This window comes from Streptomyces hokutonensis (assembly GCF_000376565.1).
GTDB classification, from domain to species: domain Bacteria; phylum Actinomycetota; class Actinomycetes; order Streptomycetales; family Streptomycetaceae; genus Streptomyces; species Streptomyces hokutonensis.
The window spans coordinates 1-113,816 of the sequence record NZ_BARG01000050.1; the positions used below are offsets into that span (position 1 = coordinate 1).

General features: G+C 71.3%; 102 protein-coding genes (1 of these 102 running past the window's edge). 44 read left to right on the forward strand and 58 right to left on the reverse strand.

The features are described from left to right. The first annotated feature begins 5 nt into the window (after positions 1-5). Complete coding sequence (locus SSP08S_RS30385; RefSeq protein ID WP_051106011.1) at positions 6-1,550, forward strand: M81 family metallopeptidase; 1,545 nt, start codon at positions 6-8, stop codon at positions 1,548-1,550. Here the strand turns inward: SSP08S_RS30385 and SSP08S_RS30390 are convergent. The 6 genes from SSP08S_RS30390 to SSP08S_RS30415 all read right to left on the reverse strand — a co-directional run bounded on the left by SSP08S_RS30390 (position 1,531) and on the right by SSP08S_RS30415 (position 7,106). Then, complete coding sequence (locus SSP08S_RS30390; protein WP_019071424.1) at positions 1,531-2,148, reverse strand: GTP-binding protein; 618 nt, start codon at positions 2,146-2,148, stop codon at positions 1,531-1,533. The two genes, SSP08S_RS30385 and SSP08S_RS30390, sit on opposite strands and share 20 nt — an antisense overlap. After that, a complete protein-coding gene (locus SSP08S_RS30395) occupies positions 2,135-2,494 on the reverse strand; it encodes a DUF742 domain-containing protein (protein ID WP_019071425.1) in 360 nt (119 codons plus the stop codon). The genes SSP08S_RS30390 and SSP08S_RS30395 overlap by 14 nt, the downstream gene beginning before the upstream one ends. A 1-nt stretch (position 2,495) precedes the next feature. Further along, positions 2,496-2,927, reverse strand: coding sequence for a roadblock/LC7 domain-containing protein (locus tag SSP08S_RS30400; protein WP_019071426.1), 432 nt, complete (start codon positions 2,925-2,927; stop codon positions 2,496-2,498). Between the two features lie 11 nt (positions 2,928-2,938). Continuing rightward, positions 2,939-5,302, reverse strand: a complete 2,364-nt coding sequence (locus SSP08S_RS30405; protein ID WP_019071427.1) for a sensor histidine kinase — start codon at positions 5,300-5,302, stop codon at positions 2,939-2,941. Between the two features lie 39 nt (positions 5,303-5,341). Next, positions 5,342-6,361 (reverse strand): substrate-binding domain-containing protein, encoded by a 1,020-nt coding sequence (locus tag SSP08S_RS30410; protein ID WP_026178964.1) that lies wholly within the window; start codon positions 6,359-6,361, stop codon positions 5,342-5,344. A 289-nt stretch (positions 6,362-6,650) separates the two neighbouring features. Then, the gene (locus tag SSP08S_RS30415; RefSeq protein ID WP_019071429.1) at positions 6,651-7,106 is read right to left on the reverse strand and encodes a tellurite resistance TerB family protein; all 456 of its coding nucleotides are present in this window, start codon (positions 7,104-7,106) and stop codon (positions 6,651-6,653) included. Positions 7,107-7,247: 141 nt separating this feature from the next. Here SSP08S_RS30415 and SSP08S_RS30420 point away from each other — a divergent pair, with 141 nt between their 5' ends. The 3 genes from SSP08S_RS30420 to tatA are packed head-to-tail and all read left to right on the forward strand — an operon-like array spanning position 7,248 to position 10,375. Then, positions 7,248-7,601 (forward strand): ArsR/SmtB family transcription factor, encoded by a 354-nt coding sequence (locus SSP08S_RS30420; RefSeq protein WP_019071430.1) that lies wholly within the window; start codon positions 7,248-7,250, stop codon positions 7,599-7,601. Further along, the gene (locus SSP08S_RS30425) at positions 7,591-10,083 is read left to right on the forward strand and encodes an HAD-IC family P-type ATPase (RefSeq protein ID WP_019071431.1); all 2,493 of its coding nucleotides are present in this window, start codon (positions 7,591-7,593) and stop codon (positions 10,081-10,083) included. The genes SSP08S_RS30420 and SSP08S_RS30425 overlap by 11 nt, the downstream gene beginning before the upstream one ends. Before the next feature lie 31 nt (positions 10,084-10,114). Further along, positions 10,115-10,375 carry a Sec-independent protein translocase subunit TatA gene (tatA, locus tag SSP08S_RS30430; RefSeq protein WP_019071432.1) on the forward strand — a complete coding sequence of 87 codons (261 nt, stop codon included), beginning with the start codon at positions 10,115-10,117 and terminating at the stop codon, positions 10,373-10,375. A gap of 69 nt (positions 10,376-10,444) precedes the next feature. Here tatA and SSP08S_RS30435 read toward each other — a convergent pair whose 3' ends face one another. Further along, a complete protein-coding gene (locus tag SSP08S_RS30435; protein ID WP_019071433.1) occupies positions 10,445-10,888 on the reverse strand; it encodes a DUF6114 domain-containing protein in 444 nt (147 codons plus the stop codon). After that, positions 10,888-11,571: a DUF6230 family protein gene (locus tag SSP08S_RS30440; RefSeq protein ID WP_019071434.1), complete on the reverse strand. Its 684-nt coding sequence runs from the start codon at positions 11,569-11,571 to the stop codon at positions 10,888-10,890. The genes SSP08S_RS30435 and SSP08S_RS30440 overlap by 1 nt, the downstream gene beginning before the upstream one ends. A 698-nt stretch (positions 11,572-12,269) precedes the next feature. Between SSP08S_RS30440 and SSP08S_RS30445 the strand changes: the two genes are divergently transcribed. Further along, positions 12,270-12,923: a hypothetical protein gene (locus SSP08S_RS30445; protein WP_019071435.1), complete on the forward strand. Its 654-nt coding sequence runs from the start codon at positions 12,270-12,272 to the stop codon at positions 12,921-12,923. Positions 12,924-12,961: 38 nt separating this feature from the next. Here SSP08S_RS30445 and SSP08S_RS30450 read toward each other — a convergent pair whose 3' ends face one another. Next, on the reverse strand, positions 12,962-13,906 hold the full coding sequence (locus tag SSP08S_RS30450) for a lytic polysaccharide monooxygenase auxiliary activity family 9 protein (protein ID WP_019071436.1): 945 nt from the start codon (positions 13,904-13,906) through the stop codon (positions 12,962-12,964). 367 nt (positions 13,907-14,273) lie between these two features. On the opposite strand from SSP08S_RS30450, the gene SSP08S_RS30455 reads away from it, so the two are divergent. The 9 genes from SSP08S_RS30455 to SSP08S_RS56185 all read left to right on the forward strand — a co-directional run bounded on the left by SSP08S_RS30455 (position 14,274) and on the right by SSP08S_RS56185 (position 24,707). Continuing rightward, positions 14,274-16,088, forward strand: a complete 1,815-nt coding sequence (locus tag SSP08S_RS30455) for a S8 family peptidase (protein ID WP_019071437.1) — start codon at positions 14,274-14,276, stop codon at positions 16,086-16,088. Between the two features lie 307 nt (positions 16,089-16,395). Further along, complete coding sequence (locus SSP08S_RS30460) at positions 16,396-17,043, forward strand: ScbR family autoregulator-binding transcription factor (RefSeq protein WP_019071438.1); 648 nt, start codon at positions 16,396-16,398, stop codon at positions 17,041-17,043. 22 nt (positions 17,044-17,065) lie between these two features. Further along, the gene (locus tag SSP08S_RS30465; protein WP_019071439.1) at positions 17,066-18,238 is read left to right on the forward strand and encodes a damage-control phosphatase ARMT1 family protein; all 1,173 of its coding nucleotides are present in this window, start codon (positions 17,066-17,068) and stop codon (positions 18,236-18,238) included. Between the two features lie 76 nt (positions 18,239-18,314). Further along, entirely contained in the window at positions 18,315-19,175 is an 861-nt protein-coding gene (locus tag SSP08S_RS30470; protein ID WP_019071440.1) for an LLM class flavin-dependent oxidoreductase, read from the forward strand. Positions 19,176-19,232: 57 nt separating this feature from the next. Next, positions 19,233-20,207, forward strand: coding sequence for an ABC transporter substrate-binding protein (locus SSP08S_RS30475; RefSeq protein WP_245607983.1), 975 nt, complete (start codon positions 19,233-19,235; stop codon positions 20,205-20,207). Next, a complete protein-coding gene (locus tag SSP08S_RS59640) occupies positions 20,204-21,418 on the forward strand; it encodes an ABC transporter permease (protein WP_019071442.1) in 1,215 nt (404 codons plus the stop codon). Before SSP08S_RS30475 ends, SSP08S_RS59640 begins: the two co-directional genes overlap by 4 nt. Next, positions 21,415-22,302, forward strand: coding sequence for an ABC transporter permease (locus SSP08S_RS30485; RefSeq protein WP_019071443.1), 888 nt, complete (start codon positions 21,415-21,417; stop codon positions 22,300-22,302). Before SSP08S_RS59640 ends, SSP08S_RS30485 begins: the two co-directional genes overlap by 4 nt. Beyond that, positions 22,299-23,906, forward strand: a complete 1,608-nt coding sequence (gene mdlC / locus SSP08S_RS30490) for a benzoylformate decarboxylase (protein WP_019071444.1) — start codon at positions 22,299-22,301, stop codon at positions 23,904-23,906. Before SSP08S_RS30485 ends, mdlC begins: the two co-directional genes overlap by 4 nt. A gap of 9 nt (positions 23,907-23,915) precedes the next feature. Next, on the forward strand, positions 23,916-24,707 hold the full coding sequence (locus SSP08S_RS56185; RefSeq protein ID WP_019071445.1) for an ABC transporter ATP-binding protein: 792 nt from the start codon (positions 23,916-23,918) through the stop codon (positions 24,705-24,707). Here the strand turns inward: SSP08S_RS56185 and SSP08S_RS30500 are convergent. Then, the gene (locus SSP08S_RS30500; protein WP_019071446.1) at positions 24,661-25,905 is read right to left on the reverse strand and encodes an endonuclease/exonuclease/phosphatase family protein; all 1,245 of its coding nucleotides are present in this window, start codon (positions 25,903-25,905) and stop codon (positions 24,661-24,663) included. The genes SSP08S_RS56185 and SSP08S_RS30500 overlap by 47 nt on opposite strands. Positions 25,906-26,074: 169 nt before the next feature. On the opposite strand from SSP08S_RS30500, the gene cyc2 reads away from it, so the two are divergent. Then, on the forward strand, positions 26,075-28,228 hold the full coding sequence (gene cyc2 / locus SSP08S_RS30505; protein WP_019071447.1) for a germacradienol/geosmin synthase Cyc2: 2,154 nt from the start codon (positions 26,075-26,077) through the stop codon (positions 28,226-28,228). 7 nt (positions 28,229-28,235) lie between these two features. Here the strand turns inward: cyc2 and SSP08S_RS30510 are convergent, their stop codons facing one another. Further along, the gene (locus SSP08S_RS30510) at positions 28,236-29,768 is read right to left on the reverse strand and encodes a hypothetical protein (protein WP_019071448.1); all 1,533 of its coding nucleotides are present in this window, start codon (positions 29,766-29,768) and stop codon (positions 28,236-28,238) included. A gap of 81 nt (positions 29,769-29,849) precedes the next feature. Further along, complete coding sequence (locus SSP08S_RS30515; protein ID WP_019071449.1) at positions 29,850-30,593, reverse strand: CTP synthase C-terminal region-related (seleno)protein; 744 nt, start codon at positions 30,591-30,593, stop codon at positions 29,850-29,852. Between the two features lie 95 nt (positions 30,594-30,688). Here SSP08S_RS30515 and SSP08S_RS30520 point away from each other — a divergent pair, with 95 nt between their 5' ends. The 4 genes from SSP08S_RS30520 (at position 30,689) to SSP08S_RS30535 (ending at position 34,547) form a co-directional block, all read left to right on the forward strand. Then, the gene (locus tag SSP08S_RS30520; protein ID WP_043259795.1) at positions 30,689-31,567 is read left to right on the forward strand and encodes a LysR family transcriptional regulator; all 879 of its coding nucleotides are present in this window, start codon (positions 30,689-30,691) and stop codon (positions 31,565-31,567) included. Positions 31,568-31,689: 122 nt separating this feature from the next. Further along, complete coding sequence (locus tag SSP08S_RS30525; RefSeq protein WP_019071451.1) at positions 31,690-32,310, forward strand: PDZ domain-containing protein; 621 nt, start codon at positions 31,690-31,692, stop codon at positions 32,308-32,310. A 126-nt stretch (positions 32,311-32,436) separates the two neighbouring features. After that, on the forward strand, positions 32,437-33,564 hold the full coding sequence (locus SSP08S_RS30530; RefSeq protein ID WP_019071452.1) for an aminopeptidase P family protein: 1,128 nt from the start codon (positions 32,437-32,439) through the stop codon (positions 33,562-33,564). A 44-nt stretch (positions 33,565-33,608) separates the two neighbouring features. Then, positions 33,609-34,547, forward strand: a complete 939-nt coding sequence (locus SSP08S_RS30535) for a phosphotransferase family protein (RefSeq protein ID WP_019071453.1) — start codon at positions 33,609-33,611, stop codon at positions 34,545-34,547. A 59-nt stretch (positions 34,548-34,606) separates the two neighbouring features. Here the strand turns inward: SSP08S_RS30535 and treZ are convergent, their stop codons facing one another. After that, complete coding sequence (treZ, locus tag SSP08S_RS30540) at positions 34,607-36,355, reverse strand: malto-oligosyltrehalose trehalohydrolase (RefSeq protein ID WP_019071454.1); 1,749 nt, start codon at positions 36,353-36,355, stop codon at positions 34,607-34,609. Between the two features lie 173 nt (positions 36,356-36,528). Between treZ and SSP08S_RS30545 the strand changes: the two genes are divergently transcribed. The 3 genes from SSP08S_RS30545 (at position 36,529) to SSP08S_RS30555 (ending at position 39,233) form a co-directional block, all read left to right on the forward strand. Next, complete coding sequence (locus tag SSP08S_RS30545) at positions 36,529-37,080, forward strand: FHA domain-containing protein (RefSeq protein WP_019071455.1); 552 nt, start codon at positions 36,529-36,531, stop codon at positions 37,078-37,080. 141 nt (positions 37,081-37,221) lie between these two features. Next, positions 37,222-38,817: a M14 family zinc carboxypeptidase gene (locus SSP08S_RS30550; RefSeq protein WP_245607984.1), complete on the forward strand. Its 1,596-nt coding sequence runs from the start codon at positions 37,222-37,224 to the stop codon at positions 38,815-38,817. Continuing rightward, positions 38,814-39,233: an SSI family serine proteinase inhibitor gene (locus tag SSP08S_RS30555; protein WP_019071457.1), complete on the forward strand. Its 420-nt coding sequence runs from the start codon at positions 38,814-38,816 to the stop codon at positions 39,231-39,233. Before SSP08S_RS30550 ends, SSP08S_RS30555 begins: the two co-directional genes overlap by 4 nt. A gap of 15 nt (positions 39,234-39,248) precedes the next feature. On the opposite strand, the gene SSP08S_RS30560 is transcribed toward SSP08S_RS30555, so the two are convergent. After that, a complete protein-coding gene (locus SSP08S_RS30560) occupies positions 39,249-40,541 on the reverse strand; it encodes a M14 family zinc carboxypeptidase (protein WP_051106012.1) in 1,293 nt (430 codons plus the stop codon). A 493-nt stretch (positions 40,542-41,034) separates the two neighbouring features. Here SSP08S_RS30560 and SSP08S_RS30565 point away from each other — a divergent pair, with 493 nt between their 5' ends. Continuing rightward, positions 41,035-42,126 carry a cytochrome P450 gene (locus SSP08S_RS30565; protein ID WP_019071459.1) on the forward strand — a complete coding sequence of 364 codons (1,092 nt, stop codon included), beginning with the start codon at positions 41,035-41,037 and terminating at the stop codon, positions 42,124-42,126. Here SSP08S_RS30565 and treY read toward each other — a convergent pair. After that, entirely contained in the window at positions 42,123-44,471 is a 2,349-nt protein-coding gene (gene treY / locus SSP08S_RS30570) for a malto-oligosyltrehalose synthase (protein ID WP_043259792.1), read from the reverse strand. The genes SSP08S_RS30565 and treY overlap by 4 nt on opposite strands. A gap of 74 nt (positions 44,472-44,545) precedes the next feature. Continuing rightward, positions 44,546-46,663, reverse strand: a complete 2,118-nt coding sequence (gene glgX, locus SSP08S_RS30575; RefSeq protein WP_019071461.1) for a glycogen debranching protein GlgX — start codon at positions 46,661-46,663, stop codon at positions 44,546-44,548. A 198-nt stretch (positions 46,664-46,861) separates the two neighbouring features. Here glgX and SSP08S_RS30580 point away from each other — a divergent pair, with 198 nt between their 5' ends. The 4 genes from SSP08S_RS30580 to SSP08S_RS30595 all read left to right on the forward strand — a co-directional run bounded on the left by SSP08S_RS30580 (position 46,862) and on the right by SSP08S_RS30595 (position 51,256). Continuing rightward, entirely contained in the window at positions 46,862-47,668 is an 807-nt protein-coding gene (locus tag SSP08S_RS30580; RefSeq protein ID WP_026178965.1) for a hypothetical protein, read from the forward strand. A gap of 92 nt (positions 47,669-47,760) precedes the next feature. After that, positions 47,761-49,077: a copper amine oxidase gene (locus SSP08S_RS30585; protein WP_019071463.1), complete on the forward strand. Its 1,317-nt coding sequence runs from the start codon at positions 47,761-47,763 to the stop codon at positions 49,075-49,077. A 104-nt stretch (positions 49,078-49,181) separates the two neighbouring features. Then, the gene (locus SSP08S_RS30590) at positions 49,182-50,423 is read left to right on the forward strand and encodes a DUF5919 domain-containing protein (protein WP_026178966.1); all 1,242 of its coding nucleotides are present in this window, start codon (positions 49,182-49,184) and stop codon (positions 50,421-50,423) included. A 110-nt stretch (positions 50,424-50,533) separates the two neighbouring features. Then, positions 50,534-51,256 carry a 3'-5' exonuclease gene (locus SSP08S_RS30595; protein ID WP_019071465.1) on the forward strand — a complete coding sequence of 241 codons (723 nt, stop codon included), beginning with the start codon at positions 50,534-50,536 and terminating at the stop codon, positions 51,254-51,256. A gap of 121 nt (positions 51,257-51,377) precedes the next feature. Here SSP08S_RS30595 and SSP08S_RS30600 read toward each other — a convergent pair whose 3' ends face one another. Then, positions 51,378-52,241, reverse strand: a complete 864-nt coding sequence (locus SSP08S_RS30600) for a phosphotransferase enzyme family protein (RefSeq protein ID WP_019071466.1) — start codon at positions 52,239-52,241, stop codon at positions 51,378-51,380. A gap of 171 nt (positions 52,242-52,412) precedes the next feature. On the opposite strand from SSP08S_RS30600, the gene SSP08S_RS30605 reads away from it, so the two are divergent. The 6 genes from SSP08S_RS30605 (at position 52,413) to SSP08S_RS30630 (ending at position 57,664) form a co-directional block, all read left to right on the forward strand. After that, positions 52,413-53,363: a carbohydrate ABC transporter permease gene (locus SSP08S_RS30605; protein WP_026178967.1), complete on the forward strand. Its 951-nt coding sequence runs from the start codon at positions 52,413-52,415 to the stop codon at positions 53,361-53,363. 26 nt (positions 53,364-53,389) lie between these two features. Beyond that, positions 53,390-54,223, forward strand: a complete 834-nt coding sequence (locus SSP08S_RS30610) for a carbohydrate ABC transporter permease (protein WP_019071468.1) — start codon at positions 53,390-53,392, stop codon at positions 54,221-54,223. Then, on the forward strand, positions 54,223-55,506 hold the full coding sequence (locus SSP08S_RS30615) for an ABC transporter substrate-binding protein (RefSeq protein ID WP_019071469.1): 1,284 nt from the start codon (positions 54,223-54,225) through the stop codon (positions 55,504-55,506). Before SSP08S_RS30610 ends, SSP08S_RS30615 begins: the two co-directional genes overlap by 1 nt. A gap of 413 nt (positions 55,507-55,919) precedes the next feature. Beyond that, positions 55,920-56,699 (forward strand): ErmE/ErmH/ErmO/ErmR family 23S rRNA (adenine(2058)-N(6))-methyltransferase, encoded by a 780-nt coding sequence (gene erm, locus SSP08S_RS30620; RefSeq protein ID WP_019071470.1) that lies wholly within the window; start codon positions 55,920-55,922, stop codon positions 56,697-56,699. A gap of 105 nt (positions 56,700-56,804) precedes the next feature. After that, positions 56,805-57,020, forward strand: a complete 216-nt coding sequence (locus SSP08S_RS30625; RefSeq protein ID WP_019071471.1) for a hypothetical protein — start codon at positions 56,805-56,807, stop codon at positions 57,018-57,020. 23 nt (positions 57,021-57,043) lie between these two features. Then, the gene (locus SSP08S_RS30630; RefSeq protein WP_019071472.1) at positions 57,044-57,664 is read left to right on the forward strand and encodes an LbetaH domain-containing protein; all 621 of its coding nucleotides are present in this window, start codon (positions 57,044-57,046) and stop codon (positions 57,662-57,664) included. Between the two features lie 114 nt (positions 57,665-57,778). On the opposite strand, the gene SSP08S_RS30635 is transcribed toward SSP08S_RS30630, so the two are convergent. Next, entirely contained in the window at positions 57,779-60,022 is a 2,244-nt protein-coding gene (locus SSP08S_RS30635; RefSeq protein ID WP_019071473.1) for an MMPL family transporter, read from the reverse strand. Between the two features lie 399 nt (positions 60,023-60,421). On the opposite strand from SSP08S_RS30635, the gene SSP08S_RS30640 reads away from it, so the two are divergent. The 6 genes from SSP08S_RS30640 to SSP08S_RS30665 all read left to right on the forward strand — a co-directional run bounded on the left by SSP08S_RS30640 (position 60,422) and on the right by SSP08S_RS30665 (position 65,440). Beyond that, the gene (locus tag SSP08S_RS30640; protein ID WP_019071474.1) at positions 60,422-60,970 is read left to right on the forward strand and encodes a DUF1697 domain-containing protein; all 549 of its coding nucleotides are present in this window, start codon (positions 60,422-60,424) and stop codon (positions 60,968-60,970) included. 45 nt (positions 60,971-61,015) lie between these two features. Then, positions 61,016-62,038, forward strand: a complete 1,023-nt coding sequence (locus SSP08S_RS30645; protein WP_019071475.1) for a ketopantoate reductase family protein — start codon at positions 61,016-61,018, stop codon at positions 62,036-62,038. A 25-nt stretch (positions 62,039-62,063) separates the two neighbouring features. Further along, positions 62,064-62,696 carry a TIGR03086 family metal-binding protein gene (locus SSP08S_RS30650; protein ID WP_019071476.1) on the forward strand — a complete coding sequence of 211 codons (633 nt, stop codon included), beginning with the start codon at positions 62,064-62,066 and terminating at the stop codon, positions 62,694-62,696. 55 nt (positions 62,697-62,751) lie between these two features. Beyond that, positions 62,752-63,369 (forward strand): mycothiol-dependent nitroreductase Rv2466c family protein, encoded by a 618-nt coding sequence (locus tag SSP08S_RS30655; protein ID WP_019071477.1) that lies wholly within the window; start codon positions 62,752-62,754, stop codon positions 63,367-63,369. A 224-nt stretch (positions 63,370-63,593) separates the two neighbouring features. Continuing rightward, positions 63,594-65,090: an AbeC-like domain-containing protein gene (locus tag SSP08S_RS30660; RefSeq protein ID WP_245607985.1), complete on the forward strand. Its 1,497-nt coding sequence runs from the start codon at positions 63,594-63,596 to the stop codon at positions 65,088-65,090. A 26-nt stretch (positions 65,091-65,116) separates the two neighbouring features. Beyond that, positions 65,117-65,440 (forward strand): hypothetical protein, encoded by a 324-nt coding sequence (locus tag SSP08S_RS30665; RefSeq protein WP_019071479.1) that lies wholly within the window; start codon positions 65,117-65,119, stop codon positions 65,438-65,440. A gap of 41 nt (positions 65,441-65,481) precedes the next feature. Here SSP08S_RS30665 and SSP08S_RS30670 read toward each other — a convergent pair whose 3' ends face one another. From SSP08S_RS30670 to SSP08S_RS30810, 29 genes are all read right to left on the reverse strand, one after another. Beyond that, positions 65,482-66,819, reverse strand: coding sequence for a serine/threonine protein kinase (locus SSP08S_RS30670; protein ID WP_019071480.1), 1,338 nt, complete (start codon positions 66,817-66,819; stop codon positions 65,482-65,484). Continuing rightward, positions 66,820-67,707, reverse strand: a complete 888-nt coding sequence (locus SSP08S_RS30675; protein ID WP_019071481.1) for a PP2C family serine/threonine-protein phosphatase — start codon at positions 67,705-67,707, stop codon at positions 66,820-66,822. Next, complete coding sequence (locus SSP08S_RS30680; RefSeq protein ID WP_019071482.1) at positions 67,701-68,369, reverse strand: vWA domain-containing protein; 669 nt, start codon at positions 68,367-68,369, stop codon at positions 67,701-67,703. Before SSP08S_RS30680 ends, SSP08S_RS30675 begins: the two co-directional genes overlap by 7 nt. Positions 68,370-68,422: 53 nt before the next feature. Continuing rightward, positions 68,423-68,548, reverse strand: a complete 126-nt coding sequence (locus SSP08S_RS64260; protein WP_019071483.1) for a hypothetical protein — start codon at positions 68,546-68,548, stop codon at positions 68,423-68,425. Continuing rightward, positions 68,545-70,146 carry a TRAFAC clade GTPase domain-containing protein gene (locus SSP08S_RS30690; RefSeq protein WP_019071484.1) on the reverse strand — a complete coding sequence of 534 codons (1,602 nt, stop codon included), beginning with the start codon at positions 70,144-70,146 and terminating at the stop codon, positions 68,545-68,547. Before SSP08S_RS30690 ends, SSP08S_RS64260 begins: the two co-directional genes overlap by 4 nt. Next, positions 70,143-72,905, reverse strand: coding sequence for a GTPase-associated protein 1-related protein (locus SSP08S_RS30695; protein ID WP_019071485.1), 2,763 nt, complete (start codon positions 72,903-72,905; stop codon positions 70,143-70,145). Before SSP08S_RS30695 ends, SSP08S_RS30690 begins: the two co-directional genes overlap by 4 nt. After that, positions 72,902-74,155 carry a TRAFAC clade GTPase domain-containing protein gene (locus tag SSP08S_RS30700; RefSeq protein WP_019071486.1) on the reverse strand — a complete coding sequence of 418 codons (1,254 nt, stop codon included), beginning with the start codon at positions 74,153-74,155 and terminating at the stop codon, positions 72,902-72,904. Before SSP08S_RS30700 ends, SSP08S_RS30695 begins: the two co-directional genes overlap by 4 nt. A gap of 3 nt (positions 74,156-74,158) precedes the next feature. After that, complete coding sequence (locus SSP08S_RS30705; RefSeq protein WP_019071487.1) at positions 74,159-76,324, reverse strand: hypothetical protein; 2,166 nt, start codon at positions 76,322-76,324, stop codon at positions 74,159-74,161. Positions 76,325-76,520: 196 nt separating this feature from the next. Further along, the gene (locus SSP08S_RS30710) at positions 76,521-76,898 is read right to left on the reverse strand and encodes a hypothetical protein (protein ID WP_158697227.1); all 378 of its coding nucleotides are present in this window, start codon (positions 76,896-76,898) and stop codon (positions 76,521-76,523) included. 172 nt (positions 76,899-77,070) lie between these two features. Further along, on the reverse strand, positions 77,071-77,814 hold the full coding sequence (locus SSP08S_RS30715) for a sirohydrochlorin chelatase (RefSeq protein ID WP_019071489.1): 744 nt from the start codon (positions 77,812-77,814) through the stop codon (positions 77,071-77,073). 5 nt (positions 77,815-77,819) lie between these two features. Beyond that, complete coding sequence (locus SSP08S_RS30720) at positions 77,820-78,731, reverse strand: ABC transporter permease (RefSeq protein WP_019071490.1); 912 nt, start codon at positions 78,729-78,731, stop codon at positions 77,820-77,822. Next, positions 78,718-79,500: an ABC transporter ATP-binding protein gene (locus SSP08S_RS30725; RefSeq protein ID WP_026178970.1), complete on the reverse strand. Its 783-nt coding sequence runs from the start codon at positions 79,498-79,500 to the stop codon at positions 78,718-78,720. Before SSP08S_RS30725 ends, SSP08S_RS30720 begins: the two co-directional genes overlap by 14 nt. A gap of 37 nt (positions 79,501-79,537) precedes the next feature. Then, complete coding sequence (locus SSP08S_RS30730; RefSeq protein ID WP_019071492.1) at positions 79,538-80,650, reverse strand: aliphatic sulfonate ABC transporter substrate-binding protein; 1,113 nt, start codon at positions 80,648-80,650, stop codon at positions 79,538-79,540. 235 nt (positions 80,651-80,885) lie between these two features. Further along, entirely contained in the window at positions 80,886-82,214 is a 1,329-nt protein-coding gene (locus SSP08S_RS30740; RefSeq protein WP_019071494.1) for a sulfate adenylyltransferase subunit 1, read from the reverse strand. Between the two features lie 2 nt (positions 82,215-82,216). Next, positions 82,217-83,155 (reverse strand): sulfate adenylyltransferase subunit CysD, encoded by a 939-nt coding sequence (cysD, locus tag SSP08S_RS30745; protein ID WP_019071495.1) that lies wholly within the window; start codon positions 83,153-83,155, stop codon positions 82,217-82,219. Next, positions 83,152-83,688 (reverse strand): adenylyl-sulfate kinase, encoded by a 537-nt coding sequence (cysC, locus tag SSP08S_RS30750; protein ID WP_026178971.1) that lies wholly within the window; start codon positions 83,686-83,688, stop codon positions 83,152-83,154. The genes cysD and cysC overlap by 4 nt, the downstream gene beginning before the upstream one ends. Positions 83,689-83,711: 23 nt before the next feature. After that, positions 83,712-84,422 carry a phosphoadenylyl-sulfate reductase gene (locus tag SSP08S_RS30755; protein WP_019071497.1) on the reverse strand — a complete coding sequence of 237 codons (711 nt, stop codon included), beginning with the start codon at positions 84,420-84,422 and terminating at the stop codon, positions 83,712-83,714. Continuing rightward, entirely contained in the window at positions 84,419-84,598 is a 180-nt protein-coding gene (locus SSP08S_RS30760; RefSeq protein WP_019071498.1) for a hypothetical protein, read from the reverse strand. The genes SSP08S_RS30755 and SSP08S_RS30760 overlap by 4 nt, the downstream gene beginning before the upstream one ends. Next, positions 84,595-86,292: a nitrite/sulfite reductase gene (locus SSP08S_RS30765; RefSeq protein ID WP_019071499.1), complete on the reverse strand. Its 1,698-nt coding sequence runs from the start codon at positions 86,290-86,292 to the stop codon at positions 84,595-84,597. The genes SSP08S_RS30760 and SSP08S_RS30765 overlap by 4 nt, the downstream gene beginning before the upstream one ends. A 127-nt stretch (positions 86,293-86,419) precedes the next feature. Then, the gene (locus SSP08S_RS64565; protein WP_309500612.1) at positions 86,420-86,503 is read right to left on the reverse strand and encodes a putative leader peptide; all 84 of its coding nucleotides are present in this window, start codon (positions 86,501-86,503) and stop codon (positions 86,420-86,422) included. A gap of 127 nt (positions 86,504-86,630) precedes the next feature. Beyond that, positions 86,631-87,203 carry a GNAT family N-acetyltransferase gene (locus tag SSP08S_RS30770; protein ID WP_019071500.1) on the reverse strand — a complete coding sequence of 191 codons (573 nt, stop codon included), beginning with the start codon at positions 87,201-87,203 and terminating at the stop codon, positions 86,631-86,633. Between the two features lie 45 nt (positions 87,204-87,248). Then, on the reverse strand, positions 87,249-88,508 hold the full coding sequence (locus SSP08S_RS30775) for a hypothetical protein (RefSeq protein ID WP_019071501.1): 1,260 nt from the start codon (positions 88,506-88,508) through the stop codon (positions 87,249-87,251). A 388-nt stretch (positions 88,509-88,896) separates the two neighbouring features. After that, on the reverse strand, positions 88,897-90,186 hold the full coding sequence (locus tag SSP08S_RS30780; protein WP_019071502.1) for a GAF domain-containing protein: 1,290 nt from the start codon (positions 90,184-90,186) through the stop codon (positions 88,897-88,899). A 207-nt stretch (positions 90,187-90,393) separates the two neighbouring features. Further along, complete coding sequence (locus tag SSP08S_RS30785) at positions 90,394-92,028, reverse strand: acyl-CoA dehydrogenase family protein (RefSeq protein WP_019071503.1); 1,635 nt, start codon at positions 92,026-92,028, stop codon at positions 90,394-90,396. 69 nt (positions 92,029-92,097) lie between these two features. Then, the gene (sbnA, locus tag SSP08S_RS30790; RefSeq protein WP_019071504.1) at positions 92,098-93,084 is read right to left on the reverse strand and encodes a 2,3-diaminopropionate biosynthesis protein SbnA; all 987 of its coding nucleotides are present in this window, start codon (positions 93,082-93,084) and stop codon (positions 92,098-92,100) included. 34 nt (positions 93,085-93,118) lie between these two features. Beyond that, entirely contained in the window at positions 93,119-94,150 is a 1,032-nt protein-coding gene (sbnB, locus tag SSP08S_RS30795) for a 2,3-diaminopropionate biosynthesis protein SbnB (RefSeq protein ID WP_019071505.1), read from the reverse strand. Beyond that, positions 94,147-95,151 (reverse strand): TauD/TfdA family dioxygenase, encoded by a 1,005-nt coding sequence (locus SSP08S_RS30800; protein WP_019071506.1) that lies wholly within the window; start codon positions 95,149-95,151, stop codon positions 94,147-94,149. The genes sbnB and SSP08S_RS30800 overlap by 4 nt, the downstream gene beginning before the upstream one ends. A 55-nt stretch (positions 95,152-95,206) precedes the next feature. After that, positions 95,207-97,291: a non-ribosomal peptide synthetase gene (locus SSP08S_RS30805; RefSeq protein ID WP_019071507.1), complete on the reverse strand. Its 2,085-nt coding sequence runs from the start codon at positions 97,289-97,291 to the stop codon at positions 95,207-95,209. A 42-nt stretch (positions 97,292-97,333) separates the two neighbouring features. Then, positions 97,334-99,784, reverse strand: coding sequence for a Pls/PosA family non-ribosomal peptide synthetase (locus tag SSP08S_RS30810; protein ID WP_019071508.1), 2,451 nt, complete (start codon positions 99,782-99,784; stop codon positions 97,334-97,336). Positions 99,785-100,248: 464 nt separating this feature from the next. Between SSP08S_RS30810 and SSP08S_RS30815 the strand changes: the two genes are divergently transcribed. After that, the gene (locus tag SSP08S_RS30815; protein WP_019071509.1) at positions 100,249-101,421 is read left to right on the forward strand and encodes a YihY/virulence factor BrkB family protein; all 1,173 of its coding nucleotides are present in this window, start codon (positions 100,249-100,251) and stop codon (positions 101,419-101,421) included. 28 nt (positions 101,422-101,449) lie between these two features. Here SSP08S_RS30815 and SSP08S_RS30820 read toward each other — a convergent pair whose 3' ends face one another. Then, positions 101,450-102,286, reverse strand: a complete 837-nt coding sequence (locus SSP08S_RS30820; RefSeq protein WP_019071510.1) for an NmrA family NAD(P)-binding protein — start codon at positions 102,284-102,286, stop codon at positions 101,450-101,452. A gap of 81 nt (positions 102,287-102,367) precedes the next feature. Between SSP08S_RS30820 and SSP08S_RS30825 the strand changes: the two genes are divergently transcribed. Together SSP08S_RS30825 and SSP08S_RS30830 are read left to right on the forward strand one after the other, a co-directional pair. Continuing rightward, positions 102,368-103,303 carry an AraC family transcriptional regulator gene (locus SSP08S_RS30825; RefSeq protein WP_026178972.1) on the forward strand — a complete coding sequence of 312 codons (936 nt, stop codon included), beginning with the start codon at positions 102,368-102,370 and terminating at the stop codon, positions 103,301-103,303. Between the two features lie 82 nt (positions 103,304-103,385). Beyond that, positions 103,386-104,084 carry a helix-turn-helix domain-containing protein gene (locus SSP08S_RS30830; protein WP_019071512.1) on the forward strand — a complete coding sequence of 233 codons (699 nt, stop codon included), beginning with the start codon at positions 103,386-103,388 and terminating at the stop codon, positions 104,082-104,084. On the opposite strand, the gene SSP08S_RS30835 is transcribed toward SSP08S_RS30830, so the two are convergent. Genes SSP08S_RS30835 through SSP08S_RS30845 form a run of 3 tightly spaced genes read right to left on the reverse strand, consistent with a single transcriptional unit; the run spans position 104,081 to position 105,602 of the window. Next, positions 104,081-104,482 (reverse strand): VOC family protein, encoded by a 402-nt coding sequence (locus tag SSP08S_RS30835; RefSeq protein WP_019071513.1) that lies wholly within the window; start codon positions 104,480-104,482, stop codon positions 104,081-104,083. The two genes, SSP08S_RS30830 and SSP08S_RS30835, sit on opposite strands and share 4 nt — an antisense overlap. After that, complete coding sequence (locus tag SSP08S_RS59650) at positions 104,479-104,949, reverse strand: hypothetical protein (RefSeq protein WP_174479420.1); 471 nt, start codon at positions 104,947-104,949, stop codon at positions 104,479-104,481. The genes SSP08S_RS30835 and SSP08S_RS59650 overlap by 4 nt, the downstream gene beginning before the upstream one ends. 17 nt (positions 104,950-104,966) lie before the next feature. After that, the gene (locus SSP08S_RS30845) at positions 104,967-105,602 is read right to left on the reverse strand and encodes a VOC family protein (RefSeq protein ID WP_019071515.1); all 636 of its coding nucleotides are present in this window, start codon (positions 105,600-105,602) and stop codon (positions 104,967-104,969) included. 38 nt (positions 105,603-105,640) lie between these two features. Here SSP08S_RS30845 and SSP08S_RS56195 point away from each other — a divergent pair, with 38 nt between their 5' ends. Beyond that, on the forward strand, positions 105,641-106,237 hold the full coding sequence (locus SSP08S_RS56195; RefSeq protein ID WP_019071516.1) for a hypothetical protein: 597 nt from the start codon (positions 105,641-105,643) through the stop codon (positions 106,235-106,237). Between the two features lie 28 nt (positions 106,238-106,265). Continuing rightward, positions 106,266-106,919 (forward strand): ThuA domain-containing protein, encoded by a 654-nt coding sequence (locus SSP08S_RS30855; RefSeq protein ID WP_019071517.1) that lies wholly within the window; start codon positions 106,266-106,268, stop codon positions 106,917-106,919. A 34-nt stretch (positions 106,920-106,953) separates the two neighbouring features. On the opposite strand, the gene SSP08S_RS30860 is transcribed toward SSP08S_RS30855, so the two are convergent. The 7 genes from SSP08S_RS30860 to SSP08S_RS30890 all read right to left on the reverse strand — a co-directional run. Further along, a complete protein-coding gene (locus tag SSP08S_RS30860; protein ID WP_019071518.1) occupies positions 106,954-107,397 on the reverse strand; it encodes a hypothetical protein in 444 nt (147 codons plus the stop codon). Between the two features lie 11 nt (positions 107,398-107,408). Beyond that, entirely contained in the window at positions 107,409-108,455 is a 1,047-nt protein-coding gene (locus SSP08S_RS30865) for a LacI family DNA-binding transcriptional regulator (protein ID WP_026178973.1), read from the reverse strand. A gap of 178 nt (positions 108,456-108,633) precedes the next feature. After that, the gene (locus SSP08S_RS30870; protein ID WP_019071520.1) at positions 108,634-110,235 is read right to left on the reverse strand and encodes a glycoside hydrolase family 43 protein; all 1,602 of its coding nucleotides are present in this window, start codon (positions 110,233-110,235) and stop codon (positions 108,634-108,636) included. After that, positions 110,232-111,137 carry a carbohydrate ABC transporter permease gene (locus tag SSP08S_RS30875; RefSeq protein ID WP_019071521.1) on the reverse strand — a complete coding sequence of 302 codons (906 nt, stop codon included), beginning with the start codon at positions 111,135-111,137 and terminating at the stop codon, positions 110,232-110,234. Before SSP08S_RS30875 ends, SSP08S_RS30870 begins: the two co-directional genes overlap by 4 nt. Continuing rightward, positions 111,134-112,021, reverse strand: a complete 888-nt coding sequence (locus SSP08S_RS30880; RefSeq protein WP_019071522.1) for a carbohydrate ABC transporter permease — start codon at positions 112,019-112,021, stop codon at positions 111,134-111,136. The genes SSP08S_RS30875 and SSP08S_RS30880 overlap by 4 nt, the downstream gene beginning before the upstream one ends. Positions 112,022-112,031: 10 nt before the next feature. Further along, positions 112,032-113,363 (reverse strand): ABC transporter substrate-binding protein, encoded by a 1,332-nt coding sequence (locus SSP08S_RS30885; protein WP_019071523.1) that lies wholly within the window; start codon positions 113,361-113,363, stop codon positions 112,032-112,034. A gap of 200 nt (positions 113,364-113,563) precedes the next feature. Beyond that, a protein-coding gene (locus tag SSP08S_RS30890; protein ID WP_019071524.1) for a LacI family DNA-binding transcriptional regulator crosses the window boundary here: on the reverse strand, positions 113,564-113,816 show its 3' end. The gene runs 839 nt beyond the window's last position; the window shows 253 of its 1,092 coding nt (coding positions 840-1,092); its start codon lies off the right edge, out of view; the stop codon is at positions 113,564-113,566.

The window sequence follows — 113,816 nt, forward strand, 5'->3', positions numbered from 1 at the left end:
CCCCCATGCACCCGCACCCGACACACAACCTGGAGCCCCCATTGCCTTCTTCTCGTCCCGTCATCGCCATCGCAGGCCTAGGAATCGAATCCTCAACGTTCTCCCCGGCCCGCACAGAAGCCCCCGCCTTCCACCCCCAACGCGGCCCCGAAGTCCTCACCCGCTACCCCTTCCTCGCCCCCGGCACCCCGCTCAGGGAAGCCGCGGACTGGCAAGGCGCCCTCGTAGGCAAGGCCCTCCCCGGCGGCACGGTGACGTCCACCGCCTTCACCGTTCTCTCCGACGAACTCATCGCCAGACTCCGGGAGTTGGGCCCCCTGGACGGCCTCTGGTACGACATCCACGGCGCGATGACGGTCGAGGGCATGGAGGACGCCGAGGCCCAACTCCTCACCCGCATACGGGAAACCATCGGCCCGGACACCCTCGTATCGACCTCGATGGACCTCCACGGCAACGTCTCCCGCGAACTGGTCCACGCCACCGACCTGATCACCTGCTACCGCATGGCCCCGCACGAGGACGCCATGGACACCAAGGAACGCGCCGCCCGCAACCTGGTCGACCTCCTGAAGAGCGGCGCGCCCCGCCCGGTCAAGGCCTGGATCCCGGTCCCCGTACTCCTCGCGGGCGAGCAGACCTCCACCCGTATCGAACCCGCGAAGAGCGTCTACGCGGCCGTAGAGGACGTAGAAGCGAAGGAGGGCATCACGGACGCGGCGATCTGGGTCGGCTACGCCTGGGCCGACGAGCCCCGCAACCGCGCCGCGGTGGCCGTCACCGGCCAGTCCGCGCCCCAAGTCGCCGCCGGAGCCGAACAGTTGGCGCGCAACTTCTGGGAGGCCCGGCACGACTTCGCATTCGTCGCGCCCACCGGCACCCTGACCGAGTGCCTGGACGAGGCCCTCGCCTCCACCGCCCGCCCGTACTTCATCAGCGACACCGGCGACAACCCGACCGCCGGCGGCGCGGGCGACGTCACCTGGGGCCTCCAACAGGTCCTGGAGCGCCCGGAGTTCAAGAGCGACGACGGCCCTACGGTCATCTACGCCTCACTGCCCGGACCGGCCGCCGTGGACACGGCCGTCAAAGCCGGCGTCGGCGCCACCGTGACCGTCACGGCCGGCGCGGAGGTCGACGACCGTCACGCGCCCCCGCTGACCCTCACCGGTGTCGTGCACTCCGTCCGCCACGGCGACCGGGACGCCGAGACCGAAGTGGTGCTGCGGGTCGGCAGCGTGCACGTGATCCTGACCCGGCTGCGGAAGCCGTACCACCACGAACACGACTTCACCGACCTGGAGTTGGCGCCGCGCGCGGCCGATCTCGTGCTCGTGAAGATCGGCTATCTCGAACCCGAGCTGTTCGCCATGGCCGCCGACTGGAAGATGGCCCTCACCCCGGGCGGGGTCGACCAGGACCTGGTCCGGCTCGGGCATCACCGCATCCGGCGGCCGATGTTCCCCTTCGACCGGGACATGGCGGAGCCGGACCTCACGGCCCGGATCATCGCCTCCTCGGACGAACCGCTCAGCGGGGCGGACGAATGAGCCTGCCGCCCCCGCCGTCCTCGATGGCCGCCTCGATCAACTGGTCCAGCAGCGCGATCAGTACGTTCCGGCACGAGTCGCGCTCGCGGGCGTCGCACAGCAGCACCCGGACGTGCTCCGGGAGGGCCAGCGCGTCGCGAACCGCCTCCGCCGGGTACGGGTGCTCGCCGTAGAAGCCGTTCACGCCCACCACGAACGGGATGCCCCGGCGCTCGAAGAAGTCGACGGCCGCGAAGCTGGACTTCGGGCGGCGCACGTCGATCAGGACCACCGCGCCGAGGGCGCCGAGCGCCAGGTCGTTCCACATGAACCAGAAGCGCTGCTGGCCGGGGGTGCCGAACAGATAGAGCACCAGGTCCTGGCCTATGGTGATGCGGCCGAAGTCCAGGGCCACGGTGGTGGCCCGTTTCTCCTCGATGCCGTCGAGGTCGTCGACGGCGAGGCTCGCCGAGGTGAGTGGTTCCTCGGTGCGCAGCGGGGCGATCTCGCTCACCGAACCGACCATGGTGGTCTTGCCGACGCCGAAGCCCCCCGCGATCAGGATCTTGACCGTCTCGGGCGGCGCGGGTGCCGGAGCGATGGTGTCAGAGCCGGCCAAGGCCCTCCCTCACTTTCTGCAGCAGGTCCATGTCCGGGCTGGTACGGGAGACAGGGTGCGGCGGACGGGCCGTGATCAGGCCCGCCTCCAGCAGGTCGCAGAGCATGATCACTACCACGCTCACCGGAAGGTCGACAAGGGCCGCGACCTCCGCCACCGCCAGCGGCTCCGCGCACAGCCGCAGGATGCGGGACTGCTCCGGCTGCGGCCGGGGCGCCCGCGCGGGTGCCGGGTCGACCGCGGTGACCGTGGTGATGAGGGTGAAATCGGCGCGGCTGGGCCGGGTTCTGCCACCGGTCAGCGTGAACGGTCGTACCAGCCGTCCCGCCGCGTCGCCACCGCTCACCTCACTCGCCGGAGCCGGCCGCGGGGCCGACGTTGGCCCTCGGCGCGGCGCTGAGATGCTCGCCTATCTTCTTCACCAGCATGTTCATCTGGTAGGCCACGACCCCGACGTCCGCGCCCGGACCGGTCAGCACGACCAGGTGGGCGCCGGGGCCCGCCGAGGTGAGGATCAGATAGCTGTTCGCCATCTCGATCAGCGCCTGGCGCACCGGACCGCCGCGGAAGTCCATGCTGACCCCCTTGCTGAGGCTCATCAGCCCGGACGCGGTGGCCGCGAGCCGCTCGGCGTCGTCGCGCAGGAACCCGGTGGACTTGCTGACGACGAGGCCGTCCTCGGACAGCACGACGGCCTGGTTCACCTCGGCCACCCGGTCCACGAGTCCGGTGAGCAACTGGTCGAGTTGGGTGTGCGTGGCGGGCACGGGACGTGTCATGGCGGAGTCCTTCATGAGCGATCGGCGGGTGGGTTCGAGGAGGCGGCTGCTTCCTCCCGGTCGTACTGCGACGGCGCGTCGTCGTCGACGGAGTCTCGCGCCTGGAACGTGCCGCGCTGGAACCCGGCCAGCGAGGAAGCCGCACGTTCCGCGGTGAAGTCTTCCAGTTCTCCGTCCTCCTCGGCCGGTCCGGCCTCCTCCCGCAACTCACTGGCCAGACTGGTCTGCGGCACCCGCCGTGGCAACGGGGCGAGCCCGTCCAGATCGGCGGTCATAGGCGGCTCGGCGGACCGCGCCGGGGGAATGGCGGGCAGCGCCCTGGGCGCGGGGCCCGGTGTCTCGGCCGCCTTCTCTGCCGCGGCGGCGACCCGCTCCACCGTGACGGCCTCGTCGGCGGCCTTCGCGGCGACCGGCGCCGGCTCGTCCAAGGGCTCGGGTACGACGATCTCGTGCGGGATCAGCACGATCGCGGTCGTGCCGCCGTACGGCGAGGAGCGCAGCGTCACCGCGATGCCGTGCCGGACGGCGAGCCGGGCGATCACGAACATGCCCAGCCGCAGGTCGTCGGCGAGGGCGACGACATCGAACTGCGGGGCCACCGCGAGCTGTTCGTTGAGCGAGGCGTAGTCCTCCTCCGACATGCCGAGCCCGCGGTCCTCGACCTCGATCACCAGACCCTTGGCGACCATCGCGGCCCGCACACCGACCGGGCTGGGCGCGGGGGAGTACACCGTCGCGTTGTCGATCAGCTCGGCCAGCAGGTGGATCACGTCGGCGACCGCGGGCGGCGCGAGACACACCTCCTCCTCGGTGTGCACCTCCACCCGCTGGTACTCGGCGACCTCACCGACGGCGCTGCGCAGGATGTCGATCAGTGCGACCGGCTCGGTCCAGCTGCGGCGCGGCTGCTCACCGCTGATGACGACGAGGTTCTCCTCGTAGCGGCGCAACTGGCTTGCCGTGGAGTCCAGTTCGTACAGGCCGCGCAGGACCTCGGGGTCGTCGTGCCGGCGCTCCAGCTGGTCGAGCTTGGTGAGCTGGAGGTTGACCAGGTTCTGGCTCTGCCGGGCGATGCCGAGGATGACCTTCTGGAACCCCCGCCGGGTGTCGGCGAGTTCGACCGCGGTGTGCACGGCGGTGCGCTGCGCGGTGTTGAACGCCTGTGCCACCTGGCCGAGTTCGTCGCCGCCGTAGTCCAGCGGCGGGGTCGCCGACTCCACGTCGATCTTCTCGCCGCGGTTCAACCGGGCGACCACGTCCGGGAGCCGGTCCTCGGCGAGGCTCAGCGTGGCCATCTTCAGGCCGCGCAGCCGCCGGGACAGGGAGCGGGTGATCCGCCAGGACATGACGACGCACAGCAGCAGGGCGCCGAGTCCGCCCGCGCTCAGCGAGGCGGCGGTGACGAGCAGGTTGTGCGCCTTGTCGGAGCTGCGGTCCAGGAGTGCGGCCGTCTGCTGCCGGATCAACACCTCGTACTCGGCGGCGACTTGGGTCAGGGCCGCGTTCCACTGCTTCTGCTCGGCGGGCAGGACGATCCGGCCGGCCGAGCCGTCGTCCGGATCCGCCTTGCCCGCCGTACCGGCCCTGAGCACCGCGTCCTCCGTGGACTCCAGGGTGCTCCACTCGACGCTCTGCAGAATGTGCTCGATCCGCGTCTTGGTGGCGCCCTGGAACCCGGTGGCGATCTGGTCCTCGACCAGCCAGCGCCGGGCGTGCACCAGCTCGGCGAACTGCTCCCACGACTCGTTGTCCAGATACCCGGAGTGCCAGGCCAGCGTCAGCTGCGCGTCCTCCTGGGAGACCAGCTCCGCGCCGTGCTCCAGCGCGACCAGCGGCTCCGCCTGCGAGGTGAGGTCGCCGTCGTCGACCTGGGACAGCTGCTGGAACGCCTGGATCTGGTCGTCGATGATCGAGGTGTACTGGTCCAGCGCCTGCTGGGCGGTGATGTCGGTGGGCTTGTCCACCTGGCTGCGGTAGTACTCCAGGCTGTCCACCGACGCGACGACCGAGTACATCTGGTCCCTGATGCGGGTGGGCGCCTTCTTGATCGCGTCGGACTGGCCCACGAGTTGGGCCACCACTTTGTCCGTCGCCGCGCGCTGGGCCTTGAGCGCGGCCTGCGAGCCGTGCGGATCCGCCATCCACGCCGCCGAGAGACTGCGCTCCTTCTGGAGCGCGAGCGCGGCCTCGGTGCCCATGGCGCCGGTCGACCTGCTCAACTCCGTCTGCGAGCGCAGCCGTAGCCCCTCCGTGAACATCTGGGTCGTCGTCAGACCCCACATGGCGGCCAGCGTGACGCTGGGGACCAGGGCGAGCAGGATCAGTGAAAGACGTATGGAACCGACGCGGCGCCGGGCACCTGTCCGTGGAGACATCGTGGTCGTCCTCGCTACATCCTCGTACGAAGTGTCCGGTCAGCGCGTTCCGTTGGCCGCGAACCTCGCGACCGCGCCGACGTTCGTCTTCGTCACGAACGCCGGGCCGGTGAGCACGGGAGCCACCCCGCCGCCACTGATGTTGCCGTTGGTCTTGTACAGCCACAACGAGTCCACGGCCAGATAGCCCTGCAGATACGGTTGTTGATCGACCGCGAACTGTACGTCCCCGCTCTGCACGGCCTTGACCAGGTCCTGGTTGAGGTCGAAGGTCGCGACCTTGGCCTTGCTGCCCGCCGCCTTCACGGACTTGACCGCGGACAGTGCGAAATCGGCGCCCAGCATGACCACTTCGTCGATGCTGGGGTCCTGCTTGAGCCGGTCCGTGACACCCGCGGACACGGCGTTCATGTCGGTGCCGTCCACATAGAGCATGTCGGTCTCGCCGGTGAATGTCTTCTTCACGCCCGCGCAGCGCGCCTCCAGGGCGACATTGCCCCGCTCGTGGATCACGCACAGGGCGTGCTTGGCCCGGAGGGCGTCCAGTTTCTCGCCGACGGCGCGGCCCGCGACGCTCTCGTCCTGCCCGAAGAACTCCAGGACACCGTCCGACTGCCAGGAGTCGATACCGGAGTTGAGGCCGACCACGGGGATGTCCGAGGACTTGGCCTGGGCGATCGGCGCCTTCATCGCGTCCGGCTTGGCGAGCGTCAGCGCGATGCCGTCGACCCCGTCCCGGATCGCGTCCCGCACCAGCTCGGCCTGCCCGGTGGCGTCCGGGTCGCTCGTGTACGTCAGCGCGACGCCGTCCTTGGCGGCGGCGGCCTCGGCGCCCTTCTTCACCAGCACCCAGAAGGCGTCGCCCTTGCTCGCGTGGGTGACCATGGCGATCTTGAGGCGGCCGGTGCTCCCGGCACCGGCCGCGTCCGTGCCCGAGCCGGACCCGGAACCGCCGGTTCCGGAGCAGCCGGCGAGCAGCAGACAGACGGCGACGGCGCCGGTCAGCACCGTGCCGCGTATGCGACGGGAGGGGGCGTGAGGTGAGGGAGGAGTGGTCATGGGGGGTGCGGCACCTCGCTGTGCGGCCGAGCTCGGGGACGGGGAGAGTGCGCCCGGAGCCGTATGAGGTGCGCCGACCGGGTTACTCCCGCTGGGCCGGAGCCAATCGTGTGTGACCGCTGGTAGTCAAGTGAGCAGCGACCCGCAGTGAGTTGTTGCTGCCGCATTGTGATCATCTCGACGTCGTAAGGGGGTTGGGGAGGTTACGTACGGAGAGACGGTCGGTTACATCAACAACTCGGGCTGTCCGTGGGGGACTTCGCTGTTCCGAGCGAGGGGCGAGGGCAGGTCAGAGGTCGAACTCGTGCGGGGGCAGGTCCAGGGTGAAGCAGGCCTCGCGGACCACGGCCTGCTCGGTCTTGTCGAAGTCGCCGTCCGCGCCGCCGATCACGATGCCGATCTGGATCACGGCACGTGCCTCGGCGGGCTTCTTCTTCGCCTTGGCGATCTCCTGCAACACGCTGACCTTGCCGAAGGCGAAGTCGGCCGTCAGCTTGTCCAGGTTGGCGTCGAAACGGCGCTGGAGGTCCATCGCGTCGAAGTTCTGCAGCACCTCGTTGCTCGCGATGAGCTGGGCGACGCGCTGCCGCTCCGAGGGGTCGACGGTGCCGTCGGCGGCGGCCACGAGCGCGCACATCGCCATGCTCGCGTCGCGGAACGCCCCGCTCTTCAGGTCGTTCTTCTTCGCCACGAGCTGGGTCTGCATCGTCGACGCGGACTCCTTGAAACGGTCCCACAGGGCCATGCGAACTCCATGCGTAGTAGTAGTGCGTATACAAATCCGTGGCTGCAGCACCGTGGAAACTCCCCGGACCGGGGAGAAGTTCCGGGCCCCTAGACTGGGGCGGTTCGTACGAAAGCAACGGCGAGGACGGAGGCGACGACGGTGCAGACAGCCGGCCGCGGCTTCGAGGACCCGTCCGCCGACGTGCTCGCGGGCGCCGCCGCCGCTTTCGGACTCCTGGCCTCGCCCGCGCGGCTGCACATCGTGTGGGCGCTGGCCCAGGGCGAGAGCGATGTCACCGGGCTCGCCGAGCGGGTCGGCGGCGCGCTGCCCGCCGTCAGCCAGCACCTGACGAAACTGAAACTCGCCGGCCTGGTCCGCTCCCGCCGTGAGGGCCGCCGCCAGGTGTACTTCGTCGACGACCCGGACGTGGTCGACGTGGTCCGGCTCGCGGTCGCCCGCCTCACCGACCGCGCCGACCGCGACGTGCCCGCCCCCCGACTCCGTGGCCTCTGACGCCGCCGCCCACCGGCACACCCCGCTCCAGGCGCTGCGGCACCTCGACACCGGCCCGCGCGGACTGACCGAAGCGGAGGCCGCCGCCCGGCTCGCGGCGACCGGCGAGAACACCCTCCCGGAACGCCGTACGACACCCTGGTACCGCCTGTTCCTGCGCAGTCTGCGCGACCCCTTCACCGCCGTCCTGCTCTGCCTCGGCCTGGTCTCCGCGCTCGTCGCCTCCTGGGGCACCGCCGCCGTGATCCTCGCGCTCGTCGCGGTGAGCTGTGTGCTGCGGGCCGGCGGCGAGCACCGGGCCGACCGCTCCCTGCACGACCTGCGCGAGCTGGTCGGCTCGACCGCCTGCGTACTGCGCCGCGCGGAGGTCGGTGCGCCGGTGCGGGCCCGGGAGACACCGGTCGCCGAACTGGTCCCGGGCGACGTGGTCAGGCTCGGCCCCGGCGACCTCGTCCCGGCGGATCTACGACTCCTGCGCGCGAGCGGGCTGACCGTCCACCAGGCCGCGCTGACCGGCGAGTCCGCGCCGGTCGCCAAGGCCGCCGTAGAACTGCCCGAAGCGGCCGACGACGGGCCCTTCGCCCAGCCGCACCTGTGTTTCCAGGGCAGCGGTGTCGTCTCGGGCAGTGCCACGGCGGTCGTCCTGGAGACGGGCGCGCGGACCCGGTTCGCCGCCGCGCACGGCGGGCCGGTGCGGCGCGAGGCGAGCGCCTTCGACCGGTCCGTGCACGGCGTCTCCTGGGTGCTGATCCGGTTCATGCTGCTGACGCCCCCGCTGGTCCTGATGGCCAACGCGGCCCTGCGCGGCCGGGGCCTGGAGACGCTGCCGTTCGCCGTCGCGGTCGCGGTCGGGCTGACGCCCGAGATGCTCCCGGTGATCGTGACGACCTGCCTCGCGCGCGGGGCCGCGCTGCTCGCCCGTACGCACGGCGTCGTCGTCAGACGGCTGCCCGCCCTGCACGACCTGGGCGCCGTGGACGTCCTCTGCCTCGACAAGACCGGCACCCTCACCCAGGACCGCCCGGTCGTGGAACGCGCCCTCGGACCCGACGGCCACGACGACCCCGATGTCCTCGACCGGGCCGCCACAGCCGCCTGGTGGACCCTCCAACTCGCCGACGCGCCAGTCCCGGACGCCCTCGACGAGGCACTGCTGGCCGCGGCCGGGCCGGTGGGGGAGGAGTACGACGGGATCGCGGCCGTGCCCTTCGACCCGGTGCGCAGGCTCGCCTCGGCGGTGGTGCGCGGTGAGGCCCTCGGAACCCACACCCTCATCGTCAAGGGCGCGGTCGAGGACGTCGTGGAACGGTGTCTGCTGGAGCCCGGCGAGCGGGACCGGCTGCTTGCCCTCGCCACCCGCGAGGCCGAGTCCGGGCTGCGGCTGCTCGCGGTCGCCACCGCCGAACTCCCGGCCCGCACGCGCGCGTACACCCCCGCCGACGAACGGGGCCTGACCTTCCGGGGCCTTGTCACCTTCCACGACGCCGTCGACCCGGCCGCGCCGGAGGCCCTGCGCGCCCTGGCCGGGCTGGGCATCGGCGTGCGGATCCTCACCGGCGACCATCCCGCTACGGCGGCCCGCGTGTGCCGGGAACTGGGACTGGACCCCGGACAGGTGCGGGTCTCGGCCCGCTGCACCCCTCAGGACAAGGCCCGCGCGGTCGCCGCCCTCCGCGCGGCCGGGCACACCGTCGGCTTCCTCGGCGACGGCCTCAACGACGTGCCCGCGCTGCGCGCCGCGGACGTCGGGATCGCACCGCGGACCGCCGTCGACGTGGCCCGCGAGGCCGCCGACGTGGTGCTCGCCGGGAAGGACCTCACCGCGATCCGGCACGCGGTCACGGCCGGCCGGCACAGCAGCGCCAACATCGCCTCGTATCTGCGGGTGACGTTCTCCTCGAACCTCGGCAACGTCATCGCGATGCTCGCCGCCGGTCTGCTGCTGCCCTTCCTGCCGATGCTCCCGGCCCAGGTGCTCGCCCAGAACCTCTGCTTCGACGCGGCCCAACTGGCCTTCGCCCACGACCGGCCGCCGACCGCCGCGCTGCGCCGGCCGACCGAGCTGCGGCCCCGGGCGTTCCTGCGGTTCATCACCGGGTTCGGGATGCTCAACGCGGTCGCCGACCTCGCCACCTTCGCCGTGCTCGCGCTCGCGCTCCGCGGCCCCGACGCGGTGGACGACGAGGTGCTGTTCCACTCGGCCTGGTTCACCGAGAACCTGCTCACCCAGGCCCTGGTGATGCTGCTCCTGCGCACCGGCCGGAACCTCGCGGAGGGCGGCGGACCGGGGCCGGTCGGGCGGGCCGCGGCCGCACTGGCCGCCGTAGGACTGCTGCTGCCGCCGACTCCGCTGGGCGCGGCGCTCGGCATGACGGGGCTCGCGCTTCCCTACTACCTGCTGCTCGCGGCCGTGCTCGGTCTGTACGCCCTGGCCCTGAGGGGTCTGCGATCCACTCGTGGGTTGTACAGTTGCGCAACATAGCAACTGTTGTCAGGGAAGAGAGGGCGCGGTCATGCTCCGCAACGGACTGGAACCATGGCACCTGCTGGTCGTGGCGATCGTCGTCATCCTGCTTTTCGGCTCGAAGAAGCTTCCCGAGGCCGCGCGCGGGCTGGGCAAGTCGATGCGCATCCTCAAGAGCGAGGCGAAGGCCATGAAGGAGGAGAGCAACGTGGCGCAGTCGGTCCCCGTGGAGCCGACCGCCGTGCACACCTCCACCGAGGCCCCGACGACCACTCCCACTGTCACCGAACCGCCCGCCACCGCGCACTGACGGCCGACGGGAGGGCATGCGTCGAGCCCCGGCGGTTGCCGGGGCGTGACGCCTACAGGGCCCTGACGGTCAGGCCTGGTGCTGGAGTTCCGTCTTCGTGGCCGACTTCGCCTCGCGCTTGCGGCGCCGGCGCTCCGACCGCGGCTCCTGGTCCGGCAGCCAGCCGAACGTGAGGCAGCTGCCGACGACTCCCAGCAGCAGCCCGATGAAGAACCCGCCGAGGTTCGAGGTCAGCCAGGAGCCCAGCGTGCACAGGACCCCGACGATCGAGTAGAAGAGCCGCTGGCTGGGGCTGAAGAGGATCAGCAGGCCCAGCAGCAGCATCAGCACGGGGAGCAGATAGCCGGTCATGCCCTGCATCCCGATGTGCATCGCGACCTTCAGCGACACCTTCTCCGTGAGCAGGATCTCCGCCCCGCCCAGGGCGAGCAGCAGCCCGCCCCAGAACGGACGACCGGCCCGCCAACGTCGGAAGGCGGGCCGCATCCCCTGCCGTGACAGGTTGTCGGACATCAGCAACCCGAGTCGCTGAAGCTGAGCTTGAGACCCGGCAGCTTGAACACACCCGCCGTGGTGGCGTAGTTGGTCTGCCGCAGGTTGTCGATGTGCACGGTGTCGGACTGCTGGCTGAAGACGCCCTTCTTGCCCTGCACACCGGCCTTGGTGAGCGTGCTGGCGTCGTTGCCGATCTCGATGTTGCCGAAGGAGGCGTCGCCCGACAGTTCCGTCGAGTCCGTGGTGAGGTCGCTCGCCGTCACCTTCGTGGAGCCGCTGCCCGCCTTGATGAGCAGGTTGATGCCGCCGAGGTCGACGCTCTGGCAGAGGCTGTCGAGCGTGGCGCTCTTGATGGCGGAGGTCATGACCAGCACCTGCCCGCCGGTGTCACCCGCGTTCGGGCTGTTCGGGATCATGTTGTCGAGGTCGCCGAACTGCTCGAAGCCGGTGCCGTCGAGCGACTTGGCGGTGACCGTGAACGGCATGCCCGAGATGGAGAACTGCACCCCCAGGGCGCCCTGGGCGGTGAGGATCCCGAGTGCGGCGGCGGCCAGGGTGGCCGGCACCGCCATCACCGCGGCGCGGCGCAGTCGGACCTGACCGCGTCTTTCGGGAACCTCGGCGGTCTCAGGTGCGGAACCGGTTTCCGGGTTCTCGGGGGTGTTGCCTGCGGACGAGTTGGCGTCCGAGGGTGAAGCCATGTCTGCTCCCATGTGCTGCTCTAGTCAACGCGGATCGGTATCCAATGTGGCGCGTTGTCCTGGCGCGGACAGCGAGTGCGGCGCAGCCGTCCTCACAACTCCCGGCGGGTGCAAGGGCTTTCAGGTTACGCAGCAGTAGCCGTCGAGGAAGTTACCGGGGGTTACATTCGAGGGTCAAGGGAGTTGTGGAAAAAGAGTGTTGATGATGTGCCACCTGTGAGGCAAGGCCTCTCTGCGATCTCGTGGAGTCCCGGACCGCACACCGATCAAGACACCAACTTGACTTGTACGTCTTGACGTTGACGGACACTCAGGTCTACAACTCTCCCTTGTTTGCCGGATCCGTGGCGCCGGATCCGGCACGTGGCAGGAGCCGCGTTCCCGGACTTCCCTTTCCACAAGGGCACTTCACGCCCGCAGAGTCCGAACCCCCGCGGCCCGGCACGGCCGCTTCCCCCCTGGCCCGTGCCGTCCGCCCCACCGCCCGGCCCGGCCGGAAGCCTTCAACCCCCGTGGGCCTCCGGCCGGTCACCGGCCGGCCGCCGTTGCCGGCCCGTCACGTACGGAGAAGGCGTCACGGGCCGGCAACGGCGAACTCACGCGCCCCGAGCCTCAGTTCACCCACCCTCGGAAACCCCCAGTTCCCCCACCCCCCAAAGAACCCCCTGGTTCCACTTCGGAAGAAGAGGTACACCCGCATGCGCACTCGCACCGTCCTCACCCTCGTCGGCTCCGTCGCCGCGCTCACCCTCCCCTTCACCGTCCCGGCGTCCGCGGCCGACACTCCGGTGCTCACCACCGGCAGCCTCGACGGTACGGCCGTCGCCGTCGGCGATGTGCTGACCGCGCCCCTGGCCACCGGCACCAGCGCCACCCTGTACTCCAGCGCGACCGGCACCAGCGGCATCAAGTGCACCACCTCGCAGTTCACGGCGACCGTCACCGCCAACCCGACCGCGCCGGGCACCGCCACCGAGTCCGTCTCCGGGCAGAGCTTCGACAGCAGCAGCTGCACCAGCAACGTCCTCGGTGTCCTCGGCGTCTCCAGCATCACGGTCGACAACCTGCCGTACACCACCGCGGCCGCCTCGGACGGCACCCTGACCGTCACCCCGGCCAGCGGCTCCACCATCCAGACCACGGTCAAGCTGACCACCCTGCTGGGCAGCATCACCTGTGTCTACCAGGCGCCCAGCCTGAGCGGCACGGCGAGCAACACCGACACCAGCATCAACTTCACCAACCAGGCCTTCACCAAGACCTCCGGCTCGTCCCTGTGCTTCAGCGCGGGCTACTTCACCGCGAAGTACGCCCCGGTGACGGACAACGGCGCGGCGGTCTACACCAACTAAGGATCAGAAGGAGCAAGTAGGGCCTGTACGCGCCGAGTTCAGCGTCGGCGCAGTCGCAGGAACAGGGCGGCGCCCCCGGTGAGCACCAGCACCGCGGCGGCGCCGCCCGCCACCATGGGCGCTGACGGGCCGCCCGACGAGGCGTCGGTGTCGGCCGCCACCGGACTGCTGCCCGGCGCGGTGCTCTCCTCGGCGGGGGAGGCATTCTGCGCCGCGGCGGATGCCGGGGCCTTGGCCGAAGTGCTCGCGGCGGCAGGGGACTTGGCCGCGGACGACGACGGACTCGCCGTCCCGCCCTTCGAACCGGCCGTCCCCGTCGTGGACTTCGACGAAGGGGTGGCGCCCCCGGGGAACACCACGTCCGAGCACGAGTAGTACGTGTCCTCGGTGCTGCTGTTCTGCCAGATGGTGTAGATCAGCTGGCGCCCCGTCCGGCCCGTCGGCAGCGTCGCCCTGATGCGGTACGCGCCCCCCGTCAGCGGCGGGTCCTTCACCTCGGCGAACGGCTGCGTCGGCAGCTCGGACCAGGTGAGCGGCTTCGACGGGTCGTAACCGGCCTTCGTCAGATACAGCTTGAACGTGCCGGTGTGCGCGATCGTCGACGCGTACGTCATCGTCAGTTTCGCCCCCGGCGTCAGCCGCGTCGACGGAAAGTCGCTGCGCGCGAGGTCGAGCCCCTTGTAGTCGGACAGCCCACCGCTGCACAGCTTCCCGTCGGGGATCAGCTGCCGGTCCCGCCCGTTGACGTTCGGGACCCGGATGTTGTCCCAGAACGTGAAGGGCTGTCCGTTCGCCGCCACGGCCGCCTTGCAGGCCGCCGTCCCGGCCGCGCTGCCGCCGTCCGGCGAGCAGGCGTACACCCGGCTGACCGGATACGTCGGCGCCCCGTGCGCCTGCGCCGGACCCGCCGCCCAGACGGTGAGCAGCAGCGGGGCCATGGCGGCGCCCGCCATGGCGGTGCGATGTGCGGTCATCAGGGACATCCGGAACGTCTCCTCGGCCGGGGCGGGAACGGTCTGTCCGTGTCATACGGCCCCGGGACCCCACGCGTTCAGCCCGCCCCTACGACCCTCCCGCCCACGCGCTCGGTCCGCCCCCGTCGCCGTGAACCGGGGCAGATCGGTCAACCGGTCGATGTCGAGGGCGGTTTCCGGCCGGACCGAGGGTTTCCCCCGTATCCGTATGACCTTCTCTTTGCCTATCGTTTGGCCACAGCTGACCCACAGGCAACCCCTGGTGAGGCGGCTCCCGTGCCCGGCGCTCTCTGGTTCGACCCCACGCCGCTTCGACGACGAAGCGAATCGACCGCCGCTCCGCGCTGCTCGGAGTCCGGCCACGAAAGGCAAGCCCTTGCGCACTCCCACGGCATTCCCCACCGGACGGACCCTGATATCCGTCGCCGCGGTCTCCGCGGCCCTCCTCGCCACGGTGGCCACCTCGGCCGCCGTCGCCCAGGAACCCCCCACCCAGGCCGCCGCACCGGCCCTGCCCGGCCAGACCGAGGCCGCCCCGGGCGCCCTCGCCCAGCGCCTCATCGTCGGCTACAAGTCCGGTGCCGCGGAGGCGAGTTCGAACCGGGCCGCCGAGGCCGACGCCACCGCCAAGGGCAAGGAGGCCGGCGAGGACGTCGACTTCCAGCGTCGCCTCGGCACCGGCGCCGCCCTCGTCGGTCTGGGTGACGCGCGTAGCACCACCGAAGTCGCCGACGTCATCGCCGAGTTCAAGTCCGACCCGCAGGTCTCCTACGTCGTGCCGGACCGGCTGAACACCCCGCAGGCCGACCCGAACGACACCGAGTACGGCAAGCAGTGGGACCTGTTCGAGGCCGCCGCAGGCATGAACGTCCCTGCCGCATGGCCGACTTCGACCGGCAGCGGGGTCACCGTGGCCGTCATCGACACCGGCTACGTCACCCACTCCGACCTCGCCGCGAACATCGTCGCCGGCTACGACTTCATCACCGACACCGCCGTCTCGGTCGACGGCGACGGCCGCGACAGCAACCCGGCCGACCCCGGCGACTACTACGCCGCCAACGAGTGCGGTACGGGCATCGGGGCGAGCAACTCCTCCTGGCACGGCACCCATGTGGCCGGCACCATCGCCGCGGTCACCAACAACGGCAAGGGCATCGCGGGCATCGCCTACGGTGCGAAGATCTCCCCGCTGCGCGTCCTCGGCAAGTGCGGCGGCTACGACTCCGACATCATCGACGCCATCACCTGGGCCTCCGGCGGTACCGTCTCCGGCGTCCCCGCCAACGGCAACATCGCCAAGGTCATCAACATGAGCCTGGGCGGCGACGGCGCCTGCACCTCGGCCACCCAGAGCGCGATCACCGCCGCCGTGAACCGCGGTACGACGGTCGTCGTGGCGGCGGGCAACGACAACGACAACGTGGCGAACCACTCGCCGGGCAACTGCGCGAACGTCATCTCGGTCGCCGCCACCAACCGCGCCGGTGCCAAGGCGTCCTACTCCAACTACGGTACGGGCGTGGACATTTCGGCCCCCGGCGGCCAGACCAGCACCGGCACCGCCAACGGCATCTACTCCACGCTGAACTCCGGCACCAAGACGCCGTCCACCGAGTCGTACGCCTACTACCAGGGCACCAGCATGGCCACCCCGCACATCGCGGGCCTGGTCGCGCTCATGAAGTCGGCGAACTCCTCGCTCACCCCGGCCCAGATCGAGTCGGCCATCAAGACCAACGCCCGTGCGCTGCCCGGCAGTTGCTCGGGCGGCTGCGGCGCGGGACTCGCCGACGCGGCCAAGACCGTCCAGGCCGTGAGCGGCAACGGCGGTACGACGACGGGGACCACCTTCTCCAGCACCACCGCCGTCGCGATCCCCGACGCGGGCTCGGCCGTCGAGTCCCCGATCGCCGTCAACGGCCGCAGCGGCAACGCGCCTTCGGCCCTCCAGGTCGGCGTCGACATCACCCACACCTACCGCGGCGACCTCGTCCTGGACCTGGTCGCGCCGGACGGTTCGACGTACCGTCTGAAGTCCGCGAGCACCTCGGACTCCGCCGACGACGTCAAGGCCACCTACACGGTGGACGCCTCCAGTGAGGCGGCGAACGGGACCTGGAAACTGCGCGTCCAGGACACCGCCGCCCAGGACACCGGAACCCTCAACAGCTGGAAGCTCACCTTCTGATCCCCACAGGCCGCACACAGAAACCGACCGGCCGACCCGTAACGGGAGATGCGCCCTCATGGGCGCCTCCCTGGGGCGGCCGGTCGTCCGTATGGCCGAGAACGGTCGCTGACACGTGCCAGGGATACCGAAAGTGGTCAAGAGTCGGGGTGGGGGTGACAGAGAGACGCAAGTGATGGGAACGTGAGGGGACTTGGTGGTCTTCGGGGGCGAGGTCGAAGCCGTCGGACGGTGAGCTACTGTGTACAGGGGGTAAGAAAAAACGGCATGGGCCGTTGTTTTTTCCTTCACGGGAGTGTTTCTGTCGATGGCGAGGCAGCTACGGGCCGAACAGACCCGCACAACGATCATCACGGCCGCCGCCGAGCTGTTCGACCGGCAGGGCTATGAGTCCACCAGCCTCAGCGACATCGTCGACCATGCCCAAGTCACCAAGGGCGCCCTGTACTTCCACTTCGCGGCGAAGGAAGACCTCGCCCACACCATCCTGGAGATGCAGGCCAAGGCCTCGCGTCAGATGACCAGGGACATGGACAGCCGGGGCTACTCCTCACTGGAGACACTGATACGTGTCACTTTCGGCATGACCCGGCTGGCCGTCGAGGGCCCCATCCCACGGGCCGGACTCCGGCTCGCCGCAGGGGAGATCGAGGTACGGCCCCCGATGCCGCACCCCTTCACGGAGTGGCTCGACATCGCCGCCCGCAAACTCGCCGGCGCGGTCGCGGAGGCCGACGCGCACCCCGACATCGACGTGGACGCCGTCGCCCGCACCCTCATCGGACTCTTCGTCGGCATCCGCGTCATCGGGCGCGCCCTGGAACCGGTTGCCCTCCAGCCCCGCAGAACCGCCGAGATGTGGCACCTGGTGATCCGCGGCGTGGTCCCCGTACCGCGCCGCGCCCGCTATCTCAGCCTCGCCGCGCGACTGGAGCGGGAGATCGGCGCCGGCTGACCCGCCCGGTACGGTGAGCCGCATGCCCGAAACCCCCGCCGCGCCCGTGATCCTCGGCAACGAGCCCGGCTCGTTCCCCCACAGCGTGCTGGCCGAACGGCACCCCGCGATCATCCGTCAGGTACGCGACGCCTTCCCCTACGGCCCCGCACAGCACCGCGCCCTCGACGCCCTGCTGAAGAACTGCACCGAGGGCGCTGTCGAACCCCTCGCCGCCGACGCCCCCGACCATGCCCAGTGGGCCGCCTGGGGCACCGACGAGTACGCCGGACAGTCCTGGTACGACGTCCCCTGGCTCTGGTCCGAGAGCTACTTCTACCGCCAACTCCTGGGCGCCGTCGGCTACTTCGGCCCTGGCGCCTGGCAGGGCATCGACCCGTTCCGCCCCTTCAAACGCGCCGAACTCGACGCACCCGAGACGGACGAGGAACTCGCCGCTCTCGACGCGCTGGAGGGCAAGTCGCCGGAGGAGCGTGGGCGGGCGCTGCTGCACGGCTCCCTCTGGGGCAACCGCGCGGACCTCGGCTTCCGGCTCTCCGCCGCCGGAGCGGAGTCGGCCGCGCAGGCTCCCGTCCCGGCCCTGGTCGCCGACGACAGCGACCGGTTGTGGCCGCTCCTCTCCGGCACCCTGTGCCTCGTCGCCGACAACGCGGGCCGCGAACTCATCCCCGACCTGCTGCTGATCGCCCACCTCCTCGACGAGGGGCGCGTCGAACGGGCGGTCCTGCACATCAAGCCCCACCCGTACTACGTCTCCGACGCCACCACCGCCGACGTGGTCGACGCCCTGCACCGGCTGACCGGGGCGCCGGGCGCGGCGGCGACGTACGGCCACCGCCTCTGGTCGGCCATGGCGGACGGCCGCCTCACCGTGCGCGCCCACCCCTTCTCCTGCGCCCCGCTGCCGTACGCCGAGATGCCCGCCGACCTCCGCGCCGAGTTCGCCGCGGCCACCCTGACGATCGTGAAGGGCGACCTCAACTACCGCCGTCTGGTGGGCGATTGCCGCTGGTCCCCGACCACACCCTTCGCGGACGTCACCGCCTACTTCCCAGGCCCGGTCGCCGCCCTGCGCACCCTCAAGTCCGATGTGATCACCGGCCTCGACGCCGACACGGAGGCGGCGTTGGTCGCGGCGGAGGGGCAGCGCTGGCGAACGGGTGGCACCCATGCGCTGATCCAGGTGCGGGCGTGAACGGGGTGTCCCCGGCGCCCGTCGTGCTGTTGGGTCATTACTGACGTTCTTGTCGCACGAGGGGAGTACGACCGAGATGCGTATCGGAGTGGCACCGCACCGCCTGTGGCCCGACCGGGACGAGGAGGTGGACGCGGTTCTTCAAGTCGCTGTCCAGGCCGAGGAATTGGGGCTCGACCACGTCTTCGCGAGCGGCCACGCGGTGGCCGGCCCGACGGGCGTGACCCCGGACCCGCTGATCCTGCTGTCGGCCGTGGCCGGGGCGACACGGCGGATCGGGCTGGTCACCAGCGTGCTCGTGCCGCCGCTGTACAACCCGCTGATCCTGGCCCACCAGACCGCCACCCTCGACCGTCTCTCCGGCGGTCGTTTCACCCTCGGCGTCGGCACCGGCTGGGACACCGAGGAGTACGCGGCCGTCGGCGTCCCGTTCGCGGGCCGGGGCCGCCGGACCGACGAACAGCTCGCCGTCGTACGGCAGTTGTGGCGCGGCGAGGGCTCCGCGCGGCTCGGGGTGCTGCCCCGTACCGAGGGCGGACCCGGCGTCTGGATCGGCGGGCAGAGCGACGCGGCACTGCGCCGGGCCCTGCGGTTCGGCGACGCCTGGCACGGCTCCGGGGTCGACGCGGAAGGGCTCACGGAGGTACGGGCGCGGCTCGACGCGCTCGGCGCCGAGGTGGGCCGTGATCCCGGTGAACTGGCTCTGACGGCAGGCCTGTTCCTCGTGCCGCCCGGTTTCACCCCTGCGGTGAAGGTGCCGGGTCGCCCGCTGGGCGGAGCCGACGCGAGCGCGGAGAGCGTACGGGAGGAGCTGGGGCGGCTGGCCGACGCCGGGCTGGTCTCCGCGTCGCTGTGGCTACCGGTTGCCACGGAGGCGCTGCCGGACGCGCTCGCGTGGGTCGGCGGGGAACTCGTTTCGCATTTTTCCAAAGCGTGAAGGTTTGTCCGACCTGCATGTGGTGATCATGCCAAAACGCTGGTATTTCTTGCTCGCATGACGACTTCGCGTCCATTACAAGTGGGAACAGGAAGGTTGGCGGCGGGCGCGATCGCGCTGGCACTCGTGCTCGTCGCCTGCGGGGACGGTGGGGACTCCGGCTCCGCGGGCGACGGGAAGCAGAAGATCCGGGTGGCCGCGTTGCCGCTGACCGACGCGGCGGCGCTCTACATCGCGCGGGACCGCGGACTGTTCGTGAAAGAAGGGCTGGACGTCACCATCCAGCCCGTCCAGCAGAGCATCCAGGCCCTGCCCGCCCTGTCCAAGGGCCAGGTCGACGTGATCGCGAGCGCGAACTACGTCACCTTCCTCCAGGCCGACGAGAAGGGCACCCTCGACCTCCGCATCCTCGCCGAGGGCGTCCGCACGGCACCGCACATGATGGACGTCCTGGTCCCGAAGGACTCGCCCATCAAGACCCCCGCCGACCTCGAGGGCAGGACGGTCGCCGTCAACATCCTCAACAACATCCAGTCGCTCACCCTCGACGCGATCCTGGACCAGCAGGGCGCCGGACACCCCACCTACCGCCAGATCGCCTTCCCGCAGATGGGCCCCGCCCTGCAGAAGGGCCAGGTCGACGCCGTCCACGCGGTCGAGCCCTTCGACAGCGCGATCCAGGGCGAGTTGAAGGCACGGGTGCTGCTCGACGGCGGGTCCGCGCCCGTCCGGTCCCTGCCGATCAGCGGCTACGTCACCACCCGCGCCTTCGCCGAGAAGCACGCCGAGGCCGCGGCGGCGTTCAAGCGCGCGATCGAGGCCGCCTCGAAGCTCGCGGCAGAGGACCCTTCGCTCGTACGCGCCGAACTCCCCAAGTACACCAAGGTGACCGCGGACCAGGCCAAGACCATCAATCTGCCCGCCTACCCGGCCGCCACCGATGCCGCCCAACTACGCCGGCTCACCGAACTCATGCGGAAACAGGGGCTGTTGAAGAAACCGATCGACCCGGCCACGCTCCTCGTCAAGTGAACCGCCGCCAGGAACTCACCCTGGGCGCCCTCGGCGTCCTCCTGGCCCTCGGCGCCTGCGAGGCGGTCGGCAGAGCGGGCCTCGTACGACGCAGCTACCTCCCACCCGCGTCCGAAGTCCTGGCCCGCGCAGTCGAGTTGGCGGGCGACCGCACCTTCCTGGACGACGTGTCGGTCACCCTCCGCGCCTGGGCACTCGGCCTGGGCATCGCCTGCGCCATCGCGATTCCACTCGGTCTGCTGCTGGGCAGCGTGCCGGTGGTCGACGACGCGGTACGCGCGGTGATCGAATTCCTCCGCCCGCTCCCGTCCGTCGCCCTCATCCCCCTCGTCTCGCTCCTCCTCGGCTCCGGCACCGAGACCGAGGTCGCGCTGATCGCCTACGCGTCGATCTGGCCCATCCTCTTCAGCACCGTCTACGGCCTGGGCGAGACCGACCCCCTCGCCAAGGACACCCTGCGCACCTTCGGCTTCGGCCGCCTGTCGATCCTCCTGCGCGTCGAACTCCCCGCCACGGCCCCCTTCATCGCCGTCGGCCTCCGCATCTCGGCCGCCACGGCCCTCGTCCTCGCCACCGCCACCGAACTCCTCTCCGGCTTCGGCCAGGGCCTCGGCATCTTCATCGCCCAGGCCCAACTGGCCACGGACGGCACACGGGACGTCTTGGCGGGAGTGGTGTGGGCGGGGGTGCTGGGGCTGGTGATCAATGGAGTGCTGGTGTGGGGGGAGCGGAGGGCGTTTCCCTGGAGGGCGGGGGTTCGGGGAGCGGTGGGGGCGGCGCGCGGGAAGTCGCGTGCGGCGGGCGCGGGCGCTCCGGGCGACCCCGGGGCGCGGAGGGGGTTCGGCCGGGGCGGCGCACGGCGGGACGATCGCGTCGCCGCGCGGCAAGGTGATTCCGGCGGGGCGGCGCCGACCGGGTCCGCTGCGGGGACCCAGGGCGGGCCGACCGGCTCCGGACGGGACGAACCCGGGCCGGCCGGCTCCGGACAGGACGAACTCGGGCCGGTTCCGCCGGACGGTGCTGCTGGGCGTCCGCCGGAACGCGGCGACGAGGCGGCCCACGGCGGGGTGTCGAACGGGTGTGCGGTGAGGCCTCGGGGTGGGCTGTCGGACTTCGGACCGGTTGACCCCGGGCCGGTTCCGCCGGACGGTGCTGCTGGGCGTCCGCCGGAACGCGGCGACGAGGCCGCCGACAGCGGGGCGTCGCCGTGAGCCGGGCGCCGGCCTCCGAGTCCCGTCGCCCCGCCGACCATGGCGCCGCGAGCCGAACCGCTCACCTGGTCGGCGGCACCGCGCGCCGTGCCCTCCCGCGCCTGCTGGTTCTCGTACTCGCCCTGTGCGCCTGGCAGTTGGCGGCCAGGGCGCACGGCAGTGTCTACTTCCCGACGCCCGCGCGTATTGCGCGCCACGCCTACGACCTGTGGTTCTCGGGGCCGGTCGGACACGTGTTCCTCACCCCGCCCGCCGTCGACACCATCCTGCCGAGCCTCGGGCGGATGTCCGCGGGGTTCGTGCTCGCCGCGGTCGCCGGGGTCGGTCTCGGCATGCTGGTCGGGCGGTCGCCCCGGGCCTACGCCCTCTGCGATCCGGTGCTCCAGTTCGCGCGGGCCGTGCCGCCGCCCACGCTCGTGCCGGTGTTCGTCGTCGTGTTCGACTTCGGTACGCCGATGCAGCTCGCGTCGATCGTGTTCAGCGCCGTCTGGCCGGTGCTGATCAACACCGCGGAGGGCGCGCGCGACACCGACCCGCTCCGGCTCGACGTGGCCGCCGTACTGCGGCTGACCGCGGTCGAACGCCTCTGGTTCCTGCTGCTCCCCTCCGCGCTGCCCCGCATCTTCGCGGGCCTGCGGCTCAGCCTCTCGCTCTGCCTCATCCTCATGGTCTTCTCCGAACTGCTGCCGGGCACCGCGAACGGCATCGGCTTCGCGCTCACCGACGCCCAGTCGCGCTCCGACCTGCTGACCGTATGGGCGGTGCTGGTCCTGCTCGGCGCCCTGGGGTACCTGCTCAACACCGGCCTGCTGGCGGTCGAGAAGCGGCTCACCGGCAGTCGGACCCGGACCCACGAAGGAAGCCGCAAGGGAAGGACCACATGAAGGGCACCGTCCTGGACGCCGTCGTCCAGTTCCTCCGCGACACCGGCATGACCACGGTCTTCGGCAACCCGGGCTCCACCGAACTGCGCATGTTCCGCGACTGGCCCGACGACTTCACCTACGTCCTCGGCCTCCAGGAGTCCACCGCCGTCGCCATGGCCGCGGGCCACGCGCTGGGCACCCGCCGCGCCGCGTTCGTCAGCCTGCACTCGGCCGGCGGCGTCGGCCACGCGCTCGGCGCCGTCTTCAACGCCCACCGCGACCGTGTCCCGCTGGTGATCCTGGCGGGCCAGCAGGCGCGCTCCCTGCTCCAGCTGCGCCCGTTCCTCGGCGCCGACCGCCCGGCCGAATTCCCGCGCCCCTACGTCAAGTTCGCCCACCAGCCGGAACGCGCCGCCGACGTGCCCGCCGTACTCGCGGAGGCCCACCGCGTCGCGATGACACCCCCGCGCGGACCGGTGTTCGTCTCCGTCCCCGAGGACGACTGGGACCAGCCCGCCGTCCCCGTCGTACCGCGCACCGTGCACACCGGCTTCACCGCCGCCCCGCACACCCTGACCGCCCTCGCGGACCGGCTGGACGCCTGTGCCCGCCCCGCCCTGGTCGTCGGCCCCGGCGTCGACGACGAGGACGCCCTCCCCGAGGTCCGTGCCCTGGCGGAACGCACCCGCGCGGGCGTCTGGATCAGCCCCCTCTCCGGCCGCTCCGGCTTCCCCGAGTCGCACCCCCTCTTCCAGGGCTTCCTGCCACCGGTGGCAGGCCAACTGGCCGCGCGGCTACGGCCGTACGACGTCGTCGTGGCCCTTGGCGCGCCCGTGTTCACCTACCACTTCGACGACGGCGGCCCGCTCCTGCACCCCGGCACCGAACTCCACCACCTGGACTGCGACCCCGCACAGGCGGCCTGGCTGCCCACCGGCACCAGCATCGTCACCACCCTCAAACCCGCCCTCGCCCAACTCACCGCGCTGCTACGGCAGTCGGACCGCGAACCGCCCCCGCCCCGCCCGGCACCCGCGCCCCCGGAGCCCGGCACCGGCCTCACCGCCGAACTGGTCCTCGACCACCTCCGCATCCGGCTGCCCCGCGAGCGCGTCCTCGTCGAGGAGGCCCCCAGCCACCGGGACGCCCTCCACGCGCGCGTGCCCGTCGACAACTCGGGCGGCTTCCTCACCACGGGCAGCGGGGCCCTCGGCTGGGGCCTGCCGCTCGCGGTCGGCCGCGCGCTCGCCGACCGGCGCCGACTGGTCTGCGTGCTCGGCGACGGCTCCGCGCTCTACTCGGTGCAGGCCCTGTGGACCGCGGCCCGACACCGGGCGCCCGTCACCTACCTCGTCCTCGACAACGGCGGCTACGCGGCCGTCCGCGCCCTGGGCCGCCGCATCGGCATCACCCCGGTCCCCGGCACGGACATCGGCGGCGTCGACTTCGTGTCGCTGGCCGAGTCCTTCGGCTGCCCTGCCACCTACGTCGACGACCCCGCCGTACTCCCCGAAGTCCTGGACCGCACCCTCCACTTGCCCGACGAGGACGGCCCGCACCTGCTGCACCTCCGGGTCGCCGCGGGCGAGGGCGCGCTCTACACCGAACCCTGGGCCAGGTGACCGACCCCGATGCTCCGCCTCGACTCCCTGAGCCAGCACTACGGCGACCAGCCCGTCCTGCGCAACATCACCCTGACCGTGCCGGACGGCCAACTCCTGTGCGTGGTGGGCCCGTCGGGCTGCGGCAAGTCCACCCTGCTGCGCACCGTCGCCGGGCTGCTGCCCGCGCGCGAGGGCACGATCACGATCGACGGCACACCGGTCACCGGCGTCCCCGACCGCCTGGCCGTCGTCTTCCAGGACTACGGCCGCTCGCTGCTGCCCTGGCTCACCGTCCGCGACAACGTCGCCCTGCCCCTGCGCCGCCAGGGTCTGCGCCGGGCCGAGCGGCGCGCCGAGGCGGAACGCATCCTGGACCGCGTCGGCCTGACCGGCGCCGCCCGCCGCCACCCCTGGCAGCTCTCCGGCGGCATGCAGCAGCGCGTGGCCATCGCCCGCGCCCTGGTCTGTCGTCCCTCTTTGCTGCTGATGGACGAACCCTTCGGCTCCCTCGACGCCCAGACCCGCGAGGACCTGGAGGACCTCCTTCTGGAGGTGCACCGCACGGACGGAACGACGATCGTCTTCGTCACCCACGACATTGACGAAAGCGTTTACGTCGGCGACCGCGTCGTCGTCCTCACCCCGGGCCCCGGCGCGAGGGTGGCGCTGGACCTGCCGGTCGAACTCCCTTGTCCCCGCGACCAGATCGGCACACGGGGGCTGCCGGAGTTCGTGGCGCTGCGCACCCGGGTGGGCCGCGCGGTGCGCACGCCTAGCCCAGCCGTACGTCCTGCCACACCATCCGGTGGTCGGACGTGACGACCGTTCTGCCGTCGCCGACCAGCCGGTACAGCGGGTCGTCGGAGGTCGGCCAGAACACGCCGTTGCGGCCCGGGACCAGACCCTTGGACGGCAGGACGTGGTCCACGCGCAGATTGCCCGGGGCCGTGTCGCTGAAGTCGCCCGTGTCGTAGGCGGGGTTGCCGATCTGGCCGACGTTGGCGCCGCCCTGGAGCTTCGCCGCCTCGACCCCGCCCGCGCTGGCGGGCGGCTTGGCGGGCAGGTTGATCGCCGGGTGGTCGAGGAACTGCCGTACGGCGTGGTCGTAGCTGTCGCCGTCGTACGGATCTGCGTTCTGGTCGCCCGCGATCACGAACCGCGCGCCGGGCCGCAGTCCGCCCCGGACGCCCTTGTCGTCGTAGAGATAGGCGCTGCGCGCGTGGCCGCCGATGTAGTCGGCCCACAGCCGGATCTCGTCGTGGTTGCGGCGGCCGTTGCGGTCCTCCGGGCCGTCGAAGGTGGGCGGCGTCGGGTGCGAGACCAGGAAGTGCACGGTCTCGTGGCCGAGCCGGACCGGCACGTCCCAGTGGCTCTTGGAGGAGAGCCGGAAGATCGCGCGGGCCGCGTCGCTGTAGTAGCCCGGCGGAATCACGTTGCCCGGCATGTCCTTCCACAGGAAGTGCTGGAAGGTGCGCACCGCGCGGGTGTCGATCGGGAACTTGGAGAGGACGACCATGCCGTACTGCCCAGGGAAGAAGCCGTAGCCGAACGCGTCCTGCCCGTACGCGTCGGAACCCGGCGTCGTCACCGCGCCGTTCTTGCCGTCGAGGTCCACACCGGACGGCACGCCCGTGTTCACCGGGCCGGTGAAGTGGTACGGGAAGTGGATCGGGCGGGCGCCGTTGTGGCCCCGGGACAGGTAGTTGTCGAGGAACAGCCGGACCGCCGTGCCGCCCTCGACGTAGTCGAACTCGTTGATCAGCAGGATGTCCGGGTTCACCCGCTGGATCGTCTCGGCGACATTGCGCGCCTGGACGTTGTCGGGTGTCGACAGGTCCGTGACCAGCGCGCCCTGCGTGGCCCGGTTCAGCGAGGCGTTGAACGTGGCGAACCGCACGGTCCGCCCGGACCCGTACCGCCCGGCCGCCGACGCCGGGAACGCGGCGGTGCCGGCCAGCGCCGTCCCGGCCAGGGAGGCGAGCGCGGTGCGGCGGGAGAAGGCTCTGGAGTGGTTCATCGGGACTCCGGTGAGGGAGGGGACACGTGAACCCCCGTAGTCTGCGCGCGTAGAAGTGAACGCCACAAGATGCGGGCGAAACTCATGGGTTCACCGCCGATTCACGCGATGGTGTGATCATGTCCCTTGCCCGGGATGGCCGTTGAGAGGCGCGGGTAGGGCCCCGGCCATGACCCAGCCGTTCGAACTCCCGCACTTCTACATGCCGTATCCCGCGCGCCTCAACCCGCATCTGGAGGAGGCCCGCGCCCACTCCTCGGCGTGGGCGCGCGAGATGGGCATGCTGGAGGGCTCCGGGATCTGGGAGCAGGCCGACCTCGACGCGCACGACTACGGCCTGCTCTGCGCCTACACCCACCCCGACTGCGACGGGCCCGCCCTGTCGCTGATCACCGACTGGTACGTGTGGGTCTTCTTCTTCGACGACCACTTCCTGGAGATCTTCAAGCGCAGCCAGGACCGCGCCGGCGGCAAGGCCTACCTGGACCGGCTGCCGCTGTTCATGCCGCTGGACCTGGCAACTCCCGTACCGGAGCCGGAGAATCCGGTCGAGGCGGGGCTCGCCGACCTGTGGGCGCGCACGGTGCCGTCGATGTCCGTCGACTGGCGCCGCCGCTTCGCCGTCGCCACCGAGCACCTCCTCAACGAGTCCCTGTGGGAGCTGTCCAACATCAACGAGGGACGGATCGCCAACCCCGTCGAGTACATCGAGATGCGCCGCAAGGTCGGCGGCGCACCCTGGTCGGCGGGTCTGGTGGAGTACGCGACCGCCGAAGTGCCCGCGTCCGTCGCCGGGTCGAGGCCGCTGCGGGTGCTGATGGAGACGTTCTCCGACGGCGTCCACCTGCGCAACGACCTCTTCTCCTACCAGCGGGAGGTCGAGGAGGAGGGGGAGAACAGCAACGGCGTGCTCGTCCTGGAGACCTTCTTCGGCTGCACCACCCAGGAGGCCGCCGACACCGTCAACGACGTCCTCACCTCCCGGCTCCACCAGTTCGAGCACACCGCGTTCACCGAAGTGCCCGCCGTGGCCCTGGAGAACGGGCTCACCCCGGACGAGGTCCGCGCGGTCGCCGCCTACACCCAGGGCCTCCAGGACTGGCAGTCCGGCGGCCACGAGTGGCACCTGCGCTCCAGCCGCTACATGAACGAAGGCGCCCTCGACAACTCGCCGCTGAACGGCCCGACCGGCCTCGGCACCTCCGCCGCCGACATCGGCGCCCTGCTCGCCTCCGCCGGCGCCGAACGGCTGCGCGCCTACACCCACGTCCCCTTCCAGAAGGTCGGGCCCTCCCAACTCCCCGACTTCTACATGCCGTTCCAGGTCGAACTCAGCCCGCACCTCGACGGCGCCCGGCACCGCCTCGTCGACTGGATGCACTCCGTCGGCATGCTGGAGGAGGGCGTCTGGGACGAGGAGAAACTCGCCGCCGCCGACCTCCCGCTCTGCGCGGCCGGCATCGACCCGGACGCCACCGAGGAGGCCCTCGACCTCAGCTCGCGCTGGCTCGCCTGGGGCACCTACGGCGACGACTACTACCCCCTCGTCTACGGCGTCCGGGGCGACCTCGCCGCCGCCCGTGTCACCACGGCCCGCCTCTCCGACTGCATGCCCGTCGAGGGACCGCCGGTCGTCGTGCCGGTCAACGCCATGGAGCGCGGGCTCATCGACCTGTGGGCCCTCACCACCGCCGAGATGCCCGTGGACGACCGGCACACCCTGAAGGACTCGATCAACAAGATGACCGAGAGCTGGGTCTGGGAGCTCTCCAACCAGATCCAGCACCGCATCCCCGACCCGGTCGACTACCTGGAGATGCGCCGCGCCACCTTCGGCTCCGACCTCACCCTCAGCATGTGCCGCATGGGCCACGGCCCGAAGGTCCCGCCCGAGGTCTACCGCACCGGCCCGGTCCGCGCCCTGGAGAACGCGGCCATCGACTACGGCTGCCTCATCAACGACGTCTTCTCCTACCAGAAGGAGATCGAGTACGAGGGTGAGGTCCACAACGCCATCCTTGTCGTCCAGAACTTCTTCGGCATCGACTACCCGACCGCGCTCGGCGTCGTCCACGACCTGATGACCCAGCGCATGCGTCAGTTCGAACACGTCGCCGCGAACGAACTGCCCGTCGTCTACGACGACTTCGACCTCTCGGACGAGGCCCGCGAGATCATGCGGGGCTATGTGACCGACCTCCAGCACTGGATGGCGGGCATCCTGAACTGGCATCGCGAGGTCGACCGCTACAAGTCCGCCCACCTGGCCCGCCGTTCGCACGGCTTCGTTCCGGACCGGGTACCGGCGATGCCCTTCGCCTGACGACCCGTCAACCGAGATTCCCGGGGTCCCGGACCCGCTGCGCCACGTCCTCGGCGAGCTCCCGTACGGCCGTCGCGCCGGCGCCCGAGAGCTCGCCGAGTATCGCGTCGGCGGCGGCCAGGGTCACCCGGGCCTCCTCGGGGAGGTTCGCGTCGGCCAGCGCGCGGGTCAGGGCGTAGTGCTCCTCGGCTATGTAACAGCCGAGGTTCACGCCCTGCCAGTGCCTCAGCGACTCGTCCCCGGGGTCGGCCAGCGTGTCCCGGAGGGTCGCCAACGTCCCTCCGGCCTCGGTGAGTTGATCCGTCTCCCGCTCCAGGCGGGCCTGCCTCAGCCGGGCCGAGACGCGGTCCCACGCCGTCTGCTGGAGGGCGGCGTAGAGGCGCTGGGCGCGCAGTGCCTGGACGCGGTCGCCCAACTGCTCGAACTCGTAGGCCAGTCCGTGCAGGGGAGACGGGTCCAGTGCCTTCGGGGTGCCCGGCCGTCGCAGCAGGCTCTGGTCCATCTCGATCTCGTCCAGCCGGCGGATCAGGGCCGTCCGGGCCAGCTCGGTGAGCCCCTGGTCGGCCGCCAACTCGGTCCAGGTGGACGGGGGTTCGTCGGAGGGGTCCGTACCGAAGAGCGACTCGTCGAGCTCCCGGGCCCACTCCCGGAGGGCTGCTCCGTCCGCGTCCGGCCTCGGCATCTCGCTCAGCCCGCACGCGGTGTCGAAGTCCGTCTCCCGCACCTCGTTCAGCAGCGGCAGATCCTCGACATACCCGTGCAGCCCCACCAGCACGGCGGCGAGCCGCAGTTCGTCCGTCATCGACGACTCCGTCTCGCGCCGCAGCAGGTGCCGCAGCAGCTCCAGATCGCCGTCCGCGCGGTCGAACTGCGCGGCCCGCAGGGCGAGTCGACGCCGTACGGGGTCCCCGGCCACCGTGTCCCACGCCGTATGGTCGCCCCCGCGCAGCGCCGCCAGATCCGCCCGCCCCTGGGCGAGCACCGGCTCCCACAGCGGGGGACGGGGATGCCGGTCGAGGAGGGCGTAGGCGCCGCCCTCCTCGGCGTTCAGGAGCAGGAAGTCGGGCTCCGTGCGCAGCAGGGCCGCGTGCAGCATGCCGATCAGCTCGACCGGGGAACGCTCGGACAGGCCCAGGGCGGCGCGGAGTCGGGGCCGCGCCTCGTCGAGGCCGTAGTCCTCGCGGAACTCGTCCTCAGTCTCCGTGACCGCCGCCAGGATCTTCTCCGGGCCGTCGGACGGGGACAGGTCCAGATGGTCGCGCCAGCCCGGCAGACCGATCACGAGCTCCAGCGCCTCGTCGACACCGGAGCCGATGATCCCGGCAGAGCCCTCGGAGTCGGCGTACAGCACGGAACCGTCCGCGCACACGAAGTACGTACCGCCCGCGCCGTCACCGGCGACCGGCCGCAGCGGGGCGCCCGAGGCCAGCCGGACCTCCTCGACGTGGTCCGTCCGGTCCAGGTCGAAGTCGAAGGGGAACGCGGCCAGTTCGGCCAGGTGGGCGTGCTGCTGGAGCAGCCGCAGGGCGTGATCGGTCATGTCACAGAACGTAACAGGCGGCACTGACAGCGGGCCGGACCACTGCGGAAACACCAGGTCAGAACGGTTCTCGGTGGGCAGTCAGGCAGTCAACGCCTCGGTCCGTGCGGCGTGTTCGACCGCGGCCCGGGCCAGGGCGCGGACCACCGGGTGCGGGCGGGTGCCGTCGCCGGAGAGTTCGGGCTGGAAGAGGGTGGCCAGGAAGAAGGGGTGGCCGGGGAGTTCGGCGATCCGGACATGGCCGTCCTCGTCGTGACCGGTGAAGCGCAGCCCGTGGGCGCGCAGGGTGTCGAGGTGGCGGGAGGGACCGTAGGAGCAGAAGTAGCGCTCGACCGTGCGCTCGGAGCCGATCACCGACTCGGCGAGCGAGCCCGGGTCGATCGTGACCACAGCCTCGTGGCCGACGAGCGAACAGGCCAGCGGTTCGATGAGGAGGTCCTCGGCGTCGGGGTCGTTCTCGGCGTGCGCGACCCGGGTCAGCCCGCACACGTCACGGGCGTACTCCAGGAGCGCGTGCTGGAAGCCGCCGCAGGTGCCGAGAAAGGGAATGCCCTCCACGCGCGCGGTGCGGATCGCCGACAGGACGCCGGCCTCGCTCCGGTACGGGCTGCCCGGCACCACCCACACGGCGTCGAAGCCGCGTACCGCGTCCTCGGCCCCGGCGTCCTCGGAAGGGATCCAGTAGGCGTCGAGGACGAGCCGGTCGCGTTCGGCGAGGGCGTCCAGGATCAGGGGGAGACGGGTGTGCGAGACGACGTTGGGGGAGCGGTCGCCGACCAGCGCGATACGGGCGGTCCGGTCCGTCTGAGCTGCGGTGTTCGTCATGTCCCTCATCCTGGGCGCAGGCCGGGGTTCACGTCCAACGATGATTTGTGCACCCTCGATAAGCAGAGCTGATGCCGGCCGGGCATCCTGTCCGGATGGACCCGCATCTCCTGCGCACCTACGTCACCGTGGCCCGGCTCGCCTCCTTCTCGGAGGCCGCGCGCGAGCTGGGCTACACCCAGTCCGCGGTGTCCCAGCACATCGCCGCCCTGGAACAGGACCTCGGCGCCCCGCTGCTCACCCGCCGCCCGGTCACGCCCACGGCCGCCGGTGAGCGGCTCCTCGAACACGCCGCCCCTTTGCTGCTGCGCCTGGACGCGGCCCGCGCGGACGTCGTGCGGATGGCCGCCGCACCCGAGCGCGGGCTGACCCTCGCCACCGCGCCCACCGCGCTCGCACCATGTGTCCTGGCCGCCCTCCCGCGCGCGGGAGTCACTCTCCGGGTGCTCGCCCGCGACGAGATCCCGGCCGCCGTGGCCACCGGCACCGCCGACCTGGGCCTGGTCGACGGGATCGCGGCCCCCAACGACCCGCTACGGATGCCCGACGTGGCCCCGCTGACCACCCACGGCGTCGCCGAGGAGCCCGTGTGCGTCCTCGTCCCGGACACACATCCTCTGGCCGGCCGCTCCGCCCTGCGCCTCGGTGACCTCGCCGCCGCCCGCTGGCTCGACGCCCCCGACGCGGGCGTGCCCCTCTCGCGCCTCCGCGCGGCGAACGGCGGCGGCGCCTTCCGCCCCGCCCTGCGCTACGACGGCACCGACGTCCGCGTCCTCACGGCCCTCGCCGCCGCGGGCCACGGCCTGACCCTGCTGCCCCGCTCGGCGGCCACCGGGGTACCGGGCGCGGTCGCCGTCCCGCTCACCGAACCACGGGTCGTGCACCGTACGGAACTCGTCTACCGGGGTGCGCCGCGCGGGGCGGCGGCGCGGTTGGCGGGACGGCTGGTGGAACGGGAAGGGCAACGGGAGTGAGGCACCACGCGCGCGTGCTGCACGCACGGCCGGCTTCCCTCTCCTGACCGTCGGTCAGTCTCACTCGTTCGTGGCACGTCGGGCGCCGGTGCGCCGGGTAGAGCATCTGCCGGAGGCGATCCATGGAACAGACTGCGTTGCGTTTCAAGCCGATGCCCGGCCAGGAGCCCGGCGACGGCACCAAGCCCGGCACCACCCGGCGCCCGCACGCCGCGCGGCGCCGCGGCCGACGGCTCATCACCCTGCTGTTCAGCGTGTTCGTCGGGACCGTCCTGGTGCTCTCGGGGGTCGGACTCGGCACGGTCGGCGCCACCGTGATCGGCATGAGCAAACTCGCCGACATGCAGCGCCGGGCGGCGGCCCGGCAGCCCGCGCGGACGGCCACCCCGGGCACCCCCGCCGACCGGACCTCGTCCGCCGCGAGCCCGACGCCGTCGCCCACGTCCGCCGACTCCGCCGCGTCGGCCGCCACGTCGGCCGGCGCGACGCTCGGCGTGGAGGCCGTGGACGCCGAGCGGACCGGCGCCCTGATCGTCGGCGTCCATCTGCCCGGCCCCGGGTACACGGCGGGCCTGGTCCGCGGCGACGTACTGCTCACGTTCGGCGGTGCCCGCGTCGACTCGGCGGCCGACCTCGCCCGCGCCGTCGCCCGCGCCCACCCGGGGAAGGGGGTCACCGTCACGGTGCGCCACCGCAGCGGCGGCTTCCAGCAGTTCACCGTGGTCCCCGGCTTCGTCGTCTGAAGCGCGCGCGAGCCGGGGAGCGCACGGGCCGCAGGCGCACCGTTCCCGTCGATCGGCTCGCGTGGGCCTCCGGGTGCGGGCAGGATGCTGCCCGTAGCCACCTTTCGCCCGTTCTCGGAGGCCTGAATGACCGGTAGCACGCCCGCGCCCTTCACCTCCGCCGACTACCGGGCCCGTATGGACCGCGCCGCGCGGGCCGCCGCCGATGCCGGGCTCGCGGGGCTGCTGGTCGCTCCGGGACCGGACCTGGTGTGGCTCACCGGCTACGCGCCCACCGCGATCACCGAACGGCTCACCGTCCTCGTCCTGGCCCCCGGACGCTCCCCGGTCCTCGTCGTCCCCACCCTGGAGGCCCCCGACGCCGCCAAGGCACCGGGCGCCGACGCCCTCACCCTGCGCGACTGGACCGACGGCAAGGACCCCTACGCGGCCACCGCGGCGCTGCTCGACGCGACAGGCCGCTTCGGCATCAGCGACAACGCCTGGGCGATGCACCTGCTGGCACTCCAGAAGACGCTGCCCGACACCACCTACGCCTCCCTCACCGACGCGCTGCCGATGCTGCGGGCCGTGAAGGACGCGGCCGAACTGCGGCTCATGGCAGCCGCCGGAGCGGCTGCCGACGCGGCGTACGAGGAGATCCGCAAGGTTCCCTTCGCCGGCCGCCGCGAGTCCGACGTCGGCGCCGATCTGGCCGATCTGCTACGGCAGTTCGGGCACTCCCAGGTCGACTTCACCATCGTCGCCTCGGGCCCCAACGGAGCCAACCCGCACCACGAGGTGGGCGACCGTGTCATCCAGCGGGGCGACATGATCGTCCTCGACTTCGGCGGCCTCAAGGACGGCTACGGCTCCGACACCTCGCGCACGGTCCACGTCGGCGAACCCGACGGCGAGGAACAGCGTGTCCACGACCTCGTCCGCGAGGCCCAGGAGGCCGGTTTCCGCGCGGTGCGCCCCGGAGTCGCCTGCCAGGAGGTCGACCGGGCCGCCCGCGCGGTCATCGACGACGCCGGGTACGGCCCCTACTTCATCCACCGCACCGGCCACGGCATCGGCGTCACCACGCACGAACCGCCGTACATGATCGAGGGCGAGGAACAGCCCCTCGTGCCCGGGATGTGCTTCTCCGTGGAGCCCGGCATCTATCTGCCCGGCCGCTTCGGGGTACGCATCGAGGACATCGTCACGGTGACCGAGGACGGCGGTCGACGGCTCAACAACACGGCCCGCGAGATGGCCCTGGTGGACTGACGACGACCAGGAGCCCCGACACCCCGAACGGCGACGGCGCGACCATGACCCAGGCACCGACACCCACCGCGGACACCGTCCGACAACTGGTCCGTTCCCTGCTCAAGGACAGTGCGGCCGACAGCACGGGCCCCGAGGTCCGGCCCGTCGCCGAGGGCGGTGAGCACTCCACCTGGTGGGTCGGCACCCGCCATGTGCTGCGCCTAGCTCCGAACCGCGAGGCCACCCTGCGGCAGCGCCGCGAACTGCGCCTGCGCGACCTCGTCCGGCCGTACCTGCCCGTCGCCGTTCCGGCGAGCGTGGCGCACGGCGAGTGGGCGCCCGGGCTCACCTACACGCTGGACACCAAGGTGCCCGGCCGGTCCGGCGAGGACCAGGACGTCTCCGCGGTCGGCGAGGCCGATCTCGCGGGGCTGCTCTCCGGGCTGCGGGAGGTGCCCGTCCGGCAGGCCGAGGCCCTCGGTGTCCCGCGTACCGCCCCGCGCTCCCTGGAGGCCCTGCGCCGTGCCGCCGAGCAGGCGGCCGAACGGCTGGCCGCCGCCGACGAGTTCGACGCCGCCCGCCTCCACCAGCTCACCCAGCCCGGCGCGGTCCAGCTCGCCGCGCAGTCCGCCACGGCGGTCCTCGTCCACCACGACCTCAAGGGCGAGCACCTCGTGGTGAGCGCCGACGGCCGGGTGCGCGGCGTCCTGGACTGGACCGACGCGGCCCTCGGCGACCCCGCCGAGGACATCGCCGGGCTCGCGCTGGCCGTCGGCGCCCCCGCGGCCGTACGCGCCGCCACGCTCGCCGGCTACGGCGCCCGCCCCTGCCTGCGCGGCCTGTGGCTCGCCCGCTGCGACACGGTCGTCCGCCTCGCGGCGCAGCTCGATGGCCGCGACACCGGACCCCTTCCCCTCCTCAGGGCCCAACTGCGCCACACCTGGGAGGCGATTCTGCTGGAACGGGTGACGGAACTGCGGGACGGGGACGGGGAGCTGTAGCGCGCAAACGTCTACGCAAGCGTATGCGTAAACGCTTGCGCAAGCCTTTGCGCAAGCGCTTACGCCTGCACCAGCACCACGCACGACTCCCCGGGCACCCGAAGCAACCCGTCCACCCCCGGCACCTCCACCGGCTCCCAGGCCGCCAGGATCTCCGCCGGGCGGGTGCCCAGGGGGATCGCGGCCGGTTCCTTGCCGAGGTTCACGGCGACGCGTACGTCGCCGCGTCGGAGGGCGAGCCAGCGGGCGTCCTCGTCGTAGGCCACCTTGGTGTCGCTCAGGTCGGGGTCGGTGAGGTCGGGCTGCTCGTGCCGGAGGGCGATGAGGCGGCGGTACCAGGCCAGCACGCGCGTGTGGGGATCGCGCTCCGGTTCCGACCAGTCCAGGCAGGAGCGGTCGCGGGTCGCCGGGTCCTGCGGGTCGGGTACGTCCTCCTCGGCCCAGCCGTGTGCCGCGAACTCCCGCCGCCTGCCCCGCCGTACGGCGTCCGCGAGGTCCGGGTCGGTGTGGTCGGTGAAGAACTGCCAGGGTGTGCCGGCCGCCCATTCCTCGCCCATGAACAGCATCGGTGTGAAGGGACCGGTGAGCGTCAGCGCCGCGGCGCAGGCCAGCAGGCCGGGGGAGAGGGTCGCCGAAAGGCGGTCCCCCTGGGCGCGGTTGCCGATCTGGTCGTGGGTCTGGCTGTAGCCGAGCAGCCGGTGGGCGGCCACGCGCGCGCGGTCCAGGGGGCGGCCGTGGTGCCGGTTGCGGAAGCTCGAATAGGTGCCGTCGTGGAAGAAGCCGCCCGTGAGCGTCTTGGCGACCGCCGAGAGCGGGGCCCGGGCGAAGTCCCCGTAGTAGCCCTGCGATTCACCGGTCAGCGCGGTGTGCAGAGAGTGGTGGAAGTCGTCGTTCCACTGCGCGTGCAGCCCGAGACCGCCCTCCGCGCGGGGGGTGACCACGCGTGGGTCGTTCAGGTCGGACTCGGCGACCAGGAAGAGCGGCCGGCCCGTCTCGGCGGCCAACGCGTCGACGGCGGCGGACAGTTCCTCCAGGAAGTGGCACGCGCGCGTGTCCTGCAGCGCGTGCACCGCGTCCAGCCGCAGCCCGTCGATCCGGTAGTCCCGCAGCCACGCCAGCGCGCTCCCCAGGAGGAAGGCACGCACCTCGTCGGAGCCGGGCGCGTCCAGGTTCACGGCGCTGCCCCACGGGGTCTGGTGCGTGTCCGTGAAGTACGGGCCGAACGCGGGCAGGTAATTCCCGGACGGGCCGAGGTGGTTGTGCACCACGTCGAGCACGACGCCCAGACCGAGCTCGTGGGCCCGGTCGACGAAGCGCTTCAGCCCCTCGGGGCCGCCGTAGGGCTCGTGCACGGCCCACAGGGAGACACCCTCGTAACCCCAGCCGTGCCGGCCGGGGAACGGGCACAGGGGCATCAACTCGACGTGGGTGACGCCCAGTTCGGCGAGATGACCGAGCCGGTCGGCCGCCGCGTCCAGGGTGCCCTCGGGCGTGTACGTGCCGACGTGCAGCTCGTAGAGCACAGCGCCCGGCAGCGGGCGCCCCGGCCACGCGGCGGTGCGCCACGCGTACCGCTCGTGCTCGACGACGGCGCTCAGGCCGTCCGGGCCGTCCGGCTGGCGGCGCGAGCGCGGGTCGGGCAGCGGCGGGCCGTCGTCGACCGCGAACCCGTACCGCGTGCCGTCGCCCGCCTCCGCCTCGCCGCTCCACCACCCCACGCGCTCGGGATCGCGTTCCAACGCGCGCGTGGCGCCCTCGTAATGGAGCGTCACACGGTCTGCCTCTGGTGCCCACACCTCGAACTGCACGGACGGTTCCCCTTCGTCTGCTCACCGGGATGTAGCCCGTCCATCGTGCTTCAAACGAGATCAATCCGCTTTTGAATCCATCCCTTTGGCGCAGGTGTCGTCATCTTCGCGCGCGTGCGGGCCGTTTCCGCGTCTTCTGGACACCCGGGGTTCACTGCCCGACAATCACGAGCGTGACGTCGTCCTTCGAGTTCCACACGTACCCCGCGCGGCTGTCCGACGCGGAGCGCGACAAGGCGCTCAAGGTTCTCCATGACGGCGTCGCCATGGGACGGCTCTCGCACGACACGTTCATCCGGCGCATGGAGCTGGCGCTCGCCGCCCGCCGGTCCGAGGAACTCGTGGCGCTCACCGCCGACCTGCCCACCGAAAGCCGCCTCTCGCGCGCCCTGTTCGGCACCGTGGAGGCCGTCTCCGGGTTCACGGTACGGCTGCGCAGGGCCTGGCAGGCCGAGCGGCTCCCCAAGCTGCTGCTGCCCCACCCGGGCAACGGACACCCGCTGCGCATCGGCCGCGACCCCGCCAACGGGCTGCGGCTGACCCACGAGACGGTGTCCCGGGTGCACGCCGAACTCAGCCGCCAGGGCGGCATGTGGGTGCTGCGCGACCTCGGTTCGACCAACGGCACCACGGTCAACGGCCGTCGGGTGATCGGCGCGGCCGTCGTCCGCGAGGGCGATCAGATCGGCTTCGGACGGATGGCGTTCCGGCTCGCCGTGAACTGAGCCGGACCGACTTCGGACCCGGCCCGAACTCAGCCCCACCTCACCTCTGGCCTGGGCTTTACCCGATGTGGCGATCTTGGGTGTGCGTGAAATCCCTTTGCGTACGGCGGTGTTGACGTACCCCCCGGGTCGTGACTGACTGTGCGTACACCATGCACATCAGGTGAACCGACGGCACCACTTTCGTGGAGGTGTGCCCTGCCACCACTCCTCCGCTACCCGTCCGTCGACGAGCTGGGGGCCCAGGCCGCCGCGCTCGTCGCCCGCCGCCCCCGGGACGCCCGGCTGCGCCGTGTCGGGACCTCCCGCGCCGGTACGCCCCTGTGGCTGCTCTCCGTGGGCCACGGCAGCCGCCACGCCCTCGTGGTCGCCGGACCGCACGCCAACGAGCCCGTGGGCGGCGCGACGGTGCTGCGCCTGGCCGAACGGGTCCTCGCCGACCCCCGGTTGAGCGAGGGCGCCGACGCCACCTGGAACCTGCTGCTGTCCCTCGACCCCGACGGCTCGCGCCGCAACGAGGGCTGGCTGCCCGGCCCCTACAGCCTCGGCCGGTACTTCCGGAACTTCTTCCGGCCCGGCTTCCTGGAACAGCCCGAGTGGCTGCCGGACGGCGCGGCCGGGGCCCGACTCCCGGAAACCCGCGCCCTGTTGGAGGTCCAGGACGAACTGCGGCCCTTCCTCCAGTGCTCCCTGCACGGCGTCGACGTGGGCGGCGGCTTCGTCGAGCTGACCCGCGACCTCCCCGGCCTCGCCCAGCGCGTCGCGCACACCGCGGCCCGCCTCGGCATCCCGCGCGAACTCGGGCCGTACGACACCCTGTACTGGCCCAGCATCGGCCCCGCCGTCTACCGCATCCCGCCCCCGCGCCGGGGTGATCTGGCCGCCGCCATCACCGAGGCCGCCGTCGAGTCGACCTGGTTCCACCCGCACCGGCACGGCACCGTCACCGCGGTCGTCGAGGCGCCGATGTGGGGCGTGGCCGGCGTCGAGGACGGCAGCCCGCCCGCCGACGCGGACGCGGTCCTGCGCACCGTGAGTCACACCCTGCGCCACGACACCCGCATCCTGGAGCAACTCCTCGCGCGGATACGGCCGTTCGTGCAGGGCGCGGCGGGCGCCACGGAGCCGGGGACGCTCTCCCGCAACGGCGGGCCGCTGTCGGCCGCCCGGCCGGGAGCCGGCGCGGTGGGACCGCCGGCCGGGAACACGGCCGACAGCCGTCCCCGCCACGACGTCGGCCGACCCGCTCCCGTGCCGACGGCCACCCCCGGAGTGCTGCCCCGAACCCTTCTCGTGCCCGACGCCGCGCGGCTGCTCGCGCCGGTCGACGACTACTTACTGGTGTGCCCGGGGCTCGCCGACGCGTGGGACCCCGATGTCGACACCAGCGCCGCGCGCCCGCTGCCGCCGCTCAACACCGCGCATCTCGCGGCTCTGCGCATCGCGGGCCGGCGTCTCGCGCTGCGTACGGCCGGGCTGCTGTACCAGCTCGTCGTCGCCTCCGGGAGCGATCCGGCCGGTGTGCTGCCGGAGCTGGACCGGCTCATCGACGAGTGGTGCGCCGACTACCGGGACGGCTTCGGGGCGCGCTGGATCTCCGTCGCACGCCAGGTCGAGTACCAGTCGCGCGTGGTGCTCAGCGCGTTCGAACTGGCCAGGCGGCACACGCCCGTACGCTCCCGTACGGGTGAGCCGGGCTGGGGTACCGAGGCGACGGTGCCGATGCATCTGGAATGACGTACACCTCCCGAACGACCACCCTCCGGGGTGCCCTCCTGGCAGTGGCCCTGCTCCTCGCCGCCGGCCAGGCACCCGCCCAGGCGGCGCCCCGGCACGGCCTCCAGGGCGACTGGCTCTACCTCACCGTCACCCGCGGCGACAGCCGGTCCAGTGACACACGCGGAACCCTGCTCCTGTGCGACCCGCCCCAGGGCCACGCCCGCGCGGCCGAGGCCTGCGCCGAACTGGCCGCGGCGGGCGGGGACATCGACGCCATCCCGGCCGCCGGCGTGTTCTGCCCGATGGTCTACGCCCCGGTCACCGCCCACGCGCGCGGGGAGTGGAAGGGCCGTCAGGTCGACTACACGAGGACCTTCTCGAACCGGTGCGTCCTGGCGGCGCGGACGGGAGACGTCTTCGCGCTGGACGGCTGAGCGGCGCGGGCGGGGTCAGGCCGAACGTCGGGCACGCGCGTGTGGGGCCTCGCCGATCTCCCCCGCCTGCTCGCGCGCGTACAGCGCCGCCGCCACGACTGTGCGGGACTGGTGCTCCACCTGGTGCTCCAACGGCACCCAGCGGGCGCGGAAGCGCTCCGCGAAGGCGTCGCTCCAGGACGCGACGAGATGCTCCAGGAGGGGCGCCGCGCGGTCGTCGGTCTCCCGCAGCACCCGCAGCAGCATCGCCGCCGCCCGTAACGGCAGCCGCCGCCCGAACGCGTCCACACTGCCGACGTACGCCATCGTGGTGTCGGCCGGCGAGGTGTGCGTCCAGTCCGCGGCCAGGCCGGGCACCAGCTCCAGCGCCCACTTGGCGGCCCGCAGCAGCGGTCCGTCGACGCCCTGGAGCCGCGGCAGCGCCTCGGCGAGCACCCGCTCCACCTCCCGCCCGTCCCGGACCAGCCGGCGCGCCAGGCGCCGTAACGCCGCCGCCGGGGCGGGATGCGGTGCCGGGTCGTCCACCAGGTCGCTGGCCCACATCGGGACCTCCACGACCGCGGTCAGGCCGCCGTAGCGGTGCGCGTGGTACCAGGTGCTGTGCCGGGCGTCGTCCGGCATGCTCGGGTAGGCCGCGTCCGAACCGGGCGCCGGCATCACATGCACCCCGGGCCCCGAGGCGGGCCATCCGGCCGCGTCCGAGGCGCCCGTCTCCACCGGGATGTGCAGCTCCGCCGCCGACTTGGCGAACGGTTCGGCGAGCCCCGGGATGTCCTTCGTCAGCTGCACCCAGCTGCCGCCCAGATCGGTGCCGTGCAGGGTCACCTGGAGATAGGGCCGCAGTTCGTCGATCACCCGGGTCAAGGCCCGTGTCTCCGGGGGCAGTCGATCGGGCGGCAGTACGGAGGGCGACCACTCGGGCTGCTCCGGGCCCGCCGGGCGGAAGAAGCCGAGGTGGTAGTCGAACAGGCTGCGCGGCGCCGGTGTGACGTGCAGGCTCGCCCCGTCCGGGTCCGCGCAGAGCAGGAAGTGCCAGGAGGTGTCCGACCTCAACTCCCTTTCGCGGACCACGCGTTCGGCGAGCGCGAGGAGTGTGGAGCCGCCGGTCGGCTCGTTGGCGTGGGCGCCGGCGACCACCAGGACGGCGCGCCGGGCGTGCCCCACGGACAGCAGATGAAGTGGTCTGCCCGCGCGGGAGACACCTACTTGGCGCAGGTTGCAGAGGGCCGGCCGGTGAGCGGCCAACGCCCTGGCCGCCGAGACCAGTTCGGCCACACTGGGGTATCGCAACTCCGGCAGGAGACTCACCCCCGACTACTCCGCCCCGGCTTCGCAACCGCAGTACTTCATGGCCTCTGTGAACTGTCAAGAAGACCGCGGGGGAGGCTCCAGGGGGCGCCCAGGGGCATTTACCGGCAGCCGGTAGGCGCGTTGGTGCCAGCAGGGGGCCGGGGATTTCCAGGGGGCTTCCCGGGCGCCCGCGCTCACCCCCGGTGACGTCGTCGTCCTGCACACGCGCGTGCCCCCGCACCACGGACACCGCCCTCCCGGCCCGCCACCGCACGCCCGCCGCCCGACCCGCGCCCCGGGTCCGTACGCGGGCGCGAGCCGGTGGCCGGGGACCTGCCGCACGCCGTACGGCACGAGCGCGGCCGCCTCACTCGACCGGCCGTACGGGAGCTGCGGTCCGCGCGGTGCGGTGGTCGGCTGGGGGCAGCCGCGTGCGCGCAGGACGCGGACGACCGGCCGCACGCCTCCTGGACGGCGTGGGGCGCAGCTGCGACCACGGGAGCGGACGGCGGTGCTGTGTCTCACGGACGTGACCGTCCCCCGGACCGCGGGCGCCCCGCCCCGCCCACCGGGACCGCCGAGCCTCCGGACGGCCGTACAGGACCCGTACCGGCTCTACCGCACCCTCCGCACGCACTATCCGCTCGTGTACGACGAGCCGTTCGGAGCCTGGCTCCTCAGCCGCTACGACGATGTCCGCGCGGCCCTCGCCGACCCGCGGCTCGTCGCCGTGCCCGGTGACGGGCACCCGGCCGCACCCGAGGCGGGACGGCTCCTGGAACGGGCTCTGCACGGGCCCGCGCTGGCCGCTCTGACCGCAGCCGTCGAGCGCAGCGCCCACGTCCTCGCCCGCCGCCTCGCCGCGCGCGAGGACGCCGACCTGGTGGCCGAGTTCTGCGACTGGCTGCCCACCGCCACGGCCGTGGCCGCGCTCGGGCTGCCGTACGAGGAGACCGCGCGGGTGCACCGCTGGTGCCGCACGGGGCTCCGCCGCTCCGAACTGGGCGCGTTTCTGCGCCCGTTGACGGCCCGGCGCCGCGCCCACCCGGGCGGTGACCTGTTGTCCGTGCTGTGCACCGCGCGGAGTGACGGCGGACCGCTCTCGGACGACACCGTCACCGGGCTGGTGGGCACGCTGCTCGGCGCGGCCGGCGAGAGCACCGCGCGGGCGCTCGCGTCGTTCCTCGCCAACCTCCTCGACCATCCACGGCAGTTGGACGTGCTGCGCGCCCGCCCCGACCTCACGCCGGGTGCCTGGGCGGAGTCCCTGCGCCGTGATCCGCCGCTGCACATCGTGCTGCGCCGGGCCGCCGCGCCCGTCGGCCCGATACCCGCCGGAGCCACCGTCGCCTGTCTGCTCGGCGCCGCGGGCCGCGACCCGGAACGCTTCACCGACCCGGACCGCTACGACGCCTTCCGCACCGACCCCGGACCGCTCGCCCACGGCACCGGTCCCGAAGCCCTGCTGGCCCGTCTCACGGCCGAACACGGACTGCGGGCCCTCCTGACCGCCCTGCCGGGCCTGCGCCGCGCACCGGGCGCCCCGCACGTGCCCGACGACCTGGTCCGCCGCTCGCCCCGGACCCTCCGGGTGCGGACCTAGTCCGAGATCTCCAGCAGCACGACCGGCGACAGCTCGAAAAGCTCCGCCACGCGTGCGTGCCCCGTGAACCGCCGCTCCGGAGCGAGCACATCGGCCCACCGGCCCGGCGGCAGCGGGAGCACCGTGTCGCGCCAGCCGCCCGCCTCCGCGAGGCGCGACGACAGCCGGGTCACGGCCGTGACCGCGGCCCCCGAGCGGGCGAACGCCACACAGTGCGCCGCCGCCGGGCCCTGAGCCGCCAGCGGGGCGTACGTCGCCGCGTCGCCGAAGGCCTCGGGACGCCGCGCCCGCAGCCGCAGCGCGGCGGCCGTCACCGCGCCCTTGGCACCCGGCTCCGGGGGCGGGAACGGCACGGGCCGCCGGTTGTCGGGGTCGACCAGGGCCAGGTACTCGGCCTCGGTGCCCTGATACAGGTCCGGCACGCCCGGCATCGTCAGCTGGAGCAGCGCGGCGCCCAGCACGTTCGCCCGGATGTGCGGCTCCAGAGCCTCCCGGAACGCGGCCACGCGCTCACCGGGCGGCCCGCACGGGCCCGCCGCGACGAACGCCGCCACCGCCTCCTCGTACGACGGCTGCTGCTCGGTCCAGCTCGTGTGCAGACCCGCCTCCCGCACATGCTTCAACAGGGCCCCCTGGACCCGCTCCGCGTCCGCCGGACCCAGCCCGAACACGGTCTGCCAGGCCGCCCACGCCAGTTGTGCGTCCGGCACACCGTCACCGGTACGGGTCACCTCGGTCAGCACGTCCGCCCAGCCCTGCGGCACCTCGGTGAGCACGACCAGCGCGGCCCGTACGTCGGCGCTGCGCTTGGTGTCGTGGGTCGACAGCACGGTGCCCGCCACGGGCCAGTCGCGCTGCACACGCGCGCAGTACGCGTGGAAGTCCTCCGGGGACACCGCCGGGCTGCCCGGGTCGCCGCCCACCTCGGTCGCCGAGAGCAGCGGCACATAGCGGTAGAAGGCCGTGTCCTCCACGGACTTGGCCCGCAGCGCGGACGCCGTCTGCGCGAACCGGACCCGGAACTCGACCTCCTCGGGCCCGTCCCCGTACCGCCCCAGCAGCAGCTCCCGTACGACGTCGACGGCGCCCGCCTCCTCCGCGACGGCGAACGCCTGCCGGGCCTCGGCGGCGGCCTCCTCGGTGACGACGGCCGCGGTGTCGCCCGAGGTGTAGGGCCGGTAGACCTCCATGCGCACCATGAGCTCCACCAGCGCGGTCCGCAGCGCCCAGGGGGCCCGGTCGCGCAACGCGGGCTCCGGGGCCGCGCCGCACAGCCGGCTCGCGACCCGGGTCAGCCGGTCCATCTCGGCGTTCAGCTCGTGCGTGAGCACCTTGTACGCGGCCCGTCGCACCGTCGCCTCCCAGTGCCCGCCGCGGTCGGGCTGCGGGGCCGCGAACCTCCGGTACTGGCCCAGGAGTTCCCCGGCCCCCGCCGGGTCCGTGAACAGCCCGTCGACGTGCCTGAGGGCGTCGTAGCCGGTGGTGCCCGCGACGGGCCAGGACGCCGGCAGTTGCTCCCCGTCCGCGAGGATCTTCTCGACGACCGTCCAGCGGCCCCCGGTCGCCTCGTGCAGCCGCCGGAGGTAGTCGTCGGGGTCGGCGAGGCCGTCCGGGTGGTCGACGCGCAGCCCGTCCACGACACCCTCGCGCAGCAGCTGAAGGATCTTGCCGTGCGTGGCGTCGAAGACCTCCGGGTCCTCCACGCGCACCCCGATCAGCTCCGAAATGCTGAAGAAGCGCCGGTAGTTGAGCTCGGTGCGGGCCAGCCGCCACCACCCGAGGCGGTACCACTGCGCGTCCAGGAGCCGCGGCAACGGCAGCTCCCCGGTGCCCGCACGCAGCGGGAACACATGGTCGTAGTAGCGCAGCACGTCACCGTCGACCTCCAGGTGATCGATCTCCGAGCCGACCGGTCCGCCCAGCACCGGCAGCAGCATTCGCCCGCCCTGGGCCTCCCAGTCGATGTCGAACCACCGCGCGTACGGCGACTTGGGGCCCTCCCGGAGCACCTCCCACAGGGCGTGGTTGTGGCGCGGGGCCATGGCCATGTGGTTCGGCACGATGTCCATGACCAGACCGAGACCGTGCTCCCGCGCGGTACGCGCGAGGGCCCGCAGACCGTCCTCGCCGCCGAGTTCGTCCCGCACGCGCGCGTGGTCGACGACGTCGTAGCCGTGCGTCGAGCCCGGGACGGACTCGAGGACGGGGGAGAGGTGCAGGTGCGAGACGCCGAGCGACGCCAGGTACGGCACGGCCGCCGCGGCCGCCGCGAACGGGAACTCGGGCTGCAGCTGCAGCCGGTAGGTGGCCGTGGGCACTGCCGGGTCGGGTCGTTCAGGTGTCATGCAGACCTGTGTACCCGCCCGGCCGCCCTTCGTGTCATCGACCCCGGCATCCGGTCCACGGACCGGGCGCCCTCCTAGGTGGGCCGTTGCAGCACCGTCATGCTGCGGTCCAGCAGGGTCAGCCGGTCCCCGGCCTTCACCTTCGCGCCCGTGCCCGCCGGCACGCCCTCAGGGCGGCCGGTGTCCACGATCACCTCCCACTGGCGGCCGTGATTGACCGGCACCACGAAGTCGAGCGTCTTGGGCGAGGCGTTGAACATCATCAGGAAGGAGTCGTCGGCGATGCGCTCCCCGCGCTGTCCGGGCTCCGAGATGGCGTTGCCGTTCAGGAACACCGACAGCGCGGACGCCTGCGCCGAGTCCCAGTCCCGCTGGGCCATCTCCTTGCCCTCAGGGGTGAACCATGCGATGTCCGACAGCTCGTCGTGGGTGCCCTCCACGGGCCGCCCGTGGAAGAAGCGCCGGCGCCGGAACACGGGATGCTCCTTGCGCAGCCACACCAACGCGCGCGTGAAGGCCAGCAACGGGGACGGCTCGGCGTCCTCCTCGGGCCAGTTCACCCAGGCCAGCTCGCTGTCCTGGCAGTAGGCGTTGTTGTTGCCCCTCTGGGTGCGCGCGAACTCATCCCCGTGGCTGACCATCGGCACACCCTGGGACAGCATCAGCGTCGCGACGAAGTTGCGCATCTGGCGGGCGCGCAGCTCCAGGACGGCCGGGTCGTCGGTCTCGCCCTCGGCACCGCAGTTCCAGGACCGGTTGTGGCTCTCGCCGTCGCGGTTGTCCTCGCCGTTGGCCTGGTTGCGCTTGTCGTTGTACGACACCAGGTCGTTGAGCGTGAACCCGTCGTGGCAGGTCACGAAGTTGATGGAGGCCAGGGGGCGACGGCCGTCGTCCTGGTAGAGGTCGGAGGAGCCGGTGAGCCGGGACGCGAACTCCGCGAGCGCCCGTCCCTCGCCCCGCCACAGGTCCCGCACGGTGTCGCGGTACTTGCCGTTCCACTCGGTCCACAGCGGCGGGAAGTTGCCCACCTGGTAGCCGCCCTCGCCGACGTCCCAGGGCTCCGCGATCAGCTTCACCTGGGAGACCACCGGGTCCTGCTGGACGAGGTCGAAGAACGACGACAGCCGGTCCACTTCGTGGAACTGCCGTGCCAGGGTGGCCGCGAGGTCGAAGCGGAAGCCGTCGACATGCATCTCGGTGACCCAGTAGCGCAGCGAGTCCATGATCAGCTGGAGCACGTGCGGGGACCGCATGAGCAGCGAGTTGCCCGTCCCCGTGGTGTCCATGTAGTAGCGGGGGTCGTCCGCGAGCCGGTAGTAGGACGGGTTGTCGAGGCCCCTGAAGGACAGCGTCGGGCCCAGGTGGTTGCCCTCGGCGGTGTGGTTGTAGACGACGTCCAGGATGACCTCGATACCGGCCTCGTGCAGCGCCCGTACCGCCGACTTGAACTCCAGGACCTGCTGGCCGCGGTCGCCCCAGGAGGCGTACGCGTTGTGCGGGGCGAAGAAACCGATCGTGTTGTAGCCCCAGTAGTTGTTCAGCCCCATGTCGACCAGCCGGTGGTCGTTCACGAACTGGTGCACCGGCATCAGCTCCAGGGCGGTCACCCCGAGCTCCACCAGGTGCTCGATCACCGCCGGGTGCGCGAGCGCCGCGTACGTGCCGCGCAGCTCGTCCGGCAGCCCCGGGTGGAGCATGGTCAGGCCCTTGACGTGGGCCTCGTAGAGCACCGTCTCGTGGTAGCCGCGCCGGGGCCGCCGGTCGTCGCCCCAGTCGAAGTACGGGTTGACCACGACCGACGACATCGTGTGCGGGGCCGAGTCCAGGTCGTTGCGCTTGTCGGGGGCGTCGAAGTGGTAGCCGTACACCTCCTCGCCCCAGGCGATCGATCCGCTGACCGCCTTCGCGTACGGGTCGAGCAGCAGCTTCGCGGAGTTGCACCGCTGGCCGCGCTCGGGGGCGTACGGGCCGTGCGCGCGGAAGCCGTAGCGCTGTCCGGGCATGACGCCCGGCACGTACGCGTGCCGCACGAACGCGTCGCTCTCCCGCAGTTCCACCGCCGTCTCCGAGCCGTCGTCGTGCAGCAGACACAGCTCTACTCGGTCCGCGGCCTCGGTGAAGACCGCGAAGTTGGTGCCGGCGCCGTCGTACGTGGCACCGAGTGGATACGCCTCTCCAGGCCAGACCTGCATGGTCACGACTCTTTCAGCCGGGCCCCGCCACCGGGGCGCCTTGCCCCTGAGTCTCCCCGAAAGTGAGGGAACCACCTATGACTTACATCCCTCTTACCAAATGACCAGTGCATACGACGTATGCCGTATGCGGAACCAAGTGGGACAGACACCACTCCCAGAGGTCCGGGGATGGACCCAGGGGGAGTAGGGGGAGATGTGCGAAGGACAGTGCACCGCCACCTGGGCAAAGTGGTGGCGGGTACGGCCATAGCGGTCGCCGGGACCGCCGTAATGGTCGCCGTCACCCTGCCGGGCACGGCGGGGGCCGACGAGTCCGGGGGGACCGGAAAGGCCGCAGGGTCCGCCCAACAGGCGGCGGACGGGCTGGGTGCGGCACCCGGTGTGGTCCAACAGGCTCCGGCCGAGGGCGAGAAGGGCAAAGGCCGCGACCCGCTCACCGACGACGAGACCAAGCGGGTCGAACAGCTCGCGGTGAACCAGCAGTTCCTCAACTCCAGTGAGAACGTGGACGGAAAGCGCGGACCGCAGCGCCTCGACGTCGAACTCGCCGACCCGAACCCCGACGAGCTGGACAACCCGAACGCGCCGCGCCGCGCGGACGTGACGTTCTACGACTACAAGGACGACACGGTCGTCACCAAGACGGTCAACCTGGACACCGGCAAGGTCGAACAGACCGGCACCCAACACGGGGTTCAGCCGCCGGCGAGCCACGCCGAGGACGTCGAGGCGGCCGAACTGCTCCTCGCGGACCCCCTCGGCGCGGGCCTGAAGGCCGACTACAAGGACGCCACCGGCAACGAACTCACCTCACCGGACCAGCTGTTGCTGACCGCCATGATCTACAAGGCCACTCCGGGACGGCAGTCCGGCGTCCTCGACCAGTGCGGCACGCACCGCTGCGTGCGGCTGTTCCCGAAGGTCAAGAACGGGCCGTGGATCGACGCCCGTGACTTCGTCATCGACCTGAGCGCCCGCAAGGTCGGCAAGCTCACCGGCTGAGCCGATCGCGCCGTCCGCACCGACCCGCGTGGATCGCGCCCTTCTTCGTTCACTGTCCCAACTTGCTTCTCCTGTAAGGGAGTCACTTCTTCATGCGCGTCAACAGAATCAGCCGTGCCCGCAGTCGGGGGGCCGTGGCCCTCACGGTGGCCGCCCTGGCCGCCGGAGCCACCGCGGGCGCGGGCCCGGCCGTCGCCCAGCCGAAGGCGGCCCCGAGCGCCGCCGCACCCGGCTGCAGCGCCGCCTACACCATCGAGCAGAAGCTCTCCACCGGCACCACCTGGCGGATGTGCTGGCACTACGAGCGCGAGGCCGGTCTCGTCCTGGAGAACATCTCCTACCAGCCGCCCGGCGAGGCCGCCCCCATCAAGGTGCTCGCCGACGCGAAGCTCGCCCAGATCCATGTCCCGTACGACGACGGCAAGAACGAGTACAGCGACCTCACGCAGTACGGCTTCGGCACCGGCCTGATGAACATGCAGCCCGGCGAGTGTCCCGGCGGCACCATCAAGACCGTCAAGGTCCCCGACGCCATCGACCCGGACCACCCGAACGTCAAGGGCCTCTGTACGACGACCCGTTCGCGCGGCCACGCCTTCCGCATGCAGGGCGACAGCGCCAACAAGGTCTTCCAGACCCAGGGCAAGGACTTCCTCGTCTACACGGTCAACCAGGTCGGCTGGTACGAGTACATCACCGAGTGGCGCTTCCAGGACGACGGCACCATCAACATGAACGTCGGTGCCACCGGTAGCCTTTCGCCCTACGACTACGACGCGGGCGACGGCCGCGGCTGGCCGCTCGGCAAGGGCGCCACGGCGTACGCGACGAGCCACCAGCACGATGTCTTCTGGAAGTTGGACTTCGCCCTCGACGGCTCCTCCAAGGGCCGCGTCGAGCAGTACGACTCCGCGGTCACCACGCACGGCGCCAACACCCCCACGAACAAGACCACGTTGACCAAGGTCACCAAGGAACTCGCGGGCGACGCCAAGAACATGCGCTGGTGGCGCATCGTCAGCGCGACCGGCAAGAACAAGGACAACCACGCCCGGTCCTACGAGATAGTCCCCGGCCCCACCACCAAGTACCCGGGCCGCAGCTTCACCCAGCACGACGTGTACTTCACCCAGTACAACAAGTGCGAGCAGTTCGCCAGCGACAACCTGCCCAACTGCGGTGCGGGGCACCCGAAGCAGGTCGACAAGTGGGTCAACGGCCAGACCCTCACCCAGCCCGTGGTCTGGGTGAACGTCGGCTTCCACCACATCGCCCGCGACGAGGACCAGCAGCCGATGCCGGTCCACTGGCAGGGATTCTCGATCGCCCCGCGCGACGTCACCGCTATGAATCCGCTCACTCCCGCCGCCCTCGCCGACCAGAACGGCAATGTGAACGGCGGAAGTTGAGAAACGACCCTGTCCATCCGGCTGCACCGCCGACCGGTCCCGGAGTACCCTTCCTTGATCGTTGAGACTGGGGAGAGCTCGGGGGAGCGGAAGGCGGTGCACGGGTGGGCTCGGGAGGGCTGGAGTTGCCCCCTGGTGACGAGAGTCACGAGGGGAACTCCGCAGAAGTCCCGCCCGGCGCGGTGTCCCTGGCACGTCCGATGGACGCGGCTGGTTCCATTGGGCCGGAGTTGGACTGGGACGCCGACGCCTGGCGCGAGGTGCGTACGCGCGCCCAGCGAGCCGGCCGCGCCTACATCTGGCTGAACCTGGTCGAACAGCGGCTGCGGGCCGTCGTAGCGGCCGTCCTGCGTCCCATCTACGAACCCGTCCACGGCGACGAATGGGTCGTCGCCGCGGCCGGTCCGGCCGGCCAGGAGTGGGTGCAGCGCGCGGTCGCCGTCCGCGAAGTCAGCCGCCGCAAGGGCTACTTGCTCGACCCGGCCGACGACAACGTCCTCAGCTTCCTGACCCTGCCGCAGCTGCGCGAGCTGATGGTGCAGCACTGGCCGTGCTTCGAGCCGTACTTCGACGAGCGCCGCGACGTCGAACTCGCCCTGGACGAACTGGAGGTGACCCGCAATGTCGTCTCCCGCAACCGTGCCCTGTCCGAGGCCGTCCTCAACCAGGCCGAGCGGGCCTCCGCGAAACTCCTGGAGACCCTCGGCGCCGGCAGCGACGTGCCCTCGGCCCGACGGCTTCCCGTCGACGCGGTCGAGGAGCTGATCGGCGACCGCTTCGCCGACGTGGTCGCCGTCCACCCCGACCGGGTGCGGCTGATGCGCCAGTTCCCGGCCGAGGACATCTTCGGCGGAGCCCGCCGCGTCGACGCCATCGGCATCGGCCTCAACCTCCTCGTACAGAACTTCTCCGGCCGGCGGCTGGTCCGCCTCGCCGAGTCGGGCTGCCGGGTACGGCTGCTGTTCCTCAACCCGGCCTCCAGCGCGGTGAAGCGGCGCGAGCGTGAACTCGGCATAAAACGGGGCGAGTTGAGCCGCGCCGTCGAGATGAACATCCTGCACATGCGCCGGGTGCGCTCCCGGCTGCGCGACCCGGCGGCCTTCGAGATCCAGGTCTTCGACGAGACGCCCCGCTTCACGGCGTACCTCGTCGACGGCGACGGCACGGACGGCATAGCCGTCGTGCAGTCCTATCTGCGCCGCAGCCGAGGCATGGAGGCGCCGGTGCTGGTACTGCGAAACGGAAGCCGACTCGTCAAGTCGGACGAAATGGACGACATCGGTCTTTTCCCCACCTATCGCGATGAGTTCGAGCAGATGTGGGCTGATTCGCGACCGGTGTCCTGACCTGTCCGAGGCCGGTCCGGCGGTAAGCGGAACGCGGTCCTCGGATTGTCAGTGGCTCATGCGAAGGTGGAGACCACTGGGGGAAAGCACCACCGAGAAGGGGGGCCGTCATGGCCTGGCACCAGGAGCTGCTCATCGGCTTCGACCTGGAGACGACCGGCACGGAGCCGCGCGAGGCGCGCATCGTCACCGGCGCGGTCATAGAGGTCAGGGGCGGACGGCCGGCGGGCCGTCGCGAGTGGCTGGCGGATCCCGGCGTGGAGATCCCGGCCGACGCCGTCGCCGTGCACGGCATCACGAACGAACGCGCCACCGCCGAGGGCCGCCCGGCCGACGAGGTCGCCGACGCGATCGCGGACGTCCTCACGACCTACTGGAAGACCGGCGTCCCCGTCGTCGCCTACAACGCGGCCTTCGACCTCACCCTGCTCTCCGCCGAGCTGCGCCGGCACGGACTCCCGTCCCTGCGCGACCGCCTGGGCGGCATCGACCCCGCCCCGGTCATCGACCCGTACACGATCGACCGCTCCGTCGACCGCTACCGCCGCGGCAAGCGCAATCTCGAAGCGGTCTGCCAGGAGTACGGCGTGGTCCTCGACACCGCCCACGACGCCTCGGCCGACGCTCTCGCCGCCGCGCGCCTCGCCGGCGCGATAGCCGACCGCCATCCCAAGGTCGCCGCCCTCGGCCCCGCCGAACTGCACCGCCGCCAGATCGAGTGGTACGCGGAGTGGGCCGCCGACTTCCAGAGCTTCCTCCGCCGCAAGGGCGAACAGGACGCGGTGATCGACGGCACGTGGCCGCTGCGGGAGTTGGAAGACGAGACGGTCTGAATCCGGGGCGCCTTTATGGGGCGCAAGGGGCAAGCGCCCCAAAGGGGCGCGGGGAACTGCGCGACCAGCCACATCGGACCGTCAGTCGCCCGAATACCGATGACCCTCGTTCAATAGGCGCTCAGAACGGATACCACCGCACCGTCTCGTCCCCGTCCCGCAAAGATCCCACCCGACGCTCGAACTCGGTCAACGCCTCAGGGTTGCTCGGCGCATGCTGCGCAACCCAGGCACAGCTGGCCGTCTCCCGAGCACCACGCAGCACCGAACAGCCCGCCCACTCCCGCACATCCCACCCGTACGCCTCGGTGAACTCCTCATAAGCCGCCGCAGGCACCCCGTAGCGGTCACGGGACAGAGCCATCACCACCAGATCGTGCTCACGCAGATCCGCGGAGAAGGTCTCGAGATCGACCAGCACCGGCCCGTCCGGACCGACGTGCACATTGCGGGGCAGCGCGTCGCCATGGATCGGCCCCGGCGGCAGATGGGGAGCCAGCGCGGCGGCGGCAGCCGCAAAACCGTCGCGTCGCTCACGCAGATACGCCGCGTCCGCCGGATCGATCGCGTCACCCGCGAGCCGCAGCCAGCGCTCCACCCCACCCAGCAGCTCGCGGGGCGGGAGTTCGAAGGGAGGAGAGGGAAGGGCGTGGACGAGGCGTAGCAGTTCGGCCAAATCCCGGGGCTCGGCCGGGCATACGGAATCGGACAGCCGGTGCCACACGGTCACCGGATGTCCCTCGACGAGGCGCGCCTTCGGGTCGGCGGCCCGCACCGCCGGCACGCCCGCCTCGGCCAGCCACACCGCGATGTCCAGCTCGCGCCGGGCGCGGTCGAGGAGTTCGGCGTCGCGGCCCACCTTGACGACCAGGTCACCGGCGGCGAACACCGCGTTCTCGCCGAGGGCGAGGAGCCGCGCGTCCCGCTCCGGGCCGGACAGTACGTCCGCCGCGGCCAGTACGTCCCGGGCCCGAGCCTCGTCCATCGTCCGCCTCCGTGTCGTCCCTGTGCGTGTGCGTACGGCGTCGGGTTCCCGCCATCCGACGGCCAGTGTCGCATTCGCACAGGTGGGACGGCATGCGAGGTGCCTTGACGAGGCACACGGCGTTCACGACCATGACGGGGCCCGACCGGGCCGTGCAAAGGGGCTGATTCCATGACATCGGTGACGGGGGTATCGGCGACGGAGATGCGGAGGCCGCCGAGCCGCGCGCCGGGCAGGGGCCGTCAGCGGCGCGCCTTCGACCGTGCGGCCTGGTTCCTGGTGTTACCCGCGCTGATCCCGATCCTCGTGCTCAGCGTCGGCCCCCTCCTCTACGGCGTCCTGCTGGCCTTCACCGACTCCCAGTCGGGCCGGACCGCGCCCACGCAGTGGATCGGCGCCCTCAACTTCCGCGACCTGCTGCACGACACGCTGTTCTGGGAGTCGTTCCGTATCGGGCTGGTGTGGGCGGTCGGAGTCACGGTCCCCCAGTTCCTGCTCGCCCTCGGTCTAGCCCTTCTCCTCAACCAGGACCTGCGGCTGAGATGGCTCGCCCGCGCGCTGGCGATCGTCCCGTGGGCGATGCCCGAGGTCGTCGTCGGCATCATGTGGCGGATCGTCTACAACCCGGACGCCGGCATCCTCAACGAGACCCTGCACGACCTCGGCCTCGGGAACGGCCGCGACTGGCTCAGCAGTCTGGGCACCGCGCTGCCCGCCGTGATCGTCGTAGGCGTCTGGGCGGGCATGCCCCAGACGACGGTCGCCCTGCTCGCCGGGTTGCAGAACACCCCGCGCGAACTCCACGAGGCGGCGGCCGTCGACGGCGCCGGAGCCTGGCGCCGCTTCCGCACGGTCACCTGGCCCGCCCTCAGACCGGTGGCGCTGTCGATCACGGCGCTCAACCTGATCTGGAACTTCAACTCGTTCGCCCTGGTCTACGTCCTGACCAGCGGCGGACCCGGCGGCCGCACCCGGCTGCCCATGCTCTTCGCCTACGAAGAGGCCTTCCGCTACGGCCAGTTCGGGTACGCGGCGGCGATGGGATGCGTGATGGTCGCGGTGATCTCGGTGCTCCTCGCCGTCTTCCTCGTAGGCCGACTTCGGGGAGGAGACGACGCATGAAGACCAGGACCAGCGGTACAACAGGCATGAGGACGAGCACCGGTGCCCGCGCCGGACAGTACGTCGCCCTGCTCGCGTATCTCGTCTTCCTCGCCTTCCCCTTCCTCTGGCTGATCTCCACCGCCTTCAAGTCCCCACGAGAGCTGGGCAGTCTGCACCCCACCTGGATTCCCCGGCACCCCACCCTCGCCAACTTCCGCCAGGCCTTCGACGAACAGCCGCTGCTGCACGCCGCGTTGAACTCCCTGCTCGCCGCGCTCGGGGCCGCGCTGATCGCGGTGGTGATCGCGACCCCGATGGCGTGGGTCATGGCCCGGCGCCGGACCCTGCTCGCGCGGGCCGCGACCGGGTGGGTGGTGGTCAGCCAGGCGTTCCCGTTCGTGCTGGTGATCATCCCGCTGTTCCTGGTGCTGAAGAACCTGCGGCTGATCGATTCCCTGGCCGGTCTGGTCATGGTCTACGTCGTGTGGTCGCTGCCGTTCGCGCTGTGGATGCTCGTCGGTTATGTGCGGGCGGTACCGGCCGAGTTGGAGGAGGCGGCGGCGGTCGACGGCGCCGGGAAGCTCCGCACTCTCGTATCGGTGACGGCACCGCTGCTCGCGCCCGGCATCGTGGCGACGGCGCTGTTCGCGTTCGTCACCGCGTGGAACGAGTTCTTCTTCGCGCTGGTCCTGCTCAAGACCCCGGAGCACCAGACCCTCCCGGTCGTCCTCACCCACTTCATCGGCGCGGAGGGCGTCGCCGACCTCGGCCCGCTGGCCGCCGCCGCGTTCCTCGCGACCCTCCCCTCCCTGCTCGTCTTCGCCCTGATCCAACGCCGGATCACGGGCGGCATGCTCACCGGGGCGGTGAAGAACTGATGCGATCCCGATGGCTCTTCGTCCTCGTCGTGGGCCTGCTCCTCGCCGGTTGCACGGGCGGCGGGGGAAACGGCTCCGGGAACGGCCGGATCACTCTCCGCTTCCAGTCCCTCGCCTGGCAGGAGGAGTCCGTCACCGCCAACAAGGAGTTGGTGAAGGAGTGGAACGCCACTCACCCGGACGTCAAGGTCGAGTACGTACAGGGCAGTTGGGACAGCGTCCACGACCAGCTGCTCACCTCCTTCGAGGGCGGTGAGGCGCCGGACATCATCCACGACGCCTCCGACGACCTCGCGGACTTCGCCTACGGCGGCTACCTCGCCGACCTCCGGGACCTGCTGCCCGCCCGCCTCAAGTCCGATATCCCGCAGCGCAGTTGGGAGACGGCGACCTTCGGGGACGGGATCTACGGCGTGCCGTTCCTCCAGGAACCGAGGGTGCTGATCGCCAACGCGACCTGGCTGAAGAAGGCGGGCGTACGCATCCCGACCCCCGAACACCCCTGGACCTGGCCGGAGTTCAGGACCATCACCCGACAGCTGAGCGGTGACGGCAAGTACGGCGTGGCCTGGCCCCTCAAGGAGCCCGTGTCCGCCACGCTCAACCTGTCCCTCTCGGCGGGCGGCGAGCTGTTCCACCGGAGCGCCGGCGGCAAGGTGACCGTCCGCTTCGACGCGGCCGACCAGGTCGTACCGCGCACGATCCACGACCAGGCGGACGTGGACCACAGCGCCTCGCCCACAACGCTCGGCAGCGGCGGCTCGGACACCCTGCCCGGGTTCTTCGGCGGCAAGTACGCGATGGTCCCGCTCGGCTTCTCGTACCGCCAGCAGATCGTGCAGCAGGCGCCGAAGGGCTTCGACTGGCAGGTGCTGCCCGCCCCGGCCGGCGCCGACGGCCTCACCCAGGGCGTCAGCCCCCAGACCCTGTCCATCGCCGAGGACAGCCCGCACAAGAAGGAGGCCGCCGAGTTCATCGACTTCCTGCTCCAGCCCAAGAACATGGTCCGCCTGGCCCTCGGCGACTGGATGCTCCCCACCGGCACGCAGGCACTCAAGGACCCCGCCCTGCACACCACCAAGGACGACTGGTCCACCGGAGCGGCACTCGCCGCCGACCTCGTCTCGGCGCCCGCACAGTCCGTACGCGGCTACCCGGAATGGAAGGACAAGGTGGCAACCCCGGCCTTCCAGGAGTACTACAGCGGCGCGATCACCCTGACCGGCCTACGCCAACGCCTGGAGAAGGACGGCAACTTGGTACTGGCGAGATACCAACGATGAGATGAGGCCTTAGGGGCGCGGGGCCGTGACATTCGCGGCTCCGCCGCGGGGCGCGACCAGCCCCCACCGACCAGCCCCCACCGACCAGCCCCCACCGACCAGCCCCCACCGACCAGCCCCCACCGACCAGCCCCCACCGAACAACCGCACCACCCTCCCCGGACGGCGCCTCCCAGCACGAAATCCCGTTGCCCCACTCCACCGACCCCACCTAGCGTGAGCGGCATGTCAGCCGCGAACGCGATCACTTACTCCGGTCTCGGCCGGAGCTGCACGTATGCGATCCGCATGCGCCGCGGCCCCGGTGCCCTGACCGGCCCGGGCGTCCACGCCCGCTGACACTTCTCCCTGTTCTTCCGGTCGGGGCCTTCGTCTGCCCGTATGCCCTTCACGGAAGACAAGGACCGCAGGCCATGGCCCGCCCCACGCACGTTTCCCGCGCGCTCTCGCAGAACTTCCTCGCCGACCGCGCCACCGCAGAGTTCGTCGCCCGCCTGGCCGTCCCTGACGGCCACCAGATTCCCCTCCTCCTCGAAGTAGGCGCGGGAAAAGGCGCGTTGACCGCGAGGCTCGCGCCCCACTGCCGAGAACTCCACGCCCACGAGATCGACCCCCGACTCGTACCGAAGCTCCGCACCCGCTTCTCCGCAACACCCCAAGTGCACGTCATCGCAGGCGACTTCATGGACACCCGCCCCCCACGCACCCCGTTCTCCGTCGCCGGAAACGTGCCGTTCTCCCGCACCGCCGACATCGTCGACTGGTGCCTGCGCGCCCCCGCCCTCACCGACGCCACCCTGCTCACCCAGCTGGAGTACGCCCGCAAACGCACCGGGGACTACGGGAGTTGGACCCTGCTGACGGTCCGCAGCTGGCCGCGTTACGACTGGCGGCTCGTCGGGCGGGTCGACCGGCGCCGGTTCAGCCCCGTGCCGCGCGTCGACGCCGGGATCGTGAGGATCGAGCGGCGCCGGACCCCACTCCTCGAACCCACCGAACTGCGCGGCTGGCGGCACCTGGTCGAACTGGGCTTCTCGGGAGTGGGAGGTTCGCTGCACGCCTCGCTGCGCCGGGCGCACCCGAGACGCCGCGTGGACGCCGCGTTCCGCGCGGCACGCCTCGACCCGCACGTTCTCGTCGGCGAGGTGTCGCCGGACCACTGGCTAAGGCTGCACGAGGAGTTGATGTCGTAGCGCCACCGCGCTCCGTATGATGCCGGGGTTCTGGCGCAGGCGTGACGCATGGCCTGGCCAGGGCCTCCGGGCTCGGGCCTGGCCATGTATCGCGAGGAGAGGGCAGTGGGTCGGATCAAGCGGATGTTCTTCGCACTCGATCGAGCCTTCGGCGGGCATCTGCCCCCGTCCGCGGCCCGCAAGCTCGCCGTTCGGCATCCGCTGCCCTGCGGCCTGGCCGTCGTCCTTGAGCGCAAGCGGATGATCCACTACGGCTTTCTGCCCCGCCCGGACCGCCCGGACCGCCCGGGCCGGCCCGACCCATCGACACCTACGAGCTGACCGACCAGGGGAGCTGACCCGAAGTGCAGGACAAGATCATCGATCTGATGGACGAGCACCGTCGCAGGAACGGGTTCCTGACGCTCGTAGGGATGGCCGCACTGGCCGAGACGAACACCGTCTTCGACCCGTTCTCGACGCTGATCGCCGACGATGCCGAGATCGGTGAGGGCAACACCTTCTTCCCGGGTGTCGTGGTGCGCTGCGACGGCGGGACGTGTTCCGTCGGCAGCGGCAACACCCTCCACCCGTCGACGCTGGTGATCGCCGCGAACGGTGGGCGGATAGAGATCGGGGACGAGTGTTCCCTCGGCCCCGGCGGTGTGCAGATCAAGGCCGACCAGCCCGGCTCCGTGCTGTCGGTCGGCAACCGCGTCCGGCTGCTCAACGGTGCCGAGATCGTCGGAGCCAGCGTCATCGGTGACGGTGCCCAGGTCCTCGGGGCCATCTCGGCGCGGAGCGTCCGGCTGGCCGGAGGCGACGACTTCACCGGCGCCGATCCCGACCGCCGCGGCGCCGTACTCAAGGGAGCGGGCCTGGCCCGCGGGATCCGACTGGAGGCCGGTGAGGTGGTGAACGGCCTCGGCGACTTCGCCGCGGCGAGCGTCGAGCGCCAGCTCGCCTACCACCCGCGGAGCAAGTGACTGGCGGGACGCCGAACCACCGGGTCTGGGCAGGCCGGACCCGGTGGTCGTACGTCCCTCTGCTGTGCCCTGGATACGAGCCCTGGATACGAACAGGCCCTCAACCCAGCGGAGTTACACGCGCACCCGCTCGCCCTCGCCCGCCACCGAGGACGTGATCTCCTCCGGGGACTCGTCGTGGGTGAGGTCGGGAAGGCGGTGGAGCCACTTCGGGAAGTACCAGTTGCGCTCGCCGAGCAGTGCCATCACCGCGGGGAGCAGGACGCCCCGGATGACTGTCGCGTCGATGAGGACCGCCGCCGCGAGGCCGACGCCCATCTGCTTCATGGACTGCATGGACAGCGTGCCGAAGATCGCGAAGACGGCGACCATGATGATCGCGGCGCTGGTGACGACGCCGGCCGTGGTGACCACGCCGTGCTGGATCGCGTCGCGGGTCGTACGGCCGCGCAGCCTCGCCTCGCGGATGCGGGAGACGACGAACACGTGGTAGTCCATCGACAGGCCGAACAGGATCACGAAGAGGAACAGCGGCAGCCAGGTGACGATGGCGCCGACGCCCTCCGCGCCCACCAGCGAGGCGCCCCAGCCGTGTTGGAACACGGCGACGAGGATGCCGTATGCGGCGCCCACCGAAAGGAGGTTGAGGACGATCGAGGTGATCGCGACCGTCAGCGAGCGGAACGACAGGAGCATCAGCAGGAAGGCGAAGACCACGACGAACGCGAAGACCGGTACGACCGATCCGAGGAGCTGGTCGTTGAAGTCGTGCGAACCGGCGACCTGTCCGGTGATCGGTGCCTGGACGCCGTCGACCTTGCCGAGGGTGGCGGGGCGCACGTCGTCGCGGAGTTTCTCCAGGCTCTTCGCGGCCTTGTCCTGGTCGGAGCCGCCGACGAGCGGGACGGAGACGAAGGCGACGTTCTGCGCGTCGTGCAGCTTGATGTCGACCGGGCCGAGCGAGGCGCCCGAACTGACCGCCTGCGCCTTGAAGTCGGCCAACGCCTGCTTGACCTCGGGGGAGTTGATGTCCTTTGCCTTGACGACCACCTCGGCCGGCTCGGAGCCGCCGGGGAAGGCGTCGTTGACGCGGTTGTAAGTGCCCACGATCGGGAGGGAGTTGCCGAACTCCTGGTCGAGGGTGAGGTTCTCGGTCTTCATTCCGACGGCGGGAGCGGCGATCGCCAGCAGCGCGCCGGCCGCGACGAGCACGGAGACGAGCGGCTTGGCGAGCACGCCCTTCAGGACGGCGGTCCAGAACCGGCTCTCGCCGTTGCCCCGGCGGCCGCGCCGGCGCAGGAACGGGATACGGCCCTTCTCGACCCGCTCGCCCAACAGCGAGAGCAGCGCGGGCAGTACGGTCACCGAGCCGACCATGGCGACCGCGACGACCATCAGCGAGGCCAGGCCCATCGCCTCGAACTCGGCGAGCCCGGTGAACAGCATGCCCGCCATCGCCACGCACACCGTGACACCGGAGACGATGATCGCGCGGCCACTGGTCGCGGCGGCGATCCGCAGCGCGGCCCCGGCGTCGCGGCCGGCCTCGCGCTCCTCGCGTTCGCGGCGCAGATAGAACAGGCAGTAGTCGACGCCGACGGCCAACCCGACAAGCAGCATCACGGAGTTGGCGGTGTCGCTCATCGGCTGGACGTGGCTGACGATGCCCATCAGACCCATCGTCGCGATGATCGCGGTCATGGCCAGAGCCACCGGCAGCAGCGCCGCCACCAACGCGCCGAAGGCGATCAGCAGAATGCCGAAGGCGACGGGTACGGCGGAGTACTCGGCCTTCTTGAAGTCGTTGCCGAACGCGTCCTTGTACTGCTTCGCCATGCTGGCGCCGCCGATCTCCTCGATCCGCAGCGAGCCGTGGTCCTTCTGCACCCCGGCGACGGCCTTCAGCACCGGCTCCACCCGGTCGCCTGCGGTGTCCGCGTCGCCCCGCATGTCGAACTGGACGAGCGCGCTCCGGCCGTCCTTCGAGATCGTCCTCGTGTCGTACGGCGAGGTGACGTCCGTGACCTTGCCGGTCCCCTCGACGGCCTTGACGACGGCGGAGACCGCGGTGCGGAACTCGTTGTCCGTGGAGGTGACCGACGCGTCCTTCGACTGGATCAGGATGGTCTCACCGGCCGGTTCCTTGATCCCGGCGTCGTCGATGATCGTGGCGGCGGTGTGCGTCTCGCCCTTCAGCTGGTCGCCCTCGTCGACGTCCACGCGGCCCGCCGCCGAACCGATTCCCATCGCCAGCACCACGAACAGCACCCAGATGCCGACCGCGGCCCACCGGTGCCGGGCGCTCCAGCCGCCGGCCCGGGCGGCGAGCCCCCGTACCCGCGAATCTCCGTTCCCCATGACGGGCTTGCCCCCTTGTGCACGGTGACAGCCCCCTGCCGCCACCTCATGGATCGAAGGTATGCGCGGAATAAGAACGTCCCCTCGTGCTGACCGGTGAAGTACCGGCGGCCCGGCTCCTCCGCACGGACCCCGGGTCCTCACCACTGGGGAGGACAGCGGCCCCTTACATCTACCCGGCCGCCTCGGGGGTGGTGATCAGGGTGTCCGATGCGTCGGCCGGGGTCCGCTTTGTTATTAAGAAACCTTGTTGAACAAGTCACAGGTGCTTGTAGGTGTGCCCATAACTGTTGATCCGGAGCCACCTCATCCGCGAGAGTTTCCGCGCACCCACGCACCACAAGAAGCGGCCGTCGTGCCCACCCCCACGGGGCACGAAGGCCGCTTTATGGTGTGCGGATGACGACGACGTATGCGGCGCTGCTGCGCGGGATCAACGTGGGCGGCAACAAGAAGCTCCCGATGGCCGAGCTGCGCGCACTCCTCGAAGGCCTCGGACACGACGACGTCCGCACCTACCTCCAGAGCGGCCAGGCCGTGTTCACGAGCGGCCACGGGGACGAGGACTCCCACGCGGCGGAGATCGCCCGGGCCGTCGAGGAGCGGTTCGGCTTCACGGTCGACGTCGTCGTCCGCGACCACGCCTACCTCAAGGCCGTCGCCGACAACTGCCCTTTCCCGGCCGCCGAGTTGGAGGCCAAGCAGCTCCATGTCACGTACTACTCGCTGCCGGTCGCGGAGGACCGCTTCGAGGGGCTCGACCAATCCGCCTTCCTCCCCGAGGAGTTCCGCCTCGGCGACCGCGCGCTGTATCTCTACGCCCCCGACGGCCTCGGCCGCTCCAAGCTCGCCGTCGAGCTGGCCCGGCCGCGCCTGAACAAGGGGCTGATCGCCACCACCCGCAACTGGAACACCGTGCTCAAACTGGTGGAGCTGACCGGCGGTTGAGATCCCTCGTGGAGGGAGAGATCCAACTGTGCGAGGCTCGTTCCCATGCGCTACATCATCATCGGAGCAGGGGCGGTCGGCGGAGCCATCGGTGGCCGGCTGGCCGGGGCGGGGTGCGAGGTCGTCCTCGTGGCGCGGGGTGCGCAACGGGCGGCACTGGCCGAGCACGGGCTGCGGCTCAAGGTGCCGGACGGCGAGTCGACGTACCGGCTGCCGGTTGTCCAAGAGCCCGCGGAACTCGGTGAGTTGAGGCCCGACGACGTCCTCCTGCTCGCCGTCAAGACGCAGGACAGCGAGGTCGCGCTCGCGGCCTGGGGACCCGCGCCGGTCGCCGGCGGCGGTACGGCCGCCGAGCGGCTGCCCGTCGTGTGCGCGCAGAACGGGGTGGAGAGCCAGCGCCTGGCGCTGCGCCGCTTCCGGCGGGTGTACGGCGTCTGCGTCTGGCTGCCCGCGACCTTCGTCGAACCGGGCGTGGTCGCCGCCGAGGGCGCTCCCCTCACCGGCATCCTGCACCTGGGCCGCTGTCCGCACGGCACGGACGAGACCGCCCGGCTGATCGCCGCCGACCTGGAGAAGTCGCGGTTCGAGGCGCCGGTCGTGCCGGACGTCACGCGCTGGCAGTACTCCAAGCTGCTCGGCAACCTCGCCAACGCGATCGAGGCGGTCTCCGGGCCGCTCGGCAGCGAGGAGAGCTTCGCGTTCTACGGGCGGGTGCGGGCCGAGGGCGTGGCCGTGCTCGACGCGGCCGGTGTCGCGTACGCGAGCGCCGAGGAGGAGAAGGAGGCGCGCGGCGACAAGATCCAGCTCGTGGAGATCGAAGGCGCACCGCGCGGCGGCGGCTCCTCCTGGCAGTCGCTGAACCGGGGCACCGGCACCATCGAGGCCGACTACCTCAACGGCGAGATCGCGCTGCTGGGACGGCTGCACGGCGTACCGACACCCCTCAACGACCTGCTGCAACGGCTGGCCAACGGCTTCGCGCGCGAGCGCAGGGCGGCCGGTTCGCTGCCGTTCGACGAGCTGGTCCGCCTCGCCGACGAGGCTGTCGCGTTTGTTCAAGAGTCCTGACGGCGCGCTGCCTAGCGTGGGGTGCATGAGCAACGACGACCTGCACCCGGACCGGTCGAACCACCACGACCTGCACCCGTACATGATCGAATGCGCCGCCGAGGCGGCCCGAGTCGCGCGCGGTGTCCGTGCGACCCAGCTCGACGACCCCACGCACTGCCCTGACTGGGACGTCCGCGCGATGGTCAACCACTGGGTCCTCTACACCTCGCACGGCCTGGAGCACCGCGCCCTGCGCAAGCAGCTCTCCGAGGAACTCACCGCCCGCGACTTCACCGCCGACCCGGACTGGGCCAAGGCCTACGCCGCCCAGCTGGACCGGGCCGTCGCCGCCTGGGCCGACCCGGCGGTGTGGGAGGGCGAGGTCGACCTCGGCATGGCGAAGATGCCGGCCGACGAACTCGCCTCGATGATCATCAAGGAGCTGGCGGTGCACGGCTGGGACGTCGCCACGGCCACCGGCCAGGAGTACCGCGTCTCGGACGGCGCCGCCCGCCTCGTGTTCGACGTGGTCGAGAAGCACGGCGCGCTCTACCGCCAGTACGACGGCTTCGCCGACCCGGTGCCGGTACCGGACGACGCCCCGGTGTTCGAGCGGGCCCTCGCCTCCAGCGGACGGGACCCGAGGCAACAGGCCATGAGCACATTGGACCACTGAGATACCGGATGATTGGATCGAGAACTCGGCCCAATCGGCGGTTAGCGTTCCGTGTATGAGCACTGACACCGCCGTCCGCGTCGACTTCTACTTCGACCCCGCCTGCCCCTTCGCCTGGATCACCTCCCGCTGGCTGCTGGAGGTCGAGCGCGAGCGCCCGCTCGACCTCCGCTTCCACGCGATGAGCCTCTACCTCCACAACATCGGCAACGAACTCCCCGACTGGTACCGGGAGTTGGTCGACAGGTCGATCGGCCCGGTACGCGTCGCCGTGGCCGCCGCCGAACAGCACGGCGACAAGGTCCTGCGCGACCTGTACACGGCCTTCGGCGTCCGCATCCACGAGCGGCGCTACGACGACTTCGACGCCGTGATCGCCGAGTCCCTCGCCGAACTGGGTCTCCCCGCCGCACTCGCCGACGCCGCCCACGATCCGTCGTACGACGACGCCGTGCGCCGCAGTCATGAGGCGGGCGTCGAGGAGGAGTCGGGCGGCTATGTGGGGACGCCGACCCTGCACGTCGACGGGACGGTGTGGTTCGGCCCGGTGCTGCGGGCGATTCCGCGCGGCGCGAAGGCGGCCGAACTCTTCGACAGCTTCCGGGTGTTGGCCACGCACCCGGACCTCTTCGAACTGAAGCGGACGCGTACCGGGGGACTGTCCTTCGACTGAATGTCCACAGTGCGGACGGAGTTGTCGTCACGGAGTGACAAGAATGCCGGAAGAAGCGCAGTACAGAGTGCGGACGGGCCGTCCGGGTCCGACATCACAGGGGAGTGCCGGAACCGGGCGGCTCCCGTGTACCGTTCGGGCGCCACCTCGTTTAACTCCGGGACAGACCAGGCTTGTTGTCCCTAGGGTGAAGTGCGCGAATTCGGACGGAAGGGCGGGGGACAGTGGCGGGCAGGGTCCTACCGTCGTTGCCGCAGTACCGCAAGGACGGGGTGACGCGACGGCTGTGCGCGTCGGTCCATCTCGACGAGGCGTTCGCCCGGGAGGTCGACCACCGCCTCACGGGCGACCGGCTCACCGCCCTGGGCCTCACCCTCGGCATCAACTTCGTTGCCCTGGCCCGGCACGCCCGTGCGGCCCTGCTGCGGCGCGAGACACTCGACCGCCAACTCGCCTGGCTCTTCGCCGCGTTGATCCTCTCCCTGCTCGTCGCGGTATGGGGCCTCGTCGAAGGCCGCGGGTCCGTCGCCCTGGTCGGCGTCTACGGCCCGCTCGGCATCCTCGGCGCCTCCTGGTGGCTGGTCCGCCGCGCGGAGGTGCAGGCGCGGGACGCGGCGCAGGAGGTGTTCCGCAACCCCGACAAGGCCGAGAAGCTCGCCGCGCCCGTGGAGCCGGAGGCGGAGAGCTGGCTGCAGGAGCACTCGCTCAAGCGCGCCAACGTCCTGCCGTACGCGGACGCGGCGGCCCTCACCAACCCGTTCGTGGGCAGCGGCAGCAAGATCAAGGAAGTGGTCTGGCAGCCCATCGACGTCAGCAAGCCCGCCGAAGCGCCGAACGGCGGCAAGCTCACGATCCTGCCCTTCGACGCCGTCGACCTGCACACCTACATCGCCAAGGAGATGGAGGGCATCGCCGGTCTGCAGGGGCTGCGCGCCAAGAACCGGCTCTACGTCCTCGGCAGCAACGCCTACATGCTCCCCGAACTGCTGCCCGACCGCACCGCCCGGCCGCGCCCGCAGATCCCCCGGCAGTTCGTGCAGGCCGGGCTGCAGAGCCCCGGCGCGGGCATGCGCACCCATCTGTGCCTGGAGCGCGTCGGCGAGGGCGGCCGGATCATCGTCTCCATGTACCTGCGGGCGATCCTCAGCGGACCCAGCCTCACCTGGGAGGTCGCCTCCTACGCCATCCCGCCGCTGCACGGCCGCTTCTACCGGGTGGACCGGCTGCCGGTGGCAGGCGCCGAGAGATGGCGGAGCCTCTTCCGGCACGCCACCTCACGCACCTGGCCCGAACTGCGCGGCGCCGTCGGCCGGATCCGCGACCGGAGCAGGAGCCGCCGTACCGCCGAGAAGGCCCTGACGAAGCTGCGCCGGGACATCACCGAGCAGCACTGGATCGTCGACTACGGCGCCCACGACAGCCTGCGCGAGTGGATCGGCGACTGGAGCGAGGCGGGCTACGCCGAGCGCATCGACTCGCAGGACTTCCTCTTCCGGCTGCAGCAGGGCGTGTTGATCGCGACCGAGCGGTTCCTGAAGGACCATCACGTCGACACGAGTTCCTTCGACAAGGCTCAGCAGATCATCAACACCCAGACCTACAACATCTCCGGTGACATCACGGGCAACAGCAACTTCGGCAACCACGGACAGATCAACGTCAACGGTCAGCAGGGACACGGGGGTCCGGGGCAGGGCGGGGCACAACAGCCCCAGCCCTGAACCGGGCGCGGAACAGGAGCCGGCGTATGAGCACGTACAACTTCAACGGCAACATCAGCGGGCCGTCCAACTTCGGGGACCACGGTCGCATCGAGATCAACAACGGCACGGACGCGGCCGACGTGGTGCGGCTCGCCGAGCAGCTCGTGAACCGGCTGCGCGGCGACCACCCGGCGCTCGTCCCTCAAGCACAGGTCATCCAGGGCGAGTTGGTCCAGGCGGGCGAGGAGGGCCGGGCCGTCAACCGGGGCCGTGTCCGGGCCGCGCTGGAGACCATCACCATCGGCGTCGGGGCCGGCACCGGCGGGCTCGCCCTCATCGAGCAGCTGAAGCACGCGCTCGGCCTGTGAAGCGGCGGGGGCGCCCCGTTCCGACAGGGCGCCCCCGCACCTCACTTGGCCTTGACGACCGCCCGTGCCCCGCCCCCGAGGTCCAGTTCGAGGCCCGAGCGCAGGGGGACCGTCTGGCCGGGCTCGATCTGCTGTGAGCCGCCGTCGGAGCGGGTCCCCGTCCAGGTCGACTGCGAGCGGTTGGCGATGCCGAACCGGCCCGGTTTCGAGGGGTGTTCGACCAGTTCCGCGACCAGGCTCGCGTCCGAGCAGTCGTGCCGGGTCGGCTCCGCCTGAAGGTGGTGGGCCTGCACCCGGGCCGCCCGGCGCAGCCGGATGTGGTGCTCGGCGCGCGGCGGGGGAGTGGTCACCACCAGCCGCGGCGGGAGGACGAGTTGACTTCCGCAGCCCCAGCAGGCGCGGGCCGGCGGGTTCTCGCCCGGCTCCGTCATGTTCTCCCGCCCGCACGCGGCGCACTCCACGACCGAGTCCAGTACGGCCCGCAGCGCGTCCCGCCACTCCGACTCGCGGACCCGGGACGCCGGATCGCGCAGCCCGGTCGTGAACCCGCGCCGGAACAGGTCCTGGAGCTTCCCGGCCGCCGCGTCCCAGGTGGCCAGCACGGTCGCGTGCTCCATCGGGTCCGGCGCGTTGGAGTCGTCGGCCGGGTCGAAGACGAACAGCGGACTCCTGCCGTACAGCTTGCGCTCCGCCGCTTCGTCGAGGCAGTGGATGCCCAACTCCCGTTTGCCCTTCAGCGGGTGATGGTTCATCAGGAACATGAACAGCAGGACCGCGAGGGAGTGCAGGTCGGACTGGGTGCCGGGACGGGCGCCCGGCTCGGCGCGCACCAGCTCCGGCGCCATGAACTCCATCGTGCCCGAGATGCCGCTGACGTCGCCCTCGACCACGGCGTTGTCGTTGTCGCAGACCAGCACGTCACCGGTGGCCGGGTCGAAGAAGATGTTGCCCCAGGAGATGTCCCGGTAGGCGATGCCCCGCGAGTGCAGCGCCTGGTACGCCTCCACCGTGTACAGGCACGCCGTCAGCAACGCCCTTGGTGAGGTGCGCAGTTGGCGCCGGAACAGCGCGGGCAGCCCCTTGAAGTGGTCCGGCCGCAGGCCCATGAGGTACCCGAACGAGCCCCGGTACTCGGGCACATACGCCTCGGGCCACAGGAACCGGTCGTCGTCGAAGTCGCGGTCCACCAACTCCCGTACGATCGCGTCCTGTTCCGGTGTCGCGCAGGTCGGGTAGTACCACTTCAGGGCCATGTCCCCGGCCGGAGTCTTGGCCCGGTACACCTCGCCCTGGCCGCCCGCGCCCAGCATGTCGACGATCTGGATCTCTTCGCCGTTCTGCGCGGTCAGCCGGGTGCCGCTGTCGAGCATGCCGCTCATCTATGTCTCCGTCTTCGGTTCCGTGTCCATGGGCGGGGCCGCCGGCGCCGTCGGCGCGTGCCGCAGCGCCGCCGCGAGGGTGGTGTCGTCGCCCGAGTACTGCGAGGCCTGCCGCAGCCACTCCGGGAGCACGGCACGCACCCCCTCGCTGCCCTCCGTCGTCAGCCGGCCGTCCAGGCCCGCCACGAACTGCCGGTAGCCGTCGGCCGAGGCGAAGCTCTTCGAGAGTCCGTCCGTCGACAGCACCACCAGGCGCGGGGTGCGGGCCTCGTCGAACACCGGCGCCCAGTGCATCCGCACCGCGCTCCAGGCCTCCTTGCCGCACAGCGACTCCGTCTCGTCGCCGAGGTCCTCCTCGGCGGGGGCCAGCGGCCGGCTCAGGGTGCCGTCGTGCTCGACCACCGCGAGATCCCCGTCGCCGATCTGCCAGGCCACGAACAGCCACGGGGTGAGGACGGCGCCGATGAGCGTGGTGCCGTAGAGCAGCAGTTTCTCGCTCTGCCTCGGTTCCGGGGTGCCGGTGTCGGCGACCGGGCGGTGCCGGGACCAGTGGCCGAGGGCCTCCTCCCGCCAGTCCTGCACGAGGGCGCGCGGGAAGTCGTCGCGGGCGTAGGTCATCAGCCGGGTCAGGCGGCCCCGTTCATGGCAGTCGCGGGCCGCGCGGGCGAACAGTTCGGCCCGGCCGCGGAAGCGGTCCACGGCGAAGCGGGCGCCGATCTCGCTGCGGGAGTGGGCGGCCGAGCCGTGGCCGTCGGCGACCGCCAGCAGCAGCGGGTCGTCGCCGGAGCCGGTGCCCTCGCACGCGTACCAGTCCTGGTTGAGTTTCTTGCCGACGCCCCGCACGCTCTCGGCCAGCGTCTCCCAGCGTCGCACCCCGAGCGTCACCACACGTCGTCGTCATCGTCGTCGTCGATGACCGGCGGCGCGTACGGCTGCTTGGTGAGGGTCAGCCCCGAGGAACCGCCCGCGACCGGCTGCGAGGCCGCCTTCACCGCCGCCGTCGACGCCCAACGGATCGCCGCCGCCAGCTGTTTGGGGCTGTTGGCGTCCAGCGGCTGGAGCTCGGGGTTGCCCAGGAACTCCTGCAGCACACTGCGGTCCGCGTCGGCGCCGATCGCGATCGCGACCCGTACCGCCTTGCGGCCCCACGGTGTCGCGTCGATCGCCTTCAGCCCTGCCCGCCAGTCGTCGGTCGGGACCCCGTCCGACGCCAGCGCCAGCACCGGCTTCAGCGCGCGCTGCGGCATCGGCGGGCTCTGCAGCTCGCGCGAGACCAGGTGCAGGGCCTCGCCGAGGTTGGTCATGCCGTCCACCTCGACGTCCTGCCAGGTGAAGTCGTCGACCGGGACCGGGGTTTGATGGTGCCACTGGGCGGTGGTGGAGAACGTGACGGTCCGCAGCAGCAGTTGCGCCGCCGGGTTGTCGTGCGCCACCGACCGCATCTCCGGAATCGCTTCTCTGATCGCGTAGTTGAGCCGGGCGATCTTCTCGCCCTGCATCGAGTACGAGCAGTCGAGCAGCCAGATGAAGTGGACCGGCCGGTTCGCCATCGGCCCGCCGGGAATGTCGCTCACTCCGTGTCCTTTCTTTCTGCGAGTGGGGGCTACGGGTGGGGGAGGAACAGGTAGGCCAAGTAGGCCAGGGTGGCGGCCGTGAGCACCAGGGAGGTGACGAACAGGCCCGCCAGCAGCCGCCGTCCGTGTCCGATCGGTGGGGTCACCTTCGTCATGCCGGGGTGTACCTCTTCTCCGGTTCGGCGCCGGGTGCGCGGAGCGGGGCCGTCTTCAGGCCGGAGGCCGCCAGCAGCCACAACACCGGTTCCGCGGCCCGGCGTTGCTCGCTCTCCAGCGGTCCGGTGCCGGTGGCGGCCCGGGCGCTCACCGCCCAGTAGCGGGCCTCCCTGAAATCGTGCCCGAGGGCCCGGACCAGCCCGCCGAGCCCGATCTCCGCCAGCCAGGAGTCGACCCGCGCCCCCGGGACGGGCAGCGTGACCAGCCGGTCCAGGACGTCCCGCTTGGTGACGACGGTGGCCACGGACAGCCGTTTGCGGCGACCGGTCAGCGCGTTGAGCTCGCCGGTGAGCTTTTGGTACGTCTCCCAGGGACCCTGCGGGGAGGGGCGCGCATCCCCGGCCCGCTCGGTGTCCTCGGGGCCGAGCCGGCCGCGCACCTTGGGGTCGGCCAGCACATCGGCGACCAGGACCACACCGTCCGTGTGCTTCAAGTACTGCTGGGCGCGCATCCGTTCGGCGTCGCTCACCGACTCGCCCATCGGGTCGTAGAGATAGAGCAGCCGCCGCCGGCGCCCGCGGCTCACCGTCAGCATCAGTGCGCGGGGCTGGCCGCCGGTCGTCGCGTGGGCCCAACCGGTGCTGTTCAGCTCCTGGTTGAGGTCGTTGAAGGTGTGGCGGTCGTCGGCGGAGGCGTAGTCGACGCGCAGGTCGCCGTGGCGGGCCCAGGCGTGCAGGCCCTCGACCATGGCCGCCATCAGCATCGTCTTGCCCGAGGAGGTGCCGCCGACCAGCGGGGCGTGCACGACCCGGGTGGAGCCGGCCGTCTCGGGCAGCACCCGGTCGCAGTGCGGGCACAGGGCGGTCAGTCCGCCGCGCCCGGCGAGCCGGGTCGTGGGCAGCCGCTGCCCGCACGCGCAGTGGTGCCACAGCACGCCGTAGCGGCCGGGCCGCAGCGAACCGTGCGAGGCGCGGCAGCCGGGGCAGCGGTGCACGGCCAGCGGCACCGGCAAGTAGCAGCCGGGATAAGGGCACTTGACGCGAATGCCGTGGACCAGTGTCCGGCCGTACTCCACCCCGCGCAGCACCGGCACCGCCGTCGCACAGCCCAGCCACACCAGGCCGACCAGCAGGGCGAAGAACAGCAGCGACACACCGAGCAGGACGGTGGCGAGGGCCGCGCCGAGCAGCGCGCCGAGGAAGACACCCGGCGCCAGCAGGACGGCGTACCCGAAGCGGTTGACCGGTGCCCGGCCGCGCAGGCCCGACGGGTGCCGCCCCTGGAACAGGTTGCGGACGTTGCGGTGCAGCCACGGATCGGCGAACGCGGCCCATACGACCCGTATGCCGTAGCCGCCGGCCGATGCGGCGTCGACCCACAACTGCCGCCAGTAGTAGCCGGGACGGGCGGGTTCGGCGCCCGCGGCGATGTGCGGGACCCGCTGGTCGGCGCGGCCCGGCTGCCAGGGGCCGAGGCCCCGCCAGACGGCCCGCGCGCCGATCCACAGGAACACCCACAGCAGTCGGCCGAGACAGAGGCCGGCCGCGACGATCCCGGTCCACACGGCCAGGAGCAGCAGCGGCGAGAAGGCGGTCATCGGCGGCCTCCCCCGCTCGGCGGTTCCATGTCCCCGGACCACACACCGGGCTGGTCGGGGCGCCGTCCGCGACCGGACAGCCGTCCCGCGAGACGCCCCAGGGCGCCGGGGCGATTCCAGGCGCGGTACGCGTCGAGCTTGCCGCGGCCCGCGCGGCCGAGCGCCGACTCGACCTCGGTCAGGTCCTCGGCGGGCAGCACCCGCACGATCGGCCGCAGCACCTTCGTCAGCAGGGTCGTCCGGGTCTCGTCCCAGGCCGGATGGGTTCCGGGGAACGCGCTCCAGTCGCAGAACCGGGCGGCGACATACGCCGGCACGGTCCGCAACCGGTCGCCCACCCGGTCCGATCGGCCCGCCCGCTCGTACGCAGCGAGCAGCCGAGGTTCACCCGAACGGGCCAGCGCGTACAGCTCGTTCTCCGGTACGTCCCCGTCGAGCAGCCTCCGTGCGAGGGCCCGGAAGGCACGGTCGACGACCGGGTCCGGCACCGGTTCGGCGGCGCCGTCGCGCAGGTTCAGCACCCGGCGGACCCACTCCTCGCCCTCGCCCTCGGTGCCCAGCAGCCCGGTGAACTCCAGGAGGAGCAGCGCCGCCCGCTGCCCCGGCCGCAGCTCGGTGTTGAAACAGCGCAGCAGGTCGACCGCGAGGGCCGGTACGTCACGGTCGTCCCGGGGAGCGCCGAGTGCGGCCTCGATCAGCAGGTCCCGGGTGCCGGCCGCGCGGTGGGTGTCGGACCCCAGCTCGTTCAGCAGCAGGCTCGCCTCCTGGCCGGTGGGCAGCTCGCCGGGCCAGGTGAGTCGGAGGGCGGTGCGCAGTACGGTCGGGTCGGCGTGCGGCGAGACCCCGGCGGTGCGGACCACCTCGTGGAACCGCGCGAGCCGGTCGCCCGCCCGGGCGGGCGTGACGCACATCCGCAGATGCGGGAACCCGGGGTGCATCGCGACGGGCAGCCCGGAACCCGTCAACACCCCTGCCACGGCGGTCGGTTCGGCCACGGCCAGCGCGTTGAGCGACCCGAACAGCGCCACCCGCAGCCCGGGGTGCGCGTGCACCGCGTCGAGCAGCGCGGGCGGACAGCCCACGGCGGGACGGTCCGCGCCCGCGCGCGGCGCGACGGGATCCGGACGGCCGGGCACGGTGGGGTTGTGCGGTGACAGGCCGGACACGCGGGGGCCGTGCGTCGGTGGGTCGGGCACGTGGAGGTCGCGCGGTGGTGAGGAGGGCGTGCGAGGGCTGTGCGGTGGCGAGCCCGGCACGCGGGGCTCGTGCGTCGGCGGGTCGGGCAGCGGGTCGCCGCCCGTGCGGGGCCGCTGGTGCCCAGGTCGGTCTGTCGGCCCCGGCTGCCCCGGCGCACGGAGGTCCCGCGACCGCTTCCCGTCGCCGTCCGCCGCGGCCGGGTCCGCCGGCCGGCTCACCAGCTCCCGGGCCAACCGCCCGGCCAGGTCCGGCAGTTGGTCCTGACAGTCGATGTCGAGCAGATCGGCCACCCGCAGCAGGGCCAGCGGCCGTCCGGTGGGCGGCTCCTGCGGGTCCGCGAGCCCGGCCCGCAGCGTGGGCGCGAGATCGCGGGCCAGTTCGTCGTGCGCCCGGGGCGTCAGCGACCCGGCCCGCAGCATCGGCACCGGTCCCCGGCCGAGCACCGCCGACGCCAGCACCCGTGCGGCCAGCGGGGCCGACACCACGGTCGGCACCTGCCCGTCCAGCCGGGCCAACAGGGCGGCCAGCGCCGCCTGTTCGGCCTCGTCCGCCACCGCGCCCGGCGCGGGCAGCGGGCCGCCGCACAACCCGGCGACCAGTGCCGTCAGCGTCTCGTCCGACAGCGCGCCCGCGCCCTCGGCCGCCCAACGGGCCGCCGTCGCACGGGCGTCGGCCCGCAGCTCGATGCCCGCCGTCAGCGCGGTCACCGCCAACTGCCCCAGATCCTCGGGGTCGTTGTGGAACAGGTCGGCGCGGCCCGCGCGCCAGATCCGGGCGCACACCTCGGCCCAGGTGTCCGCGACCGGCCCGGACGGCTGCCGCCCGGTGCAGTCGTGCACCCGGTAGCGGTGGTCGTGGGCCACCGACTCCGAGGACGGCAGCGCGCCCACGATCTGCTGGCGGGCCTGCTGGGGACGGCGGGTGTACGTCGTGAAGGTGAGCCGGTGCGCCTGCTCCCGGGGCAGGACCGCGCAGGCCAGCGCGATCCACTGCGCCACATCGGCGCTGTCGTGCTCCACCACCACGAGCTGCCCGGCACCCGGGTCCGCCGCGACCGCCCGCAGATCGGCGAAGAACGGCGCGAGCCACCCCGCCCGGGACACCGCGAACGCGACCAGCGCCTCCTTGCGCAGCACCCCGGACGGTTCGATACGGTCCACCGGCTCGGGCCTGCCGTCCGGGGGAGTCGCGTCCGCCCAACGCGGCGACTCCCACGCGGTGATGGGCAGCGCGCCGTCCGGCAGCCGGGTGCCCGAGGGCAGATGGACGGCGTGCGCGTGGAAGTTCCCCCAGCGCCCGCTGTAGTCCGCGCCGATGTACACCGTGCGGCTCAACAGCCGTCCGCCGTCGGCCAGTTCGCTGAAGCTGAAGGCCTTCGGGAAGCCCTTGAGCTGTTCGGCGTCGGGCCGGGCCGGGCAGTCGCGCGGCGGCTCGTACCCGATGAGCTGCTCGGCCTCCCGCAGCAGCCCCTGCGGAACTCCCGCGCTGACCGCCGTGAACCGGAAGCCGGAGCCGTCGGGACCGGGCGGCGCCGAGGTGTAGTGCAGCTGGGCCAGGGTCACTTGACTCGCCCCTTCGCGGTGGTACGGACCGGCAGCACTCCGCGCAGCGCCAGCAGCCACAGCAGCGGATCCTCCACCCGCACCGGCTGCGGCCCCGACTTCGGCACGTCGGCGGGCGCGTCGGCGGGCGGCGGCGCACCCAGCGCCGAGAGCCCGAACATCGACAACCGCGCGAAGTCCAGCTCCAGTTGGCGCATCAGCGCGCCCGAGTCCCAGTCCGCCATCAGGGACCGGATCTCCTCGTGCACGGCGAGCCGGTCGTCCTCGTCGAACATGCCCTCCGGGTGCGGGGCGTTGCGCAGCACCGGCGAGTGCGGGTCGAGCAGCGGCTTGAGCATGTCCGTCTTCGTCACCGCGACCGCGATCGGCGTGGTCACCCGGCCGCGCGCGCCGCCCTTGCCGTGGGCGCGCAGCTGGGCGGCCAGGTCGGCGGCGATCTGCTGCGGCGGTGTCTCCACCGTGGGCAGCGGCGGGCCGTCCTGGAGCGGCAACCGGTCCCGTACGGAGCCCAGTTGCAGCGGGTCCACCAGGAGGACGATGCCGTCGGCCGCGCTGAGGTAGCGGGTGTAGCGGTCCATCGCCTCGGCGCCCGCGAGGTCCTCGCCCGCCGCGTCGAAGAAGACCAGGGTGGTGTGCCGGGTGCCGTTGCCGAGTCTGCTGCGGCGGGGCACGCTCAGCCGGTACAGGAGCGGGTCGTTGAAGCCGAGCGCCGCCGGGCGGGTCGCGTCGGGCAGCCGCAGCCGCTCGTACAGGTCCTCCGCCATCTCCCGGTCCCGCTGCTGCGTGGACTGCCCCATCGCCGCCAGTGAGGCGTGGTAGGCCTGCCCGACCCGCTGGTTCAACTCGTTGACCAGCACGGACACATAGGTGCTCTTGCCGGATGCCTTCGCGCCGACCAGCGCGATGATGCGGCTGTCCTGGTCGCAGTAGTCGCTGGGCAGGTCGCTGTGGCAGGACGCGCAGACGCGGACCGTGGTCGTCACCCCGCAGTCCGGGCAGGGCACGCTGCTGCCGGAGCCGGGCCGCAGCCCGGACGCCAGCGAGGCCATCCCGCGCGCCGGGGCGAACACCGGCCCCCGCAGCAGGGCCGCCGGATTGACCCCGGGGCCCACGAACCCGGCCCAGACGTCGTCCCGTTCGGGCCCGCAGGGCGAGCCCCCGCGCACTCCGTTCGGGGTCATCAGGCACCGGTAGGGCAGTTTGGCCGCCGAAGTGCGGGCGAAGCAGTAGGGGCAGATGACGGTCGTCATGGCTCAGCGCACCACCAGGGTCGCGGGGGACGGTTCTTCGAGTCGTACCGAGGCCGCGTGCTCGCCCAGCAGAAAGCCGCGCAGCGTGTACGGCGCCGGGCAGGGCGCGGCGGGCAACTCCCGCTCCACCGTGCCGAGTCGGAGCAGGTCGGTGCCGGGGATCCGCACCAGGGTCGTGCCGTCGGCCGCGCTCCGGGGCCGGAGCGTGCCGCTGCGCGCGACACACACGAACTCGGGGGCCTCGCGCTGCTCACCGTCCTCCGGCGCCGACAGGGTGACCCGCAGCAGGGGACGGCCCCGGCCGAGCAACCGGCGTGGCGGGCGCACCAGTTGATAGCCGACGGCGGTGTCCGGCGGCAGCAGTGTCTCGGCCGGGTCCGGTGCCACGACGACTGCTCCGGGCGCCTGCGGCACGGCGGCGGCCCGGATCCGTACGGCCCCCGGGCCCACGGACAGCCGCAGCCCACCGCGCCGGTAGGCGTGCGCGGTGACACTCCGCTCGCCGGTGTCCCAACTCACCCTGAGATGACCGGTGTCGTCGGGCCAGTCCAGGGTGACCTCAGCCTCCCCGCCCGGCAGCCGGCGGGCGTCGAGCCCGGTCACCGGGCGGAGCACCTCGACCTCGACCGTGGGACCGGCGAGCGCGCGCTCCCCGAGTACGGCCACGGCGGCGACCCGGAGACACCGGCCGGGCGGTGGACACAGCGCGCCGTCCCGTGCGGGCCAGCGGAGTTCGGCCGGCACGTCCCGGGTGCGCAGTTCGGCGCCGGGGGCCGGGGCCTCGCCGGGCCACTCCACCAGCCGGACGTCCGCGTCCTCGGCGCCGGTCCAGGCGAACCGTACGGCGCCGCCCTCGGGGCGGGCGGTGAGGGTACGGACCGGGGCGGGCCAGGGGTGGACGGTGCGGGTGGCGCGGACCCCGGGGGAGGTGACCGGCTGTCCGCCGGGGGTCCGGTAGTGGCAGACGACGCGGAGGGTGTGGGTGCCGGCCGGCAGGCCCTTCGCGGTGAACCCGCCCTCGCGGGCGCCCAGTTGCTCGACGGTGCCGTCCGGTCCGGTGAGCTCGACCGTGACGTCGGCGGCGCCGGGCGGTCTCTTCCAGGTGCCGTCGATGCGCTCCGGGCCGTCCGTCAGGGTGAGTTCGCCGACCTCCGGGGCGAGCAGCACCTGGTGCGACACGAGCGGCGGACCGTCCACGAGTCCGCCGGACAGAGGCAGGGCGGCGTAGCGGACCGTGCTCCCGAGCACGAGGGCGTCGTCGTGCGCGGAGACCTCCCGCACGGTCGGCGCCCCCTGGTCGTCGCGGTGCAGACACACCAGCCGCCAGCCGTCGTCGGCGCCCGACTCGTCCCAGGTCAACCGCACGTGATCCAGGCCGAGTTCGGCGTCCAGTGCCGCCCGCTCACCACGCCGGGGCCGGCCCACCCGCACCAGTCCGCGCAACGCCCGCCGGTCGTCGGCGACTTCACGCAGCGCCCGCAGATACTCCGCGCCCGCCGCTTCCGCGTCCCGCGCCTCCTCGGCCCGCCGCGCCGCGAGCAACGCCTCGTCGACCACCGCGAACCGCGCGGCCGACTCGGCGCGCAGGGACCGCAGAGCCGGGTCGTCGGTGCCCGCCGGCAGCCGTTCCAGCAGGGTGCGGACGCGGTGCAGCCGGTGGCGGTCCCGGGCCCCGGCGAGGGACTCGGCGGCCTGCCGTTCACGTTTGTCGAGGCGGGGCCGCAGCCGGGCCGCCGCCACCAGCCCGGCGACCTCGTCGGCGCACACCCCCAACTGGGCGGCCGCGCGCGGGCGTTCCTTCACAGGCTGGTCCTGCAGCAGCCCGATCAGCTGGTACAGCACGACCCGGCGCGGCGCCTGTGGATCGTGCCGGTACACCTCGGCCAGCAGCTGGGCGAGGTGGGCGCCCGGATCGGGGGCGCGGGCGAGGTCCTCCAGGAACGGGAGGTCCACCCGACGGCGACCGCGCCCGCCGGAGGGCACGTACAACCCGTCGAGGACACCCAGCCCGCCGACGCCCGTCGGCACCAGGACCTCGCCCAAGTGCCGTAAGCCGGCCGCGTGTTGGGCGGCGACGAGCTCGCCGTAGGACGCGACGAGCGGGCTCAGCGGCAGGCCGGACAGCGCCCGGGGCAGCCCCAAGTGATGCCCGAAGTCCCGACCCTTCACGTGTACTGCTCCCCCGCTAGCTCCGCGAGGAACTATCCCAGCAGATCCGGGGCCCAAGGGGGACCCTTTTTCGCGAATCCGGGCAGGTCGGGGCAGCCCTGTGCGTGCGGCTCGCGGAAAGGCCCCGGCGAGGGGGACCGGGTCGCGGTCCCCCTCGCCGGGGTGTGCGGAGCCGGGTCGGCTCCCGTCGCCCACGTCAGTTGATGCAGGCCATCCAGGCGGGGGCCAGGGCCCCCGGGGGGACGTAGAGGGCCGCGCAGGCGTGGCCGTTCTTCGTCGTCTTCTTGGTCACCTCGACGTACTGGTTCGGCTTGACCGTCGGGTACTTGTCGTTGTGCCAGGTCCTCTGGTTGGTGACCGTCAGCCGGGCGCTGTAGGTGCTGTTCGTCCAGTTCCTGACCGAGGCGACGAACTGGTTCGTCCTGGCGCCCGCGTTGCCCTTCTTGCGGTACGTGATGCAGACCCACACATCGTGGTTCTTGTCGCACTTCTGCGTCTTCAACGCCTTGGCGGCGGCCGTCGTGCTGCTCGTGGCGGCCAGGGCGGGCGAGGCCGTCGAGATGAGGGCCGTCATGGCGACGACTGTTGTTGCGATGGTCTTCAGACGCACTGAATTCATTCCTCCCGTTTGGTCGTGCACACTGATCATCTCGCGCAAATCAGGTCCACGACAAGGTAATTGAGGAGGAGTTGAGGTAAAGGAGATTGCTAAAGGGAAGGTAAATTCTGGCCGGTCGGCGGAACCGTCAGACCATGGCCGGATGCCGGTCCCGTGCCGCCGCCGCATAGCGGTCCAGCAGCAGGGCGGCCAGTTCCGGAGCGGGGCCGAGGACGTCCGCCAGCACGTCCGCGTCCGCCTCGGCCGCGCCCGCCGCGATGCGGTCCGGGAGCCGGCCGGGTGCGATGACGTACGGGGCGACAGCCACCCGGCGGATGCCCAGGGCGCGCAACTCGCGTACCGCGTCCTGGGTGCGGGGAAGGGCGGCGGAGGCGAACGCGGGCCGTACCGCGCACCAGCCGGTGCGCCGCCACTGTCGCGCGATGTCCGCGATCACCGCGATCGCCTCCGGGTCGGTCGACCCCGCCGAGGCCAGCACGATCCCCGTCGAGGACTTGTCGGCAGGCGTCAACCCGGCCTCGTGGAGCCGTCGTTCGAGGGCGGAGAGGAGCAGCGGCGACGGTCCCAGTACCTCCGCCTGCCGGATCCTGAGCCGTGGCGGTGCGCCCGCGAGGACCGCGGGGATGTCCGCCTTCGCGTGGAACGCTCGGGTCAGGAGAAGGGGCAGGGCGACGACGTCCCGCACGCCCTCCGCCGACAGGGACTCCAACACCCCTTGCACGGAAGGGGCGTTGAAGTCCAGGAAGCCGACCTCCACGCGCAGCCCGGGCCGCCGCGACCGTACCCGCCGGACGAGGGCGTGGACGGTCGCGGCGTGCCGCGGATCGCGGCTGCCGTGGGCGACGACGAGGAGAACGGGCCTTTCATGCATGGGCGTCAGCTCTTCACCAGCAGACCCCGGCTGCGCAGCACCCAGCGCTCCACCGGGCTGAAGAGCAGCAGATCGATGGCGATACCGACGAACAGGATCAGGACGATCGCCTCGAACACCATCGCCATGTCGCTGGCGGTCCGGCCGTTCTCCAGCAACTGGCCCAGCCCCACGCCGAGATCGGGGAAGTTCGCGATGATCTCCGCGGCCATCAGGGAGCGCCACGAGAACGCCCAGCCCTGCTTCAGGCCCGCCACATACCCGGGGAGCGCGGCGGGCAGCGTGACGTGCCAGATGCCCTTGACGCCGGTCGCGCCCATCGTGCGGCCCGCCCGCAGGAACAGCGGCGGCACCTGGTCGACGCCGGACACCAGGCCGTTGGCGATCGAGGGGACCGCGCCGAGCAGGATCACCGTGTACATCATCGAGTTGTTCAGACCCAGCCAGATCACGGCCGGCGGCACCCACGCCACCGAAGGCAGCGACTGGAGGCCGGACAGGATCGGGCCGATCGCCGCGCGCACGAACTTCACCCGGGCCACGACCAGGCCCAGCGGGGTGCCGATCAGCAGGGCGAAGAAGAAGCCCAGCAGACCGCGCGAGACGCTGGTCCAGATGTAGCCGAGCAGATCGCCCTTCAGCCAGGCGTCCTTGAACTCCCCGCCCACGGCGCTCGGCGAGGGCAGCTTGCTCGGGTCGTCGACGATCGGGGTCAGGATCACCCAGACGACCATCACCACGGCGAGCGCGACGATCGGCGGGAAGATCTTGTTGACGAACGTCTGCCGGAAGGTCGGACGGCTGGTGACGACCAGGTCCAGGGCGTCCAGACCGGCCTCCACGGAGACGATCTGGCCGAGGGTGCCGGCCGCCGACTCCCCGGTCGACTCCGTCGTCCTCGTCTCACTGCTGGCCATGACGGCGGATCTCCCCACGCAGTACATCGGTGATCTCAAGGGACAGTTCGGCCACGGGCGCGTCCTCGATACGGCGCGGCTGCGGAATGTCGACCGTCCACTCGCGGGCGATCCGGCCGGGCCGGGAGGACAGCAGGATCACCCGCTGGGCGAGCCGTACCGCCTCCCGCACGTTGTGCGTGACGAAGAGGACGGAGAGCCCCGTCTCACCCCAGATACGGGTCAGTTCGTCGTGCAGGACGTCCCGCGTGATGGCGTCCAGCGCCGCGAACGGCTCGTCCATCAGCAGGATGCGGCTCTCCTGGGCGAGCGCGCGGGCCATGGCGACGCGCTGGCGCATACCGCCGGACAGCTCGTGCACCCGCTTGCCGTACGAGCCCTGAAGCCGGACCAGTTCGAGCAGTTCCTCGGTCCGGCCGCGCCGCTGGTCCTTCGGAACTCCCCTGAGTTTCAGGGCGAGTTCGATGTTCTTGCCGGCCGTGAGCCAGGGGAACAGGGCGTGCTCCTGGAACATCAGCGCCGGACGGCCGTCCGTGGTGATGGACCCGGTGGAGGGCCTGTCGAGGCCCGCCACCAGGTTCAGCAGGGTGGACTTGCCGCAGCCCGAGGCCCCCAGGAGGGTGACGAACTCGCCGGGAGCGACATCGATGGTGATGTCGTCCAGGACGAGCTGCTGCCCACCCGGCGTCGCGAAGGACTTCGAGACATGCTCAAGGCGTGCCGCGTACTCGACCGCCGCGGTGGTCTCCTTGGCGAGGGTCGTGGCCATGGTCGTCACCTCCTGGGAAGTCATCGGGCTCCTCCGATCAGCTCGTGCCGAGGCCGGCGGCGTCGACGGTGCTGTCGCCGTCCGCCTTGAGGACCTTGTTGAGGAGCGTCAGGTCGTAGATGCCGCTCAGGTCGGGCTTCGCCAGCAGACCCGCCTTCACCGCGTGCTCCGCCTCGGTGTTGAGGGTGGCGGCCAGCGGGTCGTTGGTGAACTGGATCGAACTCCACGCCGGGTCCAGGACGTTGGCGGGAAGCGCCTTGCCGGAGTCGGCCTCCAGCTGCTTGTTCGCCGCGGCCTTCGCCTCGGTCGGGTTGGCGTTGATCCACTTGTTGGCCGCGACCGAGCCCTTCAGGACCGCCTCGACGACCTTCGGGTGCTCCTTGAGGAAGCTCTGCCGGACGATGATGTTCGTGATCACGAACTTCTTGTCGGGCCACAGCGTCGACTCGTCGAGCAGTACCTTGCCGCCCTCGGCGACCAGCTTCGACGCGGTCGGCTCCGGCACCCACGCGCCGTCGATCGAACCGGCCTTGAAGGCGTCCGGGGTGATCTTGTTGTCGGTGCGGACGACGGTGACGTCACCCTTGCCGCTCTGCGCGTCGACCTTCCAGCCCTGGTCCGCGATCCAGTTGAGGAACGCCACGTCCTGCGTGTTGCCCAGCTGGGGCGTCGCGATCTTCTTGCCCTTGACGTCCTTCAGGGACTTGATCTTCTTCGGGTTGACGACCAGCTTCACCCCGCCGGACGCCGAACCGCCGATGATCTTCAGGCTCTTGCCGTTGGACTTGGTGTAGCCGTTGATCGCCGGGGAGGGGCCGATCCAGCCGATGTCGATGGAGTTCGAGTTGAGCGCCTCGATCTCGGACGGTCCGGCGTTGAAGGTCGCGTACTCGGCCTTGGTGGCGCCCAGTTCCTTCTGGAACAGACCCTGCTCACGGCCGACGAGCGCGGTCCCGTGGGTCAGGTTGCCGAAGTAGCCGATCTTCACGGAGGCGAGACCGTCGATCTTGGAGGACCCGGCGGCGACCTTCTCCTTGGAGTTGGTGTCCTTGGAGTCCGACCCGTAGCCGCAGGCGGCGAGGGTGAGCAGGGGGAGCGCGGCGACCACGGCTATGCCGCGGCGCAGAAGTGTTGAGCGGTTGGCAGGCACGGGAGGTGTTCCTCTCGTTGGCCCGGCGGTCACGGTCTCAGTTCGTGGCCGGGAGGTCGGCAGGTCTTCGTTTTCGTCGCGTCCGGGACGGCGGGTGGGGGGACGGGGCGCGCAGGCAGTGCGCGTACGTCAGCCCGCACATCGCGCCACTCCGCCCTGCCCGCTGCCGAGGGCGCCGCTGCCGACGCGGCCGCCCTCCTTCGCGAACGTGGAGTAGAAGTCCCTGGACGTCATGTCAGAAGTCCCAACCGTCGTCGTCCGTACCGTCCTTGACGGGCTCCGGTGCCGCGAACGACTCGCCGACCATGCCGGCGGTCAGCGTGGTGCCGTCCGCCGGGTCGATCAGGATGAACGATCCGGTACGGCGCGAGTCCGCGTACGAGTCCACCGGCAGCGGCTCCGCGGTGCGGATCTTCACGCGGCCGATGTCGTTGGCGACGAGCTGTCCCGGGTGCGGGTGCAGGGACAGGTCGTCGAGTGTGAGGCGGGACGGGATGTCCTTCACGATCGCCTTGACCGTGCGGGTGCCGTGCTTCAGGAGGACCCGGTGGCCCACGGTCAGCGGCTGGTCCGCGACATGGCAGACGGTCGCCTCGATGTCCTGCGTGGTCGCCGGGGCGTCCTTGCTGGGCACGATCAGGTCGCCGCGCGAGATGTCGATGTCGTCCTCGAGGAGGACGGTCACCGACTGCGTGGTCCACGCGGTGTTGACCGGCTTGCCGAGCAGGTCGATGCCGGAGATCCTCGTGGCCCGCCCGGACGGCAGCACGGTCACCGCCTCGCCCACCCGGAACGTACCGGCCGCGATCTGGCCCGCGTACCCCCGGTAGTCCGGCAGGTCGGCGCTCTGCGGCCGGATCACGTACTGCACGGGCAGCCGCGCGTGGCAGTGGCTCAGGTCGTGGGCGACCGGTACCGACTCCAGGTGCTCCAGGAACGTGGGCCCGCCGTACCAGTCCATGTGCGCGGACGGCTCCACCACGTTGTCCCCGGCCAGCGCCGAGATCGGGATCGCGGTGATCTCCGGGACGCCCAGCTCGCTCGCGTACGCCGTGAACTCCTCGGCGATCGCCGCGAACACGGACTCCTTGTACTCGACGAGGTCCATCTTGTTGACCGCGAGCACCACGTGCGGCACCCGCAGCAGCGCGGCGATCGCCGCGTGCCGCCGGGTCTGCTCGACGACACCGTTGCGGGCGTCGACGAGGATCACCGTCAGCTCGGCCGTGGAGGCACCCGTCACCATGTTGCGGGTGTACTGCACGTGGCCGGGCGTGTCGGCGAGGATGAACCGGCGCCGGGGCGTGGCGAAGTACCGGTACGCCACGTCGATGGTGATGCCCTGTTCGCGTTCGGCGCGCAGGCCGTCGGTGAGCAGCGCGAGGTCGGGCGCGTCCTGCCCGCGATCGGCCGAAACCCGCTGCACTGCCTCCAGTTGGTCGGTGAGGACCGACTTGGAGTCGTGCAACAGCCGTCCTACGAGCGTGGACTTGCCGTCGTCGACCGAACCGGCCGTCGCGAACCGCAGGAGGGTCGTTTCGGTGAGTTCCGTGATGGTGCTCATGGTTAGAAGTACCCCTCGCGCTTGCGGTCTTCCATCGCGGCCTCGGACAGCTTGTCGTCGGCACGCGTGGCGCCCCGCTCGGTCAGCCGGGAGGCCGCGATCTCGGTGATGACCTGCTCCAGCGTCACCGCGTCCGAGTCCACGGCACCGGTGCACGACATGTCACCGACGGTCCGGTACCGGATGAGCCGCTTCTCCACGGTCTCGTCCGCCTTCGGCCCGCCCCACTCACCGGCGGTCAGCCACATGCCGCCCCGGTTGAAGACCTCACGCTCGTGCGCGAAGTAGATCTGCGGAAGCTCGATGCCCTCGCGGGCGATGTACTGCCAGACGTCCAGCTCGGTCCAGTTGGACAGCGGGAACACCCGGACGTGCTCGCCGGCCGCGTGCCGCCCGTTGTAGAGGTTCCACAGCTCGGGCCGCTGGCGCCGGGGGTCCCACTGAGAGAACTCGTCCCGCAGCGAGAACACCCGCTCCTTCGCCCGTGCCTTCTCCTCGTCCCTGCGCCCGCCGCCGAAGACCGCGTCGAACTTCTCGGCCTGGATCTTCTCGGTCAGCGGCAGGGTCTGGAGCGGGTTGCGGGTCCCGTCGGGCCGTTCGCGCAGCACACCGCGGTCGATGTAGTCCTGTACGGAGGCCACATGCAACCGCAGCCCGTGCTTCTCGACCGTGCGGTCCCGGTACTCAAGCACCTCGGGGAAGTTGTGTCCCGTGTCCACATGGAGCAGCGAGAAAGGAACCGGCGCCGGAGCGAACGCCTTCAGCGCCAGATGCAGCATGACGATCGAGTCCTTGCCGCCGGAGAAGAGAATCACCGGCCGCTCGAACTCACCCGCCACCTCACGGAAGATGTGCACCGCCTCGGACTCCAGAGCGTCCAGGTGCGAGAGGGCGTACGGCGTGTCCGTACCCTCGTCGGTCTTGGCGACGGTCGCCGTCATGCCAGTCCCCTCTCGGTGAGCAGCGCGTGGAGTGCCGCTGCCGACTCCTGCACGGTCTGGTGCTGCGACTCGATCCGCAGATCCGGCGACTCGGGCTCCTCGTACGGGTCGTCGACCCCGGTGAGCCCGGTCAGTTCACCGGCGGCCTGCTTGGCGTAGAGACCCTTCACATCGCGTGCGGAGCACACGTCGACCGGGGTCGCCACATGCACCTCGATGTACGCGGCACCGCTCTCCTGGTGCCGCTTGCGGACGGCCTCGCGGCTGTCGGTGTACGGCGCGATGACCGGGACGAGCGCCTTGACGCCGTTGCGGGCGAGCAGCTCGGCGAGGAAGCCGATGCGCTGCACGTTCGTGTGCCGGTCCTCGCGGCTGAAACCGAGGCCCGCCGAGATGAACTCGCGGATCTCGTCGCCGTCGAGCACCTCGACGAGGTGGCCCTCCTCGCGCAGCCGGCCGGCCAGCTCGTACGCGATGGTGGTCTTGCCGGCACTCGGCAGACCCGTGAGCCAGACGGTGGCTCCGGTCGTCACGTGCAACTCCTTCTCGGTGATGGTCATTCGTGCAGCCCGCACTCGGTCTTCCCGCGCCCCGCCCAGCGGCCGGCGCGCGCGTCCTCGCCCGCGAGGACCCGGCGGGTGCAGGGCGCGCAGCCGACGGACGCGTAGCCGTCCATCAGCAACGGGTTGGTGAGGACGCCGTGCTCGGCCACATACGCGTCCACGTCGTCCTGGGTCCAGCGGGCGATGGGGGAGATCTTGACCTTCCGGCGCTTCTCGTCCCAGCCGACGACCGGGGTGTTCGCCCGGGTCGGGGACTCGTCGCGGCGCAGTCCGGTCGCCCAGGCCGCGTACTTGGTGAGGCCCTGCTCCAGCGGCTGGACCTTGCGCAGCTTGCAGCACAGGTCCGGGTCGCGGTCGTGCAGCTTGGGGCCGTACTCGGCGTCCTGCTCGGCGACGGTCTGGCGCGGGGTGAGCGTGATGACGTTGACGTCCATCACGGCCTCGACCGCGTCACGGGTGCCGATGGTCTCGGGGAAGTGGTAGCCGGTGTCGAGGAACACCACGTCGACGCCGGGCATCGCGCGGGAGGCGAGGTGGGCGACCACCGCGTCCTCCATCGAGGAGGTCACGCAGAACTGCTTGCCGAAGGTCTGCACCGCCCACTGGAGGATCTCCAGCGCGGAGGCGTCCTCCAGGTCGCGGCCCGCCTGCTCGGCGAGGGCTTTCAAGTCGTCGGTGGGGCGCGCCTTCTGAGTCGTCGTCATTTCTGTTCTCCCCCTGCGTCGGTCTGCGTCAGACCCCGGGCGAGGAGCCCGAGGAACTTCAGCTGAAAGGCCCGATTGCATGCCGCGCATTCCCATGCGCCATGGCCCTGCTCGTTGGGACGCAGGTCCTCGTCGCCGCAGTAGGGGCAGTAGAAGGGGGCGGCGCGCTCGCTCACGACAGCGACTCCTCGCTGGCGCGCGTGGCCCAGGTGGCGAAGCGCTCGCCGTCCTCGCGCTCCTGCTGGAACCGGGTGAGGACCCGCTCGACGTAGTCGGGCAGCTCCTCCGAAGTGACCTTCAGGCCACGGACCTTGCGGCCGAAGCCGGCCTCCAGACCGAGGGCGCCGCCGAGGTGCACCTGGAAGCCCTCGACCTGCTCGCCCTTGTCGTTGAGGACCAACTGGCCCTTGAGACCGATGTCCGCGACCTGGATACGGGCGCAGGCGTTCGGGCAGCCGTTGATGTTGATGGTGATCGGCTCGTCGAACTCCGGGATGCGGCGCTCCAGTTCGTCGATGAGCGTGATGCCGCGCTGCTTGGTCTCGACGATCGCGAGCTTGCAGTACTCGATGCCGGTGCAGGCCATGGTGCCGCGCCGGAACGGGGAGGGCTTCGCGGTGAGGCCCAGCGCCTCCAGGCCCTCCACCAGCGAGTCGATCCGGCTCTCCTCGACGTCGAGCACGATCATCTTCTGCTCGACGGTCGTACGCAGCCGGCCCGAGCCGTGCGCCTGCGCCAGCTCGGCGATCTTCGTGAGCGTGGTGCCGTCGACACGGCCGACACGCGGCGCGAAACCGACGTAGAAGAGGCCGTCCTGCTGGCGGTGGACGCCGACGTGGTCGCGCCAGCGCTGGACGGGCTGCGCGGGGGCGGGGCCGTCGACGAGCTTGCGCTTGAGGTACTCGTCCTCCAGGACCTGGCGGAACTTCTCCTGGCCCCAGTCGGCGACGAGGAACTTCAGGCGGGCGCGGGTGCGCAGCCGCCGGTAGCCGTAGTCGCGGAAGATGCCGATCACGCCGGCCCAGACGTCCGGGACCTCGTCCAGCGGGACCCAGGCGCCGAGCCGGACGCCGATCTTCGGGTTGGTGGACAGACCGCCGCCGACCCACAGGTCGAAACCGGGGCCGTGCTCGGGGTGGTTGACGCCGACGAACGCGATGTCGTTGATCTCGTGCGCGACGTCCAGGAGCGGGGATCCTGAGATCGCCGTCTTGAACTTGCGCGGGAGGTTGGAGAATTCCTTGGTGCCGATGTACAGGCGGTGGATCTCGTCGATGGCCGAGGTGCCGTCGATGATCTCGTCCTCGGCGATACCGGCGACCGGGGAGCCGAGGATGGTGCGGGGCGTGTCGCCGCAGGCCTCGGTAGTGGAGAGACCGACCGCCTCCAGGCGGTTCCAGATCTCGGGCACGTCCTCGATGCGGATCCAGTGGTACTGCACGTTCTGCCGGTCGGTGAGGTCGGCCGTGCCGCGCGCGAACTCCTGCGAGATCTCGCCGATCACCCGCAGCTGGTCCGTGGTCAGCCGGCCGCCGTCGATGCGGACGCGCAGCATGAAGTACTTGTCGTCCAGCTCCTCCGGCTCCAGGATCGCCGTCTTGCCGCCGTCGATCCCGGGCTTGCGCTGGGTGTACAGCCCCCACCAGCGCATACGGCCGCGCAGGTCGTTCGGGTCGATGGAGTCGAAGCCGCGCTTGGAGTAGATCGTCTCAATGCGTGTCCGCACATTGAGACCGTCGTCGTCCTTCTTGAACTGCTCGTTGCCGTTGAGCGGAGTGAAGTGTCCGGCGGCCCACTGACCCTCACCGCGGTGACGGCTCACCTTGCGGCGGGGCGCTGCGGATGCAGGGTTCTCGGGGGTGGCGGCCATGGTTCTACGTCCTCCGGGACAGGCGGGTGATCGGCTCTGACCTGCGCGTACGGGCGCATGCGGGCATACGTGCGCGTCTTTGCGCAGGGTGGGGCAGATACGGGAAATCCGGGGGGTTGCGGCTCGGCTAGCCCGCCGGACAGATGGCGCTGGACATGCGGCCGAGGTCGACGTGCCGCCGACTCACCAAGGCAATCCCAGTTCCAGACATGACGGAAGCGTGTCACGGCGATCTGGACACAGTCCAGCTTCGTCCGTCATGCGGACACCCTGGTCTCGATATGTGAGACGAGGGTGTCGTCAGTCACATGACGTGCGCGCGGTCTTGTCGGCGCAGGTCAGACCGGGTAGGCCCCCGGCCACGGGCCCGGCGTGGTCACCAGCGCCACCTCCTCGACCTGGGTGTCGAAGAGCTTGAAGCCCCGGCGCTGGTAGTTGTCCATCGCGTGCACCCCGTCCAGGCTGCAGGTATGCACCCAGACCCGCCGGGTGGGCGCCCGTCCCGGCCAGCGGTCCGCGAGGTCCCAGGCGCGGGCGGTGCCGTAGGAGAGGAGGTGGCCGCCGAGGCGTCGGCCGCGGAAGGCGGGGATCAGTCCGAAGTAGGCGATCTCGACGACGCCGTCCTCGTGCGCGGCCAGTTCTGTGTAGCCGGCGGGAGTGCCCCGGTCGTACACGACCCAGGTCTCCGTGCCCGGCCGGTCCAGGTGCTCCTGCCACTGTGCGAACGTCCAGCCGAGCCGGTCGATCCAGAGGATGTCCCCGCCCACGGACGCGTACAGAAAGCGGCTGAGCTCGGGGGAGGGCACCTCGGCGCGGACGATCCGCACGTCTCCGTCCGGCGCGATGGCCGGGAGGAGGTCGCGCGGGTCGGTCTGCTCCAGGGACCAGGTGGTCACGGGGGTGTTCGTCATGCCCGTCAGGGAATCATCCGGCCGGGGGATCTGTCGATCAGTGGATCAATCGAGGGAGCGGTCGATCGAGGTCAGCGGCAGAGCGAACAGCATCCGGCCGGACACCGACCAGACCTCGCCCGTTTCCTGCCAGTAGGAGAGGGAGCCGGTCCCCGCGCTCCAGCACTGATGCGTCTCGTCGGCCCCGCACTCGGTGGCCTGCGCGTCCTTCGCGTCCTGCCGCCACAGCGAGCCGTGTCCGCTCTGCTCCCCGGCCGCGCCGCCCAGGTACCAGGAGGCGCCGCTCGCGAGCACGCCCCCGACGCCGGGAACCTTCGTCGCGTACGCCTCCTCGGGCACCGCGCGCCCCGCCGAGTCCGTGGCGAGCAGCCCCGGCCGCGCCGGATCGAGGCTGAAGGGATAGCGCCACAGCAGCTTCCCGCCGCTCGCGACCAGGCTGTCCGGAACCGTGCCGCGGTCCAGCGAGAGACCTACGGGCCCGGTGGCGGAGCTGCCACCGGTCAGCCGGTACGACCCGATCGCCGGCAGTACGTACCGGTACCCGGCGGCCGACCAGCCCTCGCGCACCCGGCCGACCGCGGAGGCCGTCACCGTGGCGCGCTGGATGCGGTTCATGTCGTACACGTACAAAGCGTCGCGGTTCCCGCCGCTGGTGGTGACCAGGAGCTTGTCCTGGTACCAGACCATGCCGGAGACCTTGGAGACGAGCCCGCGGTAGTCGCGCCCGCCGTCGGTCGGTACCGCGAGGAGGGCCCAGGTGTAGGTGAGATTCGCGGGGTCGCCGGCGTTCACGAAGGCGACCTTGGCCAGGCCGCGGCTGTTCGCGCTCCAGCCGGAGAGGATCACGCGGTTCGAGCCCCACCAGCCGTCCTCGTCGGCGTCGCCCGAGGTCGTCACCGAGCGCGGGGTCCACGCCGGGTCGGCCGCGTCGCCGCTGTCCCAGCAGTACGCGCGGGTCGCCGCCGGTTCGACGGGCAGCGCCGCCTTCTCGTCCGTGGTGCAGTCGGCGGCGTCGCGGAGTGTGTGGTCGGCGCTCTTCAGCACGGTGTCGACGCCCACCGGACGTCCCATCGCGGAGGCCAGCCGGTCCAGCGACCGCTGCGGCTCCAGTCTCTCCCGCAGCTCCAGCTTCCCCAGCTCGGAAGCCGAGGTGAGCGGCTTCAGCGCCCCGGGATCGGAACTCACCGTCGCCTGCGAGGCACTGATCATCGTCGCGGCGGCGGTCAGGCCGAGCGCGGCCCCGGCCAGCGCCGCACGCAGCGCCCTGCCCCGCTTGCGCCGGCGATGTCGCCCACGTGCACCCATAAGTGTCCTCCCGGAGCGAGCCAACTGCGCCTGGTGATCCGTGCGTTGACCAGGGAGCAGGTGGGGTGGCCCGTAGAGGGATGCTACGGCAGTCAAGGCCGCCCCATGGGCAAGACCCTGCAATTATGCGGAAGATGCCGCTCGACGTGTCTTTTGCGCCACCTGTCCGCCAGGGCCTGTCCGGCGGATCAAGTCGCAGGAAGGAAACGGCGAGTGATCAGAACCGGTGAGCGGGGCTTGGCGCGTGCAGCTGCAAGGCGGAGGAGGGCGCCGACGCGATGGGGGTCCCCGGTCGCGGAGCCGGGACTGGGGGAGTCGGCAACCGACGACAACGCCGCAGATGGGCGTGCCGAGCCCCGCGTCTGCGGCATGATCCGCCGGACAGGCCCTACGGCGCCGGGACCGGCCTGCGCCCCCTGACCACCGCCGGTGCCGTCGAGTACGGCAGCAACTCCCGCGGGTCGTCCGGGAGCACCACCTCGACCTCCGCGTCCTCGCAGAAGCGGTACGGCCGGTGCTCCAGGAACGCCCCGAGATAGCGCCGTACCCGTGACATCTCGGCGCGTACCGTCACCGTGCGGCCCGGGTCGCCGAACATGTCCTCGGCCAGGCCCGCCGCGCTGCGGCCGGTGCGGTGCAGGGCCAGGAGGTAGAGCAACTCGGCGTGCCGGGGGCTGAGTTCATGGGTCCAGGAGCCCGCGCAGCCGGACACCGTCACCGACCAGCGGCGCGGCAGCGCGAGGTCGAGGACGATCCGGGTGGCGGCGCGCGGCCCCGGTTCGTCGGCGACGCGCACCAACCAGCCCCCGGCCAGCGGCTCCAGCGAGCACAGCCCGAGCGAGGGCAGCCAACGACGGCCCGCCGAGGGCGACTTGGGCAACGCGATCCGCTTCACGTACGGCATTCCGGTCACCGCGGCGGTCCAGCCGTCCCGGTCCACCACCAGGGCCTGGCCGGCCAGCCGGGGCAGGATCGGCGCCGCCACCGCGCGCAGCCGCTCCAGCGAGGTCATGTGCAGTTCGCGCAGCCGCGCCTCGGCGAGTTTCGCCACCGAGTCGACCCAGGCGAGGGTCGCCGGATGCAGGGTCTCCAGCGGACCGCTGACATCGACGACACCGATCAGCCGGCCGTCCCGGGGGTCGGTGATCGGGGCTCCCGCGCAGGTGAACGCTGCCAGCGCGCGCGAGAGATGCTCGGCGGCGAAGACCTGCACGGGCCGCCGGACGACCGCCGGGGTGCCCACGCCGTTCGGGCCGATGACGTCCTCGCGCCAGTCCGTGCCGACCTCGATGCCGACCTCGTCGGCCTTGCGCAGCACGGCCGCGCTGCCCTCGCGCCACAGCGCGCGGCCCTCGTCGTCCGCGATCAGCACGATGTGGTGGGCGGCGTCCGCGACCGACACCAGGCCCTCCCGCAGCACCGGCAGGACGTGCCGCAACGGGCTTGTGCCGCGCCGCCGTTCGACCTCCTCGCGGGAGAGCAGCCCGGTGCGCAGATCGTGGTCGGGGTGGGTCCCGCCGCGTAACGCGCGCTCCCAGGACTCCTCGATCACCGGGCGCGGAGGGGTGCGGGCGCGCTGTCCGGAGAGCGTGCCGTGCCGGGCGTCGCCGAGCATCCGTGCCGTCCGGGCCGCGTCGGCGGTGGCGTGCTGTGTCGGGGCGCCCGGCGGGTTCACCATGGGTCCTTCTCTCCGGTCCCGTATCGACTGTTGTTCTCATAGTGCCGCCCCGCGGTGACGGAGGGAGACACTCCGGACACAGTGGCCACCAAGTTGCAACCCTCTGCAACCCTGGTGAACGGCCGTACGGTGTCTGAAACTTGTCCCACGCTGCGAGGGTGGTGCCGTGTCGGCGCAGCACCACCCTCGCGTTGTGCCCTTGCTCGTTCAGGCCGTCGGCCGGGCGCGTTCCACGATCGACGTCAGGTCCAGGCTCGGCGGCAGGGTCCCGAAGGTGGCGCCCCAGTCGCCGCCCAGCCGGGACGCGCAGAACGCGTCGGCGACCTCGGGCGGCGCGTACTGGACCAACAGCGCACCCTGGAGTACGAGGGCGATCCGCTCGACCAGGCGCCGGGCGCGGCCCTCGATGCCGTCCAGGTCGGCGAGTTCGACGAGCAGGTTCTTCATCGCGCCGTCCAGCCGGTGATCGGCGCCGCGCACCCGGCCGACCTCGACGAGGAAGGCGTTCAGCGCCTGCGGCTCGCGCTGCAACGCCCGCAGTACGTCGAGGGCCTGGATGTTCCCGGCGCCCTCCCAGACCGAGTTGAGCGGTGACTCCCGTACCAGGCGCGGGAGTCCGGACTCCTCCACGTATCCGTTGCCACCCAGGCACTCGGCGGCCTCGACCGCGACCGTCGAACAGCGTTTGGTCACCCAGTACTTGGCGGCCGGCACCGCCAACCGCAGGAACGCCAGCTCCTGTTCACCGCCGTCGTCGTAGGCGGCGGCGAGTCTGAGCCCGAGCGTGGTCGCCGCCTCCGACTCCAGGGCGAGGTCGGCCAGCACATTGCGCATCAGCGGCTTGTCGAGGAGCCTGCCGCCGAACGCCTCACGGTGACTGGTGTGGTGGACGGCCTGCGCGACGGCCTGCCGCATCAGACCGGCCGAGCCGAGCACACAGTCGAGCCGGGTCGCCGCGACCATCCCGATGATGGTCCGCACCCCGTCCCCCTCGTCCCCGACCCGGCGCGCCCAGGTCCCGTCGAACTCGACCTCGGCGGAGGCGTTCGACCGGTTGCCCAGCTTGTCCTTGAGCCGCTGGAGGAGGAACACGTTGCGGGTGCCGTCCGCCAGCACCCGGGGCACGAGGAAGCAGGTGAGCCCGCCGGGCGCCTGCGCCAGCACCAGGAAACCGTCGGACATGGGCGCCGAGCAGAACCACTTGTGGCCGGTCAGCCCGTACGTCCCGTCCTCGGCGAGCGGTGTCGCGGCCGTCGTGTTGGCGCGGACGTCGCTGCCGCCCTGCTTCTCCGTCATGCCCATCCCGAAGACCGCCCCGGCCTTGAGGTGGGCGGGCCGCAGCTCACGGTCGTAGACCATGGACGTCAGCCGGGGCTCCCACTCGGCGGCGAGCGCGGGGTCGGCGCGCAGGGCGGGCACCGCCGCGTGGGTCATCGACAGGGGGCAGCCGTTGCCGGCCTCGACCTGTGTCCAGACCAGGAATCCGGCGGCCCGCCTGACATGTCCGGCCGGGCGGTGCCAGGCGTTGGTCAGTCCCGCCGCCACGCCCTTGCCGAGCAGCCGGTGCCAGGCCGGATGGAACTCGACCTCGTCGATCCGGTTGCCGAAACGGTCGTGGGTGCGCAGGCCCGGGGGGTTGGCGTTGGCCTGCGCACCCCACTCCTGCACCTGGGCCGAGCCGGCGGCGCGGCCCAGGGCGGAGAGGTCGTCCCGTACCTCGGTGCGGAGTCCGGGCGGCGTGTGCCGCTCGACCGCCGAGGTCAGGACGCGGTCGGCGCCGAAGACGTCGTACCCGACCAGTGGGGGAGGCTGGTTCGTCACGGTGTGGGTGCTGCGTGCCATGGCTGGAACCTACCCGTGCGGACGGCGGTGGTCCGGATCTCCGCGGTGAAACGGCCACCGCCGCCGCCGTCAGGCCGACTGGGACATGGCCGCCAGTATCTCGGTCCCCGCTGCCTCCTCCTCGAGCCAGCCCGTGCGGTACACGGTGTCCAGATAGCGTTCGCCCAGGTCAGGGGCGATCGCCACGGCGGTCGGGCCGTGCCGTCGGTCCGGCCAGCCGTTCCGGGCGAGCCACTGTCCCGCCCCGCTGACGACCGTGCCGGTGGACCCGCCGAACAGGAAGCCCCGCGCGGCCAGCCGGCGGCAGGTCTGGACGGTGTCCGTCTCCTCGACATGGATCACGTCGTCGACGTACGACTCGTCGAGGAAGGGCGAGCCCACGCTGGTGCCGAGCCCCGGGATCATCCGGGGTCCCGCCTCCCCGCCGAAGGTGACCGAGCCGACGGCGTCCACGGCGACGATCCGCACCCGGCGCCGCCACTGCCAGAACCAGCGCGCGCAGCCCATCAGGGTCCCGGTGGTGCCGGCCCCCACGAACAGCACGTCCAGCTGCGGGAACCGGCGGGCGATGGCGGGTGCCGTGGTGCGGTAGTGCGCCCGCCAATTCCCTTGGTTGGTGTACTGGTTGAGCCATACGTACCGCTCGTCCGAGGCGCACAGCGCCCGCACGTACGCGATCCGGGCCCCCAGGAAACCGCCGTGCCCGTCCGGCTGGTCGATGATGTGCACCCGGCTGCCCAGCGTCTCCATCAGCCGCACCGTCGGCAGGTTGCACCGTCTGTCGGTCACACACAGGAACCCGTAGCCGCGGCTCGCCGCGATCACGCTCAGGGCCACCCCCAGGTTCCCGGACGACGACTCGACCAGCACCGAGCCGGGCCGCAGGACGCCGTCCCGCTCGGCGGCGTCCACCATCTCGGTGGCGGCCTTCAGTTTGATCGAGCCGGCGAAGTTGAACCCCTCGCATTTCAGGTAGAGCGGCAGCCCCAGTGAGGCCCGCAGATCGACGTACAACTCGTCCTCGTTGAACTCCGAGGGATCGGAGATCACAGCCATGTATTTCCCCCCTTGTGGTGCGCCACGATCGCCGTCAGCCGTACCGGCGCAGCTCGTGGAAGAACCCGTCGACGACGCGCAGTTCGCCCCGTCGAGCCACTTCGTCGTGGACGAACCTGCCGACCGCGAGGTCCAGCACCCCCAGGCCGAAGGGCGAGAACACCACCGTGCGGTCCGCCGGTACGCTCACCCGCCCGGTCAGCACGTCGTCCAGCGTGCCGTCGATGAACTCCCGGCCCCCGGTGGCCTGTTCGGCCAGATGCGGTGAGGTGTCGGCTTTGAGACAGTGCTCGACGTCGTCCACGAAGTTCGCGGAGGCGAGCAGGATCGCCGGGTCGAGATCCCGCAACGACACGTGCAGGACCAGCGGATGGTGGTCGAACCAGGCCGGGTCGTGGATGTGCGGCGAGCCGGCGATGGTCGCGAAGACGAGCAGGTCGCTGGAGCGGACGAGGCCTTCGGCCTTGTCGTGTACGGTGATCCGGCCCTGGGCGCCCGACCGCTCCAGATACCCCCGGAACCCCTCCGCGCTGTCCGCGGACAGGTCGTACACGCCCGTCTCCTCGAACTCCCAGCCGGTGGCCCGGAGATGGGTGTGGATGTAGCGGGCGATCAGACCGGTCCCGACGAACCCGACCCGCAGCGGACGCGTCCGCCCCTGGCTGAGTTTCTCGGCCGCGAGCGCCGCCGAACTCGCCGTACGCGTCGCGCTGATCACCGAACTCTCCAGGCAGGCGTACGGATAACCGGTGTCGGGGTCGTTGAGGATCAGCACCGCCGAGGCCCTGGGCAGCCCCGAGCCGGTGTTCCCCGGGAAGCTGGAGATCCACTTCAGGCCGTCCACCCGCAGCGGCCCGCCCAGCGACGCGGGCAGCGCGATGATGCGGGACGAGGGGCGGTCCGGGAAGCGCAGGAAGTACGACGGCGGGTTCACGGAGTCGCCCGCGCCGTGCAGCCGGTAGGTGGCCTCCACCAGCTCGCCGATCTCCGACTCCCGCCCGGCGAGGGCCTGTTGGACCTGTTCGCCGCTGACGACCGCGAAGGAGGGAATGTCGAGTTCGCTCATGCCGCCCGCACCCCTCCCGTCGGCGCGCAGTCCGTGAGCCGTACCGGGTCGCCGAGTCCGGCGAGCACCTCGCGCGGGCCCTCGAAGGGATCCCGGCCGTGCGCGGTACGGATGTTGTCCACCAGCAGCAGATCCCCGGAGCGCCACGGTGTGCGCCGGACGTGTGCGTCGTAGGCCCCGTTGATGGCCGACACGATGTCCGCGTCGACCGGATCGCCGTTCCCGAAGCGGGTGTTGAAGGGCAGCGCGTCGGCGCCGTAGACGTCGATCAGGTACTCGCGGACCTCGGGCTCCATCGTCCACTCGTTCAGGAACGCGATCTGGTTGAACCAGCAGCGGCGGCCGGTGACCGGATGGCGGAGCACGGCGGCGCGGTGCTGCCGGGTGTGCAGCGAACCGTCGGACTGCCAGGCGAAGTCGATGCCCTGGGCCCGGCAGTAGCGCTCCACGACACTGCGGTCCTCGGTGCCGAAGGCCTCGGCGACCGACGCCCCGATCTCCTCGTGGTACGTGCGGGTCAGCAGCCAGCCCTCCCGCTCGAAGCGGTCCACCAGCGTGCTGGGCAGCGAGGTCAGGACGGCCTCGGCGTCGGCGACCGGGGTCGCGCCGCCCTCGGTCGGCGCGTCGAGGCAGGCGAAGAGCAGCAGTCCGGGGAAGTCCAGCGCGTAGCTCGACTCGTGGTGCAGACACATGGGCTGGTCGGTCGGCCACTTGGTGGCGGAGTACACGCCCTCCGCGTAGGTGCGGCGCGGCGCGAACGGCTCCCGGTCGGCCATCAGGGAGTCGGTCAGCCGCCGGAAGACGGTCTCGGCCCCGGCCGGGTCGGCGAGGCCGAGCCCCCGGACCAGGACGCAGCCGTGCTCGGCGACGACGGCCCGCAGCGCCGTACGGTGCCGGTCGGCCCAGCCGACCGGGTCCGCGCCGGCGTCGGCGTGCAGCAGCGGCGGACCGTCCGGGCTCAGGGTCACTGCGTGGAGAAGGGTCGCGGATGAGAGCGACATCTCGGTGTTCCTTTCGGTGGTGCTGTCGATCGTTCGGCCGGGGGTGCGGCGGGTCTCAGGAGGAGACCGGCGGTTCCAGCAGTCCGGCCAGGTCCGCGAGGACCGGGTGTCGGGTGACGTCCTTGAGGCTGATCGCCCGGTCGAGGGCGACCGCCAGCTTCACCGCGGCCAGCGAGGTGCCGCCGCGGTCGAAGAAGTGGTCCTGGCGGCCGATCCGGTCGGCCGGGATGCCCAGCACCACCGCCCAGGCGTCCGCCAGCCGGCGCTCGGCCGGTGTGCCGGGCCCCTCGCCGACCGCGTCCAGGTCACCGGCGAGCGCGGTGAGCGTCCGGCGGTCCGTCTTGCCGTTGGCGGTCAGCGGCAGCGACGCCCGCCAGTGCACGACCGACGGCACCATGTACGCGGGCAGCGACTCGGCGAGCCGTGCCCGCACGGCGTCGGCCTCGACGGGCCGCGCACCCGTGCAGAACGCCACCAGCTGCGTCCCGCGTACGACGACCACCGCGCCGTCCCTGACCCCGTCCACCCGCAGCAGCGCGTTCTCGATCTCGCCGATCTCGATGCGGAAGCCACGGATCTTCACCTGGCTGTCCCGGCGCCCCAGGAACTCCAGCTTGCCGTCGGGACGCCAGCGCCCGTGGTCGCCGCTGCGGTACAGCCGCTCACCGGGCCGGTACGGGTCCTCGGTGAAGGCCGCCGCCGTCCGCTCGGGATCGTTGACGTACCCCCGGCCCACGCACACTCCGGAGAACACGATCTCGCCGGGCGCCCCCAGCGGCACCGGCACCAGGTCCTCGTCGACGACGTACACCCGCACATTGCCCACCGGCCGGCCGAGCGGGACCCGGGGCCCGTCCGGCGCCCGGTCCATCACCTCGTGGTTGGTGTCGTCCGAAGTCTCGGTCAGGCCATAGGCGTTGACCAGCCGCACCCCGGGCCGCGCCGTGAACCAGCGCTCCACGAGCTCCTTCTTCACGGCCTCCCCGGTGACCGACACACAGCGCAGGTCGGGGAGTTGGCGCGGCTGCCGCTCCAACTCGGCCAGCACGGCCTCCAGATACGACGGCACGACCTGGAGCACATTGACCCGCCCCGCCTCGACCGTGTCGACGAACCGCGGCACGTCCAGGATCACGTCCTGCTCCACCAGCAGCGTCCGCCCGCCCACGAGCGGCGCGCAGACCAGCTGCCACAGCGAGATGTCGAAGCACTGGGGAGCGGTCTGCGCGACCACCTGCCCGGCCCCGATCCCCAGGTCGTCCAGCTTGGCGAAGACGTGGTTGAGGAACCCCGCGTGCTCGCACATCGCGCCCTTGGGCTCACCCGTGGAGCCCGACGTGAAGTAGATGTAGGCGAGTTGACCCGGCGAGACCTCGATCCCGAGGTCGCCGTCCGCGTGTCCCTCGGCGTAGGCCTCGCCGACGTAGAGCGCCCGGCCCGGCGCGTCCAGGGAACCGTCGCTGCCGTGCTCGGTCAGCACCAGTTCGCACCCGGCGCGGTCGAGCACCCGCGCCACGCGGTCGGCCGGGAAGTGCGGCTCGACGGGCAGATAGACCCCGCCCGCCTTGAACACGGCCAGTACGGCGGCCATCCAGTCCAGGTTGCGCTCAAGCACCACGGCGACCACACCCTCGCGGGTCAGACCGCGGGCCAGCATGGCCCGACTCAGTTGGTTCGCCCGGGAGTTGAGCTCCCGGTAGGTCCACTCACGGTCGCCCTGGACGGCGGCGACCGCGTCCGGGCACACCTCCACCATGTCCTCGAACAGCTCGTGCACCCGCCGGTCCGGCAGTTCCCGCCGGGGGCCCGCCAACTCCTCCAGCTGGAAACGGACTTCGGCCTCGGACAGCAGGCTCGTCCGCTTCGGATCGGTCAGGACCGTGACGTGATAGTCGGTGATACGGGCGGCGGCCTCGGCGTCCAGGACGTCGGTGCGGTACCGCAGCCGCAGCGTGCGGCCCGTGACGCTCACCTGCAGCGCCGGGTCCTCCTCGACGCTCTCCCCGGAGAGCGCGGCGAGCACGGTCGCATGGGCGGCCTTCAAAGCCGCGGGCTCGATCAACAGCCCTTCGGGCAGGGACACTTCGTACTCCGCCACACCGGGCACCGGAGCGAGCGTCCACCGCGGAATGATCTCCATCGTTCTCTTCCCCCCTGTTTCCTTCCCCCTGCGGCTGCGCCGTCAGGGAGTCATGTGCACGACGGCGCCGCGCTGGGCCACCGCCGGATTCCCGCCCCACCGCGACAGCGCGGGCATCTCCTCGCCCTTCATCAGGAACGAGTCGGCGGCGAGTACGGCCCCGTCACCCATCGACACCCCGTAGTGCACGAGCGCACCCACCCCGAGGGTGCAGCCGTTGCCGATGGTGATGAGCTCGGACTTGAACGTGCCGTCCTCCTGCGAGTGGGACTGCACCTTGGTGTGCGCCGACAGCGTGCAGTCGTCGCCGATCGCGGTGAGTGTGCGCTCGGTGATGTAGGCGCCGTCGTCGAAGACCCGCCGGCCCATGCGCACGCCCAGCAGCCGCCAGATCAGGTTCTTGAACGGCGTCCCGTTGAACACCTGGATGTAGTGGTCCGGCACCTTCCACAGCCGCTCGTGCCACCAGAAGTACGGGTCGTAGATCGAGCACAACTTGGGCTCCAGCGGCCGGAATCCGCCGACCAGGCGCTCCACCAGCACGTAGTACCCGGCGGTGAAGCCGAGCCCGAGCATCAGGGACGCGCCGATCAGCAGCCCCCCGCCGATCCCCTCGCCCCCGTACAGGTCGACGGCGGCGAAGCCGAGCACGGTCAGCGCGAACCAGTGCAGCCAGCGCAGGAACAGATACAGGCCCATCGAGCGCAGGTTGGCGCGGTTCTTCAGGGTCAGCCGGCGCTTCAGCTCGTCGCCCTCGCGCAGATGGTCGAAGCGGCTGTCCCGCTCCACCGAGCGCGGGATCTCGAAGCACGGCGAGCCCAACAGGCCCACGCCCTCCCGGACGTCGCCGTCGAGCGGCACCATCACCTTCGTGGCGAGCAGACAGTTGTCGCCGGTGCGGCCCCCGGAGGGGTAGGCGATGTTGTTGCCCAGGAAGTTGCGCGGCCCGATCGAGGCGTGCGAGAGCCGGAACGACGTACTGGAGAAGTCCGCGTTGACGATCGACAGACCGTCGGCGACCATCGTGCCGCTTCCCACACTGGCCAGATACGGCGTCTCGTGCTGCACCTCCGTACCGAAGTTGGAGCCGGTCTGCTCCACCTCGCCGAGGTCGTAGCCGATGGCCTTCAGATAGCCGACGATGTACGAGCTGTCGCCGCACAGCCACTTGAAGAACTTCAGGTTGGTCAGCCGGGCCACCGCGCGCTGCACCGAGTAGTGGAAGCCGTACAGCGGATACACCCGGTCCGGGCGCAGCAGCGGCCTGAGCAGCCTCGGCAGCAGGGACACGGAGGCGAAGCCGAGCACGACGAAGGCGACGAACGCCACCAGCGACAGACCCAGTGCCTCGCCGTAGAAGCGGGCCGAGTTGAGGTCCTTCTTGTTCGGGTCCAGCAAATGGTCGAGGGCCGGCACCACCGTCAGCACCATGTAGGTGCCGCCGAGCGCGAGCGGGACGTAGACCAGCACCATCTGCAGGAGCGCGACCAGGCCGTAGCCGAAGCGACGCGCCGTGGAGCAGTCCGCCGCCGGGATACGGACGTAGTCGACGTCCGTGGCCACCGCCGGTGAGCCGTGCGCCCGCCCGCCCGCCGGGACCCGCGCCTCGTCGTACAGGGCGGAGGAGTGGCCGAGTTGGGCGCCGTCGCCCATGACCGTGCCGATGTCGAGAACCGTCTTCTCGCCGACGTACACCCCGCTGCCGAGCGTGACCCGGCCGGTGCGGATACGGCCGGCGTGCGCCTGGTAGCAGAGGAAGAAGGAGTCCTTGCGGATGACCGTTCCGTCTCCGACGGTCAGGAGGTCGGTGCAGACCGGGACGGAGTGGGACAGGATCGTGACGCCCTTGCCGATCCTGGCGCCGAGGGCGCGCAGGTAGAGGACGTACAGCGGGTTGCCGGCGAACAGGATCATCGGGTTGGCGTGCAGCAGCGCCTTGACCGTCCAGAACCGGACATAGGCGAGGCTCCAGACCGGGAACTCGGTCTCCTTCCAGCGGCCGACGAGTACCCACTTGGCCACCACCGGCACCGTGCACACACCGATGAACACCGCGCCGCCGAATATCGCGGAACGCAGATAGACCTGCGCCACTCCGGAACCCCCGGAAACCCATTCGTAGCCGCGCCCGGTGACAAGTCCGGCGAGTGCGCAGTAGACCGCGAATACGAGGAACTGGAGCAACCCGCACAACAGATAGCGGCCCGTGCTGCCGGGCGGCGGAGGATCGGCGACGGCCGGCGCGGAAGGCTCGTCGGTGTCGGCGAGTGCCGCCGCGAGACTACGGATCGTCGGATTGCCGTAGACGTCCCGCATCGAGACCGACGGCAGGTCGTCGCGTTTCCTGACCCGGGCGCAGAAGTGCGCCATGACCAGCGAGTTGGCGCCCAGGTCGTCGAAGAAGTGACTGTCGAGCGGTATTGCTTCCTTGCGTACGACACCGGCCAGGACCTCTGCGAGAACGGTCTCGGTGCCGATGCCGGGTTTTCCCACCACGTGGCTCCTTGGTGCTGATCATTGTCTTTGAATTGCCAAAATCGCCAAAGACGAAAACGGCACACGCGAAACGGGTGGGGTGAAAGTGAATTTCTGGGACGGGGTCCCGGTCATGGACCCAATGTGATTTCCCCCGAGTCGTGTGCGCTGACGTCGTCCCAACGCGCGCAACGAATGCAGTCCGGATTATTTCTGGACATTCCGGAACGGGTCAAGGCCGTTCTGGGCAATGGCGCTTTTTCGACTTTGCGGGGTACGGGCAAGGTCAATCAGGATTGACGTACGAAGTCCTCACCGGGAAGCTCTCCAAAACAACCATTAAAATCTCGAATGCCAATTCGAATTCCGGACCGAAAAGTTTCGGCCATCGCGGGCATGACACGGCTGTCCAGCAGGTGCGCGGTCCTGGCCGACGCCCCCGGGGGATGAGTGCATCCCGGCGCGGCGGATACCTTTAGGGCGTGCAGTCAGCAAGTGAAACCCCCGAGCGGCCCACCGGCCGGTTCCACCGGGCGCGTGCCCTCTACCGGAACGTCTCCAAGCGCAGGACCGCCTGGCTGCTGGTCAAGGACACCGTCAACTCCTGCATGGAGTACCGCATCCTGGGCCTCGCGGCCGAGGCCGCGTTCTTCACGCTGCTGTCCGTCCCGCCGCTCCTGCTGAGCCTCATCGGCCTGCTCGGCTACGTCGACAGCTGGACCGGCGCCCACAGCATCGCCGGCCTGGAGAACAACATCCTGGAGGCGTCCCGCACCGTCCTGTCCGACAAGGGCGTGCACGAGATCGCCCAGCCGATCCTGCACGACGTGATGAAGGGCGGCCGGCCCGACGTCATCTCCATCGGCTTCCTCTTCGCCCTCTGGTCGGGCTCCCGCGCGGTCAACGTCTTCATCGACACCATCACCGTGATGTACGGCCTCGACGGAGTGCGCGGCATCGTCAAGACCCGGATCGTGTCCTTCGCGCTGTTCATCGCGGCCCTGCTGATCGGCTCGATCGCGCTGCCCCTCATGGTCGGGGGACCGGACGCCGTGGTGAACGTGGTGCCCTGGTCGGAGACGGTCGTGCAGGTCCTGTACTGGCCCGTAGTCATCGTCCTGTCCGTCGTCTTCCTCACGACGCTGTACCACGTCTCCGTCCCCGTCCGCTCCCCGTGGATCGAGGACGTGCCCGGCTCCCTGGTCGCCCTCGCCATGTGGGTCCTCGGCAGCTACCTCCTGCGCATCTACCTCACCGGCACGGTCGAGGGCCCCACCATCTACGGCTCCCTCGCCGCGCCCGTCGCCGTACTGCTGTGGATCGGCGTGTCCGCGTTCGCCGTACTCGTCGGGGCCGCCGTCAACGCGGCCATCGACCGGGTCTGGCCGGCCGCCGCGACGGCCGCCGCCCGCGCCGCCAACGAACGCCGGCACGAGGAGCAGGCCGCCGAGTACGTCGCCCGCATGGCCGCCGCCCGCACCCACGGCGGCGAGGACGACGAGGACTTCGACGACCCCGAGGACGGCGACATGCCCTCCGAGTTCCCGGAACGCTGGTCCCGCTTCCTGCCCCCGGAGGACGTCACGTCCCGGCTGCGCACCCACGCCAAGAGCACGCACAAGAACGGCGGGGACACACCGGGGCCGGTGAAGTAACGCTCCGCTGCTCCTTCCAGACGCTCGCTCACACCTTCCAGACGCCCGCCGCCGCAGCCTCCCGCGCGAACTCCGCGAAGTCGCGCGGCTCGCGCCCCAGCACCTCCTGAACCCCCTCGGAGAGGTACGAGTTGCGCCCGTCGAGCAGCGACTCGAACAGCTCCACCAGGAACTCGACCTCCCCGTCCGGCACCCCGAACCCGGCGAGATCGTCGCCGTACTGACGGGCCGACACCGCCCGGTACGTCAACGCCCGCCCCGCCGCCGCCGAGATCTCCGCGATCGCCTCCCCGAAGGTCAGCAGCCGCGGCCCGGACACCGTGAGCGCCTGCCCGGCATACCGGTCCCCGGACGTCACCGCGGCCACCACCACGTCCGCGATGTCCCGCACGTCGATGAACGGCTCCCGCACCTCACCGGCCGGGAACACCAGCTCCCCGCTCTCCCGCAGCCCCGCCACCAGCGGCCCCTCGCTGAAGTTCTGCGCGAACCACGCCGCCCGTACGACCGTCCAGTCCGCCCCCGACCCGCGCAGAGCCTCCTCGGTCGGCCGCGCCCGCTCCTCGCCCCGCGAGGACAGCAGCACCAGCCGCCGTACGCCCAGCGAGACCGCCTCACGCGCCAACATCCCCACCGCGCCGGGCGCGTCCGGCGCCCCGACGTCCGAGGGGTACACCAGGTACGCGGCATCGGCACCCCGCAGGGTGTCCGCCCACGTCGACCGGTCCGCCCAGTCGAAGCCCTGCGCCCGCGAGGCCTCCCGTACGGTCAGCCCCGCGGCCCGCGCGGCCTCCGCCACCCGGCGCCCCGTACGACCCGAAGCGCCCGTCACCACCAACGTCATGTCCCGTGCGTTCTCTGTCATGCCCTCCAGTCAACGCCCGCGCCCGGGCACGGACCATCGCTGAACGGCTCATTCCCATAAGCGCGCGTCTACGCTGGCCGTATGGACGCCCTGTCAGGCCTTCTGGAGGGTCCACGCGCGCGTGGCGCCTTCATGATCCGCGCGTGCTTCGACCCGCCGTGGGCCCTGCGCATCGAGGACCGCGCCCCGCTGACGGTCATGCTCATGGTCCGCGGCGACGCCTGGATCACCCCGGAGACGGGGGAGCGCGTGCGGTTGCGGGCCGGCGACCTCGCGATCGCGCGCGGCCCCGCCCCGTACACCTGCGGAGACGACCCGGACACACCCCCGCAGGCGCTGATCCTGCCCGGCGGCGAGTGCAGCTACCCCGACGGCACGTCCCTCAAGGGCTCGATGGACCTCGGCGTCCGCACCTGGGGCGACCGCCTCGACGGCTCCACGGTGATGCTCATCGGCACGTACCTCATGCGCGGCGAGATCAACGGCCGCCTCCTGGACGCGCTGCCACCCCTGCTCTCCCTCCCCTCCGAGGTCTGGGAGTGCCCGCTCACCCCGCTCCTCATGGAGGAGATAGTCCGCGACGAACCCGCCCAGGAAGTCGTCCTGGACCGCCTCCTGGACCTCCTGGTCATCGCCGCGCTGAGGGCCTGGTTCTCCCGCCCGGAGGCGGAGGCCCCGGCCTGGTACCGAGCGCTCGCGGACCCGGTGGTCGGCAGGGCCCTGCGCCTCCTCCAGGACGACCCCGCCCACCCCTGGACGGTCGCCTCCCTCGCCACCAAGGCCGCCGTCTCCCGCGCGGCCCTGGCCCGCCGCTTCACCGACCTCGTCGGCGAACCCCCGATGTCCTACCTCACCGCCTGGCGGCTCGCCCTCGCCGCGGACCGTCTCCGCGACACGGACGACACGATCGCCGCGATCGCGAGGGACGTGGGCTACGGCAGCGCGTTCGCGCTGTCCAGCGCCTTCAAACGGGTCTACGGCGTCAGCCCGCAGGAGCACCGGACGAGGGTGGGGTAGGGGCGGGTGTGCGGGGGCGTCGGACGCGGGCGCAGGGCAGCGACTCCGCCGGCCTCCTGATGGTCGGCGTAGCCTTTCCGGTGTGTACGTGGAGAGGGCGTCCCGGCTGCCCGGCGCGGTGGTCTGGAGCCGGACCGTCGAGGACCCCGCCGTAGGCCCGGTCCACCCCGTCCTGCCCGACGGCTGCATGGACCTCCTCTGGAACGAGGGCCGCCTGCTGGTCGCCGGCCCCGACACCCGCGCGTACGTCCCCGGGACCGAACCCGCCCACTGGGCCGGCCTCCGCTTCGCCCCCGGCACCGCCCCCACCTACCTGGGCGTCCCCGCACACGAACTCCGCGACCGCCGCGTCGACCTCACCGACCTCTGGCCCGCCACGACGGTACGGCGACTGCACGCCCGCCTCGCCACGGCCCCCGACCCGGCGACCGCCCTGGAGGACCTGGCACTGGAACGCGCCGCTCAGGCACCCCCACCCGACCCGCTGCTACGACACCTCGTCGCGGCCCTCGACACCGGCCGCCCCGTCGCCACCACCGCCGACGAACTCGGCCTCGGCGCCCGCCAGTTGCACCGCCGCTCACTGGCCGCCTTCGGCTACGGCCCCAAGACGCTCGCCCGAGTGCTGCGCCTCCAGCGCGCCCTCGCACTGGCCCGCGCCGGAGTCGCCTTCGCGGAGACGGCGGCCCGGTCCGGCTACGCGGACCAGGCCCATCTCGCCCGGGACGTCAAGGAGTTCGCGGGGATGCCGCTGGGTGAGCTGCTCGGCCGGACCGGCTAGGCGGGGTTCAGCGGCGCGAAGAGATCCACCCCGTTGCCGTCGGGATCGTGCACGACGGCGTACCGCTGCCCCCAGAACGCGTCCCACGGCTTGAGCTCCCCGTGGTGCCCGGCGCCGACCAACTCCTCGTACACCCGGTCGACTTCGGCGGCATCGTCGCAGAGCAGGGCGAGCGCGGCCCGGCCACTGCCCCCGGTGGGCGGCTGCCAACCCGCGTGGAACGAGCGGACGGTGTCCTCCGTGTCCAGCAACAGCCGCAGCCCGCCCTGCAGTTGGGCCTCGGCATGCGGCTGGCTCTCGGCACCCTCGGGGAACCCGAACCCGAGCCGACGGTAGAAGGCGACAGAGGCGGCCATGTCGGAGACGACCAGGCCGATCGCGTCGAATCGTGGAGTCATGGGGCCACGGTAGGCGGGGCCGGACGGCGGGTCTTGAACGAATCGGACACGTCCTCGCCCGGTGAAAGGATCCCGACGAACCACGAGTCCGCGGTGCGGCTCTTCCGGTAGAAGGTGTTCGGCTGCACCGGATCGCACAACGCGACCAGGACGTCACCCTCCCGCAGCGCCACGGCTCTCCGGAACGAACTGGTCCCGCTCGCCCTCGGACGGCTCACCCTGAACTCCAAGTCGTGAAGACCAGGGGCGAGTTCGGCGAACTTCGGTGCCTTGGCCGAGCGGGTCCGAAAGCAGATCTCCAGACCGTTCTCGCGGACGGACACGACACCCGCCCTGTCGGTGAAGCTGCGAACCGGCTCCCTGATCTCGGCGATCAGCAGGACCCCCGTCCTGCCGCGTTTCCGTATCCTGCGCAGGCGCCTCCTGGCCCGCCAGGGCATCCGCCTCACCTCATCGAGAGTGCTCACGGAGAGGGGCGCACCCCTCATGAGAACGTCACGGTTCCGCGAGGCGTGTTCACCGTGAAGGAGAGGCCCACCGGGCCCTCGGCCAGCGCCAGCTCCACGCCCACGGCGGACAGCAGCGGGCGGATCTCGTCCGGCGCCGGGGCGGTCGCGGTCAGCTCCAGCAGGGGCGCGACGGGCAGACCCGAGGCGGTCGTCGGATGGGGCGACGAACCCCAGTCGATCAGAAACGGCACCAGACCGGAGGGGTGTGCCGTGCTCCCGTCCGTGAGCCGCCACTCCAGCAGCGTGCCGTCCGGCCGGCGGCGGCTCATCGCGCGCACGGGCCCGGGGTCGTACCCCCGGGCGCGGGCCGCCGCGGCCGCCGCGTCAAGGTCGGGCGGACTGATCGCCCACGTCACGGTCCGGGCGTCGGACAGCCCGTCGACACCGAACGGTCGCGGCCCGGACGGCTCGTCCTGCTCCGGATCGGGACCGAGGATCTCCAAGTAGCGCGAACCACCAAGAGACACCAGGTAGTTGCGGGTCCCGAGCCCGACATGGGCACCGCCGGCCACCGGCGCGATACCCGTGCGCAGGGTGAAGTCCGCGACTGTCGCCGCCAGTTCGGGGGTCGCGAGGACGAGATGGTCCAGGCGTACGGGAACGGCATTCATCCCCACCTAGGCTACGCGGTGTACGGCAGGATGGCCCCATGATCCGTGCCGTGCGCGCCCTGCCGTTGTTGCTGTTGCTGCCCGCGCTGATGGTCGGCTGCGGTACGGAGAAGTCGCGCGCCGGTGCCGGAACCCCGAAGGCCTCGTCCTCCCCTTCGTCGCCCCCGTCCCCGGCGACGTTTGCCGAAATCGCCGCGCGCGCAAAGACGTTGGGCTTCGACCCCGACCTCGTCTACCTCATCGACCCGCCCGGATTCACCCTCGCCCAGCAGTCGGTGGGCGTGTCGGACGTGGGTCTCTCCGTGGCGTACATATCGCCGAAGAACGGTGCCGTGATCAACCTGCGCGTGGAGCCCGGCACGATGACCGACGCGAACTGCACGACGCAGGCGGTGACCACCGAGCACATGACCTGCGTACGCGACGGGAACGCCTGGTACCGCACCGGCGGGGGAGACGCCGAGTACGTGATGGCGGCGAAGGGCCACCTCGTGCACGTCGCCGCCGAGCAGGGCAAGGTGAGCCGCGAGATCCTGCGCGAATCGGCCCGGTCGCTGCGCCGCCCGTACGAGAGCGAACTCGCCGTGGTCCTCCCGCCCAGGGAATTCAACGACAGCGCGGGGACGGGGGGTTGAGCCCAAGCAGTGAAATAGGCTGCCCCGTATGGCCGCCGCACCCCGCCTCCTCGCCTTCACCCGCACCACCGCCTACCGCCACGACTCCATCCCGGCCGCCGTGACCGCCCTCCGCACCCTCGGCCCCTTCGAGGTCACCGCCACGGAGGACCCGGCGGCCTTCGAACACCCCCTGCACGACTACGCGGCCGTGGTCTTCCTCTCCACCAGCGGCGAGGTACTCACCCCGGCGGGCCGCGACCACCTCGCGGCCTACGTCGAGTCGGGCGGCGGCTTCGTCGGCGTCCACGCGGCGGCCTGCACCGAGTACGACTGGCCGTACTACGGCGACCTCCTCGGCGCCCGCTTCGACCGGCACCCCGCCTGCCAGCCCGGCAAGGCCGTGACCGAGGACCGCACCCACCCGGCCACCCGACACCTGCCCGCCGTATGGCAGTTCACCGACGAGTGGTACGACTTCCGCACCAACCCGCGGAGTTCGACCCACGTCCTCCTCTCCGCCGACGAATCCTCCTACGAGGGCGGCGGAATGGGCACCGACCACCCCCTGGCGTGGTGCCACGAGAAGGGCGAGGGCCGGGTCTTCTACACGGCCCTCGGCCACGCGGCGGAGGCCTACGAGGACGCCGACTTCCGCGCGCATCTGCTGGGCGGGATCAACTGGGCGGCGCGGCTGAGTTAGGCCCGCGCACCGCTCGCTGGGACGGCGGTCGCTCTCACCCGACCGGGCGCCACCGGAACCAGTGGTCGACCCCGTCGAACCGGTAGCGGTCGTCGCCGTCGTCGAACCGCACCTCGCCCACGAGTCGCCGAGCACCCTCCGGCGCCTGACGGTGCGTTGCGAGGAGCAGGTCCAGTTCGTCGTAGCGGGCGTCGATCCCTCCGAGGCCGGGATGCTCGTCGCCCCTGGGATCGGAGAGCTGGTACCTGATGAAGATCGCCCACTGCTCGCGCTCCATCGCCACCGCCGCCCCGCTCGCGGGCCACACGGCGTACACGTCGGCCTCGTCCCGGCGGTCGTACTCCCGGCCCTCGTAGGAGTGCGGGACGCCATCGACGAGCGCGACTCCCTTTCGCGGTCCGTCGTACCACTCCAAGTCCACATACGTGGGCTCGAAGCCGTCCGCGATCAACTGCTGCTTCTCCCATGACATGGCCATATCGCGGCAGGCTAGCGGCCGCCCGGCGCACCCGTGCTCGCCCGCTCCACCAACCGCGTCGACAACTCCGTCCGCGTGCTCTCCGGACGGTCCCCGTCCATCATGCGGACCAGGAGGCGCAGCGCCGTGGCCGCCATCTCCGACAGCGGTTGGCGGACCGTGGTCAGGGCCGGCGTCACCCAGCGGGCTTCGGGCAGGTCGTCGAAGCCGACCACGCTGATGTCGTCAGGGACGCTCAACTCCCTTTCCGCCAGGGCCTCGTAGACGCCGAGCGCCATGCGGTCGGAGCAGACGAAGACCGCCGTCGGGGGTTCGGGGAGGTCGAGGAGTTCGCGCATCCGGGTGCGGGCCATGGTCTGGTCGAAGCTGCCGTGGCGGATGTAGTCGGGGCGCACGGGCACTCCGGCGGAGGCGAGCGCGGAGCGGTAGCCGGCGACGCGGGCGCTGCTGCACATCTTGTGCCGGTGACCGGCGATCACGGCGATGCGTTCGTGGCCCAGGGACAGCAGATGCTCGGTCGCCGTCACCCCGCCGTGCCAGTTGGCCGCGCCGACCGACACCACACCCGGAGGTGGTTCCTGCACCGGGTCGATCATCACGAACGGGATGCGGTGCTGGTCGAGCCACGCGTACTGCGACGGCGTCAACTCCGCCAGATTGAACAGGACTCCGGAGGATCCTCTGCCAACGAGCTTGTCCAGCCAGCCCCGTTCGGGCCGGTCCGCCCGCGTCCGGGTCAGCCCGGCCGAGACCACCACCTCGAGCCCGGCCTCGTACGCCGCCTCCTCCACCCCGTGCAGCACCGCCCCCGACCAGGAACTCTCCAACGAGTGCACCACCAGGTCGACAAGGCCCGGCGCCTTGTTCGCGTCGAAGCGCGGCCGGCGCACATAACCGAGCCGCTCCAGCGCCTCCGTCACCCGCCGCCGGGTCTCCGGCGCCACGTCCTCCCGGCCGTTGACCACCTTCGACGCCGTCGGCACGGACACCCCGGCCTCGCGGGCCACGACCGCCAGCGTCGGCCCTGCCGTCATGCTCGCGCTCCCCGCACGGACCATCGGGAACCACCTCTCCAGCCCGCCCGAGGGCCATCGAAAGTTTCGACCAGCGCTGTTCCACGGCCCGACCACCAACCGATCAGAAAGCGCTTCCTACGATAGGTGCGCGTCAACACGGCGGGAAGACCAGGGAATTCACGCAATGACGGCGGCCCGATCTTTCGAAACCCCGAACAGCTCAGCGGGGCGGGGCGCACTCCAGGCGAAAGCCGCCGAAGTCGGCGGTGAACTCCGCACCGACCAGATCCACGGCAAGGATCCCGGCCATCGCCCCGGTGAAGCGCAACCGCGAGCCGTGGTCGTCGGAGAGGTGACTGAAGTCCAACACCGGCCCCACCGGCACGCGTTCACCGTCTCGGACGTACCAGAACCGCGCGTCGGCGCCGTCGACCGTCGCCCCCAGCGTCACCGGCGCCCCGAACTCGACCTCGACGACGGCCACTTCACGCGTGACATCCTCGTCCCGTTCCACCAGTCGCAGCACCGTACGCCCGCCGCCGTCCCGCCACTGCTGCCCGTGCTGCCCCGCACCCTCGGGCTCCGCCCAGGTCAGGTCCAGGCTCAGATACGCCTCGGCGCCGTACCAGAGCACCAGCCCCGCCGCCTGCGTGAACGTCGACGGCCTTGCCTCTACGGTGACTTCGGCCTCCGCCCGATGCTCCGTGATCCGCCGGGCGAGCAGACTGTGCGCCCAGCGCGACTCCGGCCCGTGCCGCCCGCGCAGCCGGATCCAGCCGGGGCGGGAGCTGGCGTCGGCCCAGGACGGGTCGGGGTATCCGCGTGGACCGTTCCAAGGCCACCCCAACGGCCCTTCGGAGTACGCGACTTGGTCGTGTGGTGCGACGGGGTGCGTCGACACGGCGACCTCCACCGCCGGATGCCACCCCCCGTCCCGCAGCCTCGGCCAACCCTCCGCGTCCCAAGTCACGGCCTGGATCGCCGTCTCCCGGCCCAGCGTGCACCGAGGCCCTGCGGGAGTCGCGACAGGCCGTGCCGCCAAGTGGCTCAACACCCAATCACCACCCGGCAGTTCGACCAGCTCGCCGTGGCCCGCCTTCTGCAACGGCACCGACGGATCGTCCCGGGACGTCAGCAGGGGACGGTCGTCCACCTCGTACGGACCGGTGACCGTACGGCCCCGCGCCACCAGTACCCCGTGCTCGAACCCGGTCCCGCCCTCCGCGAGCAGCAGGTAGTACCAATCGCCCCGCCGCACCAACTTCGGTCCCTCTACGAGCTGTTCGTGCTGGAGCAGAAGCTGGGTCGGGCCCGCCGGAGCGAGCGTGGACCGGTCCAACTCGGTCGCGACGATGCCCGCGAAGCGCCGGCCGCCGGGGCGGTGGTCGTTCTGCAGGTTGAGCAGCCACAGCCGGCCCTCGTCGTGGAACAGCGCCGGGTCGAAGCCGTGGCTCAGGACCCGTTGTGGAACGGTCCACTTCCCGCCGATGTCAGTGGCCGTGGTGACGTAGGTGTCGGCGTCGAAGTACGGCGTGCCGACCGAGCGGACGATCGAGTACGTCATCCAGAAACGCTCGCCGTCCCAGCTCAGCGAGGGCGCCCAGATGCCGCCGGAGTCCGGGACGCCCGCCAGCGACTCGCCGAGGACCGCGCCCCGGACATGGCCCGCGTACTCCCAGTGCGCGAGATCCCGCGAGCGGTGGATCGGGATCGTCGGGAACCACTCGAAGGAACTGGTCGCCGCGTAGTACCAGTCGCCGACCCTGACCATCGAGGGGTCGGGGGCGAAGCCGCGGACAACGGGGTTGTGCAGCAAGGTCACTTGAGGGCTCCCAGGGTGACGCCCGTGCGCCAGTAGCGCCGCATCGCCACCATCATCACGGCCATCGGCACGATCGACAGCAGCGCGCCGGTCAGGACCAGGCCGGTGAGGTCGACGCCCGACTCCAGGCGTTTGCCGGACCAGTTGTAGAGGCCGATGTTGAGGGTCCAGTTGTTCTCGCCGCGCAGGACGGTGAGGGGGAGGAAGAAGGCGTTCCAGGTGTTCACGAACGCGAGCAGGAACACTGTGGCACCGCCCGTCGTCATCATCCGCAGCACGATGCTGAAGAAGATACGGAGTTCGCCCGCGCCGTCCAGGCGGGCCGCTTCGAGGAGTTCGAAGGGGATCGTGGCCTCGGTGTACACCTTGGCGAGGTAGACGCTGAACGGGTTGATCAGGCAGGGGATCAGCATCGCCCAGGGGGTGTCGACCAGGCCGATCTTCGAGAACATCAGGTACAGCGGCAGCGTGAGCAGTGCGATCGGGATCAGGAACGAACCCACCACGCACGCGAACACCGCGCTGCGGCCCGGGAATTCGAAGCGTGCGAGGCCGTAGCCCGTCGCGAGGGCGATGAGCGTGCCGCCGAGGGAGCCGACTCCCGCGTACAGGAAGGAGTTCGCGGTCCAGCGCAGGAAGATGCCGTTCTCGTAGGTGAAGACCTGACGCACGTTGGCCCACAGGTGCATGCCGGAGAACCACAGGCCGTTGCTCTGGTACAGGCCCGTGCGGTTCTTGGTCGCGGCGACGATCAGCCACCACACCGGGAACAGGCTGTAGGCGCTCGCCAGGACCAGACCGACGAGCAGGAAGCGCTGGCCGCCACGTGAACGGGTTGCCGGGTCAGGCTTGTTGAGACGCCGGACCTGATGAGCTGTCCGGCGGTCCTCGGTGAGGGTCATGCGTCGGCCTCCTTCGCGGTGAGCCGGTAGAAGAGGAAAGAGGCGAGGCCGAGGATGAGGGCGAGGAGGACCGAAAGGGCCGCCGCGTAGTGGTAGTTGCCCGCGTTGAACGCCTGGTTGTAGATGATCATGATGGGTGTGAAGTTGTCGTTCACCGTCTGCGGGGTGACGTTCCGGAACAGCGCCGGCTCGTTGAAGATCTGCAGCATCTGGATGATGGAGAGCATGCCGGTCAGCACCAACGCCCCGCGTACGTAAGGGATTTTGATGCTGAGGGCGACCCGGAACTCGGAGGCGCCGTCGAGCCGAGCCGCCTCGAAGAGGTCGCGGGGCACGCCCTGGAGCGCCGAGTAGATGATGACCATGTTGTAACCGATGCCGTGCCAGGTCAGCAGGTTGCCGATGGACGGCCACACCATCGAGGGCGCGAAGAAGTTCCAGGACAGGCCGAAGACCTTGCCCAACGGGGTCAAGGGGCCGACGTCCGGGCTGTACAGGTTGATCCACACGATCGCCGCGACCACCCCGGGGATCATGTACGGCACCAGGAGCAGGATGCGGAAGCGGCCCGCGACCTTCGAGGACAGCGCGTCCAGGAACAGTGCGAGCAGCAGGCTGACGAGCAGCATCACCGGGATCTGCACGCAGGCGAACAGCACCACGCGCAGCACCGAGTTCATGAACGCCGAGTCGGTCAGGCCCTGTTGGTAGTTGTGGAGGCCGGAGAACCTCTCTGTGGAGCCGCCGAGGCCGAGCCCGGACTGGTGCTCCACGAACAGCGACTCGTAGACGGCGTACCCGATCGGTATCAGGTAGAGGAACACGAAACCGAGCTGGAAGGGCACCGTGAACGCGGCACCCTTCCAGCGCTGGGAGCGAATCATCGGTGCTGCCTCAGCCCTTGACGCTGATACCGCGGGACTTCAGGTCCTTGACCGTCCACTCCTGCATGTGGGCCAGCAGATCGGTGACCTTCTCCTCCTTGTTCATCACCTTCGCCCAGCCCGTCTGGAGTTCGGTGAACATGGCGGTCCAGTCCGGGCCGAACACCCAGTCCGAGGTGACCGTGTTCAGGCTGTCGGTCACGACCTTCTTCGCGGGCTCGTAGTTCGTGCCGAGCAGCTTGTCGGAGATCGCCTCGGCGACATACGCGTTGCTGTCCGCGAGGGCCGGCATCACACCGTTGCCGGTGGTCGGGCTCGCCATCGTCTTCACCGCGCCGGTATTGGTCGACATCCACAACGCGGCCTCGGCGGCCTGCTGTTGGTGCGCGCACTGCTTGGTCACCAGGGTGACGCCGCCGCTCTGGTTGGTCCCGGCCGGTGTCTTGGCGGCCTCGCCCGGATAGGTCGGCCAGGGCGAAAGCGCCCACTTCCCGTCGGACTTGGTGAAGTTCTGCACCATGCCCGCCATCTGCCAGGTGGAGATCTGGCGGGTCGCGGTGCCGCCGTTGTCGTAGTTGCGCTGTACGGCCGCGTAGTCGGCGAACGACAGCTTGGAGGCGAGGTCGTTGTCGACGATGTCCTGGATCACCTTGGCCGCCTTGAGACTGCCCGCGTCCTGGAAGTCCACCTTCCAGGAGTTGCCGTCGATGGCGTACCAGTGCGCCCCGGCCTGCATGGAGAGCACCTCCAGGGTGCTCGGGTCCTCACCGGCGTAGTTGGTGATCTTGATGCCGTGCTTCTTCAGCACCTTGCCCGCCGCGATGAACTCGTCCCAGGTCGTGGGCGCCTTCAGCCCGTACTTCTGGAAGATGTCGGTGCGGTAGATCGTGAAGGCCGGGGCCGAACTGGTCGGCACGCCATAGGACTTGCCCTGCACCTGCGCACTGGCCCAGGCGCCCGCGTTGAACTTGTCCTTGTCGGCGGAGACGTACTTGGTGATGTCGGCGAGCGCGCCCTGCGAGACCCAGGTGGTCACGTACTCCGCCGTGTTCTGCACCAGGCAGGGCGCGTTGCCGGCCTTGACCGCGTTGGTGAGCTGTTTCTGCATCGTCAACTGGTCGGTGACCTTGGTGTACTTGAGCTTGATGTCCTTGTGAGCGGCGTTGAACGCCTTCACTACGGCGTCCTGTCCGTTGGCCCAGCCCCAGAAGGGGAGGGTGACCGGGCCGGAGGACGTCTTGTCTCCCGAGCCGGATCCGCCGCAGGCGGAGAGCAGACCTGTCAGTGCGAGGCCCGCGACGGCTGCCCGAGCGAACCTTCTCCGGGGGCTGGTGAAGTTCATCAGACCGTGTTCCTTCGGAAGAGAAGAGGTAGAAACCGGTTGCTTGGAAGGTAGACATCGGGGGCTGTTCGGAGCAAGAGGTGTGCAGCGACTTGTTTCGACAGCCCAGGACAGACCTCGTCCGGCCTGGGGATTTGAAGAGAAACCGGTTACGTAACGCCCTGGTTCCGTGTGCTTCCGTGGGCTTTCCGCGTGCTGGACTAGTCCCGGCGGGCGGGCGGTCGTACCGAGTTCCGTACGACGACATGGGTGCCCAGCACCAGATGGTCGCCGTCGCTCCCCCTGCGCCGGCCCGTGCCGCCGCCCTCGCGCCGGTCCGCCACCGCGCGCAGCGCGACCCGGCCCATCTCCTCGTACGGGACGTGCACGGTGGTCAGCTGAGGGGTGAGCTGGGAGGCCAGCGGGATGTCGTCGTAGCCGACGATCGACACGTCCTCGGGAACACGCAGGCCT

What these genes read in the sequence shown, in the direction of transcription:
- erm (WP_019071470.1), top strand. Translation starts at nt 55,920, where the DNA reads ATGGCCCGCCCCACGCACGTTTCCCGCGCGCTCTCGCAGAACTTCCTC.
- SSP08S_RS30470 (WP_019071440.1), top strand. Translation starts at nt 18,315, where the DNA reads ATGCGTATCGGAGTGGCACCGCACCGCCTGTGGCCCGACCGGGACGAG.
- SSP08S_RS30605 (WP_026178967.1), top strand. Translation starts at nt 52,413, where the DNA reads ATGACATCGGTGACGGGGGTATCGGCGACGGAGATGCGGAGGCCGCCG.
- tatA (WP_019071432.1), top strand. Translation starts at nt 10,115, where the DNA reads ATGCTCCGCAACGGACTGGAACCATGGCACCTGCTGGTCGTGGCGATC.
- SSP08S_RS30475 (WP_245607983.1), top strand. Translation starts at nt 19,233, where the DNA reads ATGACGACTTCGCGTCCATTACAAGTGGGAACAGGAAGGTTGGCGGCG.
- sbnB (WP_019071505.1), bottom strand. Translation starts at nt 94,150, where the DNA reads ATGAGCGAACTCGACATTCCCTCCTTCGCGGTCGTCAGCGGCGAACAG.
- SSP08S_RS64565 (WP_309500612.1), bottom strand. Translation starts at nt 86,503, where the DNA reads ATGTCTGGAACTGGGATTGCCTTGGTGAGTCGGCGGCACGTCGACCTC.
- SSP08S_RS30885 (WP_019071523.1), bottom strand. Translation starts at nt 113,363, where the DNA reads ATGAACTTCACCAGCCCCCGGAGAAGGTTCGCTCGGGCAGCCGTCGCG.
- SSP08S_RS30680 (WP_019071482.1), bottom strand. Translation starts at nt 68,369, where the DNA reads ATGGCGAACCGGCCGGTCCACTTCATCTGGCTGCTCGACTGCTCGTAC.
- SSP08S_RS30785 (WP_019071503.1), bottom strand. Translation starts at nt 92,028, where the DNA reads ATGGCACGCAGCACCCACACCGTGACGAACCAGCCTCCCCCACTGGTC.
- SSP08S_RS30775 (WP_019071501.1), bottom strand. Translation starts at nt 88,508, where the DNA reads ATGGGTGCACGTGGGCGACATCGCCGGCGCAAGCGGGGCAGGGCGCTG.
- SSP08S_RS56185 (WP_019071445.1), top strand. Translation starts at nt 23,916, where the DNA reads ATGCTCCGCCTCGACTCCCTGAGCCAGCACTACGGCGACCAGCCCGTC.
- SSP08S_RS30435 (WP_019071433.1), bottom strand. Translation starts at nt 10,888, where the DNA reads ATGTCCGACAACCTGTCACGGCAGGGGATGCGGCCCGCCTTCCGACGT.
- SSP08S_RS30615 (WP_019071469.1), top strand. Translation starts at nt 54,223, where the DNA reads ATGCGATCCCGATGGCTCTTCGTCCTCGTCGTGGGCCTGCTCCTCGCC.
- SSP08S_RS30725 (WP_026178970.1), bottom strand. Translation starts at nt 79,500, where the DNA reads ATGGCCACGACCCTCGCCAAGGAGACCACCGCGGCGGTCGAGTACGCG.
- SSP08S_RS30855 (WP_019071517.1), top strand. Translation starts at nt 106,266, where the DNA reads ATGGCCGCCGCACCCCGCCTCCTCGCCTTCACCCGCACCACCGCCTAC.
- SSP08S_RS30740 (WP_019071494.1), bottom strand. Translation starts at nt 82,214, where the DNA reads ATGAGCACCATCACGGAACTCACCGAAACGACCCTCCTGCGGTTCGCG.
- SSP08S_RS30700 (WP_019071486.1), bottom strand. Translation starts at nt 74,155, where the DNA reads ATGACGACCGTCATCTGCCCCTACTGCTTCGCCCGCACTTCGGCGGCC.
- SSP08S_RS30525 (WP_019071451.1), top strand. Translation starts at nt 31,690, where the DNA reads ATGGAACAGACTGCGTTGCGTTTCAAGCCGATGCCCGGCCAGGAGCCC.
- treY (WP_043259792.1), bottom strand. Translation starts at nt 44,471, where the DNA reads ATGACACCTGAACGACCCGACCCGGCAGTGCCCACGGCCACCTACCGG.
- SSP08S_RS30650 (WP_019071476.1), top strand. Translation starts at nt 62,064, where the DNA reads ATGAGCAACGACGACCTGCACCCGGACCGGTCGAACCACCACGACCTG.
- SSP08S_RS30445 (WP_019071435.1), top strand. Translation starts at nt 12,270, where the DNA reads ATGCGCACTCGCACCGTCCTCACCCTCGTCGGCTCCGTCGCCGCGCTC.
- SSP08S_RS30770 (WP_019071500.1), bottom strand. Translation starts at nt 87,203, where the DNA reads ATGACGAACACCCCCGTGACCACCTGGTCCCTGGAGCAGACCGACCCG.
- SSP08S_RS30765 (WP_019071499.1), bottom strand. Translation starts at nt 86,292, where the DNA reads ATGGCCGCCACCCCCGAGAACCCTGCATCCGCAGCGCCCCGCCGCAAG.
- SSP08S_RS30400 (WP_019071426.1), bottom strand. Translation starts at nt 2,927, where the DNA reads ATGACACGTCCCGTGCCCGCCACGCACACCCAACTCGACCAGTTGCTC.
- SSP08S_RS30530 (WP_019071452.1), top strand. Translation starts at nt 32,437, where the DNA reads ATGACCGGTAGCACGCCCGCGCCCTTCACCTCCGCCGACTACCGGGCC.
- SSP08S_RS30710 (WP_158697227.1), bottom strand. Translation starts at nt 76,898, where the DNA reads ATGACGGCCCTCATCTCGACGGCCTCGCCCGCCCTGGCCGCCACGAGC.
- SSP08S_RS30450 (WP_019071436.1), bottom strand. Translation starts at nt 13,906, where the DNA reads ATGTCCCTGATGACCGCACATCGCACCGCCATGGCGGGCGCCGCCATG.
- SSP08S_RS30805 (WP_019071507.1), bottom strand. Translation starts at nt 97,291, where the DNA reads ATGGAGATCATTCCGCGGTGGACGCTCGCTCCGGTGCCCGGTGTGGCG.
- SSP08S_RS30645 (WP_019071475.1), top strand. Translation starts at nt 61,016, where the DNA reads ATGCGCTACATCATCATCGGAGCAGGGGCGGTCGGCGGAGCCATCGGT.
- SSP08S_RS30640 (WP_019071474.1), top strand. Translation starts at nt 60,422, where the DNA reads ATGACGACGACGTATGCGGCGCTGCTGCGCGGGATCAACGTGGGCGGC.
- SSP08S_RS30715 (WP_019071489.1), bottom strand. Translation starts at nt 77,814, where the DNA reads ATGCATGAAAGGCCCGTTCTCCTCGTCGTCGCCCACGGCAGCCGCGAT.
- SSP08S_RS30670 (WP_019071480.1), bottom strand. Translation starts at nt 66,819, where the DNA reads ATGAGCGGCATGCTCGACAGCGGCACCCGGCTGACCGCGCAGAACGGC.
- SSP08S_RS30875 (WP_019071521.1), bottom strand. Translation starts at nt 111,137, where the DNA reads ATGACCCTCACCGAGGACCGCCGGACAGCTCATCAGGTCCGGCGTCTC.
- glgX (WP_019071461.1), bottom strand. Translation starts at nt 46,663, where the DNA reads ATGCAGGTCTGGCCTGGAGAGGCGTATCCACTCGGTGCCACGTACGAC.
- SSP08S_RS30610 (WP_019071468.1), top strand. Translation starts at nt 53,390, where the DNA reads ATGAGGACGAGCACCGGTGCCCGCGCCGGACAGTACGTCGCCCTGCTC.
- SSP08S_RS30860 (WP_019071518.1), bottom strand. Translation starts at nt 107,397, where the DNA reads ATGGCCATGTCATGGGAGAAGCAGCAGTTGATCGCGGACGGCTTCGAG.
- SSP08S_RS30515 (WP_019071449.1), bottom strand. Translation starts at nt 30,593, where the DNA reads ATGACGAACACCGCAGCTCAGACGGACCGGACCGCCCGTATCGCGCTG.
- SSP08S_RS64260 (WP_019071483.1), bottom strand. Translation starts at nt 68,548, where the DNA reads ATGACGAAGGTGACCCCACCGATCGGACACGGACGGCGGCTGCTGGCG.
- SSP08S_RS30800 (WP_019071506.1), bottom strand. Translation starts at nt 95,151, where the DNA reads ATGTCGCTCTCATCCGCGACCCTTCTCCACGCAGTGACCCTGAGCCCG.
- SSP08S_RS30500 (WP_019071446.1), bottom strand. Translation starts at nt 25,905, where the DNA reads ATGAACCACTCCAGAGCCTTCTCCCGCCGCACCGCGCTCGCCTCCCTG.
- SSP08S_RS30825 (WP_026178972.1), top strand. Translation starts at nt 102,368, where the DNA reads ATGGACGCCCTGTCAGGCCTTCTGGAGGGTCCACGCGCGCGTGGCGCC.
- SSP08S_RS30440 (WP_019071434.1), bottom strand. Translation starts at nt 11,571, where the DNA reads ATGGCTTCACCCTCGGACGCCAACTCGTCCGCAGGCAACACCCCCGAG.
- SSP08S_RS30405 (WP_019071427.1), bottom strand. Translation starts at nt 5,302, where the DNA reads ATGTCTCCACGGACAGGTGCCCGGCGCCGCGTCGGTTCCATACGTCTT.
- SSP08S_RS30755 (WP_019071497.1), bottom strand. Translation starts at nt 84,422, where the DNA reads ATGACGACGACTCAGAAGGCGCGCCCCACCGACGACTTGAAAGCCCTC.
- SSP08S_RS30460 (WP_019071438.1), top strand. Translation starts at nt 16,396, where the DNA reads ATGGCGAGGCAGCTACGGGCCGAACAGACCCGCACAACGATCATCACG.
- SSP08S_RS30585 (WP_019071463.1), top strand. Translation starts at nt 47,761, where the DNA reads ATGCGCGTCAACAGAATCAGCCGTGCCCGCAGTCGGGGGGCCGTGGCC.
- SSP08S_RS30555 (WP_019071457.1), top strand. Translation starts at nt 38,814, where the DNA reads ATGACGTACACCTCCCGAACGACCACCCTCCGGGGTGCCCTCCTGGCA.
- mdlC (WP_019071444.1), top strand. Translation starts at nt 22,299, where the DNA reads ATGAAGGGCACCGTCCTGGACGCCGTCGTCCAGTTCCTCCGCGACACC.
- SSP08S_RS30835 (WP_019071513.1), bottom strand. Translation starts at nt 104,482, where the DNA reads ATGACTCCACGATTCGACGCGATCGGCCTGGTCGTCTCCGACATGGCC.
- SSP08S_RS30385 (WP_051106011.1), top strand. Translation starts at nt 6, where the DNA reads ATGCACCCGCACCCGACACACAACCTGGAGCCCCCATTGCCTTCTTCT.
- SSP08S_RS30535 (WP_019071453.1), top strand. Translation starts at nt 33,609, where the DNA reads ATGACCCAGGCACCGACACCCACCGCGGACACCGTCCGACAACTGGTC.
- SSP08S_RS30720 (WP_019071490.1), bottom strand. Translation starts at nt 78,731, where the DNA reads ATGGCCAGCAGTGAGACGAGGACGACGGAGTCGACCGGGGAGTCGGCG.
- SSP08S_RS30410 (WP_026178964.1), bottom strand. Translation starts at nt 6,361, where the DNA reads ATGACCACTCCTCCCTCACCTCACGCCCCCTCCCGTCGCATACGCGGC.
- SSP08S_RS30665 (WP_019071479.1), top strand. Translation starts at nt 65,117, where the DNA reads ATGAGCACGTACAACTTCAACGGCAACATCAGCGGGCCGTCCAACTTC.
- SSP08S_RS30635 (WP_019071473.1), bottom strand. Translation starts at nt 60,022, where the DNA reads ATGGGGAACGGAGATTCGCGGGTACGGGGGCTCGCCGCCCGGGCCGGC.
- sbnA (WP_019071504.1), bottom strand. Translation starts at nt 93,084, where the DNA reads ATGGCTGTGATCTCCGATCCCTCGGAGTTCAACGAGGACGAGTTGTAC.
- SSP08S_RS30820 (WP_019071510.1), bottom strand. Translation starts at nt 102,286, where the DNA reads ATGACAGAGAACGCACGGGACATGACGTTGGTGGTGACGGGCGCTTCG.
- cyc2 (WP_019071447.1), top strand. Translation starts at nt 26,075, where the DNA reads ATGACCCAGCCGTTCGAACTCCCGCACTTCTACATGCCGTATCCCGCG.
- SSP08S_RS30690 (WP_019071484.1), bottom strand. Translation starts at nt 70,146, where the DNA reads ATGACCGCCTTCTCGCCGCTGCTGCTCCTGGCCGTGTGGACCGGGATC.
- SSP08S_RS30415 (WP_019071429.1), bottom strand. Translation starts at nt 7,106, where the DNA reads ATGGCCCTGTGGGACCGTTTCAAGGAGTCCGCGTCGACGATGCAGACC.
- SSP08S_RS30510 (WP_019071448.1), bottom strand. Translation starts at nt 29,768, where the DNA reads ATGACCGATCACGCCCTGCGGCTGCTCCAGCAGCACGCCCACCTGGCC.
- cysD (WP_019071495.1), bottom strand. Translation starts at nt 83,155, where the DNA reads ATGACGGCGACCGTCGCCAAGACCGACGAGGGTACGGACACGCCGTAC.
- SSP08S_RS30655 (WP_019071477.1), top strand. Translation starts at nt 62,752, where the DNA reads ATGAGCACTGACACCGCCGTCCGCGTCGACTTCTACTTCGACCCCGCC.
- SSP08S_RS30780 (WP_019071502.1), bottom strand. Translation starts at nt 90,186, where the DNA reads ATGGTGAACCCGCCGGGCGCCCCGACACAGCACGCCACCGCCGACGCG.
- SSP08S_RS30865 (WP_026178973.1), bottom strand. Translation starts at nt 108,455, where the DNA reads ATGGTCCGTGCGGGGAGCGCGAGCATGACGGCAGGGCCGACGCTGGCG.
- SSP08S_RS30600 (WP_019071466.1), bottom strand. Translation starts at nt 52,241, where the DNA reads ATGGACGAGGCTCGGGCCCGGGACGTACTGGCCGCGGCGGACGTACTG.
- SSP08S_RS30845 (WP_019071515.1), bottom strand. Translation starts at nt 105,602, where the DNA reads ATGAATGCCGTTCCCGTACGCCTGGACCATCTCGTCCTCGCGACCCCC.
- SSP08S_RS30595 (WP_019071465.1), top strand. Translation starts at nt 50,534, where the DNA reads ATGGCCTGGCACCAGGAGCTGCTCATCGGCTTCGACCTGGAGACGACC.
- SSP08S_RS56195 (WP_019071516.1), top strand. Translation starts at nt 105,641, where the DNA reads ATGATCCGTGCCGTGCGCGCCCTGCCGTTGTTGCTGTTGCTGCCCGCG.
- SSP08S_RS30880 (WP_019071522.1), bottom strand. Translation starts at nt 112,021, where the DNA reads ATGATTCGCTCCCAGCGCTGGAAGGGTGCCGCGTTCACGGTGCCCTTC.
- SSP08S_RS30465 (WP_019071439.1), top strand. Translation starts at nt 17,066, where the DNA reads ATGCCCGAAACCCCCGCCGCGCCCGTGATCCTCGGCAACGAGCCCGGC.
- SSP08S_RS30520 (WP_043259795.1), top strand. Translation starts at nt 30,689, where the DNA reads ATGGACCCGCATCTCCTGCGCACCTACGTCACCGTGGCCCGGCTCGCC.